Below are 109460 nucleotides of genomic sequence, written 5' to 3'. Positions count from 1 at the left end.
GACGGCGCTGAGCCAGGTGTTCCGCAATCTGATCGACAACGCCCGCTCGTTCAGCCCGCCGAACGGCGAGGTGCGCGTCTTTCTGGAGCCGGCGGCGGATCGCGAGGCGCGCCTGCGCGTGCTGGTCGAGGACGACGGGCCGGGCGTGCCGCCCGACGCGCTCGAAAAAATCTTCACCCGGTTCTATACGAAGCGTCCGTCCGGCTCTGCCTTCGGGAACAATTCCGGGCTCGGCCTCGCCATCTGCCGCCAGATCGTCGCCTCCCACGGCGGGCGGATCTGGGCCGAGAACCGGCTCGCCGATCCGGCGAACCCGGAAGGGCCGCGGCTCGGCGCGCGCTTCGTCGTCGAGCTGCCGGCCGCATGAGGAAGCCCATGCTGATTCACGGCGTCGCGCTCGCTGTCGCGCTCGATCCCGACGGGCCTCTCGCCGGGGCGCTGCTGCTCGGCCGGTCGGGGGCGGGCAAGTCGGCCCTCGCGATCGCCGCGGTCGAGACCTGCCCCTGGCGGCGCACGGCCCTCGTCGCGGACGACGCGGCGATCATCGAATCGGACGGGACGGGCGTGTGGGCCTCGGCGCCCGAGCGCATTCGCGGCCTCGTCGAGCTGCGCGGCTTTGGGCCGGTTCCCATCCGCGCCGCCGCGCGCGCGCGCCTTCAGGCGGTCTTCGACCTCGACGCGCCGGGCGCGCGCGTGCCGGAGCCGGGCGCGTTCGACGCCGGCGGCGGCGTCCTGCCGCGCTATCCCTTTGCGCCGGGGCCGGATGGACCTATACGGCTCCGCATGGCGCTGCGGGCGATTTTGGGTGGACAAACGCCCTGAGGCGCGCACCATGGACGTTTCGAATCGCGTTGAGGGGATCGCGCTGAAGGAGCCTGAATGATCGGCATCGTCGTCGTCACCCACGGCCGCCTCGCCGAAGAGTTTCTCGCCGCCGCCGAGCATGTGGTCGGCCCGCAGGAGCGCGCCCGCGCCATCTCCATCGGTCCGGACGACGACATGGAGAAGCGCCGGACCGACATTCTCGCCGCCGCCCAGGAGGTCGACGACGGCGACGGCGTCATCATTTTCACCGACATGTTCGGCGGCACGCCGTCCAATCTTGCGATCTCCGTGATGGAGAAGGCGAACGCCGAAGTGATCGCGGGCGTCAACCTGCCGATGCTCATCAAGATCGCCTCGATCCGCGCCGACAAGGATCTGGCCGACGCGGTCGCCGCCGCCCATGAGGCCGGGCGCAAATACATCAACGTCGCCTCCTGGGTGCTGTCCGGGGAATCCGACGAGAAGTGAGCGACGAAGTCCGCCCGCCCGCTTCCGCGGCCCGCGCCGCAAGGCCGCTCACGGCCGAGGTGACGGTGCTGAACCGGCGCGGCCTGCATGCGCGCGCCTCAGCCCGGTTCTGCGCCGTCGTCAACTCCTTCGAGGCGACGATCCGCGTGACCAAGGACGACGTCACCGTCGGCGGCGCGTCGATCATGGGACTGATGATGCTGGGCGCGGGGCCCGGCGCGCGCCTTCTCATCACCGCCGAGGGCCCGCAGGCCGCCGAAGCTCTCGACACGCTCGTCAAGCTCGTCGAGCACCGCTTCGGCGAGGAGGCGTGAGCGCCGGGCCGCCCTTAGAATAAGTTGCTCGCCGGTGCGTCGGCCGCGGCCGACAGCGGCGCCTGCACGCTGACCGGCTGGCCGTCGCGCAGGCGCTCGCCGCCGCGGATGACGAGCCGGTCGCCAGGCGCGATCTCGCCGATCACCTCGATGAGCTCGCCGTCCGCCGTGCCGAGCTCCACGTCGACCCGGCGGGCGGTGTTCTCCGCGTCGACGACGAAGACGCTGACCCGTCCGGCGCGCAGGATGAGCGCGTCGCGGTGAGCCGCGACGACGGGCTGGGGCGTCCGGGTCGGCAGCCTCGCGCGCACCGCCGCACCGATCGGCCAGGGCGCTTCGCCGCTCTCGTCCGCCGGCAGGGCGAGGCGCAGCTCCAGCATCCGCGTGACCTCGTCGCCCACCGGCACGACGGCGCGCGCCTCGGCCTGGAGCGTTTTCACGCCGTCGCTGACGGGGATGGAATCGCCGGGCCGCACCGCGGCGAGAACGCTCGCCGGCGCCTGGGCGGTCACTTCGAGCCGGCGCGTGTCGACGAGACGCAGGAGCGCGGCGCCGGGCGCGGCGTATTCGCCGACCTGGATCGCCTGAGCGGCCACGCGCCCGGCGAAGGGCGCGCGCACCTCGGTGCGTTCGAGATTGACCCGCGCGCGCGCGAGCGCCGCCTCGGCGCGAACGAGATCGTTGCGGGCCGCGTCGCGGTCGGCGCGCATCTGGTCGAGGAAGGCTTCCGACTCGCCCGACTCCGCGCCGAGTCCCAGATAGCGTTCATAGAGCTTCGCGAGATTGTCCGCGCGCGCGGACAGCCTGCCGACGTCCGCTTCGGCTTCGGCGAGCGCGAGGCGCGCGTCGACGGGGTCGATGCGCGCGATGGCCGCGCCTTCCTCGACCTCCGCGCCGATCTCGGCGACCCATTCGATCTTGCCGGCGGCCGCCGCCGCGACGAGGCTGTCGCGCAGGGAGACGACCGTGCCCGGAACTTCCGCCTGCGGCGCGAGCTCGGCGCGCACCGCCTCGGCGACGCGCACGACGGCGGGCGGCGGGCCCGACGGGGCGCCGGCTTCGGCGGCGACGGCCTCGCTGTCGCCGCCGGAAACGAGGCCCGCGACATAGGCCGCCCCGCCCCCGGCGACGATCAGCGCGCCGGCGGCGAGAAAGATGAGACGGAGCTTCGGCATCTGGCTGGTCCTTTTTTGTCGTTGGATATTTCTGTCGTTTTCGTCGTCATTCGGCCGGCTGCAGCGCGCCCGCGGGCAGCGGGCGGCGCCGCGCCGGCGCGCCGATCTGCAGAAGCGAGGGCAGCAGCACCAGGGTGAACAGGGTCGAGACCGCCATCCCGCCGACGATCACGGTCGCGAGCCCGCGATAGATCGCCGAGCCCGCGCCCGGCGCGACGACCAGCGGCAGCATCCCCATGATCGAGGTGAGGGTGGTCAGGAAGATCGGCCTGATCCGCAGACGGAGCGCTTCGGCAACCGCCGCGCGGCGGTCGAGGCCCTCGCGTTCGCAGGCGCGCGCCTGCGAGACGAGCAGGATCGAATTGTTCACGACAAGGCCGAGCAGGATGATGAATCCGATCATGCCGAGCAGGTCGAGCGGGGTCGGCGTGACGAGGTTGAGAAGGCGCACCGCGACGATCCCGCCGACCGCCGCCATGGGCAGGGCGACGATGACGAGCGCGGCGTCGCGCACGGATTTGAACAGCGCCGAGAGGATGAGGAACAGGATCGCCACGGCGAGCAGGAAGTTCGCGCCGAGATTTTTCACCGCGCGCGCCAGGGCGTCGGCTTCCCCGGCGTATTTCACCGTCGCGCCTTCGGGCAGCGCGCGATAGAGATCGGCTTCGGCGTTCTCCTTCAGCGCCTCGACGACGTCCCCGAGCGCCATGCCCTTCGGCGGATTGATTCCGAGCGAGATGGCGCGCCGGCCGTCGAGGCGGCGGATCTGCTGCGGGCCGACGCCGCGCGCGATCGTCGCCAGCTCGCCAAGCGGCACGACCGCCCCGCCGGGCGTGGCGAGCGGCGCGGTCTCGATATGCTCCGGACCCGTCATGCCGTTCGCCTGAAGGATGATGTCGAGTCGCGCGTCCTCATGGAAGAACTCGCCCAGCCACAGCCCGTCGCCGAAGGCGCGCACCGCGCGCGCGAGCGAATCGCGGGTGAAGCCGGCCTCGGCGATCCGGCGGTCGTTCGGCAGGATGCGGATCTCCGGATTGACGACCTGGGGGTCGGGGTTCGGCCACACCGATGCGCCGGGCAGCGCCGCCTGAATGACGTCGATCGCCGCGGGAGCGGCTTCGGTCAGGGCTTCGTAATCGGCCGCCTGAAGCTCGACGCGGATTCCGCCGCCGCCGCCGAAGCCGCCGAACAGGTTGCCGCGCTCGGCGAAGACGCGCGTGTCGGGGAAGCCGGCGAGGATCTCCTCGTTGACGATGCGCTCGAGCGCGCCGAGCTTCGCGACGTCCTTCGCGCGCACGCCGATATTGCCGCCCCAGACGCCTGTGTAGAGGTAATAGTTGAGCAGCGCCGGCTCCTTCTCGCCTTTCATGTAGGGGTCGAGGCGTTCGACCACGACTTCGGCGAACTCCTTGCGCATTGTGTCGGCGTTGGCGCCGGACGGGAAGGAGATGAAGCCGTCTATGGCCGCGCGCTTCACCGGCGGCAGATAGTTGAGGGACGGAAAAAGCAGCCATCCGAGGGCGATCGGCGCGGCTGTGAGGCCCGCGATCCACGCCCAGCGCCTGCGCGGCGTGGCCGTCGCCGCCATGACGACGCCGGCGACGCGCTCGACGAAGCGGCGGCTCGCCGGCGGCGCGCTGCGGCGGGTCTTCATCAGATGCGCCGCGCCCGTCGGCAGCACCGTCACGGCGGCGAGCAGGCTGAAGCTGACGGCGACTGCGATGGTGAGCGCGAGGTCGGCGAAAAGCTGGCCTTCCACATCCTCGAAAAAGAGGATGGGCAGGAAGATCGCGACCGTCGTCACGGTGGAGGCGAAGAGCGCGCCGAAGACCTGGCCGACCGCCTCGCCGGCGGCGCGCATCGGCTCGCGGCCTTCCTCCCGCATGCGGACGAAATTCTCCATCACCACGATGGCGGCGTCGAGCACCATGCCGGTGGCGAAAGCGAGGCCGGCCAGCGAGATGACGTTGATCGACCGTCCGGCGACATTAAGGAACACGATCGTCGCCGCCAGACAGATCGGTATCGCCGCCGCGATGAGCAGGGTCGCCGCGACCCGCCGGATGAACAGCCACAGAACGCCTACGGCGAGCACGATCCCGGCGAGCAGATTTCCGGTCAGGAGCGACAGCGCCTGCTTGATGAAGAGCGAGGGATCGAAGCTCTTGTGCACCGCGTAGCCGAGCTCGGCGAGGGGGCCGGCGTTGAGTTCGTTGATCTTCTCGGTGACGGCGTTGATGGCCGCAAGCGTGTTGGCGCCCGGCGCGCGCATTACGCGCATGCCGATCGCCGGATTGCCGTTCTGGTAAACGACGCCCTGGGCCCGGTCCGGGCCGACCGCGACCTCGGCGATGTCGCCCAGACGGATCGGCGCGCCGTTGCGCCAGGCGAGAATGGCGTTCTCAAGCTGGTCGGCGGTGAAGCGGCCCTCGAAGCGCATGGTGTAATTGCGCCGGCCGACTTCGACCGAGCCGCCGGTGACGTCGGAGGAGCGGTTCGCCGCCTGCGAGATCTGGTCGAGCGTGATCCCGTACTGGGCCGCGAGGAAGGGATCGAACGAGATTCGCACGATCTCCTCGCCGTCGTCGCTGTTCACCTCGACGCCGGCCACGCCCTCGATGGATTCAAGCTCGGGCGCGATGCGCTGGCGCGCGAACTCGCTGAGGCGCGCGCCCGATTCGCTTGCGCCGGGCAGGCGCTGAAGAAACAGAAAGATCAGCGTGTCGCCCGCGCCGCCGCCGCCATTGTTGGTGATCGCCGGCCGGTCGGCGTCGGCGGGCAGGCCGCGCACCCGTTGCAGCCGGCTCGTCACCTCGGTGAAGGCCTTGTCCATGTCCGTGCCGAGAGCGAATTCGAGATGGACGAAGCCGCCGCCCGTATTCGACCAGGACTGCATGGTTCTCAGGCCCGGCGCGCCGCGCAGCTCGCGCTCGATCGGCTCGATGATCTCGGCCTCGACCTCGCGCGGGCTCGCCGCGCGCCAGCCGGTCCACACGCCGAGGGTCGGCCGCTCGATATTGGGGAAGAGCTGGATGGGCAGGCGCTCGACCGAGAGGGCGCCCAATAGCGCGACGACCGCGAGCAGCACGGCGATAGCGGCCGGATTGTTGAGGCACAGGCGGGTAAGACTCATGGGTCGGCGCCCCTCTGCCCGCGCCCCCTCTCGGATCGCGCCCCCGCGATCCGCGCGTTCTTGATGGAAACGATAGCGGTCAGCGAAGGGATGGAACGCCCGGCCGGGACCGAAAGCAAGCGGCGGGCCGGCCGGATGCGGCGAGCGGCCTTCCGCCTGCGGCGAATGGAGGGGCGGCGGCGAGCGCGACGGGCGTTCGGGGCGCAATGCTTTGCGGCGCGCTGCGGCGCAGCGGGCGGAGAGGGATCGCCGGGCGCGGGCCGTTTTGTTGCGGACTTCCCCCTTACGCCCGCGGGTGAGCCTGTTCGTAGACGGAAAGAAGGCGTTCGGCTTCGACCTTCAGGTAGCGTTGCGTAGCGGCGATCGAGGCGTGGCCCAGAAGCTCCTGGATGGCGCGCAGGTCCGCGCCGCGCGCGAGCAGATGCGTGGCGAAGGAATGGCGCAGCGCGTGCGGCGTCGCCGAGTCCGGCAGGCCGAGCGCCTTGCGCCGGCGTTCGAGCGCGCGCTGGGCGAGGCGCGGACTGAGCGGCTTTCCGCGCACGGAGAAGAACAGGGGATCGCCTGCTTCGCTCCCGTAAGGGCAAAGCGTGCGATAGCGCTCGACGATCTCGCGGACGGGCGCGATGAGGGGAACTTCGCGAGTCTTCGCGCCCTTGCCGCGCACGCGCAGCCGCTCGCCCAGCGGCGCGTCGGCCCGGCGCAGGGACAGCGCCTCGGAAATGCGCAGGCCCGCTGCGTAAAGCAGCATGAACAGCGCGTCGTCGCGCGCGCCGACCCAGGCCGCCTCGCCTTCTTCTTGCGCCTCGCCGACAAGTGCGGCGGCGTCCGCCTCGCTCACCGGACGCGGCAGGCGCTCCTTCGCCTTGGGTCCGCGCATGACCGTAATCGCATCGTTCTCTACGCCGTAACGGCGGGCGAGAAAGCGGAAAAACGATTTAAGTGCGGACAGATCGAGTTTCAGCGTCGCAGGTCCGGCCCCGTCGGCCCGGCGGGCGGCGAGAAAGGCGCGAAAGTCGCGCGCTTCGAGCCGCGCGAGCGCGTCGAGTCCAGGCGCGCCGCCGAGATGGCCGGAAAGAAAACTTTCGAAGCGCGCCAGCGTCGCGCCGTAATTACGCTGCGTATGCGCGCTCGCCCGCCGTTCGGCCTTGAGATGGGCGAGAAAGGCCGCACGCGCGCCGGCGAGGTCGGGCGCGGCGACGGTCCGGCTGGCGCGACGTGCGGTCATGGCGCAAGTTGCGCGCGCGGATGGTTAAGAAAGGGTGAAAGGCGCCCTCAGCTTTGCGTCAGCGTCCACAGATCGGCGCGCAGCGCTTCGATCCCGTCGCCGGTCCGCGCCGATGTCGCGCGCAAAACCGGATGCGCGGCCGGCCGGCGCGCGATCGCCGCCGCCGTGTCGCGCAGGAGCGCTGCGCGCGCGTCCGGCTTCACCTTGTCGGTCTTGGTCAGGACGATCTGGTAATTGACCGCCGCCTCGTCGAGCAGGTCCATCGCCTCGCGATCGGCGGGCTTGAGGCCGTGGCGGGCGTCGACGAGCAGACACGCCCGGCGCAGCGAAGGCCGTCCGCGCAGATAGTCGCGCACGAGCCGCGACCAGCGCTCGACGTCGCGCTGGGCGGCGCGCGCATAGCCGTAGCCCGGCAGATCGACGAGCCGGAGCGCGCCGCCGAGATCGAAGAAATTGAGCTCGCGCGTGCGGCCCGGCTCGGCCGAGGCGCGCGCGAGGTTCTTCCGTCCGGCGAGCGCGTTCAAGAGCGAAGACTTGCCGACATTCGAGCGGCCGGCGAAGGCGACCTCGGGCGGACCGGCTTCGGGCAGGGCGTCCATCGCGGCGACGCCGAGCATGAAGTCGCAGGGCCCGGCGAACAGCCGGCGCCCCGCCTCGACGGCCTCTGGCGGGAGATAATCCTCCGCAGGCGTCATTTTCCGGCCGCGGGCGGGGTCTTTTTCGCGAAACGCGAGAGGCCGAGATTGGCCGCGATGTCGACCTCGACCCCGTTGCGCTTCATGATGATCCATTGCTGGCCGATGGACAGAAGCGTGTTCCAGAACCAGTAAAGCACGAGGCCCGCGGCGAAAGAAGCGAACAGGAAGGTGAAGATGATCGGCATCAGCGCGAAGACCTGCGCCTGTATGGGATCGGCCGGCGGCGGATTGAGCTTCATCTGGAACCACATGGCGACGCCCATCAGAAGCGGCAGCACGCCGACGCCGAGAAAGGCGCCGATCAGGGGCAGCGCCGTCGGGTCGTAGGGCAGAAGCCCGAACAGATTGAAGATCGTCGTCGGGTCGGGCGCGGACAGGTCCCTGATCCAGAGAATGAACGGCTCATGGCGCAGCTCGATGGTGACGAACAGCGTCTTGTAGAGCGCGTAGAAGATCGGCATCTGCACGAAGATCGGCAGGCAGCCCGTGACCGGGTTCAGCTTCTCCTTCTGGTAGAGCGCCATCATCTCCTGCTGCAGCTTCATCTTGTCGTCGCCGTAGCGCGCCTTGAGCTGCTCGAGCTGCGGCTGCAGCTTCTTCATCTTCGCCGTCATCTCATAGGCCTTGTTGGCCAGCGGGAAGAGCAGGATCTTGATGATCAGCGTCAGGAGCAAAATCGCGACGCCGAAATTGCCCGTGCGGTCGCCCAGAAAGTCGAGCACGGTGAAGATCGGCCGCGTCGCCCAGTAGAAGAACTTGCCCCAGTCGACGGCGCTGTCGAAGCGCGCGATGCCGAGCCCGCCCTTCTCGGGAGGCTTCTCGTAGGAGCGCAGGATGTCCACGTCCTTCGCTCCGCCGAACAGATAGGAGGTCAGCGTCGCCGTCTCGCCCGGCGCGAGCGTGCGGGGACTGAGCGCGTAGCTCGCCTGGAAAACCGGGCGCTCGGGCCCGCCCACATTGCGCATCACCGCGTTGAAGCGCTCGCCCTGCGGCGGAATCGCGGCGGCGAGCCAGTATTTGTTGGTGATGCCGACCCAGCCCTGATCGCCTTCGGCCCTGATCTCGTTGCTGATCGCCTTCTTGTATTTGCGCTCGTAAAGCGCCTTGCCGATGACGGCGATCGGCCCTTCATGGAGGATCATGAAGTTCTGGAGATTGTTCGGCACGCCGCGCTGCACGACGAGGCCGTAGGGGGTGATGGTCGCCGGCTCGCCGCCTTCGTTGCGCACGGTCTGCGAGACCGTGAACATGAACTTCTCGTCGACGGCGATGGTCTTCTCGAAGACGAGCCCGCCGGCGCGTCGGGTGAGAGTGACGGGCGTCTCCGGCGTCAGCTGCGCGCCCTCCGGCGCGCTCCACAGGGCGGTGCGATCGGAGGCGCTGCCCACGAACCATCCCTGCTGGACGAAATGGCCGTGCTCGGTCGCTTCCGGACTCAGCAGGCGGATCATCGGGCTGTCGGGCTCGACCGTCTCGCGATAGTTTTTGAGGCGCAGATCGTCGATGCGCGCGCCGGCGAGGTTGATCGAGCCGACAAGGCTCGGCGTTTCGACAGGGATGCGCCGCGGCGCGGCGGCGAGCGCCTCCTCGATCGTGACGGCGGGACGGGTCCCGATCACCGCGCCGAAATCGGCGGCTTCGCCGGGCGTGGCCTGTTCCGTCTGCTCGCCGGCCGCGCGCCGGGCCGCTTCCATCGCCTCGCGCTGCGGGCCCGCGACCAGCGCCTCCCACAGGATGATGACGCCCATGGAAAGGGCGATCGCGAGAATGAAATTCCGATCCATCAGCTTCTCTCGAAGTTCTCCGCGCGCCGGCGTTATGTGGAGGCTCGCGCGTGGCTTAAAAGGGCCCGCTTCAAATCGTCAAGCAGCCGCGCCCAGGGGCGCGTCGCCGCGCCCGCCCGGGCGACGAGGAGATAATCGCAGCCCGGCTCGCCGTGAACCGGCATCACCCGCCGGCAGGCCTCGCGCAGACGCCGGCGAATGCGGTTGCGCAGGACGGCCTTGCCGAGCTTCTTCGTGACCGCGAAGCCGACGCCGATGGCCGGATCGCCGTCCTCCCGGCGCCGCCGGACCAGAAGAAAGCTCGCCGTTCCCCGGCGCGCCGCGCCGCGCAGGGCCTGGAAATCCGCCTTTTTGCGAATGGGCCGCAGGACGGCCGCTTGCGGCGGCGGGTCGCCGGCGCGGCCGCCGGACGGCCGGTCGGACCCGCTCAGGCCGACAACCGCTTGCGGCCCTTGGCGCGGCGGCGCGCCAGCACCTTGCGGCCGTTCTTGGTGGCCAGGCGCGCGCGGAAGCCGTGGCGGCGCTTGCGAACGAGCCGGCTCGGCTGATAGGTCCGTTTCATGGCGCAATCTCTTCAGGAATCTTCTTGTGCCGCGGCGCGCGCCGCGCAGGAGGCGCGTACCTAGCCGCTGGGCGCCGCCCCGTCAAGGCGCGGGAAAAGCTGCGGCGGGGGCGGAAGCGCGCCGCGAGAGATCCCGCTGGCGGCCCCGTCTTGCGCGTCGCGCTTCGTTCCCGGCTTCTCCCTTCATTGTGACCGGATTTCAGCAGGAATTGTCGGGCGCTCGGCGCGCCAGGGCGTTATCTGCCTGTTCCGAACGCCGTTATTGTGAGACGAGCGCGCGCAAGCGCGCCCGATGAGGAGAACCCGCGCGCCGATGAACGCTTCCCCCGTTCCGCCGAAGGTCGCCGAGGAAACAGCCGAAGCCGGCGGCGCGCCCGCGCCGGGCCGGCCGCGCCGCTGGCTGCGCTTCGCCCCGCTCCTCGCGATCGCGGTCGGGCTCGGCCTCGTCTTCGCGCTGGGGCTTGACAAATATCTCAGCCTCGACGCGCTGCGCGCTCATCACGAGGCGCTGGCGGCCTTCGTCGCGCGCAATTTTTGGGGCGCGCTCGCGCTGTTCATGCTCGCCTATGCGCTGGTCGTGGCGCTGTCGCTGCCCGGCGGCGCGATGATGTCGGTCGCGGCGGGCTTTCTGTTCGGGATCTGGACCGGAACCGCCGTCGTCGTCGTCGCGGCCACCCTCGGCGCCAGCGCCATCTTCATCGCGGCGCGCACCGCGTTCGGCGAGTTCCTGCGCGCGCGGGCGGCCGGATTCGTCCGGCGCATCGAGGACGGCTTCAGCCGGAACGCCTTTTCCTATCTTTTGCTCCTGCGGCTCATCCCGCTCTTTCCCTTCTTCGTGGTCAACATCGCGCCGGCCTTCACGCGCATCAAAACGCGCGAGTACGTGCTCGCCACCTTCATCGGCATCATTCCCGGCTCCTTCGCTTATGTGAGCGCCGGCAACGGCCTCGGCGCGATACTGGCGCGCGGCGGGGAGGTCGCCTTCGGCCGTCTTCTTCTGCAGCCGGAGATTCTCACCCCGATCGTCGCGCTCTCCGTGCTGGCGCTGCTGCCGGTTCTGTGGCGCGTCCTGCGCCGTCGCGACAAGCTTGACGCGGAGCAGCAGTAATGCCGAACGTCATCGACGCCGATCTGTGCGTGATCGGCGCCGGCGCGGCGGGCCTGTCCGTCGCGGCCGGCGCGGCCCAGCTCGGCCGCAAGGTCGTCCTCGTCGAGAAGGGCAAGATGGGCGGGGACTGCCTCAATTACGGCTGCGTGCCGTCGAAGGCGCTTCTGGCCGCCGCGGCGCGCGCGCAGGCGATGCGCGATGGCGGCAAATTCGGCGTGTACGGAGAACCGACCGTCGATTTTCCAGCCGTCATGGCGCATGTGCGCGCGGCCGTCGCTGCCATCGCCCCGCATGACAGCCAGGAGCGCTTCGAGGGTCTCGGCGCGACGGTCATCCGCGAAGCCGGCGCCTTCGTCGGACCGCGCGCGCTCGCCGCGGGCGAGCATGAGATCCGCGCGAAGCATTTCGTGGTCGCAACGGGATCCTCGCCCGCCGTTCCGCCGATTCCGGGCCTTGAGGCCGCGCCCTATCTCACCAACGAGACGGTCTTCGATCTCGACGCGCTTCCCGGCCATCTCGTCATCGTCGGCGGCGGGCCCATCGGCTGCGAGCTGGGCCAGGCTTTCCGGCGCCTCGGCGCGCGCGTGACGATCATCGACGCGCTGGAGATCCTCAACCGGGAGGACCCTGAGGCCGTCGGCCTCCTGCGCGCGCGGCTGGACGCGGAAGGCGTCGCGCTGCGCGAACGGGCGAAGATCGCCCGCATCGACGCTCGCGCGGGGGCGGTCTCGGTCGCGCTCGAAGGCGGCGAGACGGTCGAGGGCTCGCACCTCCTGCTCGCCGTCGGCCGGCGCGCGAATGTCGACGGTCTCGGCCTCGAAGCCGCAGGCGTTGCGTATACGGACAAGGGAATCGTCGTCGACGATCGCCTGCGAACGAGCAACCGACGCATATACGCCGCCGGCGACGTCGCGGGCGGGCCGCAGTTCACGCATCTGGCAGGCGATCATGCAAGCACGATCGTGCGCAACATTCTCTTCAAGATGCCTGCGCGCCGGCGCGACCGGCTCGCCCCGCGCGCGACCTACACGGACCCGGAAATCGCCGCCGTCGGCCTGTCCGAAGAGGAGGCGGCGAAGGACCATCCCGGCGCGCGGTCCGCGCGCTGGCGTTTCGCCGACAACGACCGCGCGCAGACGGAGGGGCGCACGGAGGGTTTCCTCAAGCTGGTCGCCGATCAGCGCGGCCGTATTCTTGGCGCGAGCGCGGCCGGCGCGGGCGCGGCCGAAGCGATCGGGCTCGTCTGCTTCGCCATGGCCGACAAAATGTCCATGCGCGCCTTTACGAACGTCATGCCGGCCTATCCGACGCGCGGCGAGATCGTCAAGCGCGCGGCGGGCGCATGGTATGCGCCCGCGCTGTTTTCCGACCGCACGAGGCTGCTCGTGCGATTGCTCGCCCTTTTCGACTAGGCGATAAAGGCGGCATGAACCGCGCCGCTCCAGCCAGGTCTTTCGCGCGCATCCGCCGCTCGCTGTCGACGCAGCTTCTGATGCTGACGATCCTGTTCGTGCTGCTCGCCGAGGCGGTGGTGATGATCCCCTCGGTCGCCAAGCAGCGCGCCGACTGGCTCTATGCGCGCATCGAGGCGGCCTATCTCGTCGGCCTCGCGCTCGAAGCGCCCGATCAGGAAATGATCGACCCCACGGTCGCGCGCCAGCTCTTTGCGACCGCCAATATTCTCGGCGTGACGGTCACGCGCCAGGGCGCGCGCGTTCCCGTCTATTCGCCGGATATCGGGGCCTACAAGGACAGGCCGATGCATTACGTCAACCTGCACGGCGCCGGCCCCGTGCAGCTCACGCTCGACGCCTGGGGCACCATGTTCTCGCGCGGCGACAGGCTTCTGCGCGTCATCGGCTGGCCGAAATTCGGCGGGGAAGAGGTCGGCATGCTGGTCTCGCAGCGGGCCCTGCGCCGCGATCTGCACACTTACGCGCGCAACATTCTCGGCCTGTCGCTCATCATCTCGACCCTGACGGCCGCGCTCGTCTACTGGTCGCTCGATTGCCTGATCGTCAGGCCGGTGCGCCGTCTGACCGGCCAGATGGCGGCGTTCAACGCCAATCCGGAAGACGAGCGCAACATCATTGAACCGACGCGCCGCGAGGACGAGATCGGCGCGGCGCAGGAAAGCCTGCGCGCGCTCGAGCGGCGCGTGCACGAGCTGTTGTCGCAGCGCCGCCGGCTCGCCGCGCTCGGCGCGGGCGTGTCGAAGCTGAGCCACGATCTTCGCAATATTCTCGCCTCGGCCCAGCTCATGTCGGATCGGCTTGCAGGCAGCGACGATCCGCGCGTGAAAAAGCTCAGTCCACGTCTTATTCAGGCGCTCGACCGCGCCATCGCCCTGAGCCGCGATACGCTCAGCTACGCGCGCATGGAGCCGGCCATGCTGTCGAAGTCGCGCTTCCCGCTGAAAGGGCTCGTCGACGAGGTGTTCGACGATACGGCGGTCATGCATGCGCGCTTCGTCAACGAGGTCCCGGAGGATCTCGAGATCGTCGCCGACCGCAACCAGCTTTACCGCGCGCTGTTCAATCTCGTGCGCAACGCGGCCGAGGCGCTCGCGCCGGCCGATGAGGGCGGGGGCGCGCCCGCGCCGAACGGCGGGCGCGTCTTCATCCGGGCGCGAAAGGAGGGCGCGAATGTCGAGGTGGAGGTCGCGGACAACGGCCCCGGCCTGCCAGAGGAGGCGCGCGCGCATCTGTTCGAGCCCTTCATGGGCTCGCGAAAGCCGGGCGGGTCCGGTCTCGGCGCGGCGATCGCTCACGAGATCGCCAGCGCCCACGGCGGCGCGCTCGTCATCGCGAAATCAGACGATCACGGAACGGTTTTCGCGCTGACCCTGCCGCAGGCGTAGGGCGCGCGCTATTCGGCGACGAATCCCGTCTTCCACGTCCCTTCGCGGCGTTTGTCGGCGCCGCCGTCGAAGGTCCCGTCCGGCAGCCGGCGGAAGCCGTGCAGGCCGCTCGTCAGCTCCCGCTCCGAGACGTCGTGGCCGAGGCGTCTGAGTCCCGCGACGATCTGCGCATCGAAGCCGCCGGCTTCGAGGATCGGCGCGCCGCGCGGATAGACCGCATGGGGCGCGTCGATCGCGGCCTGCATGGAAAGTCCCCAGTCGATCAGGCCGATCAGGGTCTTGGCCACATAGCCGATGATCGCCGGCCCGCCGGGCGAGCCGAGCGCGGCCCAGACCTCGCCCTCGCCGTCGAAGACGATCGCCGGCGTCATGGAGCTGCGCGGGCGCTTGCCGGGCGCGACCGCGTTGGCCACGGGAACGCCGTCGCGTTCCGGCAGGAAGGAGAAGTCCGTAAGCTGATTGTTCAGCACCATGCCGGCGGCCATGAGATGGCTGCCGAAGGCGAACTCGACCGTGGTGGTCATGGAGACGACCCGTCCCTCGCCGTCGACGATGACGAAATGGCTGGTCGAAGGCGGCTCGGGCGAGGCGTCGGGCGCGAAGCCGCTCCAGCGGCCGGGCGCGGCCTCGCCGTCTATGGCGTAGACGGACGGATCGCCCGCCCCGACGCTCTCCATCGCGCGCGCGCGGCTGATGAGGGCGGCGCGCGCGGCGAGATAGGCCGGATTGAGCAGCCCGGCGATCACCGCTTCGGGCGCGAGATCGCCCGCCGCATGGTCGAGGTCGCCGAGATACATGTTGCGGTCGGCGTAAGCGAGCCGGCTCGCCTCGAACAGCAGGTGAATCGCCTCGATGCTGTCCGCGCCGGCGCCCTTCATGTCGAACGGCTCGAGCAGGGCGAGGATCTGCAGGAGCGTGACCCCGCCCGAACTCGGCGGAGCCATGGAGCAGATTTCATATCCCCGATAGGGCCCGCAGACAGCCTCGCGCTTGACCGGGCGGTAATCGCGCAGATCCTCGAGCGTCATGCCCCCCGGATTGGGCGCGGAATTGACCGCTTCGACGATCGCCGCGGCGATCTCGCCTTCATAAAACGCGTCCGCGCCGCCTTCGGCGATGAGGCGCAACGTGCGCGCATAGGCCGGGTTCTTCAGCACATGGCCGACGGGAAGGGGCGCGCCGTCCTCCGTATAGAAATATTCTGCGGCGGCAGGCATCTGCTTCAGTCGTGGAATGCGCGCGATGAGGCCGTGAAGGCGCGGCGAGACGGCAAAGCCCTCCTCTGCGAGCCGCGCAGCCGGCTCGAAAAGCTCCGCCCATGGCAGGACCCCGTGCTCCTCATGGGCGAGTTCGAGCATGCGCACAACGCCGGGCACGCCGACCGAGAGCCCGCCGACCACCGCGTCGAGGAAGTTCATCGGCTCGCCTTCGGGCGTGAGAAACCGGTCGGGCCGGGCCGAGGCCGGCGCGACCTCGCGCCCGTCATAGGTCTCGAGCGTCCCGGCGGCCGGGTCGTAATGCAGCATGAAGGCGCCGCCGCCCAGGCCCGAGGACTGCGGCTCGACGAGGCCAAGCACGGCCTGCACCGCGATCGCCGCGTCGACCGCCGAGCCGCCGCGCTCGAGCGCCATTGCGCCCGCCTCGACGGCGTGGCGGTTGGCCGCGGCGACGAAATACCGTTTGGGGGCGGCGGCGCCCGCCTCGGATCGCGCCGCCGGCGCGCCCGTCTGTCCGCCCGTCTCCCGTCCGCAGGCGGCGAACGCCAGCATCGCCGTGATGACCGCGAGCGCCCGCGCGCCCTTGCGCAAATACGCCATGAACATTCCTCTTCTTTCCGCGCCGAACCTTGTAGAGTGCCGCGGCTGCGACGGCGAGCCGCCCTCCGGCGAAATACGATCACGCGCGCATGATTGCAAAATGACGAACGCTGCGACCAGGACCGGCAAGACCGCGCGCAAGGGCCCGCGCAACGACATCACGGACGTGCCGGGAATCTCCGTCGGCGCGGCGCAGGACGCGCGCGCGAAGACCGGCGTCAGCGTCGTGCTGCCGGCCGCGCCGGCGGTCTGCGCCGGCGACGTGCGCGGCGGCGGGCCGGGCACGCGCGAGACCGATCTGCTCGATCCTTCGACCCTGGTCGCGCGCGCCGACGCGATCGTCTTGAGCGGCGGGTCCTCTTACGGGCTCGCCGCCGCCGACGGCGCGGCGGCCTGGCTCGGCGCGCGCGGGCGCGGCTTCGCGCTCGTGAAAGGCGCGGGCGCGCCGGCCTCGCCCATCGTCCCGGCGGCGATCCTCTACGATCTCGCCAATGGCGGCGACAAGGACTGGGGCGAAGAGCCGCCCTATCGTCGGCTGGGGCGCGACGCCTGCGCGGCGGCGGACGGCGGGCCCGTCCGTCTCGGCCGGGCGGGCGCGGGCTACGGCGCGATGGCGGGGGCCGGGCCCGGCGGGCTCGGCTCGGCCTCTTACGTCTGCGACGACGGGCTCGTCCTCGGCGCGCTCGTCGCGGTCAACAGCTTCGGCTCGGTCAGAATGCCGGCGAGCGCGGCTTTCTGGGCCTGGCCTTTCGAGGAGGACGGCGAGTTCGGCGGCGCCCGGCCCGCGCCGGACTGGCGGCCGGTTCCCGATCTGCCGCCCGACGCGAAGCGCGCCGCGGCGCGCGCGCGGGCCAACACGACTATCGCCGTCATCGCGGTCGCGGCCGATATGACCCAGGCCGACGCGCGCCGGGTCGCGATCATGGCGCAGGACGGGCTCGCCCGCGCCGTCCGGCCGGTCCACGGGCCGACCGACGGCGACGCGGTCTTCGTGCTGGCGACGGGCGAGGAGCGCCCCTGCGATCCGCTGACGCTCACGCGCGTCGGGCTTCTGGCCGCCGATTGCCTGGCGCGCGCCGTCGCCCGCGCCGTCTTCGAGGCCGAACGGCAGGACGGGCGGGGCGGCTAGGGCGCGGAACGCGAAAAGGCCCGCCGGCGCCGGTTCCGGCCGGCCTTGCAATTCGCCGCGCAATCCGCTTTAACGCGGGTCCGCGCGGGGCCCGGCCTTCAGGCGGGCGGCCTTGCGCGATGCGCGCCCGTAGCTCAGCTGGATAGAGCACCAGACTACGAATCTGGGGGTCAGAGGTTCGAATCCTTTCGGGCGCGCCATTCGCTAATACCAAACTGCGAACCGGTCCGCCGGCGATATGGGCGATCGTCTCGCCGGAAACGGCTTCGGCCAGCGCGTCTTGGGGGTCGGCGACGACAATCTCCGAACGGCCCACGACGATTTCAGAGACGAAAGCGCGCACATAGCGCTTCTTCAATGCGCCGGGCGCCTCCAGGATAAGCCGGCGCAAGCGCTGCGCCGCGATCGCGGCTTCGTCTAGTCCGATCGGCTTGAGCGCCGCGCATGCGCGCGCTTCCTCCGCTTCAATCAGACGAACGAGGTTCTCGCGTTCGGCCTCGGCGGCCGCCATCTCTTCACGGAACAGACCGCTTTCTTTGACGAGCCCGTCGGCGATAGCGGCCAAGAGATTGCGGAGGCGCTTGTTCACGTGCCCGAGCCGCCCGCGCAACTGTCGAGGGCATGGCAGGCGACAGCTTTTCCCCGGGCGGAGCATTGCGCCGTATGGAGTCCGGAACAGACCTTCAATCATCACGCCAGCCGCGCCTGAACGATTCAGGACGCCCGCTAAAAAAGTTCGCGCAAGCGTCACTATCCCGTCATGACGACGCATTAACGGCCCCATCGGGTCATTTGGGGACTAAGATGAGATTCAAGACTATGTTGCTGGGCGCTGCGGGCGCTCTGTGTACGCCTTACGCCTATGCCCAGACCGATGCGTCGAACGACCGAGATGAAATCGTCGTCATTGGCACGAAGCTTTCGCGTCAAAAAGCGATCGAGGAAAAACGCGACGATAGCCGCGTCGTCGACGCGCTCGGGATCGATGAACTCGGCCAGTTGCCGGATAAGAATGTCGGCGAGTCGCTCAATCGCCTGCCAGGCGTCACCATGCTGGTCGAGAAGGGCGAAGGACGCTTCGTCCAGATTCGCGGCGTCAATCCGGGCCTCAACAATGTCGCCATAAACGGCGTCTCCCTCGGTTCGCCCGAGCAGGAAGGCGGCGGGCGCGGCGCGCCGCTTGACGTGATTTCGGGCGGCGTTCTCGGCGGCGTCCAGGTCATCAAGACGCCGACGCCGGACATGGATGCGCAAGGCATCGGCGGCACGGTTAATCTCAAAACGGCGATGCCCTTCGACCGTGACGACGCATTTTACGGCTATCTGACGGGGCGCTACGGCTACGAGGAAATCCGTCCCAAGGACGAGGGCTTTGGCGGCCATGACCCTTATGCGGTCGACGCGCTGGTCGCGGGCAAGCTCGCCAATGACACGATCGGCTGGCTCATTGGCGCGTCGTGGTCGGACAGGGAATATATAGCCCAGGGCCGCTATCAGGACGATTGGGACGAGAGCAGCGGCATCGGTCTGCCCGTCAACGTCAAGAATAATTATTACGTCATCGGCCGCGAGCGGCTCAATATCAACGGCGCGGTCGAGTTCCGCCCTGACGATGAAACGCAATTCTTCGTGCGCGGCTTTTACGCGGACTGGAGCGAGTTCCAGCACAGAAACCGTTTTGAGGAGAATCTCAGCAGCGGCGTCGTTCCTCTGACTGGGCGCTCCGGCGTGTCAGGCCCGAATCGCGTCAACGCCAACATACGTCTTGAAAAGGCGGACAAGGAGCTCTTCACAATTGCGGCTGGAGGCGAAAAGACCTTCGGCGCCTATACGCTGACGTTTCTCGGCCAGCGCAGCGAGAACGACCTTTCCGAGCCAAATGACTTCTGGGAGTTTCGCTCCGCCGCCATCTTCGGGCCGAACGCCTGGGCGCTTAACGATCTCAACGTCGTCGACATAACCCCGGACGCCGGCACGCCCGACCGGCAAGATCCTTCGCTGTTCGGCTTGCGGCGGGTCCGTTTCTTCGATCGCGCGCTTGAAGAAATCACTTGGACCGGCAAGGCGGACCTGCGGTGGGACATCGACGACAGCTTCTATCTCAAGACCGGCGCTAAATACGCTTCAACCGATCGCATTCTCGACGAAGGGCGGCGCCGGTTCAATCCGGGCGCTTCGGCGCTGACGCTTGGAACTTCGCCGGCCTTTACCGACGGGGCATTCATCAATGACACCGACGCCGGCGACGTTCCCAATATCTTCATGAATATCGACGGGCTCAACGCGTTCTTCGCCGATCCGGCGAACGCCTCCTTCTTCGAGGCGGACCTCGACGATAATTTCGTCGCCGACAATGCGGCTGATTACGCGCTGCGCGAGCGCATCATCGCCGGCTATGCGATGGGCGAAAAGCAGTATGGCGATCTTGAACTCATCGCGGGCGCGCGCGTCGAATGGACGGACATCGAAAGCAGCGGCAATCTTCTGCTTAACGGCGTCGCGACGCGCGTCGAGGATGGCGGCGATTATGTCACCGTGACGCCGTCGATCATCGCCAATTACCGACCGGATGAAAGCCTTGTCTTCCGCGCAGCCGTTACGCGCGCCCTCGGCCGGCCGGATTTCGACATCATCGCGCCGCGCTCGACCGCGACAGACGACGGCGGGCCGATCGCCACGGTCAATATCGGCAATCCGGACCTTCGTCCGCGCACATCATGGAACTTCGACTTGTCGGCGGAGTGGTATCCGAATGATTTTACGGCGCTTTCCGTCGGCCTGTTCTACAAGGATATATCCGACGAACTTGTCCCGTTCACGGAATCGCTGACGACGCAGGCGGAGATGGACGCAGCGCTCGCGGCGCGCGGTCTCGTCGGCGCGATCGACACGTCGGTGCTGACGCGTCTCGATCTTAAGACGACGATCAACGGCGCATCGGCCGAACTGAAGGGGATCGAGCTGCTAGGGCAGACCCAATTCGATTTCCTGCCGTCGCCGCTCGACGGTTTCGGCGCCTCGGCGTCGGCGACGTTCATCGACGGCGAGACGACGCTTCCGACTGGCGAGGTCCTCCCGCTCGTCGGTCAGGCAGAGAAGACCTACGCCTTTTCGGTTTTCTATCAAAAAGGGCCGATCGACGCGTCGGTCAGCTATGCGTTCAATGACAGCTTTCTGACTGACCCGAATTCCAATCCGGACCTGGTTCTCGACCAAGGGGCCTTCGGTCGGTGGGATGCGAAGATCGCCTATAATGTCCGCGAAAATGTCAAACTGTTCGTGGAGGGCGTCAATTTGAACAACGAGCCGACGACGGAATTCCAAGGCGGACGGCCTGCGTGGAACACCGAATATGAATATGTCGGCACGACATTCTTCTTCGGCGCAAGCGTAGGGTTCTGACGACGCCAGATTGTGAAAACGCCGGCGGCCCTTCGTCAAAAGGGCCGCCGGGCCTTTAGAAAAGGATGCGATATGGAAAGGCTCAGCGCCGCATTCTTGATCGCCGCCGCGCTCATTCCCTTGAGCCGCAGCGCATTTGCCGCCGATGAAAGCTGCGCCCCTCAGCAATTGGTGGGAACGACCGTCCGCACATGGCCGGCGGCGGACGCCGATCAGGGAGCGGCGGCGGACGAAGCTCATTTTTATGCTGTCGACAACTCGGTAATCGCCAAGCATGATCGCCGGACCGGCGCGCTCGTGCGGCGCTGGTCGGGCGAGAACGCCGGCCTCGTGCGCCACATAAACAGTTGCTATCATGAGAGCGGCCTACTCTATTGCGCCAATTCCAATTATCCGCAGACGCCGATGGGATCGTCCATTGAGATTTTCGATGCGGACACGCTCGAGCCCGTCGCCTCTCACAGTTTTGGGCTGACCGAAGAAGGGTCGCTCACCTGGTTCGACAGGACCGCTGAGGGCTGGATCGCCGGGTTCACCCATTATGGAAAGCCGGGCGGCCTGCCGTACAAGGATAACCGCTATTCGAATGTCGTCGCTTTCGACGCCGGATGGCGGCGCAATGGCGGCTGGCTGTATCCCGCCGCCATTCTCGATCGCATGGCGCCTTACGGCGCGTCGGGCGGAGCGGTCGGCCCCGACGGCCACCTCTATGTGCTCGGGCACGACCTGCCGGAAATGTATGTGCTCGCGAAGCCGAAAATGGGCCCGGCCCTGGTCCACATCGCGACGATCGCCATTGAGGCTGAAGGCCAGGCTTTTTCATGGTCCGACGACGCAAAAGAACGCCGCATCTTTGCAATCAGTAGGCGCGGCGAGAAGGAAGTTCTCGAAATTGAAATTCCGCCCCTTGCGGAAATTTGCCAGGCGTCGGCGATTGCACGTTTTTCACGTTAAGAGTCGGCTTCGAACTTCATAAGGCTTGCGCGCCGCGCAGCTCGTCGGCCTCGGCCGTGTTGACGCTCTGATCGTCGATGAAGGTCTGCGACAGGCTGGCTCCGCGCCCGGCGCGAGGGGCTCCGCCGCAAAGCTGTGCGGCGGCTGCTTCTTCGAATTATCGCCGCAAGGCGCGTCCGTGAGCCGGGGCTCCCTTCTCATGAGGGAAAGCGCTCCTCCAAACCAAAAAAGATAAATCGATTCAAATGGCTGGCGGCGGCAAGAGCGTCGCGTGAGGCGGAATCGCCGTCATGGCTGCGACGCCGCGGCTGAAAGCCTCGCCTGTGCGCGCGCGTCGCCCTGAACTGTATCGCCAAGGTGGTTCGAAGATTTTGTCGAGCAAAATCAATAAGATATAATAAGTCTCCAGTTCGCGGTTTCGCCGCCCGCCGCGCGCCATTCGCTAATAAAGTCAATTGGTTTGGCGCTCGCCATTCGGGAGTTCGGCGCTCTCCGGTCCCGCGGGCGCGGCCTGCCGAAGGGAGAAGAGGCGCGCACGGACGGTCTCCGCGCGCGATTTTCCGGGCGCTCCCGGCGCGCATGACTTTCGCCAAGCGGGGCGGGAGTCGGTCGCCGCTCGCTCGCGGGCGTCATTAATCCGTAACCGATGGAATCCATGGTTAATCGCCCGTTAAGGGCTTCGCCGTAGCCTCAAAAGACGAGATTGTGGAAAGAGCCGCGATGCTGCGACGCACAACGCTCAAACCGGCGCGCCTGGCGCCGCGCGATTGTTGTAAAATTGTAACGGCTTCCGGGTCGCCGTCTTTTTCGACTGAAGCCCTCGCTGGACTGCACGGTGTAGACGCGCGAATGATTGAGCGAGGGCGGATGCGCGCAACGACATCGGCCGACCAGGCGCCCCGCAGCGCAAAGGGGCGGCAAACAAGGGGTGGATCCATGAAACAGACTTGCGGACTCGTTTCGGTCGCCGGCCGTCTTCTGTCGGGCGTCGCGCTCGGCGCGCTCGCCGCCGGCGGCGCCATGGCGCAGTCGATTCGCGACGAAATCGTCGTGACCTCGCAGCGCACCGAACAGTCTCTCCAGGACGTGCCGATCGCGGTGTCGGCCTTCGACGGGGCCGAGCTCCAGGACCGTCAGATGGAGAGCTTCCAGGACATCCAGTTCAACATCCCGAACTTCCAGTTCTCCCGCACCCAGTTCACCAATTCGGCGGTCTCCATCCGCGGGATCGGCAACTTCCTCGTCGCGGCGAGCTCTGAGAACGCCGTCTCGGTGCATGTCAACGACGTGTTCATCAGCTCTCCGCGCCTGTTCGAGACCGAGTTCTTCGACATCGAGCGGATCGAGATCCTGCGCGGGCCGCAGGGCACGCTGTTCGGCCGCAACGCCACCGGCGGGGTGATGAACGTCATCACCGCCAAGGCCAACCCCGATCAGGTGGAAGGCTATGTCGACGCCGAATACGGCAATTACGACTCGGTGAAGGTGCACGGCGCGGTCAACGTGCCGCTCGCCGACACGCTCGCGGTGCGCCTGGCCGGCACGACCATCCAGCGCGACGGCTACACCGAGAACGTGTGGACCGGCGAGGACATCGACGACCGCGACATCTACGCCCTGCGCGGTTCGGCGCGCTGGCTCGCCACCGACGACACGACGATCGACTTCACGGCGAGCTACATGCGCGAGGAGGACAATCGCGCGCGCTGGCAGAAGCAGTCCTGCAACGCCGGCCCGCTGCAGCCGCTGCTCGGCTGCGATCCGAACGGGCCGCGCCGTTTCGACGGCGTCGATCTGCGCGGCACCATCGCCTCGAACGTTTCGGCGGAGACCTTCGGGCTGATCTTCGGCCCGTCGACGGCGCCGTTCGGCCTGTTCTCGCTCGCCGGCGGCCCGGTCGCGGGCGAGCCGCAGCCCGACGGCCTGCGCCAGGTGGCGATGGACACCACGCCGAAATACGACGCCGAGGAGACGGTGTTCCTTCTCAACGCCAAGCACGACTTCGAGAATTTCTCGGTGAAGATCAACGCCGGCTGGGGCAATTCGAAGATCGCCACGCGGACGGATTTCGACGGCGGCGTGGGGCCCGAGCTGACGGTTCCCGCGGCGCTGGCGACCATGCCCGGCGTGTTCGCGCTTTACTCCGACGGCATGTTCCCGGTCTCCGATTTCGACCTCGGCATCGAAGGCCCCAATAACGGCCTCGTCGGCGTCATCGGCGGCCATGTGCAGTCGCGCTCGAACCGCTATCAGGCGATCGACCTGTCGATCGGCGAGAGCGACTACTGGTCGGTGGAAGGCATCGTGAACACCGATTTCGACGGGCCGCTGAACTTCCTGATCGGCGCGAACCGCATCGAATCGAACGGCTTCGCCGACTACGCCGTGGCCTCGACGAGCCTCGACTATCTCGCTCTCGTCGGCGGCACGCTGACGGCGATGGGCGGAGCGGCCGATGCGGCGGCGGCGGCGGTGCTCGCCAGCGGCGGATCGCCGGCCGACGCGGCGGCCGCGGCGGCTGCGGCGAGCGCGGCGGCGGCCGCGCAAGGGTTCGGTTTCTACAAGCCCTATTTCTTCAACGACACCGACGACAACTTCCTCGATTCGACGTCCGTCTTCGGCGAAGTCTATTTCGACATCACCGACACGCTGAAGCTGACCGGCGGCGTCCGCCACAATTGGGACACCAAGGGCCTGCGCGACAGGGGCGACCTGCTGGACTCCTTCATCGCGCTCATCAGCGGAACGCTGCCGGCGGGCGTTCCGCCCGTCGTGCCGCTCGGCACGCCGTCGGTGCGCGATCTGCTCGACGCCGACGAGCTCAATGAAGGCACGCCGGGCGCGGTCAACGACTTCCGGGTCATCGAGGACGATTTCGACTCGACCACCGGCCGCGCCGTGCTGCAATGGACGCCTACGGACAATGCGCAGTTCTACGCGTCCTGGACGCGCGGCTTCAAGCCCGGCGGGTTCAACCCGCGCACGCTGGTTCCGGGCGTGTCGCTGACCTTCGAGCCGGAGGTCATCAACGCCTATGAAGCGGGCGTGAAGTCGACCCTGGCGAACGGGCGCCTGATGGCGAACCTGACCGGCTTCTATTACGACTATTCCGGCCTGCAGGTGTCGCGGATCGTCTCGCGCACGTCGATCAACGACAATGTCGACGCGACGATCTGGGGCCTCGAGGGCGAGTTCGTCTGGCGCCCGATCGACGCGCTGACGTTCAACATGAACGCGTCCTATCTCAACACCGAGGTGGGCGAGTTCTCGGCTTTCGATCCGCATAATCCCACGGCCGGCCGCACGGACGTCGAGCTCGTCGCCGACATCATCGCCGGCTCGAACTGCGTCGTCACCCGCGGCGCCGGCGACGGCCCGCTGCTGCTGGCGAACGGCGGAACGCCGACCGGCGTGCCGGCGCTCGACGGGCTGATCGCGTCGCCCTTCTCGGTCTGCTCCTCGCTGGAAGGCAACATCGCCACGATCAACGCGCTCACCGGCGGGTCCTACGCCGTCGTCGGCGGGATCGAGCAGGACCTTGAAGGCAACAAGCTGCTCGGCGCGCCGGAGTTCAAGATCGCCGGCGGCGTGCAGTACGACATTCCGGTGAGCGGCGGGCGCTACACGCTGACCCCGCGCGTCGACGCCTATTACCAGTCGGAGATGTACACGACCCTGTTCAACACCGAGCAGGACCGCGTCGACGGCTACGCCTATCTCAACGCGCAGCTTCGTTTCGCGCCCACGGACGGAAACTGGCATGTGCGGTTCTTCATGCAGAACGTGACCGACAACGACGCGGTCACCGGCATCTATCGCGGCGACCAGAGCTCGGGCACAAGCAAGAACCTGTTCATCCTCGAGCCGCGCCGCTGGGGCTTCGGCGTGGGCATGACGTTCTGATGAGCGCGCTTGCATAACGGCGGCGAACGCCGGAGGGGGCGGGACAGGCGGTCTTCGGACCGCCTGTTCTCTTTTCAGGATGCGGATCGTTCCGTTGCATCGTCGCGCGCGCATTTTGCAGCCAGCGCCCGCGCGACCTTCGAGCCCGGCGCGCGGCCGAGCGCGCGCGAGATCCAAAGGCTCGTCTCGACGAGGGCGTCGAGGTCGATTCCGGTCTCGAAGCCGGAGCCGGCGAGCATGTAGGCGACGTCCTCGGTGGCGACATTGCCCGCCGCGCCCGGCGCGTAGGGACAGCCGCCGAGGCCGGACACGGAGGAATCGAACACGCGCGCGCCTTCTTCGATGGAGGCCCAGATATTGGCGAGCGCCTGGCCGTAGGTGTCGTGATAATGCCCGGCGAGCGCCGCGACCGGAATCTCGCCGGCGACGGCGCGGATCATCGCGCGCGCCTCGCCCGCGGTTCCGACCCCGATCGTGTCGCCCAGCGAAATCTCATAACAGCCCATGTCGTAAAGCGCCTTGGCGACCTTGACCACGGCGGCTAGGGGGACTTTTCCCTCATAAGGGCAGCCGAGAACGCAGGAGACATAGCCGCGCACGCGGATCCCGTCGGCGCGGGCGGCCTCCATGACGGGGCGGAAGCGCTCGAGACTTTCCGCGATCGAGCAGTTGATGTTCCGCTGACTGAATGTCTCGGACGCGGCGGCGAAGACCGCGATCGTATCGGCGCGCGCCGCGCGCGCGCCCTCGTAGCCCTTCATGTTGGGCACGAGCGCGGGATAGGACGCGCCCGCCCGCCGCTTCATCCGGGCCATCACCTGGTCGCTCGCCGCCATTTGCGGCGTCCATTTCGGCGAGACGAAGGCGCCGGCCTCGACCACCGGGCAGCCGGCCGCGGCGAGCCGCTCGATCAGCGCGACCTTCGTTTCGACGTCGACGGACTGCTTCTCGTTCTGCAGCCCGTCGCGCGGGCCGACCTCGACGATGACGATGCGTTCGCTCATGACGCGGCGGACTATAGCAGAAGCGGCCTCGGCGGGCGCAAACGATTTGAGAACCAATGAGCGCTATCATCGCCGGTCGTGAAGGGCGCCGTCCGCGCGCCGCAGGGAAGCGTCATGCCGCAAGCGACCAGAGCCGTGATCCGCGACGGCGTGTTCTACGCAAACGGCTGCGGCCTCGCGGCCGCCCCCGCCGGCGAGTACGAGATCGTCCGCCTGAGCGTTTGCGAAATCCTCTTCTCCGACGGCGCCCATGCGCGCGCCTTCACGCTTTCGGTCGACGCGGTGGCGCAGCATCTGTGCGAGGGCCGGCTGCGCCTGCTCGACGGCGACAAGCTGCCCGCCCTGCCGGCGAAGCGCTGAGCGCGCCGCGGCCCCCCTGACGGTCAGTCGAAAAGCTCCGGGGCGAGCGCGCCTTCGAGTCTGAGGAGCCGGCGTTTGGCTTCGGCGCCGCCGGGCGCGGAGAATCCGGTCATCGTCCCGTCGGCGCCGACGACGCGGTGGCACGGCACGACGAGCGGGAAGGGATTGCGCCCCAGGGCCTGGCCGACGCGGCGCGCCGGCGCGACGTCGCCCAGCGCGCGGGCGATCTCGCCATAGGTCCGCGTCCGGCCGGGCGGAATGGCGAGGGCTTCGCCGTAAACCGCACGGTCGAAAGCCGGCAGGCCCGTCATGTCGAGATCGACCTCCGCCAAAGCGCGCAGATCGCCGCCGAGATGCGCGGCGATATCCCCGGCGAGCCGGCGGATCGGCGCGGGCGGGGCGGCGTCCTCAGCCGCGCCGGGGGCGCGCGCCGCAAGCCGGCGGCGAACCGCCGCGCGCGCGTCCTGCGGAAAAGCGACGGCGAGCAGGCCCGACCGGCCCCAGGCGAGCCCGCACCAGCCGAACGCCGTCTCGAAGGTCATGCAAGAGGTCTCGCTCATGCGCCTTTCATAGCATCTTCGCCGGCGCTGCGCCGCCCGATTGTTGCGGCGCGCGCCGGCCGGGCGAACGGCGCGGCGCTTGCGCCCCCATCTTCCGTTCACGGCGGCGCGAGAGCGCGCGCGGAAATTCGCCCGGCGTCCGGAAGCAGGCGCGAAACGTTCCGCATTCGGGCCCGGCGATTGATCCATCGTCCGTGCGCGCCTTAGTTCGGCGCATCGTTTTCCGAAACAGAAAGGACCATCGTCATGATCAGGAAAACCCTCGCCGCCGCGCTCTCCGTAGGCGCGCTTCTCGCCGCCTCGCCGGCCTTCGCCGCCGACGAGGCGAACGTCGTTCCAGGACTGACCGCCGTCGGCAAGCCGCTCGGCCTGCACGGCGTCGACCCGGTCGCTTTCGTCGAGCTGGGCAACCGTATCGAAGGAACGGCGGCTTACACGGCGGTGCATGAAGACGTCGCCTATTACTTCGACTCGCGCGCGAACATGGAGAAGTTCAAGCGCAACGCCGCGGCGTATGTCCCGGCGAATGGCGGCTTCTGCACCTTCGGCGTCTCCGTCGGCAAGAAGTTCGACGGCGATCCGCGCTTCGCGGATGTCTACAAGGGTCGGCTTTACGTCTTTCTGAACGAGGAGATATTCCGCATGTATCAGAAGGACAAGGACGGCGTGATCGCGAAAGCCGACGCCAACTGGAAGAAGATCAAAAGCACGGCCGCGGGCGAACTCTAGGCCCGCGCGCCGCGAGACGCGCCGCAAGCCGGCCATCCTCTTCCCGCCGGCGCGGCGCGTCCTTCTCATTTCCGGAAACAGACGGAGAGCCGAATGGAAACCGCCTATTTTTACGTCGGCCTGAGCGGCCTTCTGACCATTCTTCTGTGGACGCCCTATATTCTCGCGCGCGTGTTCGCGTGGGGACCGTGGAAGTTCATTACAAACTATCCGGAAGGCTTTCCGGCGCGCGAGCCGGAGCCGCCGCTATGGGCCCAGCGCGCCAAGCGCGCCCATCTCAACATGGTCGAGACCATGCCCGCCTTCCTCGCCGTCGTGATCGCGGCCGACTATGTCGCCGGCGGGGTCGCGGGCGTCGTCATCGGCGCCTGGGCGCAGGTCTTCTTCTTCGCGCGCGTCCTCCACGCCGTCGTCTATGCGCTCGGCGTTCCTTTCCTCAGGACGCCGGTCTATCTCGTCTCCTGGGCGGCGATCGTGATGATCGGCGCGCAGATGTTCCGCTAGGAAGCTCCCCGGCGCCGGGCCCGGATCGGGGCCGGCGCGCTCCTTCCCGGCTGCGCCGGGCTCTGGCCGCGCGCTGCAAAGGCGGCTACATAGCTTTCGCCGATGCGAGGACGGGAGAGTTCGATGTCGGAACGGGCGAAACGATCAGATTACAGACATTTTCTGCCGCTTCAGACCCGCTGGGCGGACAACGACATTTACGGCCATTTGAACAACGTCGTCCATTACGGGCTTTTCGACACTATCGTGAACGAATATCTGATCGCCTCGGGCGCGCTCGACATCCATGAGGGCGCCGTCATCGGCCTTGTCGTCGAGACGGGCTGCCGCTATTTCGCCCCGCTCGAATTTCCCCAGAAGCTCGAAGGCGCCCTGCGCGTCGCGAAGATCGGGAACTCCTCCGTGCGCTACGAGCTGGCGATCTTCGCCGAGGGCGCGCAGGAAGCCGCGGCGCAGGGCCATTTCGTTCATGTCTATGTGGACCGGCGCGCGCGCCGGCCCGTCCCCTTGCCGGACGGGCTCAGAAAGGCGCTTGAGAAGATCGGCGTTTAAGGCGCGCCGGAGCCGTCGTCCCGGGCGCGGCGCGGCGCGGAATGACGCGCCGCAGGCTCGCACGCGCCCCGTTCCCTTGCCCGGCCCCCTCTGTTAAACCCTTCTCAAACAAGAGGAAACGCCAGGGGGCCATGCCCGTCATCCAGTCCAGAATCGACCCGCAGTCGGAAGGCTTCGCCGCCAACGCCGCGGCGATGCGCCGGCTCGTCGAGGAGCTCAAAGCCAATACGGAGAAGGTCGCGCAGGGCGGCGGGCCGCGCTACGCCGAGCGCCACAAGGCGCGCGGCAAGCTGCTCGCCCGCGAGCGCATCGAGCGGCTCGTCGATCCCGGCGCGCCTTTTCTCGAGCTGGGGGCTTTCGCCGCTTGGCAGATGTATTCGGGCGACGTGAACGCCGCCGGGATCGTCGCCGGCATCGGGCGCGTCGAGGGCGTGGAGTGCATGATCGTCGCCAACGACCCGACGGTGAAGGGCGGAACCTATCACCCGATGACGGTCAAGAAGCACCTGCGCGCGCAGGAGATCGCAGGCGAGAACCGGCTGCCCTGCATCTATCTCGTCGAATCGGGCGGGGCCTTCCTGCCCATGCAGGACGAGGTCTTTCCGGACAAGGACGATTTCGGCCGCATCTTCTACAACCAGGCCAATCTCTCCGCCGCCGGCATCCCGCAGATCGCGGTCGTGCACGGCTCCTGCACGGCGGGCGGCGCCTATGTGCCGGCGATGTCGGACGAGGCGATCATCGTGCGCAAGCAGGGCACGATCTTTCTCGGCGGCCCGCCGCTCGTCAAGGCAGCGACCGGCGAGGTCGTGACCGCCGAGGAGCTTGGCGGCGGCGACGTGCATGCGCGCGAGTCCGGCGTCGCCGATCATCTCGCCGAGGACGACGACCACGCGCTCGGCCTCGCGCGGCGCATCGTCTCCCGCCTCAACTGGCGAAAGCGCGGCCGGCTTGCGACCGCCGCGCCGGAGGACCCGCTTTACCCCGCCGAGGAAATCTACGGGATCGTCGAGCAGGACGGGCGCAAGCCCTATGACGCGCGCGAGATCATCGCGCGCATGGTCGACGGGTCCCGCTTCGACGAGTTCAAGCCGCTTTACGGCGCGACCCTGGCGACGGGCTTCGCGCGCATCCACGGCTTTCCCGTCGGAATCCTCGCGAACAACGGGATTCTCTTTTCCGAAAGCGCGCTCAAGGGCGCGCATTTCATCGAGCTGTGCTGCCAGCGCGGGATTCCGTTGATCTTCCTGCAGAACATCACGGGCTTCATGGTCGGCCGCGCCGCAGAGGCCGGCGGGATCGCCAAGGACGGCGCGAAGCTCGTCACGGCGGTCGCCACGGCGCGCGTGCCGAAATTCACCGTCATCGTCGGCGGCTCCTACGGGGCGGGCAATTACGGCATGTGCGGGCGCGCCTACGGGCCGCGCTTCCTGTTCATGTGGCCGAACGCGCGCATCTCCGTCATGGGCGGCGAGCAGGCCGCGAGCGTGCTCGCCACGGTGCGGCGCGAGGGGCTGCGCGAAGGCGAGACCTGGTCAGAAGAGGATGAGGAGGCATTCAAGGCGAAGATCCGCGCCGACTACGACCGTCAGGGCTCGCCCTATTATTCCTCCGCGCGCGGCTGGGACGACGGGATCATCGATCCCGTCCAGACCCGCGACGTGCTGGGTCTGTGCATTTCGGCGAGTTTGAACGCAGCCATCGAGCCGACGAAATTCGGCGTGTTCAGGATGTAAGGCGAGGCGACAGGGAATGGCGAATGGAGAAAGGGAAGCGGAGATTAGAGGGTTTCGTCGTCCCGGGCGCATGGCAGCATCTTCGATGATGCGATGCAGACCCGGGATCGCCGTCGGCGAGCGCCGAGTTTCGCCCGCGCCCGGTCCCGGATCAGCAGCCCAGCATTTCATGCTGCGCGGCATCCGGGATGACTCATGTTCTTCTTCCCCATTCCCCATCCGTCATCGATCATCTGTCAAGACGACGAGGCGCCGATCATGACCGAACAAGTCCTTCTGCAGACCGTCGACTCCCGCGGCGTCGCGCGGCTCACGATGAACCGCCCGGAGCTGCGGAACGCCTTCAACGAGGCGCTGATCGGCGCCGTCTGCGACGCCGTGGGCAGGCTCAACGCCGAGCCGAACGTGCGCGCCATCGTGCTCACGGGCGCGGGCGCGGCCTTTTCGGCCGGCGCCGACCTCAACATGATGCGCCGCGCGGCCGGCTACTCCGCCGTCGAGAACCGGGACGACGCGCGCCGGCTCGCCCACATGCTGCATGCGATCTACGCCTCGCCCAAGCCGACCATCGCGCTCGTGAACGGGCCGGCGATGGGCGGCGGCGTCGGGCTCGTCGCGGCCTGCGACATCGCAATCGCCGGCGAGGACGCCTTTTTCGCCCTCTCTGAGGTTCGCCTCGGGCTCGTCCCAGCGGTCATCTCGCCCTTCGTCGTGCAGGCGATCGGCGCGCGCCAGGCGCGGCGCTACTTCCTCACCGGCGAGCGCTTCGACGCCGAGACCGCGCGGCGCATCGGCCTCGTGCACATGGTCGCGATGAAAGCGCAGCTTGAAGCGAGCCTCGACGGCGTGATCGAGAATCTGCTCGCCTGCGGGCCGGGCGCCGTCGCCGAGGCGAAGGACCTCATCCGCGCGGTCAAGAGCCGTCCCATCACGGAGGCGGTGATGGAGGACACGGCCGAGCGCATCGCGCGCCTGCGCGCGAGCCCGGAAGGAAAGGAAGGCGTCAGCGCATTTCTGGAAAAGCGCAGGCCGAACTGGGTGAAGGCGTGAGCGCCGCTGTACGCATCCGCGAGTCGGAAGAGGCGGACCGGCCCGCCATCCGCGCGCTTGTCGCGGCCGCCTTCGGCCGCGAGGACGAGGCGCGCATCGTCGAAGCGCTGTGGGCGGACGACGCCATGGCGCTGGAGCTGGCGGCGACGATCGACGAGGCGCTCGTCGGCCATTGCGCCTTCAGCCGCGTCGCGCTCGAGCCGCCGCTCAAAGGCCCGGCGCTGGGCCTGGCGCCGCTCGCGGTCGCCCCGGCTCATCAGCGCAGGGGAATCGGCGCGGCGCTCGTCGAGACCGGGCTTGAGATTTGCCGCGCGCGCGGCGCGAGCCTCGTCGTCGTCCTCGGCGAGCCGGCCTATTACGCGCGCTTCGGCTTCGTTCCGGCCTCGCGTCTCAATATGCGCTGGGCCGCGCTCGACGCGGGCGAGGCGTTTCAGATTCTCGATTTCGCCGGTCTGCCGGCCTCGCCGGCCCGGCGCGTTCATTATCATCCAGCCTTTGAGGCGGCGTGAGCGGACAGATGTTCAAGAAAATCCTCATCGCCAATCGCGGAGAGATCGCCGTGCGCGTCGCGCGCACGGCGCGGCGGATGGGAATCGAAACGGTTGCGGTCTATTCGGATGCGGACAAAGCCGCGCCGCATGTCAGGGCCTGCGACGAGGCGGTCCATATCGGCCCGCCGGCGCCCGCCGAGAGCTATCTGAAGATCGGGCGCATCGTCGAGGCCGCGCGCGCGACCGGCGCCGAGGCGGTCCATCCCGGCTACGGGTTCCTGTCCGAAAACGCCGATTTCGCCGAGGCGCTCGAGGCGGCGGGCATCGTCTTCATCGGGCCCGGGCCCGCCTCGATCCGCGCCATGGGGTCGAAATCGGCGGCGAAGGATCTGATGCAGAAAGCCGGGGTGCCGGTCCTGCCGGGCTATCAGGGCGCGGATCAGTCGCCCGAGACCTTCCGGCGCGAGGCCCGGCGCGTCGGCTATCCGGTGCTCCTGAAGGCCGCGGCGGGCGGCGGCGGCAAGGGGATGCGCCTGGTCGAGCGCGAGGCCGATCTGGAAGACGCGCTCGCCTCGGCGAAGCGCGAGGCGAAATCCGCCTTCGGCGACGACCGCTTTCTGGTCGAGAAGTATCTCGTCCGTCCGCGTCATGTGGAGGTGCAGGTTTTCGGCGACAGGCGCGGGAACGTCGTCCATCTGTTCGAGCGCGACTGCTCCGCCCAGCGCCGCCACCAGAAGATCATCGAGGAGGCGCCGGCGCCGGGCCTGCCGGCCGCGGCGCGCGCGAAGCTGCTCGAAGCCGGCGTCAACGCGTCGCGCGCGGTCGATTATGTCGGGGCGGGCACGGTCGAGTTCCTTTACGATCCGGACTCGGACGGCGTCTATTTCATGGAAATGAACACCCGCCTGCAGGTCGAGCATCCCGTGACCGAGGCGATCACCGGCCTCGACCTCGTCGAATGGCAGTTTCGCGTCGCCGCCGGCGAACCCCTGCCGCTGAGGCAGGAGGAGATCGTCGAGCGCGGGCACGCTTTCGAAGCCCGTCTCTATGCGGAAAATCCAGATCAGAACTTCGCGCCTTCGATCGGAACCCTGACCCGGCTTTGCCTGCCGGAAAATCTCGCGCGCGTCGATTCCGGCGTCGAGGAGGGCATGGACGTCACGCCCTGGTACGATCCGATGATCGCCAAGATCGTCGCGCATGGCGATACGCGCGCGCAGGCGCTGGCGCGCCTCGGCGCCGCGCTTCGCGCCGTGCGCGTCGCCGGGCCGGAGACCAACGCGCGGTTTCTCCATGCGCTGTGTACGGATGAATGTTTCGCCGCCGGCGACGTCTCGACGCGGCTGATTGAGGAGCGGCGCGAGAGCCTGCTCGCCCGTCCGCCGCTCGACGCGCGCGTCCTCGCGGCGGCGCTGCTTCTGCGCCATCTCGAAGCGCGCCAGGGCGCCGGCCCGGACCCGTGGGAGCGTCTCACGGGCTTTCGGCTGAACAAGCCGGCGAAGGCCGCCTACTGGATCGACCTCGACGGCAAGCCGGCGCTCGCGCGGCTCCTCTATGACGGCGGCGAAGTGGACGTCGTGATCGAGCCCGACGCCGGCGCCGCGGCGCGCCGCGAAGGCGCGCCCGCGGGCGAGCCCGTTCGCTTCTCCTTCGCCGGCGAGCCGACCGCGCGCGGCGTCAGAATGACCGTAGACGGACGAACATTCGAGGCCGAGGCCGCCCCGCACGGCGCCGGGCTTCGGGTGTGGATCGGCGCGGATCATTGGGACGTTTCCTTCCCCGATCCGCTGATCGGCCTGGCGAGCCATCACTCGGCGGAAGGCTCGCTCGCCGCGCCCATGCCCGGCGTGGTCGCCATGCTCGCCGCCAAGCCGGGCGCGGCGGTCAAGGCCGGCGACACCCTGCTCGTCATGGAGGCGATGAAAATGGAGCACGCCGTCAAGGCGCCCGTCGACGGCGTCGTGAAGGCGTTCCGCTTCCGGCCCGGCGATCAGGTGAAGGAAGGCGACCTGCTGGTCGAGTTCGAAGAGGCGGAGTGATTTATAGTAGACTTTTCAGGTCTTCGTGATTTATTATAAGATTTGTGCATTTAAAATGAAAAGAATCAGATCAAGACGTCACTGCGATGCGATCCTCCTCTGGCGTTCATTATGTAGCGCTTGACCATGTTCGTGCAGCAGCCGCCTTCCTCGTGTTCGGGTGGCATTTCATACATGGCTATTCAGGCAATCCGGTTCCCTTTGAGGGGGCGCCTGCGCTTTTTCCTCTTGCTCTGCTTGATGAAGGGCATACAGGCGTAGCATTGTTTATGACATTAAGCGGGTTCTTGTTCGCAAAACTGCTCGACGGTAGAGGGATCAACTATAGAGAATTTCTTTTTAATAGAGCAATTCGCTTGTTGCCTCTATTGGTATTTGTTGTATCTATAATTGGTGTTAAGAAGGCGATTATAGGAGAGGATCTTGCCTACTACGCTCTACGCATATTTTACGGCATAATTAAAAATACGCTACCGAACGGGGGGTGGTCAATAACAGTAGAGTTTCACTTTTACGTACTACTTCCAGTTCTGCTGGCTTTGACTAGAAAAAATATAATATATGGGGCTTCTGTTATATTATCAGCTATAATTCTACGCGCTATTATATATGCAGTATATGGAGAAGTTCAAACTGCCGCTTATTGGTACATATTTGGTCGATTAGATCAGTTTATGCTTGGAATTATAGCCGCAAAATACCAATATTATGTGAAGGGCAAGCATGCTATAATGCTCTTTGCGTTTATTATTTTTAGTTCTTTTTACTGGGCGTTCGATGCGGGCGGCGGCTTTTATAAGTCGCCCGTTTATCCTTCTCCTAGCCCGTTGTGGATAGTGATGCCGACAATTGAAGGCGCATTTTACGCCCTGGCGATCTCTTGGTACGATGGATCGTTTTCGCCATCTCGAAAAGGGCTTTCGGGCTTTATCAGCAAGCTCGGCGAGTTCTCGTACTCGATATACTTGTTGCATTTCTTCTTTGTATTTTATGCTGCTGAATTTATACATAACAATATTATGGATATTTCGAACTTTTATATTGCAACGATATGGGCGTTGCTTCTATTTCCTCTAATGATCATTCCCGGCTTTTTAAGCTTCCACCTTATAGAACGACCGTTTCTGAAACTCCGAAAGTCGTATATCGTTCATAAGTCTCGATCTGAAGCGTGCGCATAGCGCTTGATCGACTAACAGCACTAGGGGCGTCATGACCGTCGCCTATCTCTATCGCTGGCGCGTCGCGCCCGGAAAGGAGCGCGCCTTCGAGGTCGCCTGGGCCGAGGGCACGCGGCTGATGCATGAGAAATGCGGCTCCTACGGCGCGCGGCTCCATCGCGACGCGGACGGGGTCTACTGGTCTTACGCGCTGTGGCCGGACGAGGAGACGCGCCGGCGCTGCGTGGAGGAAAGCGGCGTGATGAATCATGAAAGCTTCCGCCGCATGCGCGCGGCGGTGATCGACTATCTCGGCGAGACGGCGCTCGCCCCGCGCGTCGATCTGCTCGCGCCGCCCGCTCGGGACAGGATGAAGCCCGGCGCGGACTGATTCCGCGAGGAATCGTCCGCGCGCCGCCCTACCGTCGGCGGCGTACGCGGCGCTCGTCGCCGTCGCGGCGCACGTCGCGCAGGCCGCGCTGGACGTCGCGATAGAAGTCGATGAGCGCCATTTCGTCCGCATACGTCACGGCTGGGTAGGCGCCCTTGAGCGGCCGGCGCGGCATGTTCTGGTGCGCGGCGAGCATGAAGGTCCGCCAGATCTCGGCCGGCAGGGTTCCGCCCGTGACCCTGTCCATGGGCGTGTAGGAATCGTTGCCCACCCACACGCCGGCGACGAGCTGCGCCGTATAGCCGACGAACCAGGCGTCGCGCCAGTCGTTGGTGGTGCCGGTCTTGCCGGCGGCGGGGCGCGCGCCGAGGCTGGCCGCGCGACCCGTGCCCGAATGCATCACCTGATAGAGCAGATGCGTCATCTGCTCGGCGATTTCCGGCGCGATGACGCGCTCGGGCGGTTTATCCCTGTGCTGATAGACGACTTCGAGATTCTGGTCCTCGATGCGTTCGATGAAATAGGGCTCGGGACGCAGCCCGCCGCGCGCGAAGGGGATATAGGCGGCGGTGAGCTCGTCGAGCGTGACGTTGACGCCCCCGAGCGCGATCGAGGCGACGGGCTTGATGTCGGAGCGGATGCCGAGCCGGCGCGCGGCCTCGGCGACCTTCTCGCGCCCGGCGTACTCGCTCGCCTGCACGGCGATGGTGTTGACCGATTTCGCGACTGCTTCGGTGAGGCGCATCCGGCCCTGATGGCCTTCCGTATAGTTCTTCGGCCGCCAGCCGTCGACGTCGATGGGCTGATCGACGAAGGAGGACTCCGGCGTCAGCCCAGCCTCAAGCGCGGCGACGTACACGAACGGCTTGAAGGCCGAGCCCGGCTGGCGGCGCGCCTGCACCGCGCGGTTGAACTGGCTTTCGATATAGGAAAGCCCGCCCACCATGGCGCGGATCGCGCCGTTCACGTCATAGGCGATGAGGGCGGCTTGCTCGGCGCCCATCAGTTTCGTCTCCGTGCCGATGACCGCTTTCACCGCGGCCTGCGCGTCGCGCTGGAGCTTGGCGTCGAGCGTCGTCGTCACGATCAGGTCGCCGGGCCGACCGCCCGCGAGTTCGCGCGCGCGCGCCGCGACATAGTCGAAGAAATAGCCGATGTCGGCCTCGCCGTCCTTGTTGACGATGACAGGCGGATTGCGTCGCGCCTCGCGCGCCTCGAATTCGGTGATCGCGCCGGTCTCGCGCAGATTTTCGAGCACGACGTTGGCGCGGTTCTGCGCGCCGTACGGGTTCTGCGTGGGCGCAAGACTCGACGGCGCCTTGGGCAGGCCGGCGAGCATCACCGCCTCGGCGAGCGTCACGTTCTTCGCCGACTTGTCGAAATAGGTGCGCGCCGCGCTCTCGATCCCATAGGCGCCGGCGCCGAGATAGATGCGGTTGAGATAGAGCGAGAGGATCTCGTCCTTGGAAAGGCGGCCCTCCAGCCACAGCGCCAGCAGCGCCTCGCGCGCCTTGCGCGCATAGGTCTGCTCGAAGGACAGAAAGAGATTGCGCGCAAGCTGCTGGGTGATGGTCGAGCCGCCTTCGACGACCTCGCCCGAGCGCAGATTCGTCCACACCGCGCGCAGGGTTCCTTTAAGGTCGATCCCGCGATGCTCGTAGAAGCGGCGATCCTCCGTGGCCAGAAAAGCCTCGACGAGATAGTCCGGCAGGTCGGCGAGCGCGACGGCCGCACCGTAGCGCGCCCCGCGCGCGGCGAGCTCGCGCCCGTTGCGGTCGAGCAGCACGATCGAGGGCTGGCGGTTGACCGCCCACAGATCGGCGCCCGGTTCGGGCCGCGGCGCGACGAGAACGAAGGCGAGATAAAGCCCGCCGACGGCGCCGGCGAGCCCCAGCGAGACGCAGACGCTCGCCGCCTCCCGCGCGAGGGCCGGCCAGAAGGGCCGGCCGGCCGGCGGCCGCTTCCCCCGCCTTTCGCGGGACGCCCCCCGTTCCGCGGGCTTCGCCGCGGGGCGCAGGCGCAGGATCCGGGCGACGTCGCCGGCGAGGGCCCGCGCGCCGGCGGCGAGATCGGCGCCTGCTGCAGCAAAGGCGTCGCCGACCCGCCGCGCCGCGCCTGCAAGCGCGCGCCCGGCGCGGGCGAGGGGGCCCGTCCCGCCCGGCGCTGCGTCCTTTTTCTTCGCCTTCCGGTCCATGCGCGCGCGTCTTTCCGTCGGTCCCGCTGGCCGCGAAGCCGGCCTGCGTCGGCGGCCTTCGCCTAAGGCGTTAGCATGGCGGCGAAGCGGCCGAAACCGGGGAAAGATTATGACGCGGAAAGGGGGGAAGGATTTGGAAAGACGCTGCTCGTACGAAATACAGAAGCAATATCAATGGGTTAAGAATAGACAGAAAAGCGCCTTGAAACCTTCCCCCGCAGGCCGTCCTTGTCTGGCGAAGGTCCTGCTCGAAGCGGACGCTACGGCCGTTTTTTAAACAGAACGAACGCGCAGAAAGCTCGCTTGTCTTTCAGGGGCGCCTGGCGAAAGGCGTCGATCGCCGCTTCCACGCGTAAAATATCCTGCAGCGCTTCCGACTTCTCAAACCGCGCATACGGATCATAATCAGCCTGATGCCGCTTTTCCTGCATTTCTATAAATGTGTTGGAAAAATCCCTTATCTCTTTCGGGAAGTCATTGATCAAGCTGTCCTTGCAGGCGGACCGGGAAAAGCCATGCTCCAGAGCCCTATAGACCTGACGCCAGGCATGCTTGCTGCGGGTTTTCGCGTTTGTCCCGACCATATAGTCGGCGCAACTCTGGGCAAGACAATGAAATGCGGCGTAATAGGTGGTGCTTATGGCTCTGCGCAAATCGCTCTGCCGGGGCTTTCCCCGGCTGCGCGCAAGCTTCCTCGCCGTCTGCAGCAGGTCACGCGCCTGCACTGGCCAGCTCGGCGTCCGCTTTTGAAATGAAAGACAGAATAGGAAACGCCTCTTCGCCGGCTTCGCGCAGCTTCGGGCGCATATGCCGGACCAGGCTCGCCGCGCGTTGCGAGTCGAGCAGTCCCGTGGCGCTGTCGAACACAACCGTCACGCGCAGAATTCTCTCCCCTTCGAAATCTTCGTCTTCGTTTACAGAAACCGAAAGAATTCGCGCGTCGGGAAAGCGGTCTTTCACGACCTGTTCGACGATGTCCCTGATTTTGCCTTGCACGGCGTTCGTCCTTGCACGGGCGCGCATCCTGCAAACATATAAGATCGTCGCGCCTTTAATGAACACCTATCCTTTAGGCCTTTGATTGGCAAGGACCGCCCCTTACGTCCGGCGGCGTGTGACGCGGTCTTCGAGGTCCTCCGCGGCGACGTCCGCTTCGCTGGCGAGGTCGGGCGCGACGGCGACGCCGGCCCGGACGACGCTGCGGCGCGTTCCCGTCAGCAGCGGATGCCATTCGGGCAGGCCCTGTCCGCGGGCGAGGCGCCGATAGGCGCAGGTCTTCGGCATCCATTCGAGCGCGCCGGCGTTGTCGGGCGACAGGCGCACGCAGTCGCGCACTCGCGCGTGGCGGTTCATGTAATCCGTACACGTTCTTTTCTTCGCGTCGAACAGACGGCAGGCGACGTCGGTCTCCCATGTCTCGCCCGTCTCCTCGTCGCAGAGCAGGACGAGGCAGCACCTGCCGCAGCCGTCGCAGAGCGATTCCCACTCTTCGTCGGTCATCTCGGCGAGGGTCTTGGTCTCCCAGAAGGGGCGCGCGGCGTCGGCCATGCCCGCAGCATAGCCCGGCGGGCGGGCGCGATGAACCCGCGCGGCTGGCCTGACGCGCGCCGATGGGCTAGGAGCGCAGGCTGGCGAAGGAAAAGATCCGATGAAACAGCTTGTCGCGCGCATCCATCTCTGGGCGGGGCTCGTTCTCGGCCTGCAGGTCGTTCTCTGGACGGCCTCCGGCGTCGTCATGAGCTGGTTCCACATCGACGACGTGAAGGGCCTGCCGAACGTCCGCGCGGCGGCGCCGGCGCCGATCGAGGCGGCGGGCCTCATTCCCCTCGACGCGGCGATCGCAGCCGCGGCCGGCGCGGCCGGCGGCGCGGTCGAGGAGATCGCGCTGAAGACCTTTCTCGGCGCGCCGGTCTTCCTCGCGCGCGGGCCCGCGGGCGCCGTCATGATCGACGCGGCGAGCGGGCAGGTTCTCTCGCCCCTCGACGAAGCGCGCGCCCTCGCCGCCGCGCGGGCCGACTTCGCCGGCGCCGCGCCCGACGCGCAGGCCGAATGGCTCGAAGCCGCGCCGGTCGACTATCGCGGGGCGCTGCCGGTCTGGCGCGTCGCGATGGGCGACGAGGCCGGAACGCGCCTTTACGTCGATCCCGCCACGGGCGCGATTCTCGCCCGGCGCAACGACCTGTGGCGCTTCTACGATTTCTTCTGGATGCTGCACATCATGGATTACGAGGGGCGCACGGACTTCAACAATCCGTTGCTCAAGACCGCGGCGGCGGCGGGCCTCGTCTTCGCGCTGTCGGGCCTCGTGATGGTCGGGATGCGCCTGCGCACGGGGCGCTACGGGGCGGACGCGCGCCTCGCCGCGCGCGCGCTCAGGGGCGGACGCCGCGGCGCGGGGCGCCGCCGGGGCGTCTGACCGTCCGGGCCCGCCTTTTTTGCGCGATCCGCCGATTCGCGCTAGGCTCTTTCCGGCGTAAGAGAGGGGAGAGCGCGTATGATCCGCTGGCTGAAAATCATTCTCGTCATTTTCGTCGGGCTCAACGGCCTTTTTTATTTCGCGGCGAACATCGCCAACTGGGAGGTCGCCCGCGGCGCGGTCGGCGCGACGATCGCCATGGGCGAGCGGCCCTGGTATCCGGTCGCGCTCGTCCCCCCGCTCGAGGGAACGGCGGCGGCGACCGTCGCGCTCGTCGTCATTCTGACGGGCGAGCTTCTGGTCGGCGTGCTGTCGCTCGCCGGCGCATGGCGCCTGATCGGCGCCGCGGACAAGCCGGCGGAGGCTTTCAACGGCGCGAAGAGCCTCGCGATCGCCGGCTGCGCGATGGCGCTCGTCGTCTGGTTCGGCGGCTTCACGGCGATCGGCGGGGCGCTGTTCCAGATGTGGCAGACCGAGCTCGGCCAGGCCTCGCTCGGCGACGCGCACAAGTTCCTCGTCGGCAGCGGGATCGTGCTGTTGTGGCTTTCGATGCGGGATGAGTGAAGCCGGGCCGGGGGCCGGAGGCGTCTGCGCCGCGTCTGATGTTTTATGGGTCCGGGCCGTCGCCGGGATGAGCGGCGTTGGCCGCGCGCGTCGTCGGTTCGAGGAAAATACGTCCCGCGCTAAAGCGCCGAGATCCGATAGGCGCACCGCCGCGCGCCGGCGAGAAGATGCTCCTCGCGGACGACGGAAACGTCCGCGCCCAGAACGTCCCGGAACACGTCGAGTTCGTTCGCGCACAGGCGCGTGCAGACGCGCGCCGCCGAGCAGATGGGGCAGTGGTTCTCGACGAGCAGCCAGTCGCGCCCGTCGCGGCGCGCCTCGGCCATATAGCCTTCCTCCGCGCGCGCGGCGGCGAGCCGCTTCACGCGCTCGCCCAGACTCTTCGCCCCTTCGAGGCGCGCCCGATAGGCCGCGCGCTGATTGTCGCCGTGCCGCGCGATCACCTGCGACAGGCCCTCGGCGCCGAAGAGCCCTTCGAGCGAGCGGATGAGTCCGACCGCCAGACCCTGATGGGCGTCGGGAAAGAAGCGGTCGGCCGCTTCCGTCAGCGTCCAGACTTTCGTCGGCCGGCCGCGGCCCGAAGCGACCGGCGCGCAGCGCGCCAGCCCCTCCTTCTCCATCTCGTAAAGATGAAGCCGCACCGCCATGGGCGTCACGCCCAGCTCGGCGGCGAGCGCGGCCGAGGACTGGCCGCCATGGCGCTTGAGAAGGTCGAGAATGCGCCCGCGCGCCGCCCCGCCTTCGCCCGCCGGACGGGCGGGAAGACGGCGGGCGGCGGCGCTCTTGCGCCGGGCGGGCTTTTTCGCGGCGGCGGGCATGGGAAGTTTATAAAAGCTCTTGCTTTCGAAAACAAGCGCCATTAAAGAAAGAAAATCCTTTCTTAAATCATGCGCTGGAGGCCCCCATGTCCGCCGCTCTCACCCCCAGAATCGAGCACGCCAATCTCGTCGTCACGGCGATCGGGCCGACCCTGGACTTTCTCACGGCCGCCTTTCCCGAATGGCGCGTGCGCGGAGAGGGCCGCGACGCGTGGAAAGGCATGGCCCGGCGCTGGGTCCATGTCGGCGACGACGACTTTTACGTCACGCTCAACGATTTCGGCCGCGGCCGCCAGCGCGATCTCGACAGCGACGAGCCGGGCCTGGCGCATATCGGCTTCGTCGTCGACTCGATCGAGGACGTCGTCGCCCGGCTCGAAAAGGCCGGATACGAACCGAGCCATTGGGGGCCGGCGCACCCTTTCCGGCGCAACGTCTATTTCATCGACGAGGAAGGGCTGGAGTTCGAGTTCGTCGAATATCTGAGCGACGATCCGGCGGAGAAGAACCGCTATGTCTGAGGGCGCGCAAATGGCCGGTCATCTGCGCGCGGCCTTCGCCCGGCGCGGGGAAGATAGCGCCCGCGCGCGGGCGAGCCGGCGCGCCGCCCCGCCGGTCGCGGCGGTTCTGGGTTCGGCGCGAAGCGACGGCAACACCCGCGCGCTCGTCGACGCGGTGTTCCCGCGCGCGTCGGCGGCGCGCGTGATCGATCTCAACGATCTCGCGATCGGCCCCTACGACTACGCGCATCGTCACGAGGCGGATGATTTCCTGCCCCTCTTGCGCAGTCTCGCGCAGGCGCGCGCCGTCGTTTTCGCCACGCCGGTCTACTGGTATTCCATGAGCGGGCGGATGAAGACCTTCTTCGACCGCCTGACCGACGCGACCGGCCCCCATAAGCCTCTGGGCCGCGCCCTCGCCGGCAGGCGCGCCTTCGCGCTGGTCACGAGCGCGAGCGAGGAAGCCCCGCCGGGCTTCGAGACTCCCTTCGCCGAGACCGCGCGCTATTTCGCCATGCGCTGGGGCGGGATGCTGCATGTCCGCTTCGGCGAGGACCGCCGTCTCGCGCCCGAGGCGCAGGTCCGCGCGGCCGCTTTCGCCGACCGCATCGCCCGCGCGCTGCGGGAGGACGCGGCGTAAGGGGGCGGGCGACGAAAAGCCGAAAAAAAACCCCCGAAAAACCCGAAAAAAATTTTTCGCCGAGGCCGAAAATGGCGCCGATTCAACTTATTGGCGAATCGGCGGATCCTTGTTTTTCCTGAGAAATTTCCTCAAAGGTGGATAACTATTCACAAGTTATCCCCGCCTTTCGGCGCGCCCTTACGATGCGCGCCATGAGTGAAGAAACCGCCATCCGACCCGACCCCGCCCGCGCCCCCGAGATGGGGGCGCGGGGCCCCGCCGCCGATCCCGCCGCCCGCGCGCCGGTCTCGCCGCTGGCCGCGGCGCGCCGGCTCGCCGCGGCGGCCGACGAGGCGCTCGTCGCCGCGCTCCTGCGCAAGACGATGGGCTTTCTCGCCGTCGCCGCCGCGCACCGGGCCGGGCGGCTCGCGCGCGCGCAAGCCGCAGCGGACGGGAAGGCGGTCAAAACGGAGGACCGCGACGTCCGGCACATCAACACGCTGACGCTCGCGGCGCAAAGGTGCAAGGAGATGACCGATAAGCAGGCAGACAAATCCGCCGACATGCTCGATCCCGAATGGCGCCGGCGCGCCTTCGAGCTCATCGAGCAGGCCGAAAGCGAGCTGCGCGCCCTCGTCGAGGAAAAGCGCGCTCTTGAGAAAGCTGGCCCTGATAAGGCGCCTGGAGCCGGAAAGTGAAAAGGCGTTCTGGCCCCTTCTCGCCCGGCCCGACCAGCTTGCGCCCGAGGGCGACGGCTGGACGACCTGGCTCGTCCTGGGCGGGCGCGGGGCGGGCAAGACCCGCGCGGGGGCGGAGTGGATCCGCTCCCTCGCCGAAGGACCGTACCAGGACAATCCGCATTCGGCGCGCGCCATCGCGCTCGTGGCCGAATCCTACGCCGATGCGAGGGAGATCATGATCGAAGGACCTTCCGGCATTCTCGCGCTGTCGCATTCGGCCGACCGGCCGCGCTGGGAGCCTTCGCGCCGGCGCCTTCGCTGGGAGCGCACGGGCGCGGTCGCGCATTGCTTCTCGGCCGAAGACCCCGAGGGCCTGCGCGGTTTCCAGTTCGACGCGGCGTGGTCGGACGAGCTGTGCAAGTGGCGCTATCCGGAGGAGACCTGGTCGAACCTCCAGCTCGCCCTGCGCCTCGGGCGCCGGCCGCGCCAGGCGGTCACCACCACGCCGCGGCCCGTCGGGCTGCTCAAGCGGCTCATGGCGGCCGAGAGCACGGTCGTGGCGCGCGCCTCGACCTACGACAATCGCGACAATCTCGCGCCCGCCTTCTTCGACGAGGTGATCCGCGCCTATGAAGGTTCGGCCCTCGGCCGGCAGGAGCTCCTGGGCGAGCTCGTCGAGCATGTCGAGGGCGCCTTGTGGACCTGGTCCATGATCGAGGCCGCGCGCATCGCCGCCGCGCCCGGGATGGAGCGGGTCGTCGTCGCCGTCGATCCGCCGGCGAGCGCCGGTCCGGATGCGGACGAATGCGGAATCGTCGTCGCCGGCCGGGCGGGCGAGACGGCCTACGTGCTCGCCGATTACTCCGCGCGCGGGCTTTCCCCGCGCGGCTGGGCGGGGCGCGCGCTCGCCGCCTTCGAGGATTTCGACGCCGACCGGCTCGTCGTCGAGGTCAACCAGGGCGGCGACATGGCGAAGGCCGTGATCGCGCAGATCGATCCGGCCGCGCCGACGCGCGCGGTGCGCGCCATGCGCGGCAAGCGCCTGCGCGCCGAGCCCGTCGCCGCTCTCTACGAACAGGGGCGCGTGCGCCATGTCGGCGCTTTCCGCGCTCTCGAAGACCAGATGACGTCTTTCACGGGCGGGGCGGGCGCCAGCCCCGACCGCCTCGACGCCCTCGTCTGGGCGATCACGGATTTGATGCTCCGCCCGCGGCGCGCCGCGCCGGGCGTGAGGCGGATCGAATAGGAGAACGCTCGTGTCGAACGAAAAATTCCGCGCCGCAGGAGCCGCGCCATGCGCCTGAGCCTTGCTGATCCCTTTCGCGCGCTGCGGCCGCGCGCGGCCGAGAAGAAGGCGAGCGCCGCGAGGCCTCTCATCGCGCTCGCCGGGCCGCGCGCGCCGGTGTGGACGCCGCGCGATTACGCCTCGCTCGCGCGCGCCGGCTTCGAGCGCAACGTCGTCGCCTATCGCTGCGTGCGCCTCGTCGCCGAAGCCGCGGCGTCCGCGCCGCTGAAGATCGTCGAGGACGGCGCCGTCGCCTGCGATCACCCCCTGAAGGCGCTGCTCGAACGGCCGAACCCGGACCAATCGGGCGCGGAGCTGTTCGAGGCGCTCTACGGCTTCCTGCAGACGGCGGGCAACGCCTATCTCGAAGCGGCCTTTCTCGACGGCGCGGCGCGGGAGCTTTACGCGCTGCGCCCCGACCGGATGAAGGCGCGGCTGGGTCCGCGCGGCTGGCCCGACGCCTATGAGTATTCCGTCGGCGGGCGCAAGGTGCTGTTCCGCATGGACGAGGGCGCGATCGCGCCGATCCTGCATCTGAAGCTCTTTCATCCGACCAACGATCATTACGGGCTTTCCCCGCTCGAAGCGGCGGCCGCTCCGGTCGATCTGCACAACGCCGCGACCGCCTGGAACAAGGCGCTGCTCGACAACGCCGCGCGGCCCTCGGGCGCGCTCGTCTACAAGGGGCCGGAAGGCGCCGAAAGCCTCGCGCCCGAGCAGTTCGAGCGGCTCAAGGCCGAGCTCGCCGAGACCTACGCCGGACCCGCCGGCGCCGGTCGGCCGATCGTTCTCGACGGCGGGCTTGACTGGCGGCAGATGTCGCTGAGCCCCGCCGACATGGACTTCATGGAGGCGAAGAACGCCGCCGCGCGCGAGATTGCGCTCGCCTTCGGCGTGCCGCCGATGCTGCTCGGCATTCCCGGCGACAATACGTATTCGAACTATCGCGAGGCCAATCTCGCCTTCTGGAAGCAGACCGTGCTGCCGCTGGTGAAGAAGACCGCGGCCGCGCTCACGGGCTGGCTCGGCCGGGCCTTCGGCGCGCGCGTCGAGTGCGATCTCGCCGGGATCGAGGCGCTGGCGGCCGAACGCGACGCGCTGTGGGCGCGCGTCTCGGCGGCCGATTTCCTCGACGAGGACGAAAAGCGCGCCATGCTCGGCCTGGCGCCGCGCGCCGGCGGGGAGGCGGGCGATGTCTGAACGCAATGCGGAGCTCGGCGCGCGGCGCCGCGCGCCGGAAGTGCGCGTGACCATCGCGGTCGGCGCCGCGCTGGCCGCGCAGACCGGCCTCGCGCTCGTGTGGGCCGGCGCGGCGGCCGAGCGCCTCGCCCAGCTCGAACGCCGGGCCGAGGCCAATGTCGCGCTCGTCGAGCGCACCGCCCGGCTCGAAGAACAGACCCGCGCCATACGCGACAGCCTCGACCGGATCGAGGCGAAGATCGACAGAGCCTACAAGGAGAACCGGCCGTGAGCGGGAATCTCGTCGCCCGCATCGAGGGCTACGCCTCGATCTTCGGCGCGCCGGACATGAACGGCGACGTCGTCGCGCCCGGCGCCTTTCGCGCCCGCCGGTCGGCGCCCGAGATCCGCTTTCTTTATCAGCATGCGGCGGAAATCCCCATCGGGCGCTGGCTGTCCTTCACGGAGGACGCGCGCGGGCTCTATGCGGTCGGCGAGCTCATTCTCGGCTCCGAGACCGCGCGCGAGGCCTACGCGCTCGTCGCGGGCGGCGGCCTCGACGGGCTCTCCATCGGCTTTCAGACCGTGCGCGCGCGCCGCGAAAAGGGCGGGCGCGTCATTCTCGAGGCCGACCTTTGGGAGGTCTCGCTCGTCACCTTCCCGATGGCGCCTGGCGCGCGCGTGACGCGCCTCGGGCCCCCGGAAAAGCCGGCGCCGCCTGCGGACGCCCTCGCCGAAAGCCTGCGCGAGGCGACGCGCCTCTTCGCAGCCTGACCATCAGTACAGACAGTAAAGGAGCAGCATATGACCATCGAAACCAAAGCCGGCGCCGCCGCCCCGGCCTCGCCGGAGATCCGCGCGGCCATGACGGAGTTCCTGCGCGCCTTCGAGACCTTCAAGCGCAACAACGACCGGCGCCTTTCCGCGCTTGAGAAAGGCGTGCGCGACGATGTCGTGCTCAGGGAGAAGATCGCCCGCATCGACCGGGCGCTCGACGAGCAGAAGGCCGCGCTCGACCGGCTCGCCCTCGCGGCGAAGCGTCCGGCCAAGGGCGAGGCCGCGCCCGCCGCGGACGGGCGCAAGGCGGCTTTCGCCCGCTATGTGCGCGCCGGCGACGCGAGCGCGCTGCACGCCCTTGAAGCGAAAGCCGTGACAATCGGCGACGATCCGGATGCGGGCTATCTCGCGCCCGAGCCGGTGGAGCGGCTCATCATGGCGGCGGTCAGGAACGTCTCGCCCTTCCGCCGGATCGCCAGCGTCCGCGAAATCGGCGCCAGCGTGTTCAAGAAACCGGTCAGCCTCGGCGGCGCGGCGGCGGGCTGGGTCGGCGAGACCGCGGCGCGGCCCGAAACGACGGCGCCGACCCTCTCTTCGGTCGATTTTCCGACCATGGAGCTTTACGCCATGCCGGCCGCGAGCCAGGCGCTGCTCGACGACGCGGTCGTCGATATCGAACAGTGGCTCGCCGACGAGGTGCAGGGCGAGTTCGCCGCGCAGGAAAGCGACGCCTTCGTCAACGGCGACGGGATCGCGCGCCCGAAGGGCCTTCTGTCCTACGCGAGCGCGCCGGAGGCGAGTCGCGGGCCGGACGAGATCGGCTATATCGCGACCGGCGTCGACGGCGCCTTTCCCGCCGCGGACCCGGCCGACGTGCTGCTCGATCTCGTTTACGCGCCCAAGCAGGCCTTCCGCGCGAACGGCCGCTTCATCATGAACCGCTCGACGCTGAGCGCGGTGCGGAAGTTCAAGAACGCCGAGGGCGACTATCTCTGGCAGCCTTCGGCCGAAGCCGGCGCGCCCTCGCGGCTGCTCGGCTATCCGGTCACGGAGGTCGAAGAGATGCCGGCGATCGGCGCGGGCAGCTTCTCGATCGCCTTCGGCGACTTCGCCCGGGGCTATCTCATCGTCGACCGCCAGGGCGTCAGAATCCTGCGCGATCCGTATACGGCGAAACCGTTCGTGCTGTTCTACACCACGAAACGGGTCGGCGGCGGCGTGCAGAATTTCGACGCGGTGAAGCTGTTGAAGTTCGCCGTTTCGTGACCGCGTCGGCGGGCGCCGCCCGCTCCCCTCTCCCGCGGAGCGGGGGAGGGGAATCGGGCCGGCGCGCCGGAATCTGCATGCGAAAGATCACAGGGAGCGTTGCGTCATGTCCCTTGAACTCATCATCCCGCCGGCGGAAGAGCCGGTCAGTCTCGACGAGGCGAAAGCGCATCTGCGCGTGACTCACGGCGAGGAAGACGGCCTCATCGCCGTCTATCTCATGGCCGCCCGCCGCGCGATCGAGACGCGCGCGGGCCTCGCCGTCCTCGCCCAGACCTGGCGGCTCGCGCTCGACCGTCCGCCGGGCGCGCCCTTCGCGCTGCCGCGCGGGCCGGTCTCGGCGGTCGCGGCGGTCGAGATCGCGATGCGCGACGGTTCGGCGAGCCCGGTTTCGCCCGATCTTTACGACGTCGAGACCGGACTCGGCGCGCGCCTCGCCCCGCGCGGGCCGTGGCCGCATACGGATCGCCTGATCGGCGGGGTGCGGATCGAGTTCGCCGCCGGCTGGCCGGACGCGGACGCGGTTCCCGAGGAGATCAAACACGCGATCCGGCTGCTCGCGGCGCATTTCTACGAGCACCGCGAGGCGGTGGCGACCGAGCGCGTCGCAGCCCTGCCGCAGGCGGTCGAGGCCCTCGTCGCGCCCTACCGGGGAGCGCGGCTGTGACCGGATCCCTGAACCAGCTCATCGAGCTGCTCGCCCCGGCGCGCGTTCCCGACGCAGCGGGCGGGGCGAGCGAGGCCTGGACCGTCTACGCCACGGCCTGGGCCGCGGTCGAGCGGCTCGCCGCCGCGCGCGAAGGAACGGGGCCCCGCGAGGCCTTTCGCCGGCGCGCCGCGGCGACGATCCGTGCAAGGAATGACGTGGCGCTCGGCCATCGCGCGCGCATCGGCGGGGACGACTACGACATCGTCTCCATCGAAAGCGACGCGCGCCAGTCCCGCCTCGTTCTCGTCTGCGAGGAGGCCGCGTCATGACCGCGCGCGCCTGGGCGTTGCAGAAGGCGGTCTTCGCCGCGCTCGCCGCCGACGCGGGCGTCAAGGACGCGCTCGGCGATCCGCCGCGCATCCATGACGAGCCGCCGCGCAACGCGGTTTTTCCCTACGCCGTGCTGGGCGAGGGGCGCGTCGCGCCGCTCGCCGGCCATGACGGGGCGTTCGTCCACGAAATCCGCATCCTGATCGTCTCGCGTCACGGCGGGCGGCGCGAGGTCAAGCGCGCGCTCGACGCGCTGGTCGGCGCGCTCGACGGGGCGGATTTTCCAGTGGAGGGCGCGCGGCTCGTCTCGGTCGCGTTTTCCGGCGCGGACGTCCCCCGCCGGCGCGGCGCCGAGCCGTTCGAAGGCGCGGCGCGCTTTCGCGTCGTCACGGAGGCCGCATGACGACCGGCGCGCGCGGCGAGCGGCCCGTTCCCCTCTCTTGCTTGCGGGAGAGGGGAGAAGCAGGAGCGCTTTTCCGCTCCCCGCTCTCCATTCCCCATTCGCTATTCGCCATAAGGAGCAACCCATGCCCGCCCAACGCGGCAAAGACCTTCTTCTGAAACTCGGCGACGGGGGCGATCCTGAAGCGTTCGCGACCGTCGCGGGGCTGCGCGCCAAGACGCTTTCGCTGAACGCGCAGCCTGTGGACGTCACCCATGCGGACTCCGTCGGCGGCTGGCGCGAGCTTCTTGCCGGCGCCGGCGCGCGCCAGGCCTCCGTTTCCGGCGCCGGCGTCTTTCTGTCCGACGGCGCCGCGGCCGACATCCGCGCGATCTTCTTCGCGGGCGAGATCCGCCGCTGGCGGATCGTCGTGCCCGGCCTCGGCGAGATCGAGGGTCCGTTCCTCATCGCCAATCTCGACTATTCCGGCGCCCATGACGGCGAGGCGGCCTTCGCGCTCGCGCTCGAATCGGCGGGCCCGCTCGACTTCGCGGCCGCGCCATGAACGATCCGGTTCTCATCGTCAACGGCGAGAAGGCGCGCCTGCGCCTCACGCTCGGCGCGCTGGCGCGCATCGAGGAAAGCCTCGGCGCGGGGGGCTTTTCGGCGATGCGCGCGCGTCTTTCCGCGCTCTCGGTCGGCGATCTCATGCTCATCCTGCACGCGCTCCTCGAAGGGGGCGGGACGCGGATGAGCCTGGAGGCGCTCAGGGCCGCCGACATCGACGTCGGCGAAGCGGCGCGCGCCGTCGCCGAAGCCTTCCGCGTCCTCAATCCGGAGGGGGACGGTCCGCCGGGAAAGCCGGCGGCGGACTCCCCTGGGGCCGGTGGTTCGCCGCCGGAGTCCTCGCCATGAATCTCGCCCCCGATCAGTTCTGGCGGCTCACCCCGCGCGAGTGGCGCTGGCTGTGCGCCGCGCTCGCGCCCGAACCCGCGCCGCGCCGGGCCGACTTCGCCGCGCTGCTCGCGCAGTTTCCGGACGAAGGGCGGCGCTGCGACGCCTCAACCGAAAGATCAAACCCATGACCGGACGCATCTCCATCAATCTCGACACGGAGGGCCTCGCGCAGGCCGGCGCTGAAGTGACGCGCCTCGCCGAGGAGGAAATCGCCCCCGCCGCCGCCCTGATCGAAGAGGCTTTCGCTTCCGCCTCGCGCTCGATCGAGCGCGACCTTTCCCGCGCGGCGCGTTCGGGCGCGCTGTCGCTCAAGGGCCTGGCGCGCTCGATCGTAAATGACCTCAAGGGCGTCGCGATCGACGCGCTGGTGCGAAAGCCGCTCCAGTCCTTCTTCCAGTCCGCCCTCGCCGGCGCTTTCGGGGGCGGGCGCGCGGGCGGCGGCTTCGTCGCGCCGGGCGCGTCGTTTCTCGTCGGCGAGCGCGGGCCGGAGCTGTTCGTCCCGTCCGTCAGCGGACGAATCGCGCCGCGCGCGCCGGCGCGGCCCATAAGCGTCAGCATCCATGTCGCCGGCGCCGGCGACGCGGAGTCCTTCCGCCGGTCCGAGACCCAGATCGCGGCGGGGCTCGCCCGCGCCCTCGCCCGCGCCGAGCGCAACGGATGAGCGCCTGACAGGGAGCAGACAGATGTCCTTTCACGACGTTCTCTTTCCCCTCGACATCGCGCTCAATTCCGAGGGCGGACCGACCCGGCGCACGGACGTGGTCGCCCTCGTCTCCGGCCATGAGGAGCGCAATTCGCCCTGGGCCGGCTCGCGGCGCGCCTTCAACGCGGGCTACGGCGTGAAGTCGCTGGCCGACATCGAGGCGCTGATCGCCTTTTTCGAGGCGCGCGCCGGGCGGCTGCACGCCTTCCGCTTCCGCGATCCGTTCGACTGGAAGTCCTGCCCGCTCGAAGCCGAGCCGGCGGCGAGCGACCAGCTCATCGGAACCGGCGACGGAACGCGCACGGACTTTCAGCTCGTCAAGCGCTATGCGAGCGGCCCGTCGGCCTATGTCCGTCCGATCACCAAGCCGGTCGACGGTTCGGTCCTCGTCAATGTCGGCGGCGCGCCGGTCGCGAACTTCGCGCTCGACCCGCTGACGGGGCTCGTCGTCTTCGACGCCCCGCCCGCCGACGGCGCGGTCGTCACCGCCGGCTATCTGTTCGACATGCCGGCCCGCTTCGATACGGACAGCCTGCGGATCAATCTCGCCGCCTTCCGCGCAGGCGAGATCCCGTCGATCCCGATCATCGAGGTGCTGGAGTAATGCGCGCGCTCGACCCCGCCTTCGAAGCCCATCTGAAAAGCGGCGCGACGACGCTGGCGACCTGCTGGCGCGTGACGCGCAAGGATGGTGCGGTCTTCGGCTTCACCGATCACGATCGCCCGCTGACCGTCGCCGGCGAGACCTACGAGCCGCAATCGGGCGCGCACGGCGCCGCGCTCGCCGAAACGGCCGATCTCGCCGTCGACAACAGCGAGATCGTCGGCCTGTTGTCGTCGGCGCGCCTGCCGTCCGAAGCGCTCGCCGCCGGCCGCTTCGACGGGGCGGCGGTGGAGATCTGGCGCGTCAACTGGTCGAACACGGACGAACGGGTTCTTCTCAAGCGCGGCGTCATCGGAGAGGTCGCGCGCGATGGCGCGCGCTTCACGGCGGAGATTCGCGGGCTTGCGCATCTTCTCGACCAGACGGCCGGGCGGGCCTATCAGCGCCATTGCGACGCGCGGCTCGGCGACGCGCGCTGCGGCGTCGATCTCGATCAGCCCGCCTTCCGCGCCGAGGGCGTGGCGACGGCGGTCCGCGACGAATCGCGTTTTGCGGCCTCGGGGCTCGACGGCTTCGCCGACGGCTGGTTCGTGCACGGACGACTCGACTGGACCGGCGGCGCGAACGCGGGAACGGCGAGCCATGTGAAGGCGCACGCCGGCGCCGATCTGTCCTTGTGGCTGCCGCCGGGGGCGGGGCTCGCGCCGGGCGACGCCTTCGTCGTCTTCGCCGGCTGCGACAAGGCCTTCGCGACCTGCCGCGCGAAATTTTCGAACGCAGTGAACTTCCGCGGCTTTCACCTGATGCCCGGCAACGATTTCGCCGCGAGCTATCCGCGCGCCGGCGAGCGCAACGACGGCGGGAGGCGGCGGTGAGCGACGACGCGTTCCGTCTCGCGATCGCGCCCCGCCCCTGCTTTGCGAGGCAGGGAGAAGAGTCTCCGCCCGCCGGCGCCGTATCGCGCGCGCGCATCGTCGCCGAAGCCCGCGCCTGGCTCGGCACGCCCTATCTGCATCAGGCGAGCGCGAAAGGGGCGGGCACGGACTGTCTCGGCCTCATCCGCGGCGTGTGGCGCGCGCTCTATGGCGCGGAGCCGGAGATCGTTCCGCCCTACACGCCGGACTGGAACGAGCGGGCCTGGCTCGCCGGCCCGCGCCGCGAGCCGCTGCTTGAGGCGGCGCGCCGGCATATGGCCGAACGCGCGCCTGCGGCGGCCGCGCCCGGCGACGCGCTCGTCTTCCGGGTTGTCTGCGACGGGCCGGCCAAGCATTGCGGAATCCTGTCGGCGCCCGACCGCTTCATCCACGCCTATGCGGGCCGCGCGGTGATCGAGAGCCGGCTGACGCGCTGGTGGCGCGAGCGGATCGCGGGCGCGTTCGCTTTTCCGGGAACGGAGGAAGAAGAATAGCGCGTAGCGCGTCGTCGGCGCCGCCGCGCCTCCGCCCCCCCATTTTCTGCTCACTACGCCCTGCGCCCTACGCACTAAGGAGAACCTCATGGCCCAGCTCGTTCTCACCGCCGCCCAGTCCGCCGGCCAGGCCGCCGCCCGCGCCGGGATCGGCCAGGCGATCGCCCGCGCTGCGACGAGCGCGGCCGTCAATTTCGCCGCCGGCGCGGCCGAGCGGCTCCTCTTCGGCCCGCGCCGGCGGCGCGTTTCGGGTCCGCGTCTCGACGCGCTGCAGGTGCAGGCCTCGACCGAAGGGGCGGGGATCCTGCGCGTCTACGGCCGGGCGCGAGTGGCCGGCCAGCTCATCTGGGCGGCGAATTTCAAGGAGACGCTCGCCGAGACGACCGAGCGCTCGGGCAAGGGCGGCCGGCTGTCCCAGAAAACAACGACGACGGAGTATCTCTACTCGCTGTCCTTCGCGGTCGGGCTGTGCGAAGGCGCGATCGACCGCATCGGCCGCGTCTGGGCCGACGGCAAGCCGTTCGACCTGTCGCCCCACAACGTTCGCGTTTATCGGGGAACGGAGGATCAGCTTCCCGACGCCCTCATCGAGGCGGTCGAGGGCGCGGACGGCGCGCCCGCCTTTCGCGGCCTCGCCTATGTCGTATTCGAGGACCTGCCGCTTAAAGCGTTCGGAAACCGCATCCCGCAGCTTTCCTTCGAGGTCGAGAAGGCCCTCGCGCCCCAAGATCCGGACGCGCTCGAAAACGCCGTGACGGCCGTGACCATGATCCCCGGATCCGGCGAGTTTGTCTACGGAACGACGAAGGTTTTTCGCGAGGAAAGGGAAGGCGTAGTCGTTCCCGAAAACGTTCACAACAACGAAGGCGCGGCGGATTTTTCCGCCTCGCTCGACGCGCTGACGGCGAGCCTGCCCAATCTTTCGGCGGTCTCGCTCGCGGTCTCCTGGTTCGGGACGAGTCTCGATGCGGGCGCGTGCCAGATCCGCCCCGGCGTCGAAGTCGCGCAGAAGACGACGACGCCCCATGACTGGCGCGCCGGCGGGGTCGGGCGCGACGGGGCCCATCTCGTCTCAACCGTCGACGGCGCGCCGGCCTATGGCGGAACGCCGTCCGACCGATCCGTGCTCGAAGCGATCGCGGCCATGAAGGCGCGCGGACTTTCCGTCATGTTCCATCCCTTCGTCCTGATGGACGCGCCGGGCTATCCCTGGCGCGGGCGCATTTCCGTCGGCGCGAACGACAAGACCGCTGCGGCCGCCGCCGACGTCGCGGCGTTTTTCGGAACCGCCGCGCCCGACGATTTCGCGATCGAGAACGGCGAGATCGTCTATTCCGGTCCGCCGGAGTGGTCCTTCCGCCGGTTCGTTCTGCACTGCGCGCATCTGTGCGCGCTCGCCGGCGGCGCAGAGAGCTTTCTTCTGGGCTCGGAGCTTCGCGGAATCACCACGGCGCGCGCGGACGCGGCGAGCTATCCGGCCGTCGCGGCCCTGCGCGCGCTCGCCGCGGACGCGCGTTCGATTCTCGGACCGTCGGTCAAGCTCTCCTACGGCGCGGACTGGTCGGAATGGTTCGGCCATCAGCCGGCGGACGGCTCGGGCGACGTTTTCTTCCATCTCGATCCCCTGTGGAGCGACGAAAACATCGACTTCATCGGCGTCGACGTCTACGCGCCGCGGGCGGACTGGCGCGACGGCCTGTCCCATCTCGACGCGCAGGCGGGCTGGACCGGGCCTTACGAGCGCGCCTATCTGCAGGCGAATATCGAGGGCGGCGAGGGCCATGACTGGTTCTACGCCTCGTCGGCCGATCGCGACGCGCAGATCCGCGCGCCCATCGCCGACGGCGCCTATGGCGAGCCCTGGGTCTTCCGCAACAAGGACTTCCGGAACTGGTGGTCGAACGCCCATTACGACCGGCCGGGCGGAGTCCGCGCCGCGACGCCGACGGCGTGGGCGCCGCAGTCGAAGCCGATCCGCTTCACGGAAATCGGCTGCGCCGCCATCGACAAGGGTGCGAACCAGCCCAACGTGTTTCTCGACCCCAAGTCGAGCGAAAGCGCCATGCCGCATTACTCCAGCGGCGCGCGCGACGATCTCGCCCAGCGCCGTCTGATCGAGGCCGAATACGCCTACTGGCGCGCGCCGGCGAACAATCCGATATCGTCCGTTTACGGCGGGCCGATGATCGAGACGGACCGGCTCTACGTCTACGCCTGGGACGCGCGGCCGTTCCCGTACTTTCCGGCGCGGCGCGACGTATGGGGCGATCATGCGAACTGGACGCGCGGGCACTGGCTCAACGGGCGGGCGGGGCGCGCGCCGCTCGACCTGCTCGCGGCGGCGCTGGCCGAAGAGGCGGGCGCGGAGAATGTCGACGCGCGCGGGCTCAAGGGCGCGGTCGCCGGCTATGTCCTCGACCGGCCCCTGTCGGCGCGCGAGGCGATCGATCCGCTCGCCGACATTTTCCAGTTCGACATGGTCGAGACCGCCGCCGGCCTGCGCTTTCAGCCGCGCGACGGCGCGCCGGCGCTCTTTCTGAGCGAGACCGATCTCGTCGCCGGGGACGAAGGAGCGCCGCCGGCGCGAATCAGCCTCGCGCAGGCGAGCGATCTGCCCGCCGCCTTCCGTCTCGCCTTCATCGACGAGGGCGCGGACTACGCTCCGGCGATGGTCGAGGCGCGCGATCCGGGCGCGGATCATGTCCGCGCCGCCGCGATCGAGGCGCCTCTCGTCATGGGCGCGGCGGAAGCGGCCGCGCGGGCCCGCGCCGTCCTCGCCGACGCCCATGTGATGCGCGAGACCGCGACCTTCGCCCTGCCGCCCTCGCTGCTCGCCGTCGAGCCGGGCGATGCGCTCGCCGTGACGCTCGGCGGGGTCGAGCGGCTCTATCGCGTCGTGCAGACGGAAGGCGCCGGCGCGCGCCGCGTCGAGGCCGCGCGCGTCTCGCCCGCGGTCTACGAAGCGCCCGTCGGCGAGACGGATTTCCTCGCGCCCCCTGTCCCGGCGGCGGCCGGCGCGCCCGTCTGGGCCTTGCTGGATCTGCCGCCGCTGGGCGCGGGCGAGGCGCGGGCCGCACCCGGCGCGCCGCTGTTCGCCGCCTTCGCCGATCCCTGGCCGGGCGCCGTCGCGCTCTATCGCGACATTCCATCCGTAGACGGAGCGGCGCCCGCGCTCGCTGCGACTGCGGCCGCGCCGGCCGTCATGGGTCGGCTGGAGGCGCCCATGCCTGCGGGCTTTTCCGGTCGCTGGGACCGCCGGTCGATCCGCATACGCCTTTCTTCCGGCGCGCTGGCGAGCGCGAACGAGGAGGCCGTCCTCGAAGGGGCGAACGCGCTTGCGGTCGAAACGGACGCCGGGTGGGAGGCGCTTCAGTTTCTGGAGGCGAGCCTCGATCCGGACGGGGCGTGGACCCTGTCGGGCCTTCTGCGCGGGCAGGGCGGGAGCGAGGACGCCGCCGCCGCGGGCGCGCCCGCCGGGGCGCGCGTCGTCCTTCTCGGCCCGGCGCTCGCCGAGGCGCGCTTTCCGCTCGACCTGCGCGATACGCCCCTCGGCTGGCGCGCCGGCCCGGCGCAGGACATGCCGGATACGGAGCGGTTCACGGCGAAGACGCTCGCGCTCGCCGCGCGCGGCCTCATGCCGCTTTCGCCGGTTCGTCTGCGCGCCGCGCCGGCGGCCGGCGGCCTCGCGCTGTCTTGGATTCGCCGCGCGCGCGTCGGCGGCGACGACTGGACGGGCGAGGTTCCCCTCGGCGAGGCCTATGAACGCTACCGGCTGCGCATCCTCGACGGCGAGACGGTTCTGAGAACCGTCGAAACGGACGGGCCGTATTATCTTTATACAGATGATGAGATCGCGGCGGATTTCGGCCCCGGCGGACCGGGTCCGGGCGCGGCCTTCGAGGTCGTCCAGCTTTCCGACCGGGTCGGCGCGGGCGTCCCGGCGCGCGCGGGATTTGGCGGATAGCGAGGAGGGAGTAGGGAATAGGGAATAGGGAATAGGGAATGGCGAGCAGGGAATAGGGAATGAGAGCCCGTCATCCCGGGCGCGGCGCGGCATGAAATGACGCGCCGCAGACCCGGGATCGGTTTCAGCCGCGCCCGAGCGCGTTGAGGGCGGTCCCGGATGCCGCTTCATCCCTGCCCCCTACCCCCTTGCAGAACCGGCGGGATCGCTTATATCCTCCCGATTCCTGTACGGAGCGTTTCATGATCGAGAAACTGGATCTTCTGGCCGGCGCCCTGCTCGTCGGGGCGGAGGCGTTCGCCGTGTCGGCGACGGCGCTATGGCCGTTCGCCGCGGCTTATGGGGCGGTCGGGCGGCTCGCCGAGGTCGCGGCGTCGGCCGCGATCGGGCTGGCGGCGGGGCTGCTGCTGGCCCGCCACGCGCTCTCGCTGAAGCCGGAGCGCCTGGAAGACGAATAGGGCGGCGCCCGGAACCGTCTCCAACGCCCCGTCGCCCCGAATGTTGCGCAGCGCTCCGTCATACCGGATGCGGCGCAGCATGTAATGCTGCGCCGCTGGTCCGGGACCGGGTTCGGCCGGGGCTCCGCGCCTGCCGCGCGCGCCTACAGGCGCTCGATCGACACGCCGTCGCGCGCGCCCGCCCAGGCCTGCCGGAACAGGCCGCCGGCGTATTTCGCGCCGTTGCGATCGCCCTGCGCCTTGTAGGCCTCGGACAGTCCGTACAGGACCCATCCGTTGTTCGGCGACTCGACGAGCGCTTCGAGGAAAAGCTGCTCGGCGCGCTCGGCGTCGCCCGCGCGCAGAACCAGCGCGGCGAGCGTCTGCTTCGCCGGGTAGTACCAGTAGGGCGGCTCGGTGTAATTGAGCCCTTCCTGAAGCGCGACGACCTCGTCCATCGCCTCGATCGCGGTTGCAAGGTCGCCGTCGGCCGCGGCCGCGCGGGCGATCACGGTGAGGCGCGCGATGTTGAGGATGTCGACCGCCGGGACCAGGTTCTCTTCAAGGCCCGAGAGGTCCTCCTCGGCGACGATGCGCGCGATCGCTTCGGCTTCGGCGCGCGCTTCGTCCGTGCGCCCCAGTTTCGCTAGCGCCTCGCCGCGCGCATATCGCCAGTTCGCCTGCAGGAAGGGCAACGCCTCGCCCGGATCGGGCAGGGCGAGCACGTCCTCGGGAACGGCGAACTGCGCATAGGCGTAATAGGGCGCGGCCTTGATCGGCTGGGCGAAGGGCACCATCGCGGCCATCTCCGCCGGCAGCTTGGCGTCGAGCTTCTTGGCCATCTCGAGCGCGGTCTTGGCGTCGCCCGCCATCATCGCCGAGGCCATCACGAAATGCACGTTGTGCACGTAATAGCCGAACTGATAGAGCGGGCTGGCGTCGCCCCGGGCGAGAAACGCCTCGTCCGCGGCGACCGCGTCCACATTTGTCTCGAGCGCGTCGATGAAGCGCCCGATCCGGTAATAGGTGTGCGAGGGCATGTGGATGAGATGGCCGAGGCCCGGCGACAGCGCGGCCAGGCGATCGGCGTAGGACGCGGCGCGATGCGGATTATAGGTCGCCTCGGTCATGTGAATGTAGAGATGGATCGCAGGCTGATAATCCGGATTGCGCGCGAGCACCGTCTCCAGCAGCGACATGGTGCGCGCCGAGCGGCCCTTGGGCGTGCGCCCGTCGCTCATCCAGTAGTCCCAGGGCTGCGTGTCCATATTGGCTTCGGCCGCCAGCGACAGGACGAAGTCGTCGTCCGGATACGAACGGGCGACCGCGTCCATCGCGTCGGCGAAAGCCTGGTCGAGCGCCGAGCGGTCCTCGACGGGTTCGGGCGCGTAGCGCGCCTCGAGCGCGGCGATCAGCGCCTTTTCCTTCTCGCCGGCGTTCGCGGCGGCGGCCTTCGCCTTCTGCAGGGACTCCCAGGCCGGCGCGACGGCGTCCTCGGCCATCGGCGCGTTGATGTTGGGCCCGTGCGCGAAGGACTCGCCCCACCAGCACATGGCGCAGTCGGGATCGGCGGCCTGCGCGGCCCGGAAGGCGGCGACCGCCGCGCCGTGGTTGAAGTTCCACATATGGGCGAGGCCCTGGTCGAAATGCGCTTGGGCGAGGGGGCTCGCGGTCGTGATCTCATAGCCGATCGCGCCGATGCGGGCCGGCGCCGCGGCGGCTTCGGCCGGACCTTCGGCGGCGATCGCGCGGCCGATGGTCAGAAAATAGGCGCGCCGCTCCCGGGCGGCGTCCGCGTTCTTGCCGCACAGGGACTGCGCGACGAGGATCGGGTTGAGAAAGGCGACGCGGTCGTCTTCCGCCGCGCGCTCGGCGACGCCGAATCCGAGGCCGGCGAGCGCCAGGGCGCCCGCGCCGATGAGAAGTCTGCTTTTCATGATCGTTCTCCCCTTTCAGGAGGCCTATATGCGCCTGGCGGCGCGACGATGCAAATGCGGGCCGGGGATAGGGCGCCCGCCGGCGGGCCGACACTGACTTTCGTCGGGGTCGCGCCTGCGACCTTGGCGCCGGGGCCCGCGCTTATGCGGGGCGGCGAAATATGCTCTAACGCCGCCATGGCTGACGCGATCTTCGGCAACGTCCGCGAATACACCGTCTCCGAGCTCGCCGGCGCAGTGAAGCGCGTCATCGAGGACGAGTTCGGCTTCGTGCGCGTGCGCGGCGAGCTCGGCCGGGTGACGCAGGCGGGCTCGGGCCATGTCTATCTCGACCTCAAGGACGAGCGGGCCGTTCTCTCCGGCGTGATCTGGAAGGGAAACGCCGCGCGGCTGCGCTTCCGGCCCGAGCAGGGCATGGAGGTGATCGCCGTCGGGCGCATGAGCACCTTTCCCGGCCAGTCGCGCTATCAGCTCGTCATCGACAGCCTCGAGCCGGCCGGCGTCGGCGCGCTGATGGCGCTGCTTGAGGAGCGCAAGAAAAAGCTCGCCGCCGAAGGGTTGTTCGCGCCCGAGCGCAAGCGCGCGCTTCCTTATCTGCCGGAGACGATCGGCGTCGTCACCTCGCCGTCAGGCGCGGTCATCCGCGACATTCTCCACCGGCTGCGCGAGCGCTGTCCGCGCCATGTGCTCGTCTGGCCGACGCTCGTCCAGGGCAAGGGCGCGGAGACCCAGATCGCCGCGGCGATCGAAGGGTTCAACCGCCTCGCGCCGGACGGACCTGTTCCGCGTCCGGACGTTCTCATCGTGGCGCGCGGCGGCGGCTCGCTCGAAGATCTGTGGTGCTTCAACGAAGAGATCGTGGCGCGCGCGGCCGCGGCGAGCGCGATCCCGATCATCTCCGCCGTGGGCCACGAGACCGACACGACGCTGATCGACTTCGTCGCGGATCTGCGCGCCCCGACGCCTTCGGCGGCGGCGGAGAAAGCGGTCCCCATGCGCAGCGAGCTGATTACGGAGCTTCTCAACAAGCAGCGCCGGCTGACGAGCGTGCTTGCGCGCGCGTTCGACGCGCGCCGCGCGGCGCTCGTCTCGGCCGCGCGCGGGCTCGGCCGGCCGGAGGACGTGATCGGCCCCGCCGCGCAGCGGCTCGACCGCGCGGGCGAGCTGTTGCGCGCCGGCCTGCGTGCGCGACGCGACGCGGCGGCCGCCGGCTTTCTGCGCGCGGCGGGCCGTTTCGGGCCGCAGATTCTGGCCGCGGCCTCCGCCGCCCGTCGGGCGCGGCTCGCGGAGGCCGTCGCACGGCTGCGCCACGGCGCCGCGCGGCTCGTCGAGCGGCGTTGGCGCAGGCTGTCGGGCGAGCGGCTGTCCGCCGCCGCGCTGCGCCGGCAATACGCGCACGGAGAAAAAAGCCTCGCCATGGCGGGCGCGCGGCTCGCCGCGCTCGCTCCGCGCCTTCTTGATGCGCCGTCGCGCCGGCTCGGTTCGGCCGATCAGCTTCTTTCCGCGCTGTCGCATGAGCGCGTGCTTGAGCGCGGCTTCGCGCTGGTGCGCGGCGCGGACGGCCGGCTGATCGCCCGCGCGAAGAACGCGCTGCCTGGCGAGGCCGTCGCGCTCGTCTTCGCCGACGGCGCGCGCGGCGCGGTCATCGACGGCGGCGACGAAAAACCCTTGAGCGGAGGAACGCGCGCGGCGGCGAAATCCCGTCCCGGCGCGAGGCGCCCCGCGCCGGCGCAGAAGAGCCTGTTTGATTAGGGCAGGTCGCTTCGGCTTTGACTCGCCCGATCCTGGTCGTGCCGGCGAAAGTCGGAATGGGCGGGCGAGCGATTTGCGTCAAAGTGCGGTCAGAGCATCTTGCCGGGGTTCATGATCCCTTGCGGGTCGAGCGCCTTCTTGATCGCGCGCATCATGTCGAGCTCGACGGCGCTCTTGCGTTTTGCGATCGCCGCGCGCCGGTGGCGGCCGACGCCGTGCTCGGCCGAGATCGAGCCGCCCATCCGCGCGATCACGTCATAGACGCGCTCCTCGATCTGCGGGCGCAGCCCGTCGAGCGCGTCCGGCGCGGCTCCGTCGGGCGGGACGACGTCGTAATGCACGTTGCCGTCGCCGATATGGCCGAAGGCCGCGACGCGCGCGCCGGGCGCGAGCGAAGCGACCTCGGCGCCGGCGGCCTCCAGGAAAGCGGGGATGTCCGCAGTCGGAACGGACACGTCGTGCCGCGCCCCGAGCCCCTCGTGATTGAGCGCCTCGGAAATCGTATGGCGCAGGCGCCAGAAATCGGCGCCCTCCCGTTCGTTCTGCGCGATCGCGGCGTCGGCGAGTAGGCCTTTTTCGAGCGCGCTTTCGAGCAGCGCCTCGACGCGCGCGCGCAGGCCCCCGCCGCTCGAAGAGAACGCCATCAGCACGTGCCAGGGATGGGGCGCGCCGAGCGGATCGCGCGTGTCCGGAATATGCCTGAGCACGAGATCAAGGCAGAGCCGGCCCATGAGCTCGAAGCTCGATACGAGCCCGCCTGTTTCGTCCTGCGCGTGAGAGAGCAGCGCGACTGCGGCCGCCGGGTCCGGAACGCCGGCGAAGACGGTCACCGTCTCGCGCGGCAGGGGGAAAAGCTTGACGACGACCGAGGTGACGATTCCGAGCGTGCCTTCCCCGCCGATGAAAAGCTGCTTCAGGTCGTAGCCCGTATTGTCCTTGCGCAAACGTTTGAGCCCGTTCCAGACGCGCCCGTCGGGCAGGACGGCTTCAAGGCCGAGCACGAGGTCGCGCATATTGCCGTAGCGCAGCACGTTCACCCCGCCGGCGTTCGTCGAGACGACCCCGCCGATCTGGCACGAACCCTCGGAGCCGATGGAGAGGGGAAAGAGCCGGCCAGCCTCGCGCGCGGCCTGCTGCGCCTCGGCGAGGGCGACGCCGGCGTCGAGGGTCATCGTGTTGTCGAGGGGCGAGACGTCGCGGATCGTCCGCATCCGGCGCAACGACAGCAGGATCTCGTTCCCATAGGGGATCTGCCCGCCGACGAGGCCGGTGTTGCCGCCCTGCGGAGTGATCGCGACGCCGTGCGCCGCGCAGATCGATACGACCTTTGCGACCTCCTGCGTCGAGGCCGGGGCGACGATGAGCGCGGCCTCGCCCGGCCAGCGCGCGCGCCATTCGCTCAAGTAAGGCGCGCGGTCGGCGCCCTCGATTACGCCTTTCGGACCGACGGCTCGCCGGATCGCGTCGAGCGCGGCGGCGGGCGGGGCGGGAATGGACGGGCGGTCGGTCATCGCGCGCGCATCATCGCCTTCGCCCCGCCAAGGTCAAGGGGACGAGGGATTGGGGGATGGAATGAGAGATATGCGTCATCCCGGGTGCGGCGCAGGCGCGAAGCGATGCGGCGCAGACCCGGGATCGCGTGCCGCGGGCGCAGAGCCTGCCGAAGGCGATCCCGGATCAGCAGCGCAGCATTTCATGCTGCGCAGCATCCGGGATGACCGCCTGATTGTCTTTCCTAATCCCCGATCCCCGATCCCTCTCGCGGGGCGGCGGCGCGGGCGAGCCGGTCGTTGATCGCCTCGCCGAGGCCGCTCGCCGGGATCGGCGCGACGGCGATTCCCTTGAGCGCCTTCTCGCGGCAAAGCGCGTCCGCCGCGCGCAGCATGGCGAAGAGATTGGCCGCGGCCTCGACCGCATCGCCCGCTTCGCTCAGAAGAAACGTATGGGGATGATCGCCCGGCGGCGCGCCGAAGGCGAGAAAGGCTTCGTCCGCCCGCGGCGTTTCGACGTCAAGGCGCAGGCGCGCCGCGGGCGCGTAGTGGCTCGCCAGCATGCCCGGCGCCTCGACCGCGCCGGCGGCGCGGCGCAAAGGCCGGCCCGCGACCGCCTCGATCGCTGCGCGCGCGACGCCGCCGGGGCGCAACAGGACGAGATCCTCGCCCTCGACCTTCACGATGGTCGACTCGATCCCGACGGGACACGGCCCGCCGTCGAGGATCAGGTCCGCCCTGTCGCCGAGACCTTCGGCGACATGGGCGGCCGTCGTCGGGCTCACCGCGCCGGAAGGATTCGCGCTCGGCGCGGCGAGCGGCCGGTCCGCCGCCTCGATCGCCGCGCGCGCGGCCGGATGCGCCGGCGCGCGCAGGGCGATCGTATCGAGTCCGGCCGTAGCGAGAAGCGAAACGCCTGAATCCGCCCGGCGCGGCAGGACGAGCGTCAGCGGCCCCGGCCAGAAGGCGCGCGCCAGCCTTTCGGCCAGCGGCGAGAAGACCGCGTGCGCCTTCGCCATGTCGAGATCGCGCACATGGGCGATCAGCGGATTGAAGGCGGGCCTTCCCTTCGCCTCGAAGACGCGCGCGACGGCGCGGTCGTTCGTCGCGTCGGCGGCGAGGCCGTATACCGTTTCCGTCGGCAGGCCGACGAGCCCGCCGGCGCGCAGAATTTCGCCGGCGCGCCGGGCGGCGCGGGCGGTCTGCGCCGCCGTCAGGGCTTCGACGATCTCGCTCATGCGTCTCCGGGACTGAGGTTTCCGCCTGGCGGGCTGCATCTGAGCCTAGCCGCGCGCCGCCGTTTGCGACACATATTGAGCGGCAAAGCAAGCCGAAAGGAGCCGTCGTCATGTCCTTCGCAACGCCCGTCCGCGACATGCGTTTCTCCCTGGAGCACATGGCGGGTTTCGGCGCGCTCGAAAAGACGGGCGCCTTCGCGGATCTGTCCGACGATCTGGTCGCGGCGATCCTCGGCGAGATGGCGAAATATTGCGACAATGTCGTCGCGCCCTTGAACGAGCCGAGCGACCGCGATCCGGCCCGGCTCGAAAACGGGGTCGTGCGCACGCCGAAAGGCTTCCGGGAAGCCTATCGGCAATATGTCGAAGGGGGGTGGAACGCGCTCGCCTTCCCGGAGGAATGGGGCGGGCAGGGCCTGCCGCAGACCCTCGCCATCGCGCTCGTCGACGCGCTCAACCAGGCCTGCATGTCCTTCGCCATCGGCACGACGCTCACCACCGGCGCGGTGAAGGCCCTGCTTCATGCGGGCACGGACGAACAGAAGCGTCTTTATCTGCCCAAGATGGTTTCCGGCGAATGGACCGGCACAATGAACCTCACCGAGCCGCAGGCGGGCTCGGACCTGTCGGCGCTGCGCACGAAGGCCGAACCCGCCGGCGACGGGCGCTACAAGATCGCCGGGCAGAAGATCTTCATCACCTATGGCGAGCACGACATGACGGACAACATCGTCCATCTCGTGCTCGCGCGCCTGCCCGACGCGCCGGAAGGCACCGCGGGCATCTCGATGTTTCTCGTGCCGAAGATTCATGTGAACGAGGACGGCTCGCTGGGCGCGCGCAACGACGTGCAGTGCCTGAAGCTCGAAGAGAAGATGGGCCTGCACGGCAGCCCGACCTGCGTCATGGCCTATGGCGAGAAGGGCGAATGCTACGGGACGCTGCTCGGCGAGGAGCACCGGGGCCTCAAAAACATGTTCGTCATGATGAACGCGGCGCGTCTCGACGTCGGCGTGCAGGGAGTGGGCGTCGCCGAGCGCGCCTTCCAGCGCGCGCTCGCCTATGCGCTCGAGCGCCGGCAAGGCCGCCCGCCCGGCGTGAAGGCCGGCGAGATGATTCCCATCTACGAGCACGCCGACGTGCGCCGGATGCTTTACTCGATGAAGAGCCTCGTCGAGGCCAGCCGGGCGATCTGCTACGCCAACGCGGTCGCCTATGATCTCGCGCGCCGCGCGCCCGACGAGAAGAAGCGCAAGGAGGCCAAGGCGCTCGAAGACCTGCTCACCCCGATCTCGAAAGGCTGGTCCACGGATCGCGCCAACGAGGTCGCCTCCCTCGGCGTGCAGATCCATGGCGGCATGGGCTATATCGAGGAGACCGGCGCGGCCCAGCACATGCGCGACGTGCGCATCGCTGCGATCTATGAAGGCACGAACGGCATCCAGGCGATGGATCTCGTCGGCCGCAAGCTGCAGATGGACGGCGGGACGGCCGCGAAGGCTTTCATCCGCAAGGTCAAGGAGGAGGCGGTCATCGCCAGGGCCGGCAAGCGTCCCGAGCTGAAGCGCATCGGCGCGCGCCTCGAGGAAGCCGCGAACGCCCTTGAAGCGTCCACCGACTGGCTGCTCGAAGCCTCGAAGAAGGACCAGCACGATGCGCTCGCCGCCGCGACGCCATATCTCAAGCAGTTCGGAAACGTCGCCGGCGGCTATTATCTCGCCCGCGGCGCGATGGCGGCCGCCCTCATGCTCGGCGAAGAAGGCGCCGACAAGGCCTATCTCGAAGGCCGCATCGCCGTCGCCCGCTTCTTCGCCGAGAACTATCTGACCGAAGCCGCGGGCCTGACCCAGGCGATCGCGGCGGGCGCCGAAAGCGTCGCCCGGCTCGACCCCGAGGCGCTGACCGGCTGAAGGCTTGACCGGTTATAACGATAGTTATAAGTAACGCTCGTTATAACCGGAAGCCTCGTCATGACCGAGCACGTGAAAATCCGCCAGATCGGGAATTCGCTTGGCGTCGTGCTCAGCAAGGAGTTGCTGGTCAAATTGCGCGTCGGCAAAGGGGACGATCTTTTTGTGGTCGAGACGCCCGACGGCGTCGAGTTGCGTCCCTATGATCCCGAATTGAAACGACAACTGGACGCCGGCCGGTCGATCGCAAAACGGTATCGGAACGCCTTGCGCGAGCTTGCGAAGTAAGCCGTCGTGGCAGGCTGGATTTGGCTTCGCCGAGATGCATTGACGGCGCTTCACGCCGAGCAGCTCGCCGAACATGGCGGGGCTGCAGGCGTGCGCGACGAGGGATTGCTTGAGAGCGCGTTAGCTCGACCCGAAAACATGGCGGCCTATGGCGAGCCCGATCTGTTCGAGTTGGCGGCGGCTTACGCCTTCGGGATCGTGAAAAACCATCCCTTCGTCGACGGAAACAAACGCGCCGGGTTCATGGCGGCGGCGACATTTCTGCTGCTGAACGGATGGACGTTGACGGCGACGGATAAAGAGGTCGTGGAAGCGATGCTCGCGCTCGCCGCCGGAGAGGCGAGCGAAGAAGAGTTCGCGCTGTGGCTGAAGGCGAACTGTAAAAAGGCGTGACGGGCGCGCGCGGTTTCGCCGCCGCGAAAAGTTTTCCACATCCCGATACGGATTAAATTTTCGACGGCGCGCGTTTGCGGCGTTCACACGCGCGCCGATCGTGCTAGTCTTTCGCGCGGATCGCGCCGTTGCGCTCTCCGCATTCCCGCATCATCCGTTTCAATCCGGGAAACGCCCGCGATGTACGACCTTTTGAGCATCAAGCGCCATGTGGATTCGCATGGCTTCGGCTGCGCCATCGTGAACGACCATGTCGCGATCAGCCTTGTTTGGAGAACCCATACGCTGGACGGAAAGGAGCGGCGGCTCGAGACGACCGAGCGCGCGCGCACGCTTGAGGAAGCCTGCCGCGTCATCGGCTGCGACTGTCTGGCCGCGGCGCGCGAGCGGGCTGCGTGACGCGGTGGGCAAGCCGTGCGTCCTGGCGTAGTCTCGCCCGGCATCCGGCGGGAGACAGGTCATGGCCGCGCTCAGGGACAAGACGCTTTTCATCACCGGCGCCTCGCGGGGCATCGGGCTCGCCATCGCGATCAGGGCCGCGCGCGACGGCGCGAACGTCGCCGTGGCGGCGAAAACCGCCGAGCCGCACAAGCATCTGCCCGGCACCATCTACACCGCCGCCGAGGAGATCGAGAAAGCCGGCGGCAAGGCGCTGCCGCTCGTCTGCGACATCCGGTTTGAAGACCAGGTGCAGGCGGCGGTCGAGGAGACCGCGAAGAAATTCGGCGGGATCGACATCTGCGTGAACAACGCCTCGGCGATTTCGCTCACGGGCACGCAGGCGACCGAGATGAAGCGCTGGGACCTGATGCATCAGGTCAACGCGCGCGGGACCTTTCTCGTCTCGAAAACCTGCATCCCGCATCTGAAGAAGGCGGAGAACCCGCATGTGCTCATGCTCTCCCCGCCGCTCGACATGAGCGCGAAATGGTTCGCGCCGCATGTCGCCTACACCATGGCGAAGTTCGGCATGTCGATGTGCACGCTCGGCATGGCCGAGGAATTCGCCGCGGACGGGATCGCTTTCAACGCCCTGTGGCCGCGCACGGCGATCGCCACCGCGGCGGTGAAATTCGCCCTCGGCGGGGACGAGATGATGAAGGCCTCGCGCACGCCGGAGATCATCGCCGACGCGGCGCATCTGATTTTCACCAAGCCGGCGCGCGACTTCACCGGCAACTTCCTGATTGACGACACGTTCCTTTACGAGAACGGCGTGACCGATTTTGAGAAATATCGCGTCGACCCTTCGCGCAAGCTCATTCCCGACTTCTTCGTGCCGGATCAGTACGCTCCGCCGCCCGGCGTGGCCGAGACCCTGGCGAGGACGATGATCGGCGAGGGATAGGGCTTGGTTTCAGCTTCGGGCCTGGGGTGGCGGCGCGCTCCGAAAATGCTAAGCCCTGAAACCTGAGACCTGAACCCTGAGTCCGTCGGCTTGCGCGTTTCCTCTCTTCATCTCTATCCGCTTAAATCCGCCCGCGGCGTCGCGTGCGAGGAAGCCGCGCTGGAGCTGCGCGGGCTCGAAGGCGACCGGCGCTGGGTCGCGGCCGATCCTGACGGGGGTTTTCTAACCCAGCGCGAATGCGCCGCGCTCGCCCGGATCGTCGCGCGGCCCGTTCCCGGCGGCGTTCGTCTGAACGCCGACGGCGCAGGCGAGATCGTCGCCCGTCCCGATCCCTCGGCCGGCCGCCGTCGGATCAGGGTGTGGAAGGATGCGATCGACGCCCTCGACGCCGGCGATGCGGCGGCGGACTGGCTATCCAAGGCGCTCGGCCGTCCCGCGCGGCTCTTTCATATGGATGACGCGGCCCGGCGCGCGACTTCAGGACGATGGGGCCCGCAAACGCCCGTCAGCTTCGCCGACGCCTATCCGCTGCTCGTGACCAATCTGGCCTCGCTTGACTCGCTCAACGACGCGATCGCGGCGGAAGGCGGCGCGCCGGTCGGCATGGAGCGTTTCCGGCCCAACATCGTCATCGACGGCGCCGGTCCGTGGACGGAGGACCGCTGGCGCGCGCTGCGCCTCGGGGCGAGCGTGATCGAGCTCGTCAAGCCCTGCACGCGCTGCATGGTGACGACCGCCGACCAGACCACCGGCGCGCGCACGGGCCGCGAGCCGCTCAAGACCCTGGCCCGCATCCGCCGGTCGGCGCATCCCGACCTTCCTGGCGTCCTCTTCGGCTGGAACGCGATCCTGCGCGAAGGGCGCGGCCTCTCAGTCGGCGACGCGGTCGAAGTTCTCGAAACGCGCGAGGAAGGCTGGCCGCTCGCCTTCGCTTAAGGTCCCGCCGCGCGGCGGATGAGGTCCTCGTAGAACGCCGCGCCGCGTACGAGGTCTTCGATCATGACCCGCTCGTCCGTGCCGTGAATGCGGGCGAGATCGTCGGTGCGATAGATGAAGGGCGTGAAGCGGTAGTTGTCGTCCGCCGCGCCGACGTAATGGCGCGTGTCAGTCCCTTGCAGGGTGAGCGACGGCGCGACGGCGACGGGACCGAACACGGCCGTGACGCTTTGCGCGACGGCGCGATAGCCTTCCGCCTCGGTCGAGGCCTGCGGGCTCGGCGCGACGCCGCCGAGCGTTTCGATCGTGACGCGTTCGTCGTCGATCAGACGCTTGGCGCGTTCGCGCACGCCTTCGACCGAGTCGCGCGGATGAATGCGGTAATTGACGATGGCCGAGGCCTGCTGCGGCAGAACGTTCACCTTCGTCCCGCCTTCGATGATCGTCGCCGCGGTGGTGGTGCGCATCGAAGCCGCCGTCACCCGGTCGGCGGCGAGCTGCTTTTTAACGATCGGGCCGGTCAGCCAGAGATTGGCGAGGACGAGCCGCTGAGCGAAAGGCAGCTCAGGCGCGATGGCGTGCAGAAAGGCGACGACGTTCTCGTCGAACTCTAGGGGGTGCGGATTGTCCGTGACCGCCGCGACGGCGCGCGCGACGAGGCTGACCGCCGTGTCCGGCCCCGGCGTCGAGGAATGCCCGCCCGGCGCATGGGCGGTGAAACGCAGCGTGGTCGAGCCCTTTTCCGCGGTCGAGATTAACGCGACAGGCCGTTCCACGCCGGGAATGATCCCCTCGACGAGGCCCGAGCCTTCATCGAGCGTCCAGGCGAAGTGAACGCCGCGTTCGTCGAGCAGCGCCCGCGTCGCCCCGGCGCCGTCATGGCCCCCGAGTTCCTCGTCATGGCCGAACAGGAAGTAAACGTCCCGCGTCGGTCGGAATCCGGCCGCGGCGAGGCGCTCGGCCGCCTCCATCAGCGCGATGATCTGGCCCTTATTGTCGAGCGCGCCGCGCCCCCATACGGCGCCGTCGTGAATGGCGCCGGAGAAAGGCGGGCGCGTCCACTGATCCTCCGTGCCCGGCTCGATCGGCACGACGTCGATATGGGCGATGAAGCCGATCGGCTTGGCGCCGGCGTCCGTCCCCGCCCAGCGATAAAGCAGGGAATGCGCATTGACCGTCTCGCGCGTCATGGCGGCATGCGCGGCCGGATAGGCTTCTTCCAGATAACCGGCGAAGCCGGCGAAGGCTTCCGCGTCCGGCGCGCGCCCATCGCCCCAGGAGATCGTCCGGAACCGGATGGCGCGCGACAGGCGGGCTGCGACCTCCGCCCCGCGCGCCGGGTCGGCGGCGAGGATCGCGCCTTCGGAAGGGGGCGGGCCGGAAAGCATGAGGGCGCGCGCCGCGCACAATGCGATGACGGCGAGCGCGGCGGCGAAGCCGGCGAGCGCGAGCTTTTTCATGGAGCGTCCCCTTCCGCGCTGGCGCGCGCCAGCGCGCGCAGACTAGGCTGGCGGTCCCGGACGGTCGAGACTGGCGCGCAGCGCGGCCCGGTCACATATGCGTAAGGCGCGTGCAGAAGATATCGGGAGGCCTCATGACGACGCTGCTTTATACGCATCCCGCCTTCGGGGCGCATGAGGTTCCCGACGGTCATGTGGAACGCCAGGCGCGTTACCACGCCGTCGAGGCCGCGCTCGCGGGAGACGATTTCGCAGGGCTCGACCGCCGCGAGGCCCCGCGCGCGCGCGCCGAAGCCGTCGAGCGCGCGCATCCCAGGGCTTTCCGCGAGGCGGTCGAGCGCGCCGCGCCCGACGACGGCTTCGCCCGGCTCGACGCCGACACCTTCATGGGCCCGTCGAGTCTTGAGGCGGCCCTGCGCGCGGCCGGCGCCGGCGTCGCCGCGGTCGACGCGCTCTATGCGGGAGAAGCGAAGAACGCTTTCGTCGCCGCCCGCCCGCCCGGCCATCACGCCGAGCCGGAACGGGCGATGGGCTTCTGCTTTTTCAACAGCGCCGCGATCGCCGCGCTGCACGCGCGCGCCGCTCACGGGGCCCGGCGCGTCGCGGTCGTGGATTTCGACGTCCATCACGGAAACGGCACGGAAGCGGCGTTCTGGCATGACGAAACGGCCTTCTACGCTTCCTCGCACGAATGGCCGCAATATCCCGGCACCGGCCGGGAGAGCGACCGCGGCGCGACGGGCAACATCGCCAACGCGCCCCTGCCGACAGGCGCGGACGGAGAGACTTTCCGCCGCGCCTGGGGCGAGCGGCTCCTGCCGGCGCTGTCGGATTTCTCCCCCGATATCATCGTCGTCTCGGCCGGGTTCGACGCCCATCGCGCCGACCCGCTGGGCGGGCTCCTCCTGACCGAGGACGACTTCGCCTGGATCACCCGCGAACTCCTGGGGATCGCGCGCGACAAGGCCGGCGGCCGGCTCGTGTCGCTCCTGGAAGGCGGCTACGATCTCGACGCCCTTGCGCGCTCCGTCGCGACCCATGTCAAAGCCTTGATGGAAGGCTGAAAACCGCGCGATAAGGTCGGCGTCTAAGGGCTGCGGGAGCGACATGTCAGGCCGAATCATCACCGCCCGGCACGGCCGGCCGAATCTCGCGCGCGACGTGAAGATCACGGCGCGCGAATATGGCGACTGGTGGGCCCGCTACGACGCCAGCGGCCTGCATCCGGACGAGGAGCCGCCGGCGCCGTTGGTCGAGCTCGCCGCCGGCGCCAAGACGGTGCTTTCCTCGACGCTGCCGCGAGCGATCGAGACCGCCCGCGACGTCACGCTCGGCCGCCGCAAGGTTCCCGCCGACCCGATTTTCGTCGAGGCGCCGCTGCCGCCCCCGCCGATTCCGTTCCTCAGGCTCTCGCCGGGCCAGTGGGGGGTGCTCTCGCGCCTGTTCTGGATTCTCGGCTATGCGCCCGCCGGGGTGGAGAACCACTGGCAGACCTGGCGGCGGGTCGGCGAGATCGCCCGCCGCCTGACCGGCCTCGCCGAGGAAGGCGACGTGCTCTTGTGCGCCCACGGCTATCTCAACTGGATGATCGACCGGCGGCTGCGTCGGGAAGGCTGGCGCCGGACCGGCCGCGAGGGCGGCAACCGCTATTGGTCATGGCGGGTCTACGAGCCCGCCTGCGCCCGCGCGCCGGCGCGGACCGCGGCCGCCGCCGCCGAATGAAAGGACGAACAGCCATGGCCAAAGCGCCGAACGACATCGCCGCGCTCTCCTTCGAAAAGGCCCTCGCCGAGCTCGAAGAGATCGTGCGCAAGCTCGAAGAGGGCCAGGTCGCCCTCGAAGACTCCATCGCCCTTTACGAGCGCGGCGCCGCGCTCAAGGCGCACTGCGAGGCCAAGCTCAAGGCCGCGCAGGAGAAGATCGAGAAGATCGTCGTCGACGAAAGCGGCGCCGTGCGCGCCGAGCCGGCGAAGTTCGAATAGACGCGCGGCGGGATGTGATTTGCCCCTTCCGGCCGGCCGGCGTAGCCTCCGCGCCATGAGGCTCGGAAAGCCGGTGCTGATCGCGCTCGTCGCTTTTGCAGCCGCTGTCGTTCTCGCTCCGGCGGCGGCCGTCGCGGCCAATCTCGCCGCCTGCGCGCGTCACGACGGGACGGCGCAGGCCGGACCCGGGGCGCACGATTGCGCGCACGGCGCCGAAGGCCGGGGCGCGGTCGGAGACGGCTCCTGTTGCGATGAGGGCGCAAGGGCGGGGGTCGCGGCCTGCCTCGTCTCCTGCAACGCCGTCATCCTTCCCGCCCTGCCGACCGCCGGACTTCCGTCCGGCGGCGGCGACAGAGCCGGCCTGTCGGACGAGGCGCGCGCAGGGCTCGCGATCCAGCCGCCCGCGCCGCCGCCGCGCCGGGCGGGCCGCTCCATTTGCTGAGTTCAACCTATCACGGAGAAAATCGATGAAACGCAAACTCTTCATTGCGCTCGTCGCGGCGGGCGCGAGCCTCAGCGTCGCCTACGCCGCTGCGCCGGAGACCGTTACAAGCGCGGTCGAAGGCTGCTGCCGGCTGCTGGCGGCCGCAGGGTGCTGCCCGTTCTGCTGAAAACAGGCGGCGCCTGACGCGCTCCTGAGGGAGCGCGCATGAACCGGGGCGCCCGCCCTTCGGGGCGGGCGCTTTTTTCTCGCCGCGCGATGGTTGCCCGGACGTCACGCCCGGCCCTAATCCGGCCTTTGTGCTGTGGTTCTTTCCGGAAATTGACTGGAGAAAACCGCCGGAAACGCTATTAAGGCGGCTTGCCGCTCCCGATGGGACGGCCTGCGGCGCGGCGCGCCAGGGGCCGGGCCGGGGGGCGATCCGGGCCGAAAGGAAAGGGGAATCCCCATGCCTGTGGAAACGCCGCTGCTCGACGCCGTCAAATATCCGGCCGATTTGCGCAAACTCGAGAAGAATCAGTTGCGCCAGCTCGCCGACGAGCTGCGCGCCGAGGTGATCGACGCGGTCTCCGTCACCGGCGGGCATCTGGGCTCCGGACTTGGCGTGGTCGAACTCACGGTGGCGATCCATTACGTCTTCAACACGCCTGACGACCGGCTCGTATGGGACGTCGGCCATCAGTGCTATCCGCATAAAGTGTTGACCGGCCGGCGCGAGCGCATTCGCACGCTGCGCCAGGGGGGCGGGCTTTCCGGCTTCACCAAACGCGCGGAAAGCGAATACGATCCCTTCGGCGCGGCGCACGCCGCGACATCGATTTCGGCCGCCCTGGGATTCGCCCGCGCGCGCGATCATCTCGGCAGGAAGAACAACGTCGTCGCCGTGATCGGCGACGGATCGATGTCGGCCGGCATGGCCTATGAGGGCATGAATAACGCCGGCCATCTCGGCACGCGCCTGATCGTCATTCTCAACGACAACGATATGTCAATCGCTCCGCCGGTGGGCGCGATGAGCGCCTATCTCGCGCGCGCGGCCTCCGGCAAGCTCTATCAGGGCGTGCGCAAGATCTCGAAACAGTTCATGAAGCGCCTGCCGCCGGCGCTCTATGACAAGCTCGCCAAGGCCGAGGAATACGGCCGCGCGATGGTCACCGGCGGCACGCTGTTCGAGGAGCTCGGCTTTTACTACGTCGGTCCCATCGACGGCCATAATCTTGACCATCTCATTCCGGTGCTCGAGAACGTCCGCGACATGGACGACGGGCCGGTGCTCGTCCATGTGGTCACCAAAAAGGGCAAGGGCTATCCGCCCGCGGAGCAGTCGGCGGACAAATATCACGGCGTCGCCAAGTTCGACGTCGTCTCCGGCAAGCAGCACAAGGGCGCGCCGAACGCGCCGGCCTATCAGAAGGTCTTCGCCAAGGCCCTCATCAAGGAGGCGGAGAAGGACCCGCTCATCGTCGGCATCACTGCGGCGATGCCGTCGGGCACGAGTCTCGATCTGTTCGCCGAAGCGTTTCCCGACCGCTGCTATGACGTGGGCATCGCCGAGCAGCACGCGGTGACTTTCGCCGCCGGGCTTGCGGCCGACGGCATGAAGCCGTTCTGCGCGATCTACTCGACCTTTCTGCAACGCGGCTATGATTCGGTCGTGCACGACGTGGCTTTGCAGAACCTGCCGGTGCGCTTTCCGATGGACCGCGCGGGCCTCGTCGGCGCCGACGGGCCGACGCATGCGGGCGCCTTCGACATCGCCTATCTCGGTTGCTTGCCGAACATGGTGCTGATGGCCGCCGGCGACGAGGCGGAGCTGGTGCATATGACGGCGACCGCGGCGGCCTATGACGAAGGGCCCATCGCGTTTCGGTATCCGCGCGGGGAAGGCGTCGGCGTCGAGCTGCCCGAGCAGGGACGGATTCTCGAAATCGGCAAAGGGCGGATCGTCCGCGAGGGGACGAAAGTCGCGATCCTCTCTTACGGTGCGCGGCTCGCCGAGGCCATTAAGGCCGCCGACAGTCTGGAGGCGCACGGCCTTTCCGCGACGGTGGCGGATGCGCGCTTCGCCAAGCCGCTTGATCATGACCTTATCCGCCAGCTTGTTCGCCATCATGAAGTCGTCGTGACGGTTGAGGAAGGGTCCGTCGGCGGCTTCGGCGCTTTCGTGCTCCATTTCCTCGCCGGCGAAGGCTTGCTGGACGCAGGGTTGAAGATCCGTACCATGACGTTGCCTGACGTTTATATCGACCAGGACAAGCCCGAGAAGATGTACGATGTCGCCCGGCTTAACGCGCCGCATATCGTCGAGACGGTCATGAAAGCGCTCGGCCGCTCGGCGGAGGTCGTGAACCTGCGCGGTTGAGAGCGGCGGAGAGAGCGCTTCGTCAAGCGTGAACCATCGTGAGTTGCGACGCTGCATGCGCGGAGGATAGCCTTCCCGCGGAGGTCCGCGATGGGATGCCGTCTTTCAGCCATTACGGCGTTGGCGTTTCTTCTGTTCGCCGTTGCGGAGGCCGCGAGCGAGTATGACCGCCGGGACTGGCCGAACTGGCGTCAGTGGCCGCACACGGACTTTTCCAGATGTCTGGCTCCGCCTTCCGAATTCATGCCGGGCGGACCGCCCAAGGACGGCATTCCTGCAATCGACGAACCTGTATTCGAGCAGATCGCGGCTGCGCGCTACGATCCGCGCGAGCCGGTGATCGCGCTGAGCATTGATGGCGACGCGCGCGCCTATCCGCTTTCGATTCTGATGTGGCACGAGATCGTTAACGATGTCGTCGCAGGCCGGCCTGTCGTGGTTACGTTCTGCCCTTTGTGCAATGCGGCCGTGGTTTTCGACAGAACGGTCGAAGGCGAGATTACGACGTTCGGAGTCACGGGTATTCTGCGCAATTCCGATCTGGTGATGTACGACCGCGCGAGCGAAAGTTGGTGGCAGCAATATACGGGGCGCGCGTTGGTGGGCGCGCGAGCCGGCGCGCGGCTCGAACGTCTCCCCGCAAGGCTGATCTCTTTCGAGCAGTTTCGCCGCGCCTATCCGCAAGGCGTCGTGCTCAAGCCCAATGACCCGCGCCTGCGCGCATATGGGCGAAATCCTTATGTGAATTACGATACCCGCGGCCGGCCCTTCAACGTCTTCGCGGAACCGCCTGAAGGCTTTTCAAAAATGGAGCGCGTGGTGGTGGACGATACGGCCTGGCGGATGACGGCCATCGCCGAGGCCGGCGTACTGATCGACGGCGATCTGCGCTTCGCCTGGACGCCAGGCCAGGCTTCGGCGCTGGACGCTGCGACTATCGCGGAGGGCAGGGACGTGGGCAGCGTTGTGGTCGAGCGCCGCGCGCCTTCGGGCGACTGGCGGCCCGTTCCCTATGACGTGGTTTTCGCCTTCGTTTTCGCGGCCTTTCATCCAGACGGAGAGTGGCGCGTCTGAGGTTGCGCTTGCGGCGGCGACCGCTGGTTTTCGAAGCGCCCTTTTTCAGTCTACTGTCTTCCCGTCATGCGCGTCGATTCGAACCAGCCGCGCCGGCTCGATCTTGCGTTGGTCGAAGCCGGCCATTTCGAAAGTCGCGTCCGGGCGCAGGCCGCGATCCGGGCCGGCCTCGTGCGCGTCGGCGGCGTCGTGGCGACCAGGCCGTCTTCGAGGGTGACGCCGGCGGACCGGGTCGAGGTCGCCGGCGACGTTCATGATTACGTCTCCCGCGGCGGCGTGAAGCTCGAGGCCGCGCTCGGCGCGTTCGGCATTTCTCCCGCCGGCGAGGTCTGTCTCGATCTCGGCGCTTCGACCGGCGGCTTCACGGATGCGCTTCTGCGCGCCGGCGCGCGCCGGGTCTATGCGGTCGACGTCGGAACCGGGCAGCTTCACGCCTCGCTTGCGGGCGACCGGCGCGTCGTCAACCTCGAAAAGACGCATGCGAAGGATCTGACCCGCGCGCTGGTCCCGGAGCCTGTCGGCGTTCTCGTCTGCGATCTGAGCTTCATCAGCATCCGCAAAGCGTTGGCGCCGGCGCTGGCGCTGGCCGCGCCTGGCGCGCGCGCGGCGGTTCTCGTCAAGCCGCAATTCGAGCTGGGGCCGGAGAAGATCGGCAAGGGCGGGCGCGTGAAGGCCGCGCCGGCGGAGATCGAGGCGATGCTCGCCGATATTGCGGCGTGGTTCGAAGAGCGGGGCTGGACGGTCGAGGGGGTCGTCGAAAGCCCGATCGCCGGCGGCGACGGCAACAGGGAGTTTCTGCTTGGCGCGCGCAAGAAGGATTAGGCGGGTCGCGCCGGCGCGCGTCGCCGAGCTAGTCATCGACCATCTCGGCGCGCGCGGCGACGGCGTGGCGACGGTCGAGGGGCGCGGCGTTTTCGTTCCGTACACGCTTCCGGGCGAGCGGGTGCGCGCGCGCATTGCGGGCGAGCGCGGCGCGCTCGAGGAGATCCTGACGCCGAGCCCGCATCGGTTCGCCGCGCCGTGCCGGCATTTCGGCGGTTGCGGCGGCTGCGCCCTTCAGCACGCCGCGCGCGGCTTTTATCTCGACTGGAAGCGCCGGCGGATCATCGAAGCGCTCGCCCGCGCGGGCCTCAAAGACGCGCCGGCGGGCGAAGCGGTCGCGATTCCCGCACGGACCCGCCGACGGGCGGTCTTCGCCGTCCGTCGCAGGGGCGGGAAAGTCCTTCTCGGCTTCAACGCGCGCGCGTCGGACCGCATCGTCGGAATCGAAACATGCGAAGTTCTTCATCCAGCTCTCTTCGCCGCCCTGCCGGGGCTCAAGAGGCTTTGCGCATCTTTGCCCGGGGAGTGGCGCGCTTTCGATCTGGCGGTCACGCTGATGGAGAACGGTCTCGATACGGACCTTCGCCCCGCGCGCGGCGCCAGCGAGCCCGAAGGGATCGGACTGCTCGCCCTGCGCGAAGCGATGGAGGCGGCGGGCGTCGTCCGTATCGCCATGAACGGCGAGGCGCTCTTGACGCGCGCCCCGCCGCTTGTCCGTTTCGCAGGCGTTCCTGTTTCGCCGCCGCCCGGCGGCTTTCTGCAGGCGAGCGCGGAAGGCGAGGCGGCGCTCGTCCGTCTGGTTCTTGCGGGCGCGACCGGCGCGCGCCGGGCGCTCGACCTGTTCTGCGGCGTGGGAGCCTTCGCCTTTCCGCTGTCGCAGATCGCGACCGTTCACGCCGTCGACGCCGACCGGGCGGCCGTCGCCGCGCTCAAAGCCGCCGCCGCGCATGCGCCCTGCCGGCCGGTGACCTCCGAGGCCCGCGACCTCTTCGAGCGCCCGCTCATGGGAGAAGAATTGGAAGGATACGATCTCGCCGTCTTCGATCCGCCGCGGGCGGGCGCGAAGGCCCAGGCCGAAGCACTGGCGGCCGCGCGCGTTCCCCGCGTGATCGCGGTCTCCTGCAACCCCTCGACATTCGCGCGCGATGCGGCGATTCTCGTCGCCGGCGGCTATCGGCTGAAGGCCGTGACGCCGGTCGATCAGTTCGTCTACGCCGCCCATGTCGAGCTGGTCGGCGTTTTCGAGAGGGTTTGATCCATGCCGCCCTTCGTGGCCGCCATCGCGAAAGGCGCCCAGCGCGCCGCCTACGGCGCGGCGCAGAGCGCGCGCATCGCGTGGTATACGACGCATTACATCGCCGGCCGGCGGCGCATGGGCCCGCTCACCCCGCCGGGCGCCGCGCCCTATGCGGAGGAGTTCGGACCGCTCGATCGCGCGCGGCTGAAGGAATCTTTTCGCGCGCTTTTTCGCGCCGACTGGCGCAGCATCGAGGCGGGCGAGTATAAGCTGCCCATAGAGCTGCGCCGGGCGCCGTCTCTGACCAGGCTATTCCGTCAGAGCAGGGATTATCTGCGCGATACGGAGAAAGTGGCCCGCCGCCGCTTCGCAGGCGGCCATGCCGAAGTGCTGCGCGCCGACACGCAGACGAAATATCCGCGCTACTATCTTCAGAACTTCCATTACCAGACGGACGGCTGGCTGACGGAGGAGTCGGCCGAACGCTATGAGATGCAGGTCGAAACGCTGTTCACCGGCGCGGCGGCGGCGATGCGCCGGCGCGCCCTGCCGGCGATCCGCCGCGCGATGGCGGGGCGCGATCCGGCCGGCGTGCGGCTTCTCGATCTCGGCTGCGGCGCCGGACGGTTTCTCGAAACGGTGAAGGACAACTGGCCGACGCTCGATGCGACCGCGCTCGATCTCTCGCCGGCCTATCTCGGCAAGGCGCGCGCGACGCTCGCGCATTTCGCGAACATGTCGTTCGTGGAAGCCCCGGCGGAGGCGACCGGCCTGCCGGACGAGGCTTTCGATGTCGTCACGGCGGTGTATCTTTTCCATGAGCTGCCCCCGGCTGTGCGCGAGAAAGTCGCGCGCGAGATCGCGCGGCTCTTGCGGCCTGGCGGAACGTTCATCCTCGTCGATACCATTCAGTATGGGGACGAACCGGGATTCGACGTGCTACTCGAAAATTTCCCACGCGGCTTTCACGAGCCCTATTACGACAGCTATTGTCGGGCCGACCTCGCGGCGCTGCTCGCCGCGGCGGGGCTGGAGAAGGGCGAGGAAACGCTGGCGTTTCTGAGCAAGATCACCGTCTTTACAAGGAATTAGACGAGCGGTTGCGCGTGATCGTCGCACGCCCGGCCGCGTAAAGAACTCGTAAGGAAGTTCAACCGAAAATTGCATCGTGCGGGGCGACGATCGGTCTTGGCGCCTCTCCCGCCGGACGCGAGCGTTTCGATGCAGTTGTTTCTTGTCGGCGTCATGGGCGTGGTTTTGGGCGGCGCGGCGGCCGGTGCGGCGGTCTTCGCGCTCACGCGCGCCTATTATCGCTCGCGGCTGGGCCGCGAGGCGGCCTTTCTGCGCGCCGGCGCCCATCAGCTTCGCGCCGCGCTCAACAAGGTTCTCGGCGTGACGCAAACGCTCGCCCTGCGCGCCGAAGCGCTCCCCGAAGAGCAGCGCGGTCTGGTGGCGGGGCTGTCGGAAGCCGGCGGCGATCTCAAGGCGGCGCTGCTCGATGTCTTCGACATGGTCGATCTCGAATCCGGCAAGTTCAAGATCGAGCCGCGCGTCGAATTTCTCCCCGATACGATCCGACAGGTTCAACAGGTGCATGAGAAAAAAGCGCGCGAAAAGGGACTGTCGCTCGTGATCGACGTTCGACCGAGCGCGACCGTCTGGCTCGTCTATGATCATGCGCGCATGCGCCAGTGTCTGAGCAGCCTCGTTCGCCAGTGCGTCAGCCAGACGAGGCAGGGGGAGGTCAGGGTGACGGTCGCGCTGCGCGACGATCCCGAGCGACGCCGGTCGCGCCGCAAGCTGATCGACGCGACAGTCAGCGACACGAGCTCCGGTCTCGATCCGGCGCAGGCGGAGACTTACTTCTCGCCGGAGCGGTGCTGGTCGAACCCGCATCTGATGAACGCTGAAGGCCGCGCCCTGTCGCTGGTGCTCGCCCGCAAGCTGGCAGAGGCAATGGGGGGCGGCCTGAAAGCCGCTTCAGGACCGGGCGGCGTCGTCTTTCGTCTTTCGGTCGCGGCGCGCCTCGCGAAGGCCCAACGGCTCGGCGAGGAAGGCCGGCCTCTGAGCGTCTTCGAGCAGGCGGCGACGCTCGTCCGCGACAAAACCATCATGATCGTCGAGGACAACGAGGTGAACGTGAAGGTCCTGAAGGCCTATCTGCAACGCATTCAGCCGAAGGACGTTCTTGTCGCCTATAACGGGCGCGAAGCCCTCGAACAGCTGAAAACGGCCCCCTGCGACCTCGTGCTGATGGACATGCAGATGCCTGTCATGGACGGCGTGACCGCCGCCAGACAGATCCGGCGCAGCGGCGCGCGCTGGCGGAACGTGCCGATCATCGCCGTGACGGCGGCGGCCGGCGAGCACGAACGCAAGGCCGCCAAAGGGGCGGGGGTCACCTCGTTTCTCGCCAAGCCTGTCAGCCCCGACCAGCTTTACGAACGGATCGCGCGGACGCTTTCGGCGCGGTAGGGACTCGCGCGCCCCGGCTGAAAGCGGGGGCGGCCTACGCTGACCGTCTCGCGGGGCGGATACGGAAAATCCGATTCCGGTCTTTAAGCGGCGGACGAAGGAAACTAGCATCCGGCATTCAGCCACGCGGGCGATTCGCCCGGCAGCGAGGGAGGGGGCCATGGGCTTGCTCGCGCTCGTCTACAGCGTTGTGGCGTATGCGTTGTTCTTCGCAGCCTTTCTTTATCTGATCGTTTTCGTCGGCGGCGGCGTAACCGGTTTCGCCGGCGCGCCCAAGACGCTCGACTGGGGGCCGTCGCCTCTTTCCGACGCGCCGGCGGCGCTCGTCAATATCTGTCTTCTGGCCCTGTTCGGCCTTCAGCATTCGATCATGGCGCGCGACTCGTTCAAACGAGCAACGGGCAAGATCATTCCAAAGACGGTCGAGCGCAGCACCTACGTGCTCGCTACGGTCGGCGCGCTGGCGCTGCTCTATGTTTTCTGGCGGCCGATGCCGCAGGTCGTCTGGTCGGTTCCGCCAGGCGTATGGAGCGGCGTGTTAACGGCGCTGTTCTACGCCGGCTTCGGCCTCGTGCTGGTCACGACCTTTCTCATCAATCATTTCGAGCTGTTCGGCCTGCAGCAGGGCTGGCTCCGGTACAGGAACAAGGAGCTTCCGACGCCCGTGTTCCGCACGCCGTCTTTGTATAGATACGTCCGCCATCCGCTTTATCTCGGTTTCATTATCGCCTTCTGGGCGACGCCGCACATGACGGTCGGGCATTTGCTGTTCGCCGCGGTCTGGACGATCTACATCTTCATCGCCATCGGTTACGAAGAGCGAGACCTGATCGCGGTGTTCGGCGAAAAATATCGCGATTATATGGCGAAAACGCCGATGATCCTGCCGTTCGGCCGGCGGCGGTGATCCGCGAGCCGCGCTACGCGCCGCACTGGCCGCGATGCAGCAGCGCATGATCGGCGAGGACGCAGGCGAGCATCGCGACCCCGACGGGAACGGCGCGAACCCCGACGCAGGGGTCGTGCCGGCCCTTGGTGACGATCTCCGTCTCCTGGCCGAAGCGGTCGATGGTCCTGCGCGGGGTGAGGATCGATGAAGTGGGCTTCACGGCGAAGCGGGCGACGATGTCCTGTCCGGTCGAGATTCCGCCGAGAATTCCGCCGGCGTTGTTCGACAGAAAATGCGGGCGGCCGTCGCGCATGCGGATTTCGTCGGCGTTCTCCTCGCCGGTGAGGGCGGCGGCCGCCATCCCGGCCCCGATCTCGACGGCCTTGGCCGCGTTGATCGACATCAGCGCGAAGGCGATGTCGGCGTCGAGCTTGGCGTAGACCGGCGCGCCGAGCCCGGCCGGAAAGCCGCTCGCGACCACCTCGACCACTGCGCCGAGGGACGAGCCCGCCTTGCGCGCGGCCTCAAGCGCCTCTTCCCATTCCTTCGCCGTCTGCGCGTCAGGGCACCAGAAAGGGTTCTTCTCGATCTCCGCCCAGTCGAAACGCGCGCGGTCGATTTTGTGCGGGCCCATCTGGACCAGGCAGCCCCTGATCGAGACGGTTTCTCCGTACAGGAATTTCAGCGCAGCCTCCGCCACCGCGCCGGCTGCCACGCGCGCGGCCGTCTCGCGCGCCGAGGAGCGCCCGCCGCCGCGATAATCGCGCAGGCCGTATTTGGCGTCATAGGTGAAATCGGCGTGGCCGGGGCGATATTTGTCGCGGATGTCGACGTAATCTTTCGAGCGCTGATCGACATTCTCGATAAGGATGCTAACCGGCGCGCCGGTCGTGCGCGGCCCGTCCGTGCGGTCGTCCTCGAACACGCCAGAGAGGAGTCTCGCCTTGTCCGGCTCGCGGCGCTGGGTGACGTATTTCGAGGTCCCGGGCTTGCGCTTGTCGAGCGCGGCCTGGATGGCCGCTTCCGTCAGACGCACGCCGGGCGGGCAGCCGTCCACGATGCAGCCGATGGCGGGCCCATGGCTTTCGCCCCAGGTAGTGACGCGGAACATCCGCCCGAAAGTGTTCACAGACATTGAAAATCCCAGGCTGCGCCAGCGTTGATCTGACGCATTATATAGACGAGGCCCGCGTCGATAGCATTAATGGGCCGCGAGGAGAATGCGATGCCCCGATCCCCGATCATTCCGCCGAGTCCGAGCGAGGAAGCTTACGCCGTCGACGAGGATCAGGGCGAAGTCTTCACTAGCGAGGATCCGATCGCGCTTTTCGCCGAGTGGCTGGCCCTCGCCGCGAAAAAGGAGCCGAACGATCCCAACGCAATGGCGCTGGCGACGGCGGACGCGGACGGGCTGCCGGACGTGCGCATGGTGCTTTTGAAGGATTTCGGCGCTGAAGGCCTGACTTTCTACACCAATATCGAGAGCGCCAAGGGCCGCCAGCTCGCGGCCAATCCGAAGGCGGCCGTCTGCTTCCACTGGAAGACGATCCGCCGGCAGGTGCGCGCGCGGGGGACCGTGACGCCGGTCAGTACGGAGGAAGCCGACGCCTATTTTGCAACGCGTGCGCGCGGCGCGAAGATCGCCGCTTGGGCCTCGGCGCAGTCGCGCGTCCTCGAAGGACGTTTCGCCCTCGAGAAGGCGGTCGCCGCGAAGGCCGCCGAGTTCGGCCTCAAGGAAATTCCGCGCCCGCCATACTGGTCAGGCTACAGAATGATCCCCTCGCAGATCGAGTTCTGGGCGAATCGTCCGTTCCGGCTGCACGACCGGCTTCTGTTCACGCGCGCCGGCGCGGGCTGGAAAACCACGCGCCTTTATCCGTGACCCCGCGTTAATCGGCGACGCGATACTCCCCGTCCATGCGCGGCGCGCCGTCGGTTTCGACGACGCCGGCGCGGGTGAGGCGGATGAGATGGGCGTAGACGTTGAGCGCCGCGGCGGGAAGAAGGCGCCTGTCGATGTCGGCGTAGACGGCGGCGGCGATCTCTCGGACCTTCGTGCGGCCTTTCCTGAGCTCGTCGAGAATCTGCCGGTCGCGCATCAGCCTATGGGCGCGCACCGCGCGCACGAAGCGGCGCGGCTGTTCGATCGGGGCGCCGTGGGTCGGATAATAGACGCGATCGTCGCGGGCGAGCAGCTTATCGAGGCTCGCAAGATAATCGCCCATGTCGCCGTCGGGCGGGGCGACGACGGTGGTCGACCAGCCCATGATGTGATCGCCGGTGAACAGCGCCTTTTCCTCGCGCAGCGCGAAGCAGAGATGATTGGAGAGGTGGCCGGGCGTCGCGACCGCCTCGAGGGTCCAGCCGTCGCCTTGGATGAGCTCGCCGTCGGCGATGCGCCTATCCGGCCGGAAGGCGTAGTCGGCGCCTTCGTCGAGCGCCGGCGCGTCGAGGGCCGCATCCTTGACGGGATGCGGGCAGGCGGCGAGCGCGGGCGCGCCGGCCCGCTCGGCGAAGCGCCGCGCGCCGCCGCAATGGTCGCGATGGGTGTGGGTGACGAGGATATGGCTGACGCGCGCGGCGCCGATCGCGGCCATGAGCGCGTCGAGATGGGCCTCGTCGTCAGGGCCCGGATCGATGACGGCGACCGTCTGCGCGCCGTCGCCGCCGACGATGTACGTCCCGCTGCCCGTATAGGTGAACGGGCCCGGATTGTTCGCGATCACGCGCCGGATCAGCGGCGACAGCCGCGCCGGCTCGCCATAGGCGAAGGAGAAATCCTTCACGAAGGGAATCTCCGTCACGGCCGTCCGTCAAGGCGCGCCTCGACCATCGCCGCGAAAGCGTCGGCGAGGCCGCGCATCGCCTTGAGCTTGCCCTTGCCGGACAGCGCCGAGGGCGGGCCCATGTCGGTCTTGTTGGCGTCGACGATATAGATGCGCCCGTCGCCCCGGTCGCGCAGCACGTCGAGGCCGCCGAAATCGAGCGCCATCGCCCGCGCGAAGGCGGCGATACGCGCCTGCTCCGCGCTCGAAAGCATGGCGTCGGCGGAGACGACGTCGACGCGGCGGTTGTCGTTGGAGAACCGTCGCGCGCGCGTGCGCCGCTTGAGATAGACGAACGGAATCCGGCCGCCGACGATCGGCGTACGGATGTCGACGAACTCGACGCCGTCGAAAGTGTTGTCGATGAGGCGCTGATAGACGCGGCCGGGCGTCGGCGCCGGCAGGGGACACGCGACGATGCGTCCGTCATGCCGGCCGTTGCCTTCGGACTTTTCGACCGCCGGACCGTCATGCGCCGTCGGATCGAGGGTCAGTCCGTAGCCGAAGGTCTCTTCGAAGACGCGCGCGACGACGCTCTTGCGGATGTCGTAACAGCCCACGTTGAAAGCGGGCCGATCGCTCGGCGCGGCCGGCGGTGCGGTGAGAAATTCCCGGTCCTCGAAATAGAAATGCAGATCAGCCTCGGCCGGATCGTCGACGATCTTCACGTCGGCGAGCTGACAGACCGGCCAGATAGCGTAATAGAAGCGCGGCTTTTGCGGAAAGAAGGAAATCCGCGCGCGGGGCTCGCGGCCCCGCGCCAGCCGGATGGTGCGCACGGCCTGCACGATTCCGGCGAAGCTCGCGATGCGCCAGCCGTCGCGGAAGGAATCGACCGTTAACGGGATCTGCGCGCCCGTCTGCTTGGCGATGAGCTGATTGCCGCTGATCTCGAACTCGCTGAACACGTAACGACGCTCCGACGACGCGCCCGGCGCTGCGATCCTCGTCCCGTTCAGAAACATGGCTTTTTCGCCGATGACAAGGAAATAAATTTCCCGCGACGCGGGAGCCGCCGCCCCCAAAAGGCGCGCGGCCCGGGCCTTGCGACGGCGAGGCCATGTGTTTCAGACTTAAACAAAACGTTACCGCGATCGCCGCATTTGTCCTCGCCGGCTTTACCCTTGCGCCGGCGTCGGGGCAGCAAGCCGGCGCGCCGGCCGCGCGGGGGGCGGGGGGCGTGGCGCTCGGGGAGAGCCAGGGCGGGGTCACCGACAGGGCTTATATCATGGCCCCGCCCAACTATGCTTATGTGATCGAGAAGGAGCCCGGCAGCTTTCTCGATTGCGGGAAAGGGCTCGATCGGCGCCTGACGGACGCGGCGGGCCGGGATCGCGCCGGCCTGGCTTGCGGGGTGACGCTTACGGAGACGCTCGCGATACCGGCGGCGGCCGAAAGCGCGCGCATCATCATCCATTATTGAGTGCGGCGAGCGCTTCGAGCCTGGGGCGCAGTCCGGCGAGATCGTAGCCCGCCTCGGCGGCCTCGCGAAGGATGGCCTCGACGTCGCCGCCGGCGCGGGCCCGCGCGAGCGCGCGCAGGGCCGCCGAGCGCATCCCGGATCTGCAATAGGCTAGCGTGACGCCGGAAGCGTTCGCAACCGCGACGTCGAAGGCGTCGAGATCCGCTTCGCCGATGTTCCCGCCGCGGATCGGGATCGCGATGTAGGCGAGGCCTGCCTCTTTGGCCGCAGCTTCGATTTCGGCGCCGGCGGGCTGGCCCGGTTCCTCGCCGTCAGGACGATTGTTGATGACGAGCCTCACGCCTTTCGCCGCCGCTTCGCGCACGTCCTCAGGCGTGATCTGCGGGGCGACCCAGAAGGTTTGGCTTAGAGGCCGGATGTCGGTCATCGTTGCGTTGTCCGTTCGCGCGTAGCGATGTAAGACTCCTTGCGCCCGCGCGCAACAAGTCGGACGAAAGAAATAAGGAGCAGGCGTGCAGCCGTTTCATCTCGCCATCGCCGTCGACGACCTGAAGGCCGCCGAAGCCTTCTACGGCGATCTTCTGGGTTGTCCGCGCGGACGCCGTTCCGACAAGTGGATAGATTTCAATTTCTTCGGACATCAGCTCGTGACGCATCTCAGCCCCGATGATTGCCGCAGGGCGGGAACGAATCCGGTCGACGGCCACGACGTGCCGGCGCGTCATTTCGGGGTCGTGCTCTCGCCGGCCGAGTGGCGCGCGCTGGCCGCGCGGCTTAAGGCGGCGAAGGCCGAGTTCATCATAGAGCCGGATATCCGCTTCAAGGGCGAGCCCGGCGAGCAGGGCACGTTCTTCATCCGCGATCCGGCCGGCAACGCGCTCGAGTTCAAATGCTTCGAGGACGAGCGTATGCTGTTCGCGTCCTGAGCGTCAGTCGTCGCGATAGACCACGACGCCGTCGACGACCGTCAGCGTCGCGCGCGCCGTTAGAATATCCGTCTCCGGAACGGTCATGATGTCCTTCGAAAAGGCGGTGAAATCGGCCCGCTTGCCCGGTTCGATGGTGCCGAGCGCATCCTCCTGAAACGAGGCGCGGGCCGGCCAGAGGGTGAACATTTTCAGCGCCTCTTCGCGCGTGACGGCCTCTTCCGGCCGCCAGTCCTCGCCCTGGTGGCCGTCGAGGCCTCTGCGGGCGACGGCGGCGTAGAATTCGATCAGCGGGTCGCCGCGCTCGACCGGCGCGTCGGAGCCGCCGGCGATGATCGCGCCGGCGCCAATGAGGCTGCGCCAGGCGTAAGCTCCGTCGAGCCGGCCGGTCCCGAGCCGCGCCGGCGCGAAGAAAAGATCGCCGATCGCATGGCTCGGCTGCATCGACGCGATGACGCCGAGCGCGGCGAAACGGGAAATGTCGGCGGGCCGCACGACCTGAGCGTGCTCGATCCGCCAGCGCAGATCGTTCGCCGCGCCATCCAGCACGTCGGCGTACCAGTCGAGCACGAGCGCGTTGGCCTTGTCGCCGATGGCGTGGGTGCAAACCTGCACGCCGGCGGCGAGCGCCCGGCGCATCAGCGTCCGGGCCTCGTCGGGCGTCATCAGCAAAAGACCTGACGTATCCGGCTTGTCTGCGTAAGGATCGAACAGGGCCGCGCCGCGCGAGCCGAGCGCGCCGTCTGCATACAGCTTCATCGCGCGCGTGATGACGCGTCCCGTGTCATCCGTGCGCGGCGCGTTTTGTTCGAGCCAGTGGAGACCGGCCGGGTCGAGCGCGTTATAGACCCGGATCGGCAGATCGCCTTGTACGGCGAGGCGCTCCATGATCGCCACATCGCCCGGTTCGACGGACATGTTGTGGAGCCCTGTCCATCCATGGGCGGCGTATACTTTTGCGCCGACCCCGTAGGCCTCCTCCCGGCGCGCTTCGTCCGGCGCGCCGACGAGCGGAGCGACCAGGTCCATCGCCCTGTCGATCAGCATGCCGGTCGGCTCGCCGCTCGCGTCTTTCTCGATGCGTCCGCCCTCGGGGTCGGGCGTCTGCGCGTCGACGCCGACGGCGGCGAGGGCGGCGCTGTTGACGACGGCGGCGTGCCCGTCTGCGCGCGTAAGGACGACGGGGTTGTCTGGACTGACGGGATCGAGATCGTCGCGGGTCGGCATGCGTCCTTCGGGCCAGCCGGTCTCGATCCAGCCGCGGCCGTAGACCGTCGCGCCCGGCGCGCTTTCAATCACGTTGGCCGCCACGATGTCGACGAGTTCTTCGATCGAGCCGACGCCTTCGAGATTGAGCGTGAGCTCGCGCAGGCCGATCCCGAGGAGATGCGCATGGCTGTCGACGAAGCCGGGGTAAAGCGCGCCGTTTTCGAGCTCGATCACCTCGGCGTTGCGCCCGGCAAGCGGGTCGATATCGGCGCGCGCGCCGACCTTCAGGATGCGGCCGCCCCTCACGGCGACCGCTTCGGCGGTCGGCGCGCTCTCGACGCCCGTGTAGATAAGGCCGCGAATGATGAGGTCCGCCTGTTCAGCGCGCTCGCGGCCGCGCTCTTCCGGCGCGCAGGCGACGAGAACAAGACCGACAAGGGCGGCGAGGGCGGTTCGGCGCGCGCAGGCGCTTCGATGGGGCTGGGAGCGCGTCATAGCGCGAACGCTAGACCGATGCGCCCGCCAGCGCCAGCGCGCCGTCCCGGCGCTGCGATCTCCTAGAAGGGCGCAGCGCCGGGCGCGGCTCAATGCGCGATTTTGGGCGTGAAGTTCGCCAGCGCCTCGGCGAGGCCCGGCACGGCCTCGGCGCCGGTCTCCACCGTCAGGCTGGAGCCCTCGAGACTGTTTCCAATGGGCTCATGACGCCCGCCGAGGCAGTTCTCGGCGAGGAAGCCCTCCATCAGCCCGAAAAAGGCGAGGCGGTTTTCCGGCCGCGCGAAGCCGTGTCCCTCGTCCGGAAACAGCGCATAGGTCACCGGCAAGCCCTTCTCGGTCATGGCGTCGACGATCTGCTCCGATTCGATGACGGTCACGCGCGGATCGTTCGCGCCCTGTCCGATGAGCAGCGGGACCTTGATCCGATCGACCTTGAACAGGGGCGAGCGCTCGATCGCGGCCTGACGGCCTTCCTCCGTCGACGGATCGCCGATGCCGCGGTGGAAGGTCGCGTCGAGAAACGGCTTCCAGTATTCGGGAAAGCTCTCGATCAGCGTGACGAGGTTCGATGGCCCGACGATATCGACGCCGCAAGCGAACCTGTGCGGCGTGAAGGTGACGCCGACAAGCGTGGCGTAGCCGCCGTAGGAGCCGCCGCCGATGGCGATCTGGTCAGCTTTTGCGATCCCCTGTTCGATCGCCCAGTCGACGGCGTCGATGAGATCGTCATGCATTTTGCCGGCCCATTCGCCGTGCGAGGCGTTGATGAAGGCTTTGCCCAGGCCCGTCGAGCCGCGATAGTTCGCCGACAGCACGGCGTAGCCGCGATTGGCCATCCATTGATGCACGGAATTATAGCCGTAGGAGTCGCGCGCCCAGGGCCCGCCATGCACCCAGAGCAACGTGGGCTGCGGCACTTCCGGCAGGCCGTCGCCGTCCGCGTCGGCGCCCGGCGGAAGCGTGTAATACGACACGAGCTCCAGCCCGTCGCGGGCGGGAATCGTAACGGCGCGCATGGGCTGAAGCGGCGCGCCTTCGAGAACTGGGCGCGTTGAGAATAACGCCGTCGCCTTGCGGCGCTCGGCGTCGAACAGCCAGAAACGGCCGGGCGCCGTCGCCGCGTCTTCGAAGACGATCCACGTCGCGTTATCCTTGGTCTGACTGACGATCTGGAAGTCCCCTTCCAGCGCCTTGTCGAGCGCGTCGAGCTGGCGGCGGGTCTTGCGGTCGAGCGCGGTCCACTTCACGCGCTCCTTCTCGACCGCATAGGCGAGCGGTTCGTTGGTCAGCGGATGAATGAGAACGTCGCTGACGTCCGCCATGTCTGAAGCGGCGATAACCTTGCGGGTCTCGCCGCTTGCGGCGTCGACGAGGGTGAGCGCCGCCTTGTCGCGCCCGCGGCTGTCGAGCATGTAAAAGGCGTCGCCGGCGTCGTTGAAGGCGAGCGCGCCGCTTGAAAGGGCGTCTTCCGGCGGCAGTTCGACCAGCAGCGCCGGCTCCGCGCCGTCGAGCGAATAGATATTGAAGCCGCCCGCGGGCGTTTGTTGAAGGCCGATGCGGACGTTCAGGTCGTCGTCGGCGAGAAAGCCGGCGTAGCCGGGGTTTTCCAGGACAAGCTCGCGGGCGCCTGTTTTCAGATCCAGCTTGTAGACGTCGTGCAGCGCCGGATTGCGGTCGTTGAGCCCGATCAGGATTTCGCCCGGCCTGTCGTAAGAGGCGCCCACCAGAATCGCGCGCACGCCTTCGATGTCGGTCACGTCGCGCGTCTCGCCGCTTTCGGGATCGGTCAGCAGGAGATGGAAGTTTTCGTTCCCGCCGACGTCCTGAAAATAGGCGATCAGATCCCCGGCCGGCGCCCAGTTGTACATCCGCACGCCGCGGCTCTTGTCGTCGGTGACGGGTCTGGCCGCGGCGAGGTCGCTCGCCGGCGCGACCCAGACGTTCATGACGCCGTCCTTCGGCGCCAGAAAACTGATCTGGGACCCGTCCGGCGCCAGACGCGCCGAGGCGCGCTCCGGATTGCCGAAAAAGTGCGCGCGCGGGATGAGCGGCGTTTCGGCCGCCGCCGATTGCGCGACGAGCGCCGCGCCAGCCGCGGCCAGCAATGTCTTGAGCATCTATTCCTCCTCTGCGGATTTCCCCGTATGTGCAGCGTCCCTTCTCGCCGCCGGACGCCTTCACGACGCCGGCGCCGGGAGCATAGATCGCCGCACGCCGGCGCGCCAAACCGCGCGCGGCGGAGAGGACCTATTTCGGGATGAAGCGATCAATGGTCGGAGTGGCGTGATTCGAACACGCGGCCCCTGCCTCCCGAAGACAGTGCTCTACCAGGCTGAGCTACACTCCGACGGACGGCCGCTATAGCGCCGGGGCGCGCGCTTGGCAATGCGTTCCCGTCCGGCGTCGGCGCGCGGCGGCGGGGCTGGTTCCAGCGGGCGAATCCGCGCCGGGGGCCCATTGCATCTGCGGCGTTTAGGCGTTATCAGGCGCCTCCTCATCTTGGGGCGTAGCCAAGTGGTAAGGCAGCGGGTTTTGGTCCCGCCATTCCTAGGTTCGAATCCTAGCGCCCCAGCCAGTCCTCGCTGCCCGCGCTGCACTGACCGGTTTTCGAACGGCGCGCCTTCGCGACGGCCGAAAAATTGCGGCATTGCGCTGCCGCGATTCGCTTGTTACAAACTAACGACCCTTGGGGCAGGGGGCGAACCGGATAGACCGGACAGATAAGAAAGTCGACAGGGAAACGGCGGAGATTGAAACGGGTTTGCGGTCGCAGAACGACGTTGCAAATCGAAAGCAAATGTTTCAATCATGCCCGAAGGGGTAAGTTGATTTGGGGCGTGTGATCCGATCAGGCTATCAAGGAACCGCGGTTGCGCGCCGGTCAGGCGACGGCCGCTTTCATGAGTTCGATGGCGCGCCTGTGCGCATCCTTTTCTCGGCAAGAACGCCGGAGTGACGACCAGCCGAAGCAAACCGTTGGGTGAGGCAATGATGAAGACAGCAGCATTACTGGGATCGGCCGCGGCGATCCTTGCCGTATTGAGCGCGCCCGCGCACGCGCAGTTTTCCGCCGCGCTGCGCGAGAGCGAAGCGACGGCGCGGGAAACCAAAGCCTCGCAGCAGCGGATCGACCAGCTCGACGACCAGACCGCCGCGCTGCTCAACGATTATAGGGCCAACGTCAAGCAACTCGAGGCCGCTCGTCGTTATAACGCCTCGCTTCAGCGCCAGATTGAAGCCCAGGAGCGCCAGATCGCCCGCCTGTCCCAAGACATCGAAAATGTCGCAGGCCTGCAGCGCGCCATGCAGCCGCTGATGGAAGACATGGTGGCGCGGCTGGGGCAGATCGTCGCCGCCGACCTTCCCTTCAACATCGGCGAGCGGACCGATCGCGTCGAGCGTCTCAAGGGCGTGCTCGAAAATCCCGAAATCACGGCGGCCCAGCGGTACCGGTTGATCGTCGAAGCCTATCAGATCGAGAACGAATACGGCCGCACCATCGGCGCCTATGAAGGCGTGATCGCCGGCGACGGCGGCGAGATCACCGGCGAATTTCTCCGCATCGGCCGCATCGCGCTGGTCTTCAAGACGCCTGACGACTCGGTGCTTCGGATCTGGGACAAGAACGCCAATGGCGGCGCGGGCGGCTGGGTGGACCTCAACAAGTCCTATCTGCCGGACATCAAGCTCGGCCTGCGCATGGCCAAGGAGCAGACCGCGCCCGACCTCCTGCCCGTGCCCGTGAAGCCGCCCGTTCGGGCTGAATAAGCGTTTCGGCGAATCGTGAAGGAATACAAGATCATGAAACTCTTCAAGCTTGCAGGTCTTTCGCTTTGCGCCGGGGCGGCGGCGATGTCGCTCGATCTGACGCAGGGAACGTTCGCGCCGGCTCAGGCCCAAGAGCAGCCGCAGATCACGCTTGATCAGGTGCTTGAGGCGGTGCGCCGCGAGCGCCGTCAGGTCTCGGAGGAAAACCGCCAGCGCGAGCAGCGGTTTCTCGCCGAGCGCAACAATCAGCAGGCCGAACTCAACCGCGTTCGCCAGCAGGTCGTCGCGGCCGAGGCCGAATCGACCCGCCTTGAGGGCGTGATGGAGCAGAACCAGGCCCGCATCGACGAGCTTAGCCAGGAGCTCGCCGCCAAACAGGGCGAATTTCAGGAGTTGTTCGGCGCGGCGCGTTCCGCGGCGAGCGATCTCAACGTGCAGGTGACCAACTCGATCATAAGCGCGCAACTCCCTGGCCGCGGCGCCGAGTTGCAGCAGATCGCGCAGACCGAAACCCTGCCCACCGAAGAACAGCTCGTCTTCCTTTGGGAGACCATGATCCAGCAGATCGCCGAACAGGCGAAAGTCGTCACTTTCGAGGCCGAGGTCGTTGGCGCCGACGGCCAGCCGCGCGCCGAGGAGGTGACGCGGATCGGTCCGTTCGTCGCGTTCTCCGACGGCCGTTATCTCACCTACAAGGGCGATCTCGGCGTGCTGCAGTTCCTCGCGCGCCAGCCCGGCAAGGTGGCTACGGACGCCGCCCGCCGCGTGGAGCGCGCCACCGGGGAAGGCTTCGTGCGCGGCGTGATCGATCCCTCGCTCGGCACGCTGCTGTCGCTGGTGGTCGAAACCCCGACCGTCGTCGAGCGCGTCCGCCAGGGCCGCGCGGTCGGCTACACGATTATCGTCGTCGCCTCGCTCGCCGCCCTTCTCGGCATCTACAAATGGGTCACGCTGACCATGACGGCCAACGCCGTGAACGCGCAGGTGCGTCGCAAGAAGGCGTCGAAAAACAACCCGCTCGGCCGCGTAATGCTCGCCTATGAGAATTCGCAATCAGCGGATGTAGAAACCATCGCGCTGAAGCTTGACGATGCCATCCTGAAAGAGGTGCCGAAGCTCGAAGGCGGTCTCAACCTCGTCAAGGTGATCGCCGCCGTCGCACCGCTGCTCGGCCTGTTGGGCACGGTCATCGGGATGATCAACACCTTCCAGGCGATCACGCTGTTCGGCACGGGCGACCCGCAGATTATGGCGGGCGGCATCTCCGAAGCGCTCGTGACGACGGTGCTCGGCCTCATCGCGGCGATTCCGCTGCTTCTCCTCCACGCCTTCGCGAGCGGCGCGGCGCGCCGCGTGACGCAGGTGCTAGAGGAGCAGGCCGCGGGCATCATCGCCCAGCACGCTGAGGGCGGGCGCTAGGCGCTGAACCGGAGCGGGAAAGGAGTCCCCCAGGATGCTCCAGTATCTCAATCCGTCGAGCGCCTATGAAGCGCTGCTTGAATTCCTCGCCGCCGGCGGCAACGTTCTCGTGGTGATCATGTTCGTGGCCTTCTTCATGTGGGCGCTGATCATCGAACGGATCATCTTTTGGACGACCGCCAAGGACGGGGTCATCAAGCGCGCCAAGCGGGCTTGGGCGGCGCGGACGGACCACAAGTCATGGTACGCGCACGCCATCCGCGACCGGCTGATCTCCGAAGCGAAACAGGAAACGGAGCGCTTCAACGGGATCATTCGCGCGCTGGTGGCGGTCACGCCGCTTCTCGGCCTTCTGGGCACCGTGACGGGCATGGTCGAGGTGTTCGACATCATGGCGGTCACCGGCTCGTCCAACGCGCGACTGATGGCGGGCGGCATCTCGAAGGCGACGATTCCGACCATGGCGGGGCTCGTCGTCTCTCTTTCGGGGCTCATCTTCATCAACGCTTTCGAGCGTTTCGCGAAGAAAGCCGAGCATGAAGTCTCCGACGAACTGTTGATCGAGTAGCCGCAATGCGCAGAAAAAGCACACATCATGCGGAAGCCGCAGACGTCAATGTGACGCCGCTGCTCGACATCGTCTTCATCATGCTGATCTTCTTCATCGTGACGGCGACGTTTCTGAAGGAGAAAGGCATCGACGTGCGAACGCCGGAAGACACGCCGCCGGAAGAAGAGACGATTCCGCCCCCGGCGCTGCTGCTTTCCGTGCAGGAAGACGGGTTCGTGCGGGTCAATAATGTCCGGATCATCGACCCCTACTCAGTCAAGCCGGTGGTCGAGGAGTTCATGGCGCGCGAGCCGCGCGGCGTGGTGCTGGTCAGCGCCGCGCCTGATTCGAAAGCCGGGATCGCCGTGACGGTCATGGACCAGGCGCGTCAGGGCAACGCGAGCGCGGTGTCGCTGGCGCTGCAGCAGGAACGCTAGATTTGTCTCGTGGGCTGACGCCTGCGGAAGCGGTTCGATGAAATGATGGTGCGGTGATGGCGAGGAGCAGGTTTTCACAGAACGACGGCACGGCGGAAGACGACGTCAACGTGACGCCGCTTCTCGACATCGTCTTCATCATGCTGATCTTCTTCATCGTGACGTCGACTTTCGTGAAAGAGCCTGGCGTCGACGTCTTGCGGCCGGAGGCGGCCACCGCGCAGGAGCGCAAGCTCGCCTCAATTCTGGTCGCGATCACGGCCGAGGACGAAATCTGGATAAACAAGAAACAGGTGCAGCTCGACGAAGTACGCGCCGCCGTCGAGCAACTGCGCCGCGAGAATCCCAAAGGCACGGCGGTGGTGCAGGCGGACGCAGGATCGCGGTCGCGCTATCTTGTAGAAGTGGTCAACCAGATCCGCGCGGCCGGCGTCGACGAGATCGCCGTGTCCACTGAGGACGTATAGGAGGCTGGCCATGGGCTCGGTGACACGCGTCATTTTCGGACTGCCCGGCGCAGCAATCGTCACGGTCGGGCTGTTTCTGCTGATGTCGGCGCTCATTCGCGGCGAGCTGCGGCTTGAGGAAGAGCGCGCGGCCGTAAAGATCGACGTCACCGCGCAGCTTCAGGAGACGGATCTTTCCAACGTCAACAAGGAATTCAAGCGCCCGACCCTCGACGCGCCGCCGCCGCCGCCGCCGGCCGTCACCGACCCGTCGAACAGGCCGGCGCTCGACGGTGTGCGGGCCGCGCTTCCGCAGCTCGACGTCAATCTGAATATCGGCACCGGCTTCAATCCCGATCGCGACGCGCAGCCCCTCGTGCGCATTCCGCCGCAATATCCCGAGCGGTGCCAGTCCCGGGCCGGGGAGCGCGAATCGGTCTTTCTCGAGTTCGACGTCACGCCGGAAGGCACCACGACGAATATTCGCGTCGTCGATTCGACGAACAGCTGCTTCAACCGCGAGGCCGCGCGCGCGGTGGAGCGCTGGAAATACCAGCCCAAGATCGTCGACAACAAGGCGGAATGGCGGCGCGGCGTGCAGACGACGATCACTTTCGAGCTTGCGCCTGAATAAGCCGGTTTATCCTTGGGCGGAGCGATCCGAAACGGAACAAGAGTCTGTCAGGCAGCGAGCGGGTTTTAAGGCGACGACATGATGATCAGACGGAAGAACATCGCTGGAGTGCTAATCGCCGGGCTTGTCGCCGCCTTCGGCGCGATCGCGGTCTACAGCCCGCCCGCCGCCGCCTTGCAGGAGGAAGAAGAGCAGCCGCGCCGCCGCTCCGAGACGCTTGATCCCGCCGTCGCGCGCGTCCTGCAGGACATATTCACGATGATCCAGGAGGAGCGCTTCCAGGAAGCGCTCGCCGGCCTCAACAAGCTCATGAGCGATCGCGGCGACCGGATGAAGCCGTTCGACCGCGCCACGACGCTTGAGCTGCGCGCGACGGTCAAGGTCAATCTCGAGGATTTCCGCGGCGCGCTGCGCGACTTCGAGGAAGCGCTTCGTCTTAACGCCCTGCCGCCTGAACGCAACAACCAGCTGCGCTATTTCATCGCGCAGCTCTATTTCCAGCTTGAGGACTATCAGGCGGCGATCCGCGGTCTGCAGGAATGGATTCGCATTTCGCAAACGGCGGGTCAGACGGTTGATCCGAACGCCTATTATCTGCTGGCCGCCGCCTATATTCAGGTTCAGCCGCCCAATTACCGCGCGGCGCTCGATCCCGCCGAACGGGCCGTGGCCGCCCTGACGGAGCCGAGAAAGAGCTACTTTGATCTTCTCAATCTCATCTATTCGGAGCTCAACGAGAATACGAAACGCGCCCAGCTTCTTGAGCGGATGATCACTCACTGGCCGGGCGAGCGCAGCTACTGGACGCAGTTGTCGGGCCTGTATTCGACGACCGGACGCGACCAGGACGCTTTCTCCGTCCTCGAAGTCGCCTATCGCGCCGGCCTGCTGAAGAACGAGGCAGAAATCCTGACGCTCGTTCAGTACTACTCCTTTTTCGACAACCCTTATCGCGGCGCGAAGCTGCTCGAGCGCGAGATGGAGACCGGCACGGTCGCGCGCAATGTGAAAAATCTGACCCTGCTGTCGCAGCTCTGGAGCCAGGCGCGCGAGCACAAGCGCGCGATTCCCGTCCTGCAGCAGGCCGCGCGCATGTCGGATAGCGGCGAGCTTTCCTATCGTCTCGGGCAGGTGCTGCTCGCCGACGAGCAATATGCTGCGTCCGAGCGCGCGCTGGTCGCCGCGCTCAACAAAGGCGGCATGACTCAAACCCAGACCGGCGACGCCTGGCTGCTGCTCGGCACGGCGCGTTTCAGTCAAGCCGGTCCCGGCGACCGCGCGACGCGTGCGCGCGCGCGCGAAGCCTTCTCCCGCGCGCTCAACTATTCCAATACGCGCGGCCAGGCCCGGCAGTGGATCGAATATATCGACGCCATCAACGCCACCGAAGAAGCGCAGGACAGGCTTGAGGCCGCCCAGCGCGAGGAACAGCGCCGCGCTGAAATCGAGCGGGTCACCACCCAGCTTCAGGTCTGTCGTCTGCAGGGCCGTCCGCCTGAAGAATGTCGCGCGATCGAGCGGCGGCTCGAAGAGCTGCGCCGCGGCGGCTCGGCGGACGGGGAAGGCGCCGGCGGCGCCGGCGCGCCGCAAGAAGATGCGGAAGAAGCCGCCGAAGAATCGGCGCCGCCCGGACAGGAATAAAAGCTCGAAGACGCTGAAAGCGACGAAAAGGGCGGCGGTCAAGCCGCCCTTTTCTTTTTCATCCTTCGGCGCCGCGACGCCGGCTTGCTTTCGCGCTCAGGCTCGCATCGTTTTCTCATCCGGGTGCTGACAGTCATGCGCCGGATGTCCCTGTTCGGCAGAGGCGGGCGCGAGACGGCCGCAAGGCGTCAATCCTCGACGATGAACGTCACATGCATGTTGACGCGGTATTCCTTGATCTTGCCGTCGTCGAGAATGATCGACTGGTCTTTGATCCAAGCGCCTTCGACGTGTTTGAGCGTCTTGTTGGCGCGCTCGATGCCGGCCTCAATGGCGTCCTTGAAGCTTTTCGGCGATCCGCTGATGATTTCGGTGACGCGGGCGACGGCCATATGCGCACTCCCCATGCTCGCCGGCGCGGAATTGCGCCTGGCGGGGGGAGCATAACGCCGTGGGGCTGGCGGTAAAAGCCCGTCGGCGCGCGCGTTTCAGCGCGTGGGCATGGGCCGTTCGCCGGAATAATCGTAAAAGCCGCGCCCCGTCTTGCGGCCGAGCCAGCCGGCTTCGACATATTTCACAAGCAACGGACACGGACGATATTTCGAGTCCGCGAGCCCTTCATAGAGCACCTGCATGATGGCGAGGCAGGTGTCGAGGCCGATGAAATCTGCGAGCTCCAGCGGGCCCATCGGATGATTGGCGCCGAGCTTGAGGCCGGTGTCGATCGCCTCGACCGTGCCGACGCCCTCATAGAGCGTGTAGATGGCCTCGTTGATCATCGGCATCAGAATGCGATTAACGATGAAAGCCGGAAAATCTTCCGACACGGCCGTCGTCTTGCCGAGCTTGGCGACAATCGCTTTTGCAGCGTCGTAGGTCTCCTTGCTCGTGGCGATGCCGCGGATGACCTCGACGAGCTGCATCAAGGGCGCGGGGTTCATGAAATGAAGCCCGATGAACTTGTCCGGCCGGTCGGTCGCGGCGGCGAGCCCGGTGATCGAGATCGACGAAGTATTGGTGGCAAGAAGGGCGCTTTTTTTCAGATCCGGGCAGAGCTCGCCGAAGATCTTCTTCTTGATCTCGAGATTCTCCGTAGCCGCTTCGATGACGAGGTCGCAGTCCGCGAGCTCGGCGAGCTTCGCCGCCGGCCTGATCGCGGCAAGGGCCCGATCCCGCTCCGCCTCGGCGATCATCCCTTTTGCGACCTGGCGGCACAGATTTTTTTCGATAATGGCGAGGGCCGCATCAATGCGTTCGGGGGCGATGTCATGCAGGAGCACGTCATATCCGGCGAGCGCGAAAACATGGGCGATGCCGTTGCCCATCTGGCCCGCGCCGATCACGCCGACCTTTTTGATATCGTCGAGCATGCCCGTCTCCTAAGGCCGTCAACGGCCGACTATGCGGATGAACACGGAATTATGATCCGATTTCGCCGCAATGCAACATTTCAAGAAAGCGCCGGAGCGATTAGAAGGCCGGGTGTTACGCAGAAGCCGCGCGCAAGAGGGAGAAGCTGATGATCGCAAGGCTGTGGAAACGCGGCGCGGAGGAGAAGGCCGGGTCTGGCGCCGCGCCGCCGGCGCGATATGACGACCTGCGCGCGGTTTTCATCAACTGCACGCTCAAGAAATCGCCCGAGGCCTCTCATACCGACCTCTTGATGGATAACGCCGCGGCGATCATGCGCCGACAGGGCGTCGCCGTAGACCGCTTGCGGCTGGCGGACCGTGTCGTCGCCCCCGGCGTCAATCCGGACATGACCGAGCATGGCTGGGAGCGGGACGACTGGCCGAAACTGTGGGAGACGGTGAAAAGGGCCGAGATCCTGATCGTGGGCACGCCGATCTGGCTGGGGCAGTATTCGTCCGTATGCGCCCGGCTCATCGAACGGCTTTATGCGCATTCCGGCCAGCGCAACGACCGCGGCCAGTATGTGTTTTACGGCAAAGTGGCAGGCTGTCTCGTCACCGGCAACGAAGACGGCGTAAAGCATGTCGCCATGGGCGTTTTGTATGCGCTCCAGCATGTCGGCTATGCGATCCCGCCGCAGGCCGACGCCGGCTGGATCGGCGAGGCGGGCCCCGGGCCGAGCTACGGAGACGCGCTGGAAGACGGCTCGCGCGCCGGCTTCGACAATGACTTCACCCGTCGCAACACGACCTTCATGACGTGGAACCTTCTGCATTTCGCCCGGATGTTGAAGGATGCGGGCGGCGTGCCGGCTTATGGCAACCAGCCGGTTCGATGGGAGGCGGGAGAGCGCTTCGGTCATCCCAATCCGGAATATCGCTGAGGCGCGACGGCGCGGTTTTTGTCGCGCCGCGGCGCGCCGACGCAAGAATCGGGCGGCGCCCGGCGGCGGAAACAGCGAGCATGGCGCAGTCGTTTTCATGGAGCGCCGCATGTCTTTCGTCATCGCCGGCCTTTCGCCGGAAGAGTTCGCCCCGCTTTACGGTCTCGACGAGGCCGCGCTCGCCGCGCGCGGCGTCGTCCGAAAAATCGCCGACCGCAAGCCCGGCTATCCTTGCCGCGTCACGCTTCAGGACGCCGAACCGGGCGAGCGCGTACTGTTGCTCAACCATGAGAGCCACAAGGCGGCGACGCCATACCGGTCGGCCTACGCCATCTATGTGCGGGAGGGCGCAAGCGCGCCGGCCCGACATGTCGACGAGATTCCGCCCGTCCTGCGCGGCCGGCCGATCGCGCTGCGCATATTCGACGCGGGCGGCATGCTGATCGGCGCCGATCTGGCGTTATCGGGGGAGCCGGCGGAGAACATCCGGCGCGCGCTCGATAATCCGCAAGCGGCTTATATCGACGCCCATAACGCGGCCTATGGCTGCTTCGCGGCGCGCGTTCAGCGCGCATGAAAAGGCCCGCCGCGGCGAGGTCTATTCGAAAAACCGGCGCAGCCGATCAGCCTAGCGCCTCGTTGAGTTCGGGCAACGCCTTGAACAGATCGGCGACGAGGCCGTAATCGGCGACCTGGAAGATCGGCGCTTCTTCGTCCTTGTTGATCGCCACGATCACCTTCGAATCCTTCATGCCGGCGAGGTGCTGAATGGCGCCGGAAATGCCGACCGCGATATAGAGCTCCGGGGCGACGACCTTGCCGGTCTGGCCGACCTGATAGTCGTTGGGCACATAGCCGGCGTCGACCGCCGCGCGCGACGCGCCGACCGCAGCGCCCAGCTTGTCCGCAATCGGAAAGATCAGCTTTTCGAAGTTCTCATAGGAGCCGAGCGCGCGTCCGCCTGAAATGACGATCTTGGCGGCCGTGAGTTCCGGGCGCTCCGATTTCGTCAGCTCTTCCTTGACGAAGGAGGAAAGACCTGGATCATCCGCAGGCTGAACGTCTTCGATGGAGGCTGATCCGTTCTCCTCCGCCGCCTTGAAGGCGGTGGCGCGCACGGTGACGACCTTCTTCTTGTCGGTTGACTTCACGGTTTGCAGCGCGTTGCCGGCGTAGATCGGGCGCACGAACGTATCGGGCGCTTCGACGGCGATAATGTCGGAGACCTGCATCACGTCGAGCAGGGCCGCCGCGCGCGGCATGACGTTCTTGCCCGTCGTCGTCGCCGCCTTGAGGATGGCGTCGTAGTCGTCGGCCAGCGAAACGATCAGCGCGGCGAGCGGTTCGGCGAGACGATGCTCGTAACGCGCATCGTCCGCGTAAAGCACCTTGCGCACGCCGGCGATTTTCGCCGCCGCTTCGGCGACGGGCCGGCAATCCTTGCCGGCGACGAGGATGTCGATGTCTCCGCCGATCTGTTGCGCGGCGGTCACGGTCTTGTGGGTGGCGTCGGAAAGCGCCTCGTTATGATGGTCCGCGACGACGAGGATGGCCATTAGAGCACTCCCGCTTCATTTTTCAGCTTGTCTACGAGTTCGGCGACGGTTTCGACTTTGACCCCGCCCTCGCGCTTCGGAGGCTCGGTCACCTTCAGCACTTCGAGCCGCGGCTTGAGGTCGACGCCGTAATCGGACGGATCCTTGACGTCGAGCGGCTTCTTCTTCGCCTTCATGATGTTGGGCAGCGAGGCGTAGCGCGGCTCGTTGAGGCGCAGATCGGTGGTCACGACCGCGGGCAGCTTCAGCGAGACCGTCTGAAGGCCGCCGTCGATTTCGCGCGTGACGTGGATCTCGCCGTCCTTCTTCTCGATCTTCGAAGCGAAGGTGCCTTGCGGCCAGCCCAGGAGCGCGGCGAGCATCTGGCCCGTCTGATTGCAGTCGTCGTCGATCGCCTGCTTGCCCATGATGACGAGGTCGGGTTTTTCCTCCTCCACGATCGCCTTGAGGAGCGTGGCGACGCCCAGCGGCTCGGTCTCCGCCTCGGTCTTCACAAGCAGGCCGCGGTCCGCGCCCATGGCGAGCGCCTGACGGATCTGGTCCTGCGCCTTTTCGGGGCCGATCGAGACGACGACGATTTCCTGCGCCGTTCCGGCTTCCTTCATGCGCACGGCCTCTTCGACGGCGATCTCGTCGAAGGGGTTCATGGACATTTTCACGTTGGCGAGATCGACGCCGCTTTGGTCCGATTTCACGCGGACCTTCACGTTGTAATCGATCACCCGTTTGACGGGCACGAGAAGTTTCATGGAATGCTCCTGTCCTCAAAGGACGCGGCGCCGCCGCGCAGGAAAGGCCGGCGCGGACGCGCGCCGTCTTGAAATCGGCGCGACATTAGCCGCGCCCCGGAAGGCTTTCAACGCCGGCCGGCAGCTTCAATCGCCGAGGCTCGCCAGCCACAGAAACAGCATCATCAGCGCGATGGCGATCGCCTGGGCCGCGACCCTGAGCCGCATGAGCTTGTTGGAGTTGGCCTTGGCGAAGGCGCCGCCCTTGGCGAGGGAATAAATGCCCACGCACAGGATCACGAGCGTCGCGAGCATCGCGATCGGAATGAGGAAGAAGACGAGATTGCTCAGCAAGGTGCGCTCCTTTCCGCCCGCCGGCGCGCTCGGGCGGGCGCTTGCAATACGCCATATAGACCCTCGCCGGATCGATTGCACGGGCTCTGCGCGCCCGCTCAGCGCGCCTCGCGCGGGCCGCCGGCCGCGGCGGGAGAGGGGCGCGCCTCAGCCTCTGCGGTCGACAGGGCGTTGATCGAGGCGAGGAAGGCGCGCAGATCCGCGTCCGCCGGGGCGTCGACGCCGAGCCCGCCCTCCTCGGGTTGGGCGGCCATCGGCGGCTTGAGCTCGTGCAGGGCGAAGTCCATGCGCACGTCGTAGGTCCGCTCGGCCTGATAGCGCAGAAAGCGCTGGGCGTTGTACCAGCGAGTCTTTTCTTCATCGTCCGTACACGTCTCAAGCTCCGCGCCGGACGCGCCCCAGCGCCGCTCCGGGCAGTGATAGGGATCGAAGGAAAGATCCCACAGCCGGTCCATCACATGGCCGAGATTGAGCGCGACTCGCGTGTCGTCCGAGCGGCGGTAAATTATCGTGCAGCGGTCCTTTTCCTCGTTGAAGGCGTCCCACAGATCGCGGGCGAGATCGTCGCCCTCGTAGCGCACGCCCGGCTCGCCGGCCAGCGCCGCCGCGTAAAGCCGTTGCGCTTCGCGGCGCAGCTCGATGAACGATACCTTGAGGCGCGCGTCGCGCGACGGCGTCGAGTATTCCTCCCACAGGCCGTAGGTTCCATAGATGTTCGGCGGCAGCCTGTCCGGATGCGGACGAAGATGAACGCGCGCCTCGACCGCGCGGTCGACGGCGACCTTCCTGTCCTTTATGGCGCGGCAGATCGTCTGAAGACCGCGGCGCAATTCCGCGACCGGGTCGTAGACGAACCCGGGCGCGGCGAGCATGCGGCGCACATAATCGTAATAGGAAAGCGTCAGGCCCTGATGGCGGAATTGGCCGTAATGCCACTCGCCCGACGGATGCGGCGCATTGCCGTAGAACTGCTCCAGGGAAAAGTCCGGGATCGCCTCGTTGGGCGCCGCGCGAAGCTTTCCGCCCTGCAGCGCGCCGTCCCTGAGCCGGCGCGCGCCTTCGACATGGATGGGCCGCCAGGCCTTGAGCCCGGCGCCGAGCGCCGGCTTGGCGCGCATGAAATTCGGTCCGTAAGCGGAGCGGGTGACGGAATCGTCCGGATGCGACGCGATAATAAGAATGCGGCCATCCTCCAGCACGTCGTAAACGATGCCGACATGGCCGAAAATATCGTAGGCGATGACGCCGGGGCGGACGGATTCCCGGTCGATCTTCACCGGATAGAAATCGTCGAAATGCGCCCCGCCGCCGGTGACGGGATGGGTGCGGAACATGGCGGTGGAGACTTCGCGGGCGATCCGCTGGATGAAATGCGGCGCGTCGCTCGTATGGTTGATGACCTGCCGGCGCGCGGCGACGACATTGCCGCCGGTCGAATAGCGCAGATCCTGCGGGCTGCCGTCCGCCGTGCGCATCGCCTTCTGATAGGAGAAGGGAAGGCCGTTCTTCCAGGCGTAATAGGCGCGCAGCATGTAGGCCATGTCGGCGCAATCGCCGCGGAAGAACCGGTCGTCCGTATGCCTGTAGGGGTTGGCTTCGCTTTTGAGGCAATTTTCCAGCGAGTCGCAGTCCGACCGGCCGACCGCCTGAACGAAGGCGGCGTAGCCGGCTTCGTCCTCCTGAGACCAGGCGGTCTTGTAGACCTTCCATTCCCGTCCGGTATTGACGGGCTCGGGGATCGGGCCGGATTCGGCGGCGACGAGCGCCGGCGCCAGGATCAGCGCGCCGATCCAGGCCCCCAAAATCCCCCGCGCTGTGCGCCGCCCCATGACCATGAGGGGAGTTTAACCGGGCGTTAACGGAGTCGGTAGGGGGCGCGCCCTGTCCTCGCCGGGATTTCATCGATAGGGCGAAAACCGCCGGTTGATGTCGTGGCGCACGACCGCGCGCCCGATCGGCCAGAGGGCGAAGCCGGCGAGCTTCAGATGCGCCCATGCGAAAGGCAGGCCGATGACGGTGATCGCCAGCGCCAGCGCCGCGACGAGGTGGCCGAGCGCCAGCCACCAGCCGGCGAGCAGCAGCCAGACCAGATTGCCGAGCAGGCCGAGAGGGCCCGTGCCGATGTCTTCCCCGTAAAGGCGATCGCGGGCGACCGCGCGCACCCCGAAGGGCCACAGGGTGTAGATCCCGTTGTCGAAGGCCGCCCGCGCCCAGGGGATGCTGATGATGGTCACGACCATGAGGAGCGCGGCGAAGAACCAGCCCAGCGCGCTCACCGCCCCGCCGAAAGCGAGCCAGAGAATGTTGAGGATGAGACTCGCCGGATTGATGCGGGCCTCGTCGGCGAGAGGATGGTCGCGATACATGGCCGCCTCCGTTTTCCCTGAACATAGGATGGATTGGGCGCGCTGCATGGCGCCTCGGCGCAGAAAACGCTCGCCGCGGCGCGCGGGAAGTTTTCGATGATTTGCAATTGATAATGAATTGCATTAATAGGCTTTCCTGCGAGGCGAAAACGTCCCGCCGCGCGCGCCCGCCGGAATTCGGCGCGCTGTCCGGAACCGGTCCGGGACGTCGCAAACGGGAGGAGGCCGCCGGCGTGGCGTCGGAGCGAAACGAGCAGGGGCGGGCGTCGACGGCGCCGGCAGGCGGCGACGGAACCGCCGCGCCGCCCGGAGCGGCTTGCGACGGCGCGCGGCGGCTCACGACTCTCATCCGCGCGATCGTGTTCGGCCCGCCGGGCTGCGCGCCGGCGCGCTGGTCCGCGGACGGCTTGTTCGGCCGGATGACGCTTTTCCTCAAGACGGTCGATCGGGGCGCGCGCCGCCGGCTCATGCTGACGGCCGGGCCTGTTCTCACCCATGACGAGCGCGCGCTGGCGAACCTCCTCGCCGCGGCCCAGCATGGGGATGCGGCGGCGTGCCGGGCCCGCGCGGCCTGGCTGGTCCGGCGCGCCCATGTGGAGGCGGCCTGCGCCGCCGCGGCCGAAGCCGCCGAAGCGCTGGCCGAAGCGGGACTGTATCTCGATCCGCCCGCAAGCCCGCCGCCCGGACGGGTCCGCTCCCTCGTCAGCGTCGGCGCAGCGCGCGATCCAGCGCCAGCCGGTCGAACTCCATGAAGAACACGAGGATCAGCGAGGCGACCGCAAGCGTGCTCGACGGGAAGAACAGATATTGCCGCGTCTCGGGCGTGAGCAGCCAGGCGCCGAGCGGGTCGAGAATGTATTTCCACACCGCCAGCGCGCCAGCGCACAGAACCAGCGCCTGCAGCGGATAGACGATCCGGCGGAAGAGCCCCAGAATCACGAGCGCGCCAAGCGCGATCTCGGCCCAGCCGAGGGGCGCCTGAAGGGCCCGTCCGCTCAGAAGGCCGCCATAGAACGCGTCGGACACGCGCGCGGCGTAGCCCGGCTCCATGACCTTGAGCGTTCCCCAGACGACGAGCAGCGCGCCGGTGGTGACGCGCAAGGCGAGCAAAAGCGCGGCTCTGACGGCCATGCGGATATCCCCTGCGGTTGCTGCGCCGGCGAGCATAGGCGATCCGCGCGGCGGCGCCGATCACGATCGCGCCAGCCCCGGCCGCCCCATCCTCGCCCCATTGCCGGGGTCCGCTAGGGCCATGCGCGCGTTGCTGCTGACGCTCATATTCGCCGCTGCGGCCGTCTTTCCGGCGGGGGCCGAGCCCGCCGCCGGCGCGCGTCTCGCCGAGGCGGCGCTCGCCCAAGTCGGGCGCACGCTCGTTTACGATCCGTCCTATGTCGCGCTCGATTATCCGGGCGGGGACATTTCGGAAGAACGCGGCGTGTGCGCCGACGTGGTCGTCCGGACACTGAGGGAAATCGGGATCGACCTCCAGCTTCTCGTCCATGAGGACATGAATCGGGACTTCGCCGCCTATCCGGACCATTGGGGGCTCGACCGGCCCGACCCCAATATCGATCACCGGCGCGTTCCCAATCTCGAAGCCTTCTTCCGCCGTGCGGGCGTCGCGCTGCCGGCGAGCGGTGACCCGAGCGACTACGCGCCCGGCGACGTGGTGGCGTGGAACCTGCGCGGCCCGTCGGGCTTTCTGCCCCATATCGGCGTGGTGACGGGGCGCCGCGCGCCGAGCGGTCGGCCGCTCGTCGTTCATAATATCGGCGCCGGCGCGCGTCTTGAGGACGCGCTGTTCGACTGGCCGATCACGGGGCGCTACCGGCCGGCGCTCATGACGGAGAGCGAGTCTTGACATCGTACTACGTTTCGTAATATTTCTCGTAAAGATTATTACGGATCGTATGAAATATCAGGCGCGCGCCTCCTCCCGACGACCGAGTTCGCTCGGATACGCCATTCTCGGCCTCCTCGCGGCGCGCCCCTGGACGGGCTACGAGATAGGCCGGCTTTTCGCGGAAACCCCGATCGCGATTTACAGCTCCAGCCCGGGAAGCATCTATCCGGCGATCAAGGGACTGCGCGCGGCGGGCCTGGTCGAGCGCGCGCCCCATCCGGACAATCCCGACAGCTCGAAGCGCGTCTTCGCGATCACGCCGCGCGGGCGGGCGGCGCTGCGCGATTGGCTCGCCGCGCCGGTCGCGCGCGAAGACGTGCGGCGGAACATGCAGGACCTCATGCTCCGTTTCGCCTTCATGTCCGGCAATCTGCCCGAGGCGGCGATCATCCGTTTCCTGAAAGACCTGAAGCGCGAGACGGAGGCTCATATCGAAGCCCTCGAAGCGCATGCCGAGCAAATGCGGGCCGCCGCGCCGCTGTCCGGCGTGCTGGCCTTGCAGGCGGGTATAGACGGATATCGCAAGACCGCGCGCTGGGCGCAACGCGCGCTTGACGCTTTCGTCGCCGGAGCGCGCGCGCCGCAAAAAACGCCCCCGGAGAAGACATCATGAGCATGAGAAATTTTCTCGTCTGGCCTGCGAAGGCGGCGCTGGTCTTCATCGCGCTTATAGCGGCTGTGATGATCGGGGGGGCCATAATCTACGCCGGCGCCGCGCCGGCCGAAGGCGTCGATCAGGGCGCGATGATGCGCGCCGCGTTCGCCGTCCACGCCGCGAACGCGCTCATGCTGAGCGTTCTCGCCGCGCGGATGCGGCTGTCGCGGGTCGGCGCGGCCGCGCTTCTCCTCGCGCTTTTCTTCTGCGCGCAGACGCTTCTGTCGGTAATGGAGCTGGCGTATTTCCGCGCGTTTTTCGATTATCCCTTGAGCGCCCTGCCGCGCGATATCGGCGCAGGCTTTGCGACGGCGTTCGCCGGCGCCGGCGCCGCCGCGCTCGCGTTCGTCGAAGGCCGATCGCGCGAAACGGTTTTTGAAACGCGTTCCCTGACCTCGCTGGTCTGGCGCTTCGTCGCCGCGAGCGCGCTCTACCCGGTCGCCTACTGGGCGGCGGGTCTTTTCTTCGTCACGCCGAGCGAGACGGCGCGCGCCTTTTACGGCGAAAATTTCACCGACGCGATCGAGCCGGGCGCGCTGCTTGCGCTCCAGCTCGCGCGCGGCGCGATTTGGGCTGCGCTCGCCTTCGCGGCGGCCTATGGCCTTCGAGGCTCGCGAATAGAGCGCGCGATCCTCGTCGGCGCGTCGTTCTCGATCTTCATGATCCTGCCGCTGCTTTATCCCAACGCGATCATGCCCGCGCCGGTGCGGATGCTGCATTTCGTCGAGATCGCGACGTCGAATTTTATTTACGGCCTCGTCGCGACGCTCCTGCTCGCGCCGCGCCGCGCAGCCGCCCAGCCTTACGCGTAGCGCGCCCGCGACTCGGCGATCCGGTTCGTCGAGACGGCTACGAAGCCGTCCTCGGGAAAGATTGCGCGCGGTCTTCGAACTCGCCTCGCTTCTGACGAGCGAAGGCTTGCGGGCGGCGCCGCTTGCGGTTACGGCCGTCATGCGCGCGGACACGCAAGGATTGATTTGGAGCGAGAGATGCGCACGGTTCCTCTGGGCCGTTCCGGCCTCAATGTCTCGCGTCTCGGTTTCGGCTGCATGGGGCTGGCGGAGTTCTATGGCGCGCCCCTGTCGAACAGGCAGGCCGAGGCGGTTCTCGACGCGGCGCTCGCGCGCGGGATCAATTTCTTCGATACGGCCGACATGTACGGCTCGGGCCGCAACGAAGAGCAGCTTTCCGGGTTCCTGAAGCGCCGCCGCGACGAGGTCGTGCTGGCGACGAAATTCGCGGTGCGGCGCGGGCCGAACGGCGAATGGCTGGGCCTGTCCAACGACCCGAAATACATCAGGCAGGCCTGCGAGGCTTCGCTGAAGCGGCTCGGGGTCGAGGTCATCGACCTTTACTACATGCACCGGCGCGACCGGTCCGTGCCGGTCGAGGACTCGGTCGGGGCGATGGCCGAGCTCGTGAAGCAGGGCAAGGCGCGCGCCATCGGCCTGTCCGAGGTCAGCGTCGAGACCCTGCGCAAGGCGAACGCGGTCCACCCGATCGCGGCGGTGCAGTCGGAATACTCCATCGTCACGCGCGAGATGGAGAAGGCGGTCATTCCCGCCTGCCGGGAGCTCGGCGTCGCCTTCGTCGCCTATTCCCCGCTGGGGCGCGGGCTGTTGACCGGCGCCTATCGCTCCGAGAAGGATTTCTCGCAGGGCGATTACAGGATGCAGGCCAATCCGCGCTTCGCCGGCGGCGCGCTGGAGAAGAATCTCAAGCTGGTCGACCGGATCGCCGAGATCGCGAAGCAGAAAGGCGCGAGCCCGGCGCAGATCGCGCTCGCCTGGGTGCTGGCGAAGGGCGAGGACATCATTCCCATCCCCGGCACGAAGAAGGTCGAGCGGCTCGAAGAAAATCTCGGCGCGCTCGCCGTGACGCTGTCCGACGAAGACGTCGCCGCCATCGAGCGGGCCGCGCCGCCCGACGCTGTCGTCGGCGCGCGCTATCCCGAAACGAGCGCGTCGAGCCTCGACGGCTGAGCGGCGGGCGGGGCGGCGAATCGCACGAAACGGCGCGGCGGCGAGTCGTGCTGAGTCTGGCGCCGCAAGGGCTTCGGGCCGGTTTCGAACGATTCGGCTTTGCGCGAATCGCGCGGTTTCGCCCCGAAGGGGCGCGCGCGGGCG

Annotated in this window: 112 protein-coding genes and 3 tRNA genes (1 of these 115 running past the window's edge); 81 read left to right on the top strand and 34 right to left on the bottom strand. The window is 67.9% G+C overall.

Features of this window, described 5'->3' with window-relative positions; genetic code table 11:
- The 4 genes in view from CHB64_RS00585 to CHB64_RS00570 are tightly spaced (at most 57 nt apart) and all read left to right on the top strand, a layout consistent with a single transcriptional unit that may run on beyond the window.
- Positions 1-367: the final stretch of an ATP-binding protein gene (locus tag CHB64_RS00585; RefSeq protein WP_089410653.1), read on the top strand. 1352 nt of this gene lie to the left of the window's left edge; the window shows 367 of its 1719 coding nt (coding positions 1353-1719); its start codon lies beyond the left edge, outside the window; it ends in the stop codon at positions 365-367.
- Between the two features lie 8 nt (positions 368-375).
- A complete protein-coding gene (locus CHB64_RS00580) occupies positions 376-822 on the top strand; it encodes an HPr kinase/phosphorylase (protein ID WP_089410652.1) in 447 nt (148 codons plus the stop codon).
- 57 nt (positions 823-879) lie between these two features.
- On the top strand, positions 880-1293 hold the full coding sequence (locus tag CHB64_RS00575; RefSeq protein WP_089410651.1) for a PTS sugar transporter subunit IIA: 414 nt from the start codon (positions 880-882) through the stop codon (positions 1291-1293).
- Entirely contained in the window at positions 1290-1607 is a 318-nt protein-coding gene (locus CHB64_RS00570) for an HPr family phosphocarrier protein (protein ID WP_089410650.1), read from the top strand. The genes CHB64_RS00575 and CHB64_RS00570 overlap by 4 nt, the downstream gene beginning before the upstream one ends.
- Positions 1608-1621: 14 nt before the next feature.
- Here CHB64_RS00570 and CHB64_RS00565 read toward each other — a convergent pair whose 3' ends face one another.
- From CHB64_RS00565 to rpmH, 7 genes are all read right to left on the bottom strand, one after another.
- A complete protein-coding gene (locus CHB64_RS00565) occupies positions 1622-2782 on the bottom strand; it encodes an efflux RND transporter periplasmic adaptor subunit (protein WP_089410649.1) in 1161 nt (386 codons plus the stop codon).
- A gap of 46 nt (positions 2783-2828) precedes the next feature.
- Positions 2829-5915, bottom strand: a complete 3087-nt coding sequence (locus tag CHB64_RS00560) for an efflux RND transporter permease subunit (protein ID WP_143265906.1) — start codon at positions 5913-5915, stop codon at positions 2829-2831.
- 283 nt (positions 5916-6198) lie between these two features.
- Positions 6199-7140: a tyrosine recombinase XerC gene (locus CHB64_RS00555; RefSeq protein WP_089410647.1), complete on the bottom strand. Its 942-nt coding sequence runs from the start codon at positions 7138-7140 to the stop codon at positions 6199-6201.
- A 47-nt stretch (positions 7141-7187) separates the two neighbouring features.
- Complete coding sequence (gene yihA, locus CHB64_RS00550; RefSeq protein ID WP_089410646.1) at positions 7188-7835, bottom strand: ribosome biogenesis GTP-binding protein YihA/YsxC; 648 nt, start codon at positions 7833-7835, stop codon at positions 7188-7190.
- Positions 7832-9622 carry a membrane protein insertase YidC gene (yidC, locus tag CHB64_RS00545; protein WP_089410645.1) on the bottom strand — a complete coding sequence of 597 codons (1791 nt, stop codon included), beginning with the start codon at positions 9620-9622 and terminating at the stop codon, positions 7832-7834. The genes yihA and yidC overlap by 4 nt, the downstream gene beginning before the upstream one ends.
- A 32-nt stretch (positions 9623-9654) precedes the next feature.
- The gene (rnpA, locus tag CHB64_RS15700) at positions 9655-9981 is read right to left on the bottom strand and encodes a ribonuclease P protein component (RefSeq protein ID WP_407640861.1); all 327 of its coding nucleotides are present in this window, start codon (positions 9979-9981) and stop codon (positions 9655-9657) included.
- 68 nt (positions 9982-10049) lie between these two features.
- Entirely contained in the window at positions 10050-10184 is a 135-nt protein-coding gene (gene rpmH, locus CHB64_RS00535; protein WP_089411404.1) for a 50S ribosomal protein L34, read from the bottom strand.
- 313 nt (positions 10185-10497) lie between these two features.
- Between rpmH and CHB64_RS00530 the strand changes: the two genes are divergently transcribed.
- Genes CHB64_RS00530 through CHB64_RS00520 form a run of 3 tightly spaced genes read left to right on the top strand, consistent with a single transcriptional unit; the run spans position 10498 to position 14152 of the window.
- Positions 10498-11292 carry a TVP38/TMEM64 family protein gene (locus CHB64_RS00530; RefSeq protein ID WP_089410644.1) on the top strand — a complete coding sequence of 265 codons (795 nt, stop codon included), beginning with the start codon at positions 10498-10500 and terminating at the stop codon, positions 11290-11292.
- Positions 11292-12704: a dihydrolipoyl dehydrogenase family protein gene (locus CHB64_RS00525; RefSeq protein WP_089410643.1), complete on the top strand. Its 1413-nt coding sequence runs from the start codon at positions 11292-11294 to the stop codon at positions 12702-12704. The genes CHB64_RS00530 and CHB64_RS00525 overlap by 1 nt, the downstream gene beginning before the upstream one ends.
- Before the next feature lie 14 nt (positions 12705-12718).
- Entirely contained in the window at positions 12719-14152 is a 1434-nt protein-coding gene (locus CHB64_RS00520; RefSeq protein WP_089410642.1) for a sensor histidine kinase, read from the top strand.
- 8 nt (positions 14153-14160) lie between these two features.
- Here CHB64_RS00520 and ggt read toward each other — a convergent pair whose 3' ends face one another.
- Positions 14161-15969, bottom strand: coding sequence for a gamma-glutamyltransferase (gene ggt, locus CHB64_RS00515; RefSeq protein ID WP_200815185.1), 1809 nt, complete (start codon positions 15967-15969; stop codon positions 14161-14163).
- A gap of 100 nt (positions 15970-16069) precedes the next feature.
- On the opposite strand from ggt, the gene CHB64_RS00510 reads away from it, so the two are divergent.
- The 5 genes from CHB64_RS00510 (at position 16070) to CHB64_RS00480 (ending at position 25357) form a co-directional block, all read left to right on the top strand.
- A complete protein-coding gene (locus CHB64_RS00510; RefSeq protein ID WP_089410640.1) occupies positions 16070-17098 on the top strand; it encodes a P1 family peptidase in 1029 nt (342 codons plus the stop codon).
- A 123-nt stretch (positions 17099-17221) separates the two neighbouring features.
- Positions 17222-17298, top strand: a tRNA-Arg gene (locus CHB64_RS00505).
- A gap of 604 nt (positions 17299-17902) precedes the next feature.
- The gene (locus CHB64_RS00495) at positions 17903-20500 is read left to right on the top strand and encodes a TonB-dependent receptor (RefSeq protein ID WP_159462352.1); all 2598 of its coding nucleotides are present in this window, start codon (positions 17903-17905) and stop codon (positions 20498-20500) included.
- Positions 20501-20572: 72 nt separating this feature from the next.
- Positions 20573-21454, top strand: coding sequence for a hypothetical protein (locus tag CHB64_RS00490; protein WP_089410637.1), 882 nt, complete (start codon positions 20573-20575; stop codon positions 21452-21454).
- A gap of 936 nt (positions 21455-22390) precedes the next feature.
- Positions 22391-25357 (top strand): TonB-dependent receptor, encoded by a 2967-nt coding sequence (locus tag CHB64_RS00480; RefSeq protein ID WP_159462351.1) that lies wholly within the window; start codon positions 22391-22393, stop codon positions 25355-25357.
- A 74-nt stretch (positions 25358-25431) separates the two neighbouring features.
- Here CHB64_RS00480 and CHB64_RS00475 read toward each other — a convergent pair whose 3' ends face one another.
- On the bottom strand, positions 25432-26361 hold the full coding sequence (locus CHB64_RS00475; RefSeq protein WP_089410634.1) for a hydroxymethylglutaryl-CoA lyase: 930 nt from the start codon (positions 26359-26361) through the stop codon (positions 25432-25434).
- A 114-nt stretch (positions 26362-26475) separates the two neighbouring features.
- On the opposite strand from CHB64_RS00475, the gene CHB64_RS00470 reads away from it, so the two are divergent.
- A complete protein-coding gene (locus CHB64_RS00470; protein WP_143265904.1) occupies positions 26476-26721 on the top strand; it encodes a hypothetical protein in 246 nt (81 codons plus the stop codon).
- Positions 26722-26744: 23 nt separating this feature from the next.
- On the opposite strand, the gene CHB64_RS00465 is transcribed toward CHB64_RS00470, so the two are convergent.
- Positions 26745-27281 (bottom strand): methylated-DNA--[protein]-cysteine S-methyltransferase, encoded by a 537-nt coding sequence (locus CHB64_RS00465; RefSeq protein ID WP_089411403.1) that lies wholly within the window; start codon positions 27279-27281, stop codon positions 26745-26747.
- A 246-nt stretch (positions 27282-27527) separates the two neighbouring features.
- Between CHB64_RS00465 and CHB64_RS00460 the strand changes: the two genes are divergently transcribed.
- The 9 genes from CHB64_RS00460 to CHB64_RS00420 all read left to right on the top strand — a co-directional run bounded on the left by CHB64_RS00460 (position 27528) and on the right by CHB64_RS00420 (position 35933).
- Positions 27528-28010 (top strand): YHS domain-containing (seleno)protein, encoded by a 483-nt coding sequence (locus CHB64_RS00460; protein ID WP_089410632.1) that lies wholly within the window; start codon positions 27528-27530, stop codon positions 28008-28010.
- A 93-nt stretch (positions 28011-28103) separates the two neighbouring features.
- Positions 28104-28514: an MAPEG family protein gene (locus CHB64_RS00455; protein WP_089410631.1), complete on the top strand. Its 411-nt coding sequence runs from the start codon at positions 28104-28106 to the stop codon at positions 28512-28514.
- A 123-nt stretch (positions 28515-28637) separates the two neighbouring features.
- Positions 28638-29066, top strand: coding sequence for an acyl-CoA thioesterase (locus CHB64_RS00450; RefSeq protein ID WP_089410630.1), 429 nt, complete (start codon positions 28638-28640; stop codon positions 29064-29066).
- 131 nt (positions 29067-29197) lie between these two features.
- The gene (locus CHB64_RS00445) at positions 29198-30802 is read left to right on the top strand and encodes a carboxyl transferase domain-containing protein (RefSeq protein ID WP_089410629.1); all 1605 of its coding nucleotides are present in this window, start codon (positions 29198-29200) and stop codon (positions 30800-30802) included.
- Positions 30803-31060: 258 nt separating this feature from the next.
- Positions 31061-31852, top strand: coding sequence for an enoyl-CoA hydratase/isomerase family protein (locus CHB64_RS00440; protein ID WP_089411402.1), 792 nt, complete (start codon positions 31061-31063; stop codon positions 31850-31852).
- Complete coding sequence (locus CHB64_RS00435) at positions 31849-32361, top strand: GNAT family N-acetyltransferase (protein WP_159462350.1); 513 nt, start codon at positions 31849-31851, stop codon at positions 32359-32361. The genes CHB64_RS00440 and CHB64_RS00435 overlap by 4 nt, the downstream gene beginning before the upstream one ends.
- 8 nt (positions 32362-32369) lie before the next feature.
- Positions 32370-34382 (top strand): acetyl/propionyl/methylcrotonyl-CoA carboxylase subunit alpha, encoded by a 2013-nt coding sequence (locus CHB64_RS00430; RefSeq protein ID WP_089410627.1) that lies wholly within the window; start codon positions 32370-32372, stop codon positions 34380-34382.
- 86 nt (positions 34383-34468) lie between these two features.
- Positions 34469-35563 (top strand): acyltransferase family protein, encoded by a 1095-nt coding sequence (locus CHB64_RS00425; RefSeq protein ID WP_089410626.1) that lies wholly within the window; start codon positions 34469-34471, stop codon positions 35561-35563.
- 31 nt (positions 35564-35594) lie between these two features.
- Positions 35595-35933: an antibiotic biosynthesis monooxygenase family protein gene (locus CHB64_RS00420; protein WP_089410625.1), complete on the top strand. Its 339-nt coding sequence runs from the start codon at positions 35595-35597 to the stop codon at positions 35931-35933.
- 28 nt (positions 35934-35961) lie between these two features.
- Here CHB64_RS00420 and CHB64_RS00415 read toward each other — a convergent pair whose 3' ends face one another.
- The 4 genes from CHB64_RS00415 to CHB64_RS00400 form a co-directional block, all read right to left on the bottom strand.
- Entirely contained in the window at positions 35962-38127 is a 2166-nt protein-coding gene (locus tag CHB64_RS00415; RefSeq protein ID WP_089410624.1) for a transglycosylase domain-containing protein, read from the bottom strand.
- A 260-nt stretch (positions 38128-38387) separates the two neighbouring features.
- Positions 38388-38852 (bottom strand): hypothetical protein, encoded by a 465-nt coding sequence (locus CHB64_RS00410; RefSeq protein WP_200815184.1) that lies wholly within the window; start codon positions 38850-38852, stop codon positions 38388-38390.
- Positions 38839-39123, bottom strand: coding sequence for a hypothetical protein (locus tag CHB64_RS00405; RefSeq protein ID WP_089410623.1), 285 nt, complete (start codon positions 39121-39123; stop codon positions 38839-38841). Before CHB64_RS00405 ends, CHB64_RS00410 begins: the two co-directional genes overlap by 14 nt.
- A 102-nt stretch (positions 39124-39225) precedes the next feature.
- Positions 39226-39675, bottom strand: coding sequence for a YcgN family cysteine cluster protein (locus CHB64_RS00400; protein ID WP_089410622.1), 450 nt, complete (start codon positions 39673-39675; stop codon positions 39226-39228).
- Between the two features lie 100 nt (positions 39676-39775).
- Between CHB64_RS00400 and CHB64_RS00395 the strand changes: the two genes are divergently transcribed.
- The gene (locus CHB64_RS00395; RefSeq protein ID WP_089410621.1) at positions 39776-40543 is read left to right on the top strand and encodes a PepSY domain-containing protein; all 768 of its coding nucleotides are present in this window, start codon (positions 39776-39778) and stop codon (positions 40541-40543) included.
- A 78-nt stretch (positions 40544-40621) separates the two neighbouring features.
- Positions 40622-41107: a DUF2165 family protein gene (locus CHB64_RS00390; RefSeq protein WP_089410620.1), complete on the top strand. Its 486-nt coding sequence runs from the start codon at positions 40622-40624 to the stop codon at positions 41105-41107.
- A gap of 119 nt (positions 41108-41226) precedes the next feature.
- Here CHB64_RS00390 and CHB64_RS00385 read toward each other — a convergent pair whose 3' ends face one another.
- Positions 41227-41967 (bottom strand): helix-turn-helix transcriptional regulator, encoded by a 741-nt coding sequence (locus CHB64_RS00385; RefSeq protein WP_200815183.1) that lies wholly within the window; start codon positions 41965-41967, stop codon positions 41227-41229.
- 44 nt (positions 41968-42011) lie between these two features.
- Between CHB64_RS00385 and CHB64_RS00380 the strand changes: the two genes are divergently transcribed.
- From CHB64_RS00380 to CHB64_RS00285, 20 genes are all read left to right on the top strand, one after another.
- Positions 42012-42446 (top strand): VOC family protein, encoded by a 435-nt coding sequence (locus CHB64_RS00380; RefSeq protein ID WP_089410619.1) that lies wholly within the window; start codon positions 42012-42014, stop codon positions 42444-42446.
- 10 nt (positions 42447-42456) lie between these two features.
- Positions 42457-43065 carry a flavodoxin family protein gene (locus CHB64_RS00375; RefSeq protein ID WP_159462349.1) on the top strand — a complete coding sequence of 203 codons (609 nt, stop codon included), beginning with the start codon at positions 42457-42459 and terminating at the stop codon, positions 43063-43065.
- 194 nt (positions 43066-43259) lie between these two features.
- Positions 43260-43745 (top strand): hypothetical protein, encoded by a 486-nt coding sequence (locus tag CHB64_RS00370; RefSeq protein WP_143265903.1) that lies wholly within the window; start codon positions 43260-43262, stop codon positions 43743-43745.
- Complete coding sequence (locus CHB64_RS00365) at positions 43702-44973, top strand: DNA-packaging protein (protein WP_089410616.1); 1272 nt, start codon at positions 43702-43704, stop codon at positions 44971-44973. The genes CHB64_RS00370 and CHB64_RS00365 overlap by 44 nt, the downstream gene beginning before the upstream one ends.
- 48 nt (positions 44974-45021) lie before the next feature.
- Entirely contained in the window at positions 45022-46212 is a 1191-nt protein-coding gene (locus CHB64_RS00360) for a phage portal protein (protein ID WP_089410615.1), read from the top strand.
- On the top strand, positions 46205-46483 hold the full coding sequence (locus tag CHB64_RS00355) for a hypothetical protein (RefSeq protein ID WP_200815182.1): 279 nt from the start codon (positions 46205-46207) through the stop codon (positions 46481-46483). The genes CHB64_RS00360 and CHB64_RS00355 overlap by 8 nt, the downstream gene beginning before the upstream one ends.
- The gene (locus CHB64_RS00350) at positions 46480-46965 is read left to right on the top strand and encodes an HK97 family phage prohead protease (RefSeq protein WP_234993289.1); all 486 of its coding nucleotides are present in this window, start codon (positions 46480-46482) and stop codon (positions 46963-46965) included. The genes CHB64_RS00355 and CHB64_RS00350 overlap by 4 nt, the downstream gene beginning before the upstream one ends.
- Before the next feature lie 30 nt (positions 46966-46995).
- Positions 46996-48234, top strand: coding sequence for a phage major capsid protein (locus CHB64_RS00345; RefSeq protein ID WP_089410614.1), 1239 nt, complete (start codon positions 46996-46998; stop codon positions 48232-48234).
- Positions 48235-48340: 106 nt separating this feature from the next.
- Positions 48341-48901, top strand: a complete 561-nt coding sequence (locus CHB64_RS00340; protein WP_089410613.1) for a head-tail connector protein — start codon at positions 48341-48343, stop codon at positions 48899-48901.
- Entirely contained in the window at positions 48898-49212 is a 315-nt protein-coding gene (locus CHB64_RS00335; RefSeq protein ID WP_089410612.1) for a phage head closure protein, read from the top strand. Before CHB64_RS00340 ends, CHB64_RS00335 begins: the two co-directional genes overlap by 4 nt.
- On the top strand, positions 49209-49616 hold the full coding sequence (locus CHB64_RS00330) for a DUF3168 domain-containing protein (RefSeq protein WP_089410611.1): 408 nt from the start codon (positions 49209-49211) through the stop codon (positions 49614-49616). The genes CHB64_RS00335 and CHB64_RS00330 overlap by 4 nt, the downstream gene beginning before the upstream one ends.
- Positions 49617-49740: 124 nt before the next feature.
- Complete coding sequence (locus tag CHB64_RS00325; protein ID WP_089410610.1) at positions 49741-50160, top strand: phage major tail protein, TP901-1 family; 420 nt, start codon at positions 49741-49743, stop codon at positions 50158-50160.
- Entirely contained in the window at positions 50157-50510 is a 354-nt protein-coding gene (locus tag CHB64_RS00320; protein ID WP_089410609.1) for a GTA-gp10 family protein, read from the top strand. The genes CHB64_RS00325 and CHB64_RS00320 overlap by 4 nt, the downstream gene beginning before the upstream one ends.
- Positions 50507-50680: a phage tail assembly chaperone gene (locus CHB64_RS00315; RefSeq protein ID WP_089410608.1), complete on the top strand. Its 174-nt coding sequence runs from the start codon at positions 50507-50509 to the stop codon at positions 50678-50680. Before CHB64_RS00320 ends, CHB64_RS00315 begins: the two co-directional genes overlap by 4 nt.
- On the top strand, positions 50677-51213 hold the full coding sequence (locus CHB64_RS00310) for a phage tail tape measure C-terminal domain-containing protein (protein ID WP_089410607.1): 537 nt from the start codon (positions 50677-50679) through the stop codon (positions 51211-51213). The genes CHB64_RS00315 and CHB64_RS00310 overlap by 4 nt, the downstream gene beginning before the upstream one ends.
- A gap of 22 nt (positions 51214-51235) precedes the next feature.
- A complete protein-coding gene (locus CHB64_RS00305; protein WP_089410606.1) occupies positions 51236-51859 on the top strand; it encodes a DUF2460 domain-containing protein in 624 nt (207 codons plus the stop codon).
- Positions 51859-52734 carry a DUF2163 domain-containing protein gene (locus CHB64_RS00300; protein ID WP_089410605.1) on the top strand — a complete coding sequence of 292 codons (876 nt, stop codon included), beginning with the start codon at positions 51859-51861 and terminating at the stop codon, positions 52732-52734. Before CHB64_RS00305 ends, CHB64_RS00300 begins: the two co-directional genes overlap by 1 nt.
- Positions 52731-53267 carry an NlpC/P60 family protein gene (locus CHB64_RS00295; protein ID WP_234993288.1) on the top strand — a complete coding sequence of 179 codons (537 nt, stop codon included), beginning with the start codon at positions 52731-52733 and terminating at the stop codon, positions 53265-53267. The genes CHB64_RS00300 and CHB64_RS00295 overlap by 4 nt, the downstream gene beginning before the upstream one ends.
- A gap of 88 nt (positions 53268-53355) precedes the next feature.
- Positions 53356-57231: a baseplate multidomain protein megatron gene (locus CHB64_RS00290; RefSeq protein ID WP_089410604.1), complete on the top strand. Its 3876-nt coding sequence runs from the start codon at positions 53356-53358 to the stop codon at positions 57229-57231.
- A 242-nt stretch (positions 57232-57473) separates the two neighbouring features.
- A complete protein-coding gene (locus CHB64_RS00285; protein ID WP_089410603.1) occupies positions 57474-57689 on the top strand; it encodes a hypothetical protein in 216 nt (71 codons plus the stop codon).
- Between the two features lie 143 nt (positions 57690-57832).
- Here the strand turns inward: CHB64_RS00285 and CHB64_RS00280 are convergent, their stop codons facing one another.
- Positions 57833-59605 (bottom strand): tetratricopeptide repeat protein, encoded by a 1773-nt coding sequence (locus CHB64_RS00280; RefSeq protein ID WP_089410602.1) that lies wholly within the window; start codon positions 59603-59605, stop codon positions 57833-57835.
- Between the two features lie 177 nt (positions 59606-59782).
- On the opposite strand from CHB64_RS00280, the gene xseA reads away from it, so the two are divergent.
- Positions 59783-61357, top strand: a complete 1575-nt coding sequence (gene xseA / locus CHB64_RS00275) for an exodeoxyribonuclease VII large subunit (RefSeq protein WP_089410601.1) — start codon at positions 59783-59785, stop codon at positions 61355-61357.
- Between the two features lie 89 nt (positions 61358-61446).
- Here xseA and CHB64_RS00270 read toward each other — a convergent pair whose 3' ends face one another.
- Together CHB64_RS00270 and CHB64_RS00265 are read right to left on the bottom strand one after the other, a co-directional pair.
- Entirely contained in the window at positions 61447-62868 is a 1422-nt protein-coding gene (locus CHB64_RS00270; RefSeq protein ID WP_089410600.1) for an FAD-binding oxidoreductase, read from the bottom strand.
- 224 nt (positions 62869-63092) lie between these two features.
- Positions 63093-64085 carry an L-threonylcarbamoyladenylate synthase gene (locus CHB64_RS00265; protein WP_089410599.1) on the bottom strand — a complete coding sequence of 331 codons (993 nt, stop codon included), beginning with the start codon at positions 64083-64085 and terminating at the stop codon, positions 63093-63095.
- A 110-nt stretch (positions 64086-64195) separates the two neighbouring features.
- Between CHB64_RS00265 and CHB64_RS00260 the strand changes: the two genes are divergently transcribed.
- The 6 genes from CHB64_RS00260 to CHB64_RS00235 all read left to right on the top strand — a co-directional run bounded on the left by CHB64_RS00260 (position 64196) and on the right by CHB64_RS00235 (position 68960).
- On the top strand, positions 64196-65995 hold the full coding sequence (locus tag CHB64_RS00260; protein ID WP_089410598.1) for an acyl-CoA dehydrogenase: 1800 nt from the start codon (positions 64196-64198) through the stop codon (positions 65993-65995).
- A gap of 60 nt (positions 65996-66055) precedes the next feature.
- On the top strand, positions 66056-66283 hold the full coding sequence (locus tag CHB64_RS00255) for an AbrB/MazE/SpoVT family DNA-binding domain-containing protein (RefSeq protein ID WP_089410597.1): 228 nt from the start codon (positions 66056-66058) through the stop codon (positions 66281-66283).
- Positions 66284-66289: 6 nt separating this feature from the next.
- Positions 66290-66676: a type II toxin-antitoxin system death-on-curing family toxin gene (locus CHB64_RS00250; protein WP_089410596.1), complete on the top strand. Its 387-nt coding sequence runs from the start codon at positions 66290-66292 to the stop codon at positions 66674-66676.
- A 180-nt stretch (positions 66677-66856) separates the two neighbouring features.
- Positions 66857-67075 (top strand): hypothetical protein, encoded by a 219-nt coding sequence (locus tag CHB64_RS00245; RefSeq protein ID WP_089410595.1) that lies wholly within the window; start codon positions 66857-66859, stop codon positions 67073-67075.
- Between the two features lie 61 nt (positions 67076-67136).
- Complete coding sequence (locus CHB64_RS00240) at positions 67137-68024, top strand: SDR family oxidoreductase (protein ID WP_089410594.1); 888 nt, start codon at positions 67137-67139, stop codon at positions 68022-68024.
- A 90-nt stretch (positions 68025-68114) separates the two neighbouring features.
- Positions 68115-68960 carry an MOSC domain-containing protein gene (locus CHB64_RS00235; RefSeq protein WP_089410593.1) on the top strand — a complete coding sequence of 282 codons (846 nt, stop codon included), beginning with the start codon at positions 68115-68117 and terminating at the stop codon, positions 68958-68960.
- On the opposite strand, the gene CHB64_RS00230 is transcribed toward CHB64_RS00235, so the two are convergent.
- Positions 68957-70420, bottom strand: coding sequence for a M20 family peptidase (locus CHB64_RS00230; RefSeq protein WP_089410592.1), 1464 nt, complete (start codon positions 70418-70420; stop codon positions 68957-68959). The genes CHB64_RS00235 and CHB64_RS00230 overlap by 4 nt on opposite strands.
- A 134-nt stretch (positions 70421-70554) precedes the next feature.
- Here CHB64_RS00230 and CHB64_RS00225 point away from each other — a divergent pair, with 134 nt between their 5' ends.
- The 12 genes from CHB64_RS00225 to mddA all read left to right on the top strand — a co-directional run bounded on the left by CHB64_RS00225 (position 70555) and on the right by mddA (position 81721).
- Positions 70555-71484, top strand: coding sequence for a histone deacetylase family protein (locus CHB64_RS00225; protein ID WP_089410591.1), 930 nt, complete (start codon positions 70555-70557; stop codon positions 71482-71484).
- A gap of 43 nt (positions 71485-71527) precedes the next feature.
- Positions 71528-72142, top strand: a complete 615-nt coding sequence (locus tag CHB64_RS00220) for a histidine phosphatase family protein (RefSeq protein ID WP_089410590.1) — start codon at positions 71528-71530, stop codon at positions 72140-72142.
- Positions 72143-72156: 14 nt separating this feature from the next.
- Positions 72157-72402, top strand: coding sequence for an exodeoxyribonuclease VII small subunit (locus tag CHB64_RS00215; RefSeq protein ID WP_089410589.1), 246 nt, complete (start codon positions 72157-72159; stop codon positions 72400-72402).
- Positions 72403-72457: 55 nt separating this feature from the next.
- Complete coding sequence (locus CHB64_RS00210; RefSeq protein ID WP_143265902.1) at positions 72458-72844, top strand: hypothetical protein; 387 nt, start codon at positions 72458-72460, stop codon at positions 72842-72844.
- A 25-nt stretch (positions 72845-72869) separates the two neighbouring features.
- Positions 72870-73013 carry a hypothetical protein gene (locus CHB64_RS15175; RefSeq protein ID WP_159462348.1) on the top strand — a complete coding sequence of 48 codons (144 nt, stop codon included), beginning with the start codon at positions 72870-72872 and terminating at the stop codon, positions 73011-73013.
- A gap of 279 nt (positions 73014-73292) precedes the next feature.
- Complete coding sequence (gene dxs / locus CHB64_RS00205) at positions 73293-75206, top strand: 1-deoxy-D-xylulose-5-phosphate synthase (RefSeq protein ID WP_089410587.1); 1914 nt, start codon at positions 73293-73295, stop codon at positions 75204-75206.
- 90 nt (positions 75207-75296) lie between these two features.
- Positions 75297-76280 carry a DUF3179 domain-containing protein gene (locus CHB64_RS00200; protein ID WP_089410586.1) on the top strand — a complete coding sequence of 328 codons (984 nt, stop codon included), beginning with the start codon at positions 75297-75299 and terminating at the stop codon, positions 76278-76280.
- 66 nt (positions 76281-76346) lie between these two features.
- Positions 76347-77102, top strand: coding sequence for a TlyA family RNA methyltransferase (locus CHB64_RS00195; RefSeq protein WP_089410585.1), 756 nt, complete (start codon positions 76347-76349; stop codon positions 77100-77102).
- Positions 77080-78357, top strand: coding sequence for a class I SAM-dependent RNA methyltransferase (locus CHB64_RS00190; protein WP_200815180.1), 1278 nt, complete (start codon positions 77080-77082; stop codon positions 78355-78357). The genes CHB64_RS00195 and CHB64_RS00190 overlap by 23 nt, the downstream gene beginning before the upstream one ends.
- Before the next feature lie 3 nt (positions 78358-78360).
- Positions 78361-79431: a class I SAM-dependent methyltransferase gene (locus tag CHB64_RS00185; protein WP_089410584.1), complete on the top strand. Its 1071-nt coding sequence runs from the start codon at positions 78361-78363 to the stop codon at positions 79429-79431.
- Positions 79432-79560: 129 nt separating this feature from the next.
- Positions 79561-80814, top strand: coding sequence for a response regulator (locus CHB64_RS00180; protein ID WP_089410583.1), 1254 nt, complete (start codon positions 79561-79563; stop codon positions 80812-80814).
- Positions 80815-80974: 160 nt separating this feature from the next.
- Positions 80975-81721, top strand: coding sequence for a methanethiol S-methyltransferase (gene mddA, locus CHB64_RS00175; RefSeq protein ID WP_089410582.1), 747 nt, complete (start codon positions 80975-80977; stop codon positions 81719-81721).
- Positions 81722-81734: 13 nt separating this feature from the next.
- Here mddA and aroC read toward each other — a convergent pair whose 3' ends face one another.
- The gene (gene aroC / locus CHB64_RS00170; protein ID WP_089410581.1) at positions 81735-82838 is read right to left on the bottom strand and encodes a chorismate synthase; all 1104 of its coding nucleotides are present in this window, start codon (positions 82836-82838) and stop codon (positions 81735-81737) included.
- A gap of 90 nt (positions 82839-82928) precedes the next feature.
- Between aroC and pdxH the strand changes: the two genes are divergently transcribed.
- Positions 82929-83585: a pyridoxamine 5'-phosphate oxidase gene (gene pdxH, locus CHB64_RS00165; protein ID WP_089411395.1), complete on the top strand. Its 657-nt coding sequence runs from the start codon at positions 82929-82931 to the stop codon at positions 83583-83585.
- Between the two features lie 7 nt (positions 83586-83592).
- Here pdxH and CHB64_RS00160 read toward each other — a convergent pair whose 3' ends face one another.
- Both CHB64_RS00160 and CHB64_RS00155 read right to left on the bottom strand, forming a co-directional pair.
- A complete protein-coding gene (locus CHB64_RS00160) occupies positions 83593-84507 on the bottom strand; it encodes an MBL fold metallo-hydrolase (RefSeq protein WP_183233964.1) in 915 nt (304 codons plus the stop codon).
- Positions 84504-85493, bottom strand: a complete 990-nt coding sequence (locus CHB64_RS00155) for an ATP-grasp domain-containing protein (protein WP_143265901.1) — start codon at positions 85491-85493, stop codon at positions 84504-84506. Before CHB64_RS00155 ends, CHB64_RS00160 begins: the two co-directional genes overlap by 4 nt.
- A 215-nt stretch (positions 85494-85708) precedes the next feature.
- Here CHB64_RS00155 and CHB64_RS00150 point away from each other — a divergent pair, with 215 nt between their 5' ends.
- On the top strand, positions 85709-85951 hold the full coding sequence (locus tag CHB64_RS00150; protein WP_143265900.1) for a hypothetical protein: 243 nt from the start codon (positions 85709-85711) through the stop codon (positions 85949-85951).
- Here the strand turns inward: CHB64_RS00150 and CHB64_RS00145 are convergent.
- On the bottom strand, positions 85938-86378 hold the full coding sequence (locus CHB64_RS00145) for a TIGR01244 family sulfur transferase (protein ID WP_089410578.1): 441 nt from the start codon (positions 86376-86378) through the stop codon (positions 85938-85940). The genes CHB64_RS00150 and CHB64_RS00145 overlap by 14 nt on opposite strands.
- Positions 86379-86463: 85 nt before the next feature.
- Here CHB64_RS00145 and CHB64_RS00140 point away from each other — a divergent pair, with 85 nt between their 5' ends.
- Positions 86464-86877 carry a VOC family protein gene (locus tag CHB64_RS00140; protein WP_089410577.1) on the top strand — a complete coding sequence of 138 codons (414 nt, stop codon included), beginning with the start codon at positions 86464-86466 and terminating at the stop codon, positions 86875-86877.
- Positions 86878-86880: 3 nt separating this feature from the next.
- On the opposite strand, the gene CHB64_RS00135 is transcribed toward CHB64_RS00140, so the two are convergent.
- The 3 genes from CHB64_RS00135 to CHB64_RS00125 all read right to left on the bottom strand — a co-directional run bounded on the left by CHB64_RS00135 (position 86881) and on the right by CHB64_RS00125 (position 90928).
- Positions 86881-88581 (bottom strand): amidohydrolase, encoded by a 1701-nt coding sequence (locus tag CHB64_RS00135; RefSeq protein ID WP_089410576.1) that lies wholly within the window; start codon positions 88579-88581, stop codon positions 86881-86883.
- A gap of 89 nt (positions 88582-88670) precedes the next feature.
- Positions 88671-90698: a S9 family peptidase gene (locus CHB64_RS00130; RefSeq protein ID WP_089410575.1), complete on the bottom strand. Its 2028-nt coding sequence runs from the start codon at positions 90696-90698 to the stop codon at positions 88671-88673.
- Between the two features lie 153 nt (positions 90699-90851).
- Positions 90852-90928, bottom strand: a tRNA-Pro gene (locus CHB64_RS00125).
- Positions 90929-91081: 153 nt separating this feature from the next.
- Here CHB64_RS00125 and CHB64_RS00120 point away from each other — a divergent pair.
- From CHB64_RS00120 to CHB64_RS00085, 8 genes are all read left to right on the top strand, one after another.
- Positions 91082-91156, top strand: a tRNA-Gln gene (locus tag CHB64_RS00120).
- Between the two features lie 416 nt (positions 91157-91572).
- Entirely contained in the window at positions 91573-92349 is a 777-nt protein-coding gene (locus CHB64_RS00115) for a DUF3450 domain-containing protein (protein ID WP_159462347.1), read from the top strand.
- A 33-nt stretch (positions 92350-92382) separates the two neighbouring features.
- Positions 92383-93768: a MotA/TolQ/ExbB proton channel family protein gene (locus tag CHB64_RS00110; RefSeq protein ID WP_089411393.1), complete on the top strand. Its 1386-nt coding sequence runs from the start codon at positions 92383-92385 to the stop codon at positions 93766-93768.
- Positions 93769-93802: 34 nt separating this feature from the next.
- Positions 93803-94336, top strand: a complete 534-nt coding sequence (locus CHB64_RS00105) for a MotA/TolQ/ExbB proton channel family protein (protein ID WP_089410573.1) — start codon at positions 93803-93805, stop codon at positions 94334-94336.
- Positions 94337-94341: 5 nt separating this feature from the next.
- A complete protein-coding gene (locus CHB64_RS00100) occupies positions 94342-94755 on the top strand; it encodes an ExbD/TolR family protein (protein WP_089410572.1) in 414 nt (137 codons plus the stop codon).
- 56 nt (positions 94756-94811) lie between these two features.
- Positions 94812-95222: an ExbD/TolR family protein gene (locus tag CHB64_RS00095; protein WP_089410571.1), complete on the top strand. Its 411-nt coding sequence runs from the start codon at positions 94812-94814 to the stop codon at positions 95220-95222.
- Between the two features lie 10 nt (positions 95223-95232).
- Entirely contained in the window at positions 95233-95835 is a 603-nt protein-coding gene (locus CHB64_RS00090; protein WP_089410570.1) for an energy transducer TonB, read from the top strand.
- A 78-nt stretch (positions 95836-95913) separates the two neighbouring features.
- Positions 95914-97476 (top strand): tetratricopeptide repeat protein, encoded by a 1563-nt coding sequence (locus tag CHB64_RS00085; protein ID WP_089410569.1) that lies wholly within the window; start codon positions 95914-95916, stop codon positions 97474-97476.
- A gap of 188 nt (positions 97477-97664) precedes the next feature.
- Here CHB64_RS00085 and CHB64_RS00080 read toward each other — a convergent pair whose 3' ends face one another.
- Positions 97665-97868, bottom strand: coding sequence for a dodecin family protein (locus tag CHB64_RS00080; protein WP_089410568.1), 204 nt, complete (start codon positions 97866-97868; stop codon positions 97665-97667).
- A gap of 96 nt (positions 97869-97964) precedes the next feature.
- The gene (locus CHB64_RS00075) at positions 97965-98846 is read right to left on the bottom strand and encodes a 3-hydroxybutyryl-CoA dehydrogenase (RefSeq protein ID WP_089410567.1); all 882 of its coding nucleotides are present in this window, start codon (positions 98844-98846) and stop codon (positions 97965-97967) included.
- 149 nt (positions 98847-98995) lie between these two features.
- Between CHB64_RS00075 and CHB64_RS00070 the strand changes: the two genes are divergently transcribed.
- On the top strand, positions 98996-99772 hold the full coding sequence (locus CHB64_RS00070) for a flavodoxin family protein (RefSeq protein WP_089410566.1): 777 nt from the start codon (positions 98996-98998) through the stop codon (positions 99770-99772).
- A gap of 109 nt (positions 99773-99881) precedes the next feature.
- Positions 99882-100349, top strand: coding sequence for a DUF1203 domain-containing protein (locus tag CHB64_RS00065; protein ID WP_183233966.1), 468 nt, complete (start codon positions 99882-99884; stop codon positions 100347-100349).
- Between the two features lie 46 nt (positions 100350-100395).
- On the opposite strand, the gene CHB64_RS00060 is transcribed toward CHB64_RS00065, so the two are convergent.
- The 5 genes from CHB64_RS00060 to CHB64_RS00040 all read right to left on the bottom strand — a co-directional run bounded on the left by CHB64_RS00060 (position 100396) and on the right by CHB64_RS00040 (position 104776).
- The gene (locus tag CHB64_RS00060) at positions 100396-101328 is read right to left on the bottom strand and encodes an electron transfer flavoprotein subunit alpha/FixB family protein (protein ID WP_089410564.1); all 933 of its coding nucleotides are present in this window, start codon (positions 101326-101328) and stop codon (positions 100396-100398) included.
- A complete protein-coding gene (locus tag CHB64_RS00055) occupies positions 101328-102077 on the bottom strand; it encodes an electron transfer flavoprotein subunit beta/FixA family protein (protein ID WP_089410563.1) in 750 nt (249 codons plus the stop codon). Before CHB64_RS00055 ends, CHB64_RS00060 begins: the two co-directional genes overlap by 1 nt.
- 126 nt (positions 102078-102203) lie before the next feature.
- Positions 102204-102410: a twin transmembrane helix small protein gene (locus CHB64_RS00050; protein WP_183233968.1), complete on the bottom strand. Its 207-nt coding sequence runs from the start codon at positions 102408-102410 to the stop codon at positions 102204-102206.
- 98 nt (positions 102411-102508) lie between these two features.
- Positions 102509-104212, bottom strand: a complete 1704-nt coding sequence (locus CHB64_RS00045) for a hypothetical protein (RefSeq protein WP_089410562.1) — start codon at positions 104210-104212, stop codon at positions 102509-102511.
- Between the two features lie 96 nt (positions 104213-104308).
- Positions 104309-104776: a YccF domain-containing protein gene (locus tag CHB64_RS00040; RefSeq protein WP_200815179.1), complete on the bottom strand. Its 468-nt coding sequence runs from the start codon at positions 104774-104776 to the stop codon at positions 104309-104311.
- A gap of 233 nt (positions 104777-105009) precedes the next feature.
- On the opposite strand from CHB64_RS00040, the gene CHB64_RS00035 reads away from it, so the two are divergent.
- Complete coding sequence (locus CHB64_RS00035) at positions 105010-105528, top strand: hypothetical protein (protein WP_143265899.1); 519 nt, start codon at positions 105010-105012, stop codon at positions 105526-105528.
- On the opposite strand, the gene CHB64_RS00030 is transcribed toward CHB64_RS00035, so the two are convergent.
- Positions 105479-105907: a DoxX family membrane protein gene (locus tag CHB64_RS00030; RefSeq protein WP_089410560.1), complete on the bottom strand. Its 429-nt coding sequence runs from the start codon at positions 105905-105907 to the stop codon at positions 105479-105481. The two genes, CHB64_RS00035 and CHB64_RS00030, sit on opposite strands and share 50 nt — an antisense overlap.
- 121 nt (positions 105908-106028) lie before the next feature.
- Between CHB64_RS00030 and CHB64_RS00025 the strand changes: the two genes are divergently transcribed.
- The 4 genes from CHB64_RS00025 to CHB64_RS00010 all read left to right on the top strand — a co-directional run bounded on the left by CHB64_RS00025 (position 106029) and on the right by CHB64_RS00010 (position 109316).
- A complete protein-coding gene (locus CHB64_RS00025) occupies positions 106029-106637 on the top strand; it encodes a DUF1287 domain-containing protein (protein WP_089410559.1) in 609 nt (202 codons plus the stop codon).
- 49 nt (positions 106638-106686) lie between these two features.
- Positions 106687-107292, top strand: a complete 606-nt coding sequence (locus tag CHB64_RS00020) for a PadR family transcriptional regulator (protein WP_089410558.1) — start codon at positions 106687-106689, stop codon at positions 107290-107292.
- On the top strand, positions 107289-108146 hold the full coding sequence (locus tag CHB64_RS00015; RefSeq protein ID WP_143265898.1) for a hypothetical protein: 858 nt from the start codon (positions 107289-107291) through the stop codon (positions 108144-108146). The genes CHB64_RS00020 and CHB64_RS00015 overlap by 4 nt, the downstream gene beginning before the upstream one ends.
- A gap of 177 nt (positions 108147-108323) precedes the next feature.
- Positions 108324-109316 carry an aldo/keto reductase gene (locus CHB64_RS00010; protein WP_089410556.1) on the top strand — a complete coding sequence of 331 codons (993 nt, stop codon included), beginning with the start codon at positions 108324-108326 and terminating at the stop codon, positions 109314-109316.
- The last annotated feature ends 144 nt before the right edge of the window (positions 109317-109460 follow it).

This window comes from Amphiplicatus metriothermophilus, assembly GCF_900199215.1.
Classification (GTDB): domain Bacteria; phylum Pseudomonadota; class Alphaproteobacteria; order Caulobacterales; family Parvularculaceae; genus Amphiplicatus; species Amphiplicatus metriothermophilus.
This window is presented reverse-complemented; position numbering and strand designations above follow the sequence as displayed.

What these genes read in the sequence shown, in the direction of transcription:
- CHB64_RS00580 (WP_089410652.1), top strand. Translation starts at nt 376, where the DNA reads ATGCTGATTCACGGCGTCGCGCTCGCTGTCGCGCTCGATCCCGACGGG.
- CHB64_RS00575 (WP_089410651.1), top strand. Translation starts at nt 880, where the DNA reads ATGATCGGCATCGTCGTCGTCACCCACGGCCGCCTCGCCGAAGAGTTT.
- CHB64_RS00565 (WP_089410649.1), bottom strand. Translation starts at nt 2,782, where the DNA reads ATGCCGAAGCTCCGTCTCATCTTTCTCGCCGCCGGCGCGCTGATCGTC.
- CHB64_RS00560 (WP_143265906.1), bottom strand. Translation starts at nt 5,915, where the DNA reads ATGAGTCTTACCCGCCTGTGCCTCAACAATCCGGCCGCTATCGCCGTG.
- CHB64_RS00555 (WP_089410647.1), bottom strand. Translation starts at nt 7,140, where the DNA reads ATGACCGCACGTCGCGCCAGCCGGACCGTCGCCGCGCCCGACCTCGCC.
- yihA (WP_089410646.1), bottom strand. Translation starts at nt 7,835, where the DNA reads ATGACGCCTGCGGAGGATTATCTCCCGCCAGAGGCCGTCGAGGCGGGG.
- yidC (WP_089410645.1), bottom strand. Translation starts at nt 9,622, where the DNA reads ATGGATCGGAATTTCATTCTCGCGATCGCCCTTTCCATGGGCGTCATC.
- rpmH (WP_089411404.1), bottom strand. Translation starts at nt 10,184, where the DNA reads ATGAAACGGACCTATCAGCCGAGCCGGCTCGTTCGCAAGCGCCGCCAC.
- CHB64_RS00530 (WP_089410644.1), top strand. Translation starts at nt 10,498, where the DNA reads ATGAACGCTTCCCCCGTTCCGCCGAAGGTCGCCGAGGAAACAGCCGAA.
- CHB64_RS00525 (WP_089410643.1), top strand. Translation starts at nt 11,292, where the DNA reads ATGCCGAACGTCATCGACGCCGATCTGTGCGTGATCGGCGCCGGCGCG.
- CHB64_RS00520 (WP_089410642.1), top strand. Translation starts at nt 12,719, where the DNA reads ATGAACCGCGCCGCTCCAGCCAGGTCTTTCGCGCGCATCCGCCGCTCG.
- ggt (WP_200815185.1), bottom strand. Translation starts at nt 15,969, where the DNA reads ATGGCGTATTTGCGCAAGGGCGCGCGGGCGCTCGCGGTCATCACGGCG.
- CHB64_RS00510 (WP_089410640.1), top strand. Translation starts at nt 16,070, where the DNA reads ATGACGAACGCTGCGACCAGGACCGGCAAGACCGCGCGCAAGGGCCCG.
- CHB64_RS00495 (WP_159462352.1), top strand. Translation starts at nt 17,903, where the DNA reads ATGAGATTCAAGACTATGTTGCTGGGCGCTGCGGGCGCTCTGTGTACG.
- CHB64_RS00490 (WP_089410637.1), top strand. Translation starts at nt 20,573, where the DNA reads ATGGAAAGGCTCAGCGCCGCATTCTTGATCGCCGCCGCGCTCATTCCC.
- CHB64_RS00480 (WP_159462351.1), top strand. Translation starts at nt 22,391, where the DNA reads ATGAAACAGACTTGCGGACTCGTTTCGGTCGCCGGCCGTCTTCTGTCG.
- CHB64_RS00475 (WP_089410634.1), bottom strand. Translation starts at nt 26,361, where the DNA reads ATGAGCGAACGCATCGTCATCGTCGAGGTCGGCCCGCGCGACGGGCTG.
- CHB64_RS00470 (WP_143265904.1), top strand. Translation starts at nt 26,476, where the DNA reads ATGCCGCAAGCGACCAGAGCCGTGATCCGCGACGGCGTGTTCTACGCA.
- CHB64_RS00465 (WP_089411403.1), bottom strand. Translation starts at nt 27,281, where the DNA reads ATGAGCGAGACCTCTTGCATGACCTTCGAGACGGCGTTCGGCTGGTGC.
- CHB64_RS00460 (WP_089410632.1), top strand. Translation starts at nt 27,528, where the DNA reads ATGATCAGGAAAACCCTCGCCGCCGCGCTCTCCGTAGGCGCGCTTCTC.
- CHB64_RS00455 (WP_089410631.1), top strand. Translation starts at nt 28,104, where the DNA reads ATGGAAACCGCCTATTTTTACGTCGGCCTGAGCGGCCTTCTGACCATT.
- CHB64_RS00450 (WP_089410630.1), top strand. Translation starts at nt 28,638, where the DNA reads ATGTCGGAACGGGCGAAACGATCAGATTACAGACATTTTCTGCCGCTT.
- CHB64_RS00445 (WP_089410629.1), top strand. Translation starts at nt 29,198, where the DNA reads ATGCCCGTCATCCAGTCCAGAATCGACCCGCAGTCGGAAGGCTTCGCC.
- CHB64_RS00440 (WP_089411402.1), top strand. Translation starts at nt 31,061, where the DNA reads ATGACCGAACAAGTCCTTCTGCAGACCGTCGACTCCCGCGGCGTCGCG.
- CHB64_RS00430 (WP_089410627.1), top strand. Translation starts at nt 32,370, where the DNA reads ATGTTCAAGAAAATCCTCATCGCCAATCGCGGAGAGATCGCCGTGCGC.
- CHB64_RS00425 (WP_089410626.1), top strand. Translation starts at nt 34,469, where the DNA reads ATGCGATCCTCCTCTGGCGTTCATTATGTAGCGCTTGACCATGTTCGT.
- CHB64_RS00420 (WP_089410625.1), top strand. Translation starts at nt 35,595, where the DNA reads ATGACCGTCGCCTATCTCTATCGCTGGCGCGTCGCGCCCGGAAAGGAG.
- CHB64_RS00415 (WP_089410624.1), bottom strand. Translation starts at nt 38,127, where the DNA reads ATGGACCGGAAGGCGAAGAAAAAGGACGCAGCGCCGGGCGGGACGGGC.
- CHB64_RS00400 (WP_089410622.1), bottom strand. Translation starts at nt 39,675, where the DNA reads ATGGCCGACGCCGCGCGCCCCTTCTGGGAGACCAAGACCCTCGCCGAG.
- CHB64_RS00395 (WP_089410621.1), top strand. Translation starts at nt 39,776, where the DNA reads ATGAAACAGCTTGTCGCGCGCATCCATCTCTGGGCGGGGCTCGTTCTC.
- CHB64_RS00390 (WP_089410620.1), top strand. Translation starts at nt 40,622, where the DNA reads ATGATCCGCTGGCTGAAAATCATTCTCGTCATTTTCGTCGGGCTCAAC.
- CHB64_RS00385 (WP_200815183.1), bottom strand. Translation starts at nt 41,967, where the DNA reads ATGGCGCTTGTTTTCGAAAGCAAGAGCTTTTATAAACTTCCCATGCCC.
- CHB64_RS00380 (WP_089410619.1), top strand. Translation starts at nt 42,012, where the DNA reads ATGTCCGCCGCTCTCACCCCCAGAATCGAGCACGCCAATCTCGTCGTC.
- CHB64_RS00375 (WP_159462349.1), top strand. Translation starts at nt 42,457, where the DNA reads ATGGCCGGTCATCTGCGCGCGGCCTTCGCCCGGCGCGGGGAAGATAGC.
- CHB64_RS00370 (WP_143265903.1), top strand. Translation starts at nt 43,260, where the DNA reads ATGAGTGAAGAAACCGCCATCCGACCCGACCCCGCCCGCGCCCCCGAG.
- CHB64_RS00360 (WP_089410615.1), top strand. Translation starts at nt 45,022, where the DNA reads ATGCGCCTGAGCCTTGCTGATCCCTTTCGCGCGCTGCGGCCGCGCGCG.
- CHB64_RS00355 (WP_200815182.1), top strand. Translation starts at nt 46,205, where the DNA reads ATGTCTGAACGCAATGCGGAGCTCGGCGCGCGGCGCCGCGCGCCGGAA.
- CHB64_RS00345 (WP_089410614.1), top strand. Translation starts at nt 46,996, where the DNA reads ATGACCATCGAAACCAAAGCCGGCGCCGCCGCCCCGGCCTCGCCGGAG.
- CHB64_RS00340 (WP_089410613.1), top strand. Translation starts at nt 48,341, where the DNA reads ATGTCCCTTGAACTCATCATCCCGCCGGCGGAAGAGCCGGTCAGTCTC.
- CHB64_RS00330 (WP_089410611.1), top strand. Translation starts at nt 49,209, where the DNA reads ATGACCGCGCGCGCCTGGGCGTTGCAGAAGGCGGTCTTCGCCGCGCTC.
- CHB64_RS00325 (WP_089410610.1), top strand. Translation starts at nt 49,741, where the DNA reads ATGCCCGCCCAACGCGGCAAAGACCTTCTTCTGAAACTCGGCGACGGG.
- CHB64_RS00320 (WP_089410609.1), top strand. Translation starts at nt 50,157, where the DNA reads ATGAACGATCCGGTTCTCATCGTCAACGGCGAGAAGGCGCGCCTGCGC.
- CHB64_RS00315 (WP_089410608.1), top strand. Translation starts at nt 50,507, where the DNA reads ATGAATCTCGCCCCCGATCAGTTCTGGCGGCTCACCCCGCGCGAGTGG.
- CHB64_RS00310 (WP_089410607.1), top strand. Translation starts at nt 50,677, where the DNA reads ATGACCGGACGCATCTCCATCAATCTCGACACGGAGGGCCTCGCGCAG.
- CHB64_RS00305 (WP_089410606.1), top strand. Translation starts at nt 51,236, where the DNA reads ATGTCCTTTCACGACGTTCTCTTTCCCCTCGACATCGCGCTCAATTCC.
- CHB64_RS00300 (WP_089410605.1), top strand. Translation starts at nt 51,859, where the DNA reads ATGCGCGCGCTCGACCCCGCCTTCGAAGCCCATCTGAAAAGCGGCGCG.
- CHB64_RS00290 (WP_089410604.1), top strand. Translation starts at nt 53,356, where the DNA reads ATGGCCCAGCTCGTTCTCACCGCCGCCCAGTCCGCCGGCCAGGCCGCC.
- CHB64_RS00285 (WP_089410603.1), top strand. Translation starts at nt 57,474, where the DNA reads ATGATCGAGAAACTGGATCTTCTGGCCGGCGCCCTGCTCGTCGGGGCG.
- CHB64_RS00280 (WP_089410602.1), bottom strand. Translation starts at nt 59,605, where the DNA reads ATGAAAAGCAGACTTCTCATCGGCGCGGGCGCCCTGGCGCTCGCCGGC.
- xseA (WP_089410601.1), top strand. Translation starts at nt 59,783, where the DNA reads ATGGCTGACGCGATCTTCGGCAACGTCCGCGAATACACCGTCTCCGAG.
- CHB64_RS00270 (WP_089410600.1), bottom strand. Translation starts at nt 62,868, where the DNA reads ATGACCGACCGCCCGTCCATTCCCGCCCCGCCCGCCGCCGCGCTCGAC.
- CHB64_RS00265 (WP_089410599.1), bottom strand. Translation starts at nt 64,085, where the DNA reads ATGAGCGAGATCGTCGAAGCCCTGACGGCGGCGCAGACCGCCCGCGCC.
- CHB64_RS00260 (WP_089410598.1), top strand. Translation starts at nt 64,196, where the DNA reads ATGTCCTTCGCAACGCCCGTCCGCGACATGCGTTTCTCCCTGGAGCAC.
- CHB64_RS00255 (WP_089410597.1), top strand. Translation starts at nt 66,056, where the DNA reads ATGACCGAGCACGTGAAAATCCGCCAGATCGGGAATTCGCTTGGCGTC.
- CHB64_RS00245 (WP_089410595.1), top strand. Translation starts at nt 66,857, where the DNA reads ATGTACGACCTTTTGAGCATCAAGCGCCATGTGGATTCGCATGGCTTC.
- CHB64_RS00240 (WP_089410594.1), top strand. Translation starts at nt 67,137, where the DNA reads ATGGCCGCGCTCAGGGACAAGACGCTTTTCATCACCGGCGCCTCGCGG.
- CHB64_RS00230 (WP_089410592.1), bottom strand. Translation starts at nt 70,420, where the DNA reads ATGAAAAAGCTCGCGCTCGCCGGCTTCGCCGCCGCGCTCGCCGTCATC.
- CHB64_RS00225 (WP_089410591.1), top strand. Translation starts at nt 70,555, where the DNA reads ATGACGACGCTGCTTTATACGCATCCCGCCTTCGGGGCGCATGAGGTT.
- CHB64_RS00220 (WP_089410590.1), top strand. Translation starts at nt 71,528, where the DNA reads ATGTCAGGCCGAATCATCACCGCCCGGCACGGCCGGCCGAATCTCGCG.
- CHB64_RS00215 (WP_089410589.1), top strand. Translation starts at nt 72,157, where the DNA reads ATGGCCAAAGCGCCGAACGACATCGCCGCGCTCTCCTTCGAAAAGGCC.
- CHB64_RS00210 (WP_143265902.1), top strand. Translation starts at nt 72,458, where the DNA reads ATGAGGCTCGGAAAGCCGGTGCTGATCGCGCTCGTCGCTTTTGCAGCC.
- CHB64_RS15175 (WP_159462348.1), top strand. Translation starts at nt 72,870, where the DNA reads ATGAAACGCAAACTCTTCATTGCGCTCGTCGCGGCGGGCGCGAGCCTC.
- dxs (WP_089410587.1), top strand. Translation starts at nt 73,293, where the DNA reads ATGCCTGTGGAAACGCCGCTGCTCGACGCCGTCAAATATCCGGCCGAT.
- CHB64_RS00200 (WP_089410586.1), top strand. Translation starts at nt 75,297, where the DNA reads ATGGGATGCCGTCTTTCAGCCATTACGGCGTTGGCGTTTCTTCTGTTC.
- CHB64_RS00195 (WP_089410585.1), top strand. Translation starts at nt 76,347, where the DNA reads ATGCGCGTCGATTCGAACCAGCCGCGCCGGCTCGATCTTGCGTTGGTC.
- CHB64_RS00185 (WP_089410584.1), top strand. Translation starts at nt 78,361, where the DNA reads ATGCCGCCCTTCGTGGCCGCCATCGCGAAAGGCGCCCAGCGCGCCGCC.
- CHB64_RS00180 (WP_089410583.1), top strand. Translation starts at nt 79,561, where the DNA reads ATGCAGTTGTTTCTTGTCGGCGTCATGGGCGTGGTTTTGGGCGGCGCG.
- mddA (WP_089410582.1), top strand. Translation starts at nt 80,975, where the DNA reads ATGGGCTTGCTCGCGCTCGTCTACAGCGTTGTGGCGTATGCGTTGTTC.
- aroC (WP_089410581.1), bottom strand. Translation starts at nt 82,838, where the DNA reads ATGTCTGTGAACACTTTCGGGCGGATGTTCCGCGTCACTACCTGGGGC.
- pdxH (WP_089411395.1), top strand. Translation starts at nt 82,929, where the DNA reads ATGCCCCGATCCCCGATCATTCCGCCGAGTCCGAGCGAGGAAGCTTAC.
- CHB64_RS00155 (WP_143265901.1), bottom strand. Translation starts at nt 85,493, where the DNA reads ATGTTTCTGAACGGGACGAGGATCGCAGCGCCGGGCGCGTCGTCGGAG.
- CHB64_RS00145 (WP_089410578.1), bottom strand. Translation starts at nt 86,378, where the DNA reads ATGACCGACATCCGGCCTCTAAGCCAAACCTTCTGGGTCGCCCCGCAG.
- CHB64_RS00135 (WP_089410576.1), bottom strand. Translation starts at nt 88,581, where the DNA reads ATGACGCGCTCCCAGCCCCATCGAAGCGCCTGCGCGCGCCGAACCGCC.
- CHB64_RS00130 (WP_089410575.1), bottom strand. Translation starts at nt 90,698, where the DNA reads ATGCTCAAGACATTGCTGGCCGCGGCTGGCGCGGCGCTCGTCGCGCAA.
- CHB64_RS00115 (WP_159462347.1), top strand. Translation starts at nt 91,573, where the DNA reads ATGAAGACAGCAGCATTACTGGGATCGGCCGCGGCGATCCTTGCCGTA.
- CHB64_RS00110 (WP_089411393.1), top strand. Translation starts at nt 92,383, where the DNA reads ATGAAACTCTTCAAGCTTGCAGGTCTTTCGCTTTGCGCCGGGGCGGCG.
- CHB64_RS00105 (WP_089410573.1), top strand. Translation starts at nt 93,803, where the DNA reads ATGCTCCAGTATCTCAATCCGTCGAGCGCCTATGAAGCGCTGCTTGAA.
- CHB64_RS00100 (WP_089410572.1), top strand. Translation starts at nt 94,342, where the DNA reads ATGCGCAGAAAAAGCACACATCATGCGGAAGCCGCAGACGTCAATGTG.
- CHB64_RS00095 (WP_089410571.1), top strand. Translation starts at nt 94,812, where the DNA reads ATGGCGAGGAGCAGGTTTTCACAGAACGACGGCACGGCGGAAGACGAC.
- CHB64_RS00090 (WP_089410570.1), top strand. Translation starts at nt 95,233, where the DNA reads ATGGGCTCGGTGACACGCGTCATTTTCGGACTGCCCGGCGCAGCAATC.
- CHB64_RS00085 (WP_089410569.1), top strand. Translation starts at nt 95,914, where the DNA reads ATGATGATCAGACGGAAGAACATCGCTGGAGTGCTAATCGCCGGGCTT.
- CHB64_RS00080 (WP_089410568.1), bottom strand. Translation starts at nt 97,868, where the DNA reads ATGGCCGTCGCCCGCGTCACCGAAATCATCAGCGGATCGCCGAAAAGC.
- CHB64_RS00075 (WP_089410567.1), bottom strand. Translation starts at nt 98,846, where the DNA reads ATGCTCGACGATATCAAAAAGGTCGGCGTGATCGGCGCGGGCCAGATG.
- CHB64_RS00070 (WP_089410566.1), top strand. Translation starts at nt 98,996, where the DNA reads ATGATCGCAAGGCTGTGGAAACGCGGCGCGGAGGAGAAGGCCGGGTCT.
- CHB64_RS00065 (WP_183233966.1), top strand. Translation starts at nt 99,882, where the DNA reads ATGTCTTTCGTCATCGCCGGCCTTTCGCCGGAAGAGTTCGCCCCGCTT.
- CHB64_RS00060 (WP_089410564.1), bottom strand. Translation starts at nt 101,328, where the DNA reads ATGGCCATCCTCGTCGTCGCGGACCATCATAACGAGGCGCTTTCCGAC.
- CHB64_RS00055 (WP_089410563.1), bottom strand. Translation starts at nt 102,077, where the DNA reads ATGAAACTTCTCGTGCCCGTCAAACGGGTGATCGATTACAACGTGAAG.
- CHB64_RS00040 (WP_200815179.1), bottom strand. Translation starts at nt 104,776, where the DNA reads ATGTATCGCGACCATCCTCTCGCCGACGAGGCCCGCATCAATCCGGCG.
- CHB64_RS00030 (WP_089410560.1), bottom strand. Translation starts at nt 105,907, where the DNA reads ATGGCCGTCAGAGCCGCGCTTTTGCTCGCCTTGCGCGTCACCACCGGC.
- CHB64_RS00025 (WP_089410559.1), top strand. Translation starts at nt 106,029, where the DNA reads ATGCGCGCGTTGCTGCTGACGCTCATATTCGCCGCTGCGGCCGTCTTT.
- CHB64_RS00020 (WP_089410558.1), top strand. Translation starts at nt 106,687, where the DNA reads ATGAAATATCAGGCGCGCGCCTCCTCCCGACGACCGAGTTCGCTCGGA.
- CHB64_RS00015 (WP_143265898.1), top strand. Translation starts at nt 107,289, where the DNA reads ATGAGCATGAGAAATTTTCTCGTCTGGCCTGCGAAGGCGGCGCTGGTC.
- CHB64_RS00010 (WP_089410556.1), top strand. Translation starts at nt 108,324, where the DNA reads ATGCGCACGGTTCCTCTGGGCCGTTCCGGCCTCAATGTCTCGCGTCTC.